Source organism: Sphingomonas sp. OTU376 (assembly GCF_038440415.1).
GTDB classification, from domain to species: Bacteria; Pseudomonadota; Alphaproteobacteria; order Sphingomonadales; family Sphingomonadaceae; genus Sphingomonas; species Sphingomonas kyeonggiensis_A.
Map to the genome: position 1 here is coordinate 1 of NZ_JASATQ010000003.1, position 113792 is coordinate 113792.

The 113792-nt window shown below is 67.4% G+C and carries 103 protein-coding genes and 2 riboswitches (1 of these 105 running past the window's edge); of the genes, 63 read left to right on the forward strand and 40 right to left on the reverse strand.

Annotation, left to right across the window (positions count from 1 at the left end):
• A riboswitch (cobalamin riboswitch) is annotated at nt 1-194 on the forward strand. This riboswitch is flagged as partial in the annotation.
• Between the two features lie 175 nt (nt 195-369).
• The 17 genes from AAHM44_RS02030 to AAHM44_RS02110 all read left to right on the forward strand — a co-directional run bounded on the left by AAHM44_RS02030 (nt 370) and on the right by AAHM44_RS02110 (nt 16654).
• Nucleotides 370-2310, forward strand: a complete 1941-nt coding sequence (locus AAHM44_RS02030) for a TonB-dependent receptor plug domain-containing protein (RefSeq protein ID WP_342248842.1) — start codon at nt 370-372, stop codon at nt 2308-2310.
• Nucleotides 2311-2330: 20 nt separating this feature from the next.
• Nucleotides 2331-2939 carry a cob(I)yrinic acid a,c-diamide adenosyltransferase gene (gene cobO, locus AAHM44_RS02035; protein ID WP_269573806.1) on the forward strand — a complete coding sequence of 203 codons (609 nt, stop codon included), beginning with the start codon at nt 2331-2333 and terminating at the stop codon, nt 2937-2939.
• Nucleotides 2939-3796, forward strand: coding sequence for an ABC transporter substrate-binding protein (locus AAHM44_RS02040; protein ID WP_269573805.1), 858 nt, complete (start codon nt 2939-2941; stop codon nt 3794-3796). The genes cobO and AAHM44_RS02040 overlap by 1 nt, the downstream gene beginning before the upstream one ends.
• Nucleotides 3793-4785, forward strand: coding sequence for a FecCD family ABC transporter permease (locus tag AAHM44_RS02045; RefSeq protein ID WP_269573804.1), 993 nt, complete (start codon nt 3793-3795; stop codon nt 4783-4785). Before AAHM44_RS02040 ends, AAHM44_RS02045 begins: the two co-directional genes overlap by 4 nt.
• Nucleotides 4779-5552, forward strand: coding sequence for an ABC transporter ATP-binding protein (locus AAHM44_RS02050; RefSeq protein ID WP_342248843.1), 774 nt, complete (start codon nt 4779-4781; stop codon nt 5550-5552). Before AAHM44_RS02045 ends, AAHM44_RS02050 begins: the two co-directional genes overlap by 7 nt.
• Nucleotides 5549-6241, forward strand: a complete 693-nt coding sequence (locus AAHM44_RS02055; RefSeq protein ID WP_342248844.1) for a phytanoyl-CoA dioxygenase family protein — start codon at nt 5549-5551, stop codon at nt 6239-6241. The genes AAHM44_RS02050 and AAHM44_RS02055 overlap by 4 nt, the downstream gene beginning before the upstream one ends.
• Nucleotides 6240-6423, forward strand: a riboswitch (cobalamin riboswitch). Its footprint overlaps the gene before it by 2 nt.
• A gap of 141 nt (nt 6424-6564) precedes the next feature.
• Nucleotides 6565-8526: a TonB-dependent receptor plug domain-containing protein gene (locus AAHM44_RS02060; protein WP_342248845.1), complete on the forward strand. Its 1962-nt coding sequence runs from the start codon at nt 6565-6567 to the stop codon at nt 8524-8526.
• Nucleotides 8527-8540: 14 nt separating this feature from the next.
• Nucleotides 8541-9077, forward strand: coding sequence for a hypothetical protein (locus AAHM44_RS02065; RefSeq protein WP_342248846.1), 537 nt, complete (start codon nt 8541-8543; stop codon nt 9075-9077).
• On the forward strand, nt 9077-9484 hold the full coding sequence (locus AAHM44_RS02070; RefSeq protein ID WP_342248847.1) for a DUF1636 domain-containing protein: 408 nt from the start codon (nt 9077-9079) through the stop codon (nt 9482-9484). Before AAHM44_RS02065 ends, AAHM44_RS02070 begins: the two co-directional genes overlap by 1 nt.
• The gene (gene cobT, locus AAHM44_RS02075) at nt 9481-10494 is read left to right on the forward strand and encodes a nicotinate-nucleotide--dimethylbenzimidazole phosphoribosyltransferase (protein WP_342248848.1); all 1014 of its coding nucleotides are present in this window, start codon (nt 9481-9483) and stop codon (nt 10492-10494) included. The genes AAHM44_RS02070 and cobT overlap by 4 nt, the downstream gene beginning before the upstream one ends.
• Nucleotides 10491-11060, forward strand: coding sequence for a histidine phosphatase family protein (locus AAHM44_RS02080; RefSeq protein ID WP_342248849.1), 570 nt, complete (start codon nt 10491-10493; stop codon nt 11058-11060). The genes cobT and AAHM44_RS02080 overlap by 4 nt, the downstream gene beginning before the upstream one ends.
• Entirely contained in the window at nt 11057-11776 is a 720-nt protein-coding gene (locus tag AAHM44_RS02085; protein ID WP_269573796.1) for an adenosylcobinamide-GDP ribazoletransferase, read from the forward strand. Before AAHM44_RS02080 ends, AAHM44_RS02085 begins: the two co-directional genes overlap by 4 nt.
• Nucleotides 11773-12738: an aminotransferase class I/II-fold pyridoxal phosphate-dependent enzyme gene (locus tag AAHM44_RS02090; protein ID WP_342248850.1), complete on the forward strand. Its 966-nt coding sequence runs from the start codon at nt 11773-11775 to the stop codon at nt 12736-12738. The genes AAHM44_RS02085 and AAHM44_RS02090 overlap by 4 nt, the downstream gene beginning before the upstream one ends.
• The gene (cbiB, locus tag AAHM44_RS02095) at nt 12731-13669 is read left to right on the forward strand and encodes an adenosylcobinamide-phosphate synthase CbiB (protein ID WP_342248851.1); all 939 of its coding nucleotides are present in this window, start codon (nt 12731-12733) and stop codon (nt 13667-13669) included. Before AAHM44_RS02090 ends, cbiB begins: the two co-directional genes overlap by 8 nt.
• Nucleotides 13657-15114, forward strand: coding sequence for a cobyric acid synthase (locus AAHM44_RS02100; RefSeq protein ID WP_342248852.1), 1458 nt, complete (start codon nt 13657-13659; stop codon nt 15112-15114). Before cbiB ends, AAHM44_RS02100 begins: the two co-directional genes overlap by 13 nt.
• A complete protein-coding gene (gene cobU / locus AAHM44_RS02105; protein WP_342248853.1) occupies nt 15111-15617 on the forward strand; it encodes a bifunctional adenosylcobinamide kinase/adenosylcobinamide-phosphate guanylyltransferase in 507 nt (168 codons plus the stop codon). Before AAHM44_RS02100 ends, cobU begins: the two co-directional genes overlap by 4 nt.
• A 68-nt stretch (nt 15618-15685) precedes the next feature.
• On the forward strand, nt 15686-16654 hold the full coding sequence (locus AAHM44_RS02110) for a hypothetical protein (RefSeq protein ID WP_342248854.1): 969 nt from the start codon (nt 15686-15688) through the stop codon (nt 16652-16654).
• Here AAHM44_RS02110 and AAHM44_RS02115 read toward each other — a convergent pair.
• The 7 genes from AAHM44_RS02115 to AAHM44_RS02145 form a co-directional block, all read right to left on the reverse strand.
• Nucleotides 16648-18198 (reverse strand): sodium:solute symporter, encoded by a 1551-nt coding sequence (locus AAHM44_RS02115; protein ID WP_269573790.1) that lies wholly within the window; start codon nt 18196-18198, stop codon nt 16648-16650. The two genes, AAHM44_RS02110 and AAHM44_RS02115, sit on opposite strands and share 7 nt — an antisense overlap.
• Before the next feature lie 8 nt (nt 18199-18206).
• Complete coding sequence (locus tag AAHM44_RS02120; RefSeq protein WP_342248855.1) at nt 18207-19445, reverse strand: exo-beta-N-acetylmuramidase NamZ family protein; 1239 nt, start codon at nt 19443-19445, stop codon at nt 18207-18209.
• On the reverse strand, nt 19442-20644 hold the full coding sequence (locus tag AAHM44_RS02125) for a serine hydrolase domain-containing protein (protein ID WP_342248856.1): 1203 nt from the start codon (nt 20642-20644) through the stop codon (nt 19442-19444). Before AAHM44_RS02125 ends, AAHM44_RS02120 begins: the two co-directional genes overlap by 4 nt.
• A gap of 86 nt (nt 20645-20730) precedes the next feature.
• Nucleotides 20731-21096 carry an EF-hand domain-containing protein gene (locus AAHM44_RS02130; RefSeq protein ID WP_269573787.1) on the reverse strand — a complete coding sequence of 122 codons (366 nt, stop codon included), beginning with the start codon at nt 21094-21096 and terminating at the stop codon, nt 20731-20733.
• 29 nt (nt 21097-21125) lie between these two features.
• Complete coding sequence (locus tag AAHM44_RS02135) at nt 21126-27143, reverse strand: autotransporter-associated beta strand repeat-containing protein (protein WP_342248857.1); 6018 nt, start codon at nt 27141-27143, stop codon at nt 21126-21128.
• Nucleotides 27144-27519: 376 nt separating this feature from the next.
• Nucleotides 27520-28266 (reverse strand): FadR/GntR family transcriptional regulator, encoded by a 747-nt coding sequence (locus AAHM44_RS02140; RefSeq protein WP_269573785.1) that lies wholly within the window; start codon nt 28264-28266, stop codon nt 27520-27522.
• 95 nt (nt 28267-28361) lie between these two features.
• Complete coding sequence (locus AAHM44_RS02145; protein WP_342248858.1) at nt 28362-31262, reverse strand: TonB-dependent receptor; 2901 nt, start codon at nt 31260-31262, stop codon at nt 28362-28364.
• 129 nt (nt 31263-31391) lie between these two features.
• On the opposite strand from AAHM44_RS02145, the gene AAHM44_RS02150 reads away from it, so the two are divergent.
• Complete coding sequence (locus AAHM44_RS02150; protein ID WP_342248859.1) at nt 31392-32426, forward strand: sugar kinase; 1035 nt, start codon at nt 31392-31394, stop codon at nt 32424-32426.
• Nucleotides 32427-32753: 327 nt separating this feature from the next.
• Here AAHM44_RS02150 and AAHM44_RS02155 read toward each other — a convergent pair whose 3' ends face one another.
• The 7 genes from AAHM44_RS02155 to AAHM44_RS02185 form a co-directional block, all read right to left on the reverse strand.
• Nucleotides 32754-33527, reverse strand: coding sequence for a TSUP family transporter (locus tag AAHM44_RS02155; RefSeq protein ID WP_269573782.1), 774 nt, complete (start codon nt 33525-33527; stop codon nt 32754-32756).
• An 83-nt stretch (nt 33528-33610) separates the two neighbouring features.
• Nucleotides 33611-34489 (reverse strand): rhamnogalacturonan acetylesterase, encoded by an 879-nt coding sequence (locus tag AAHM44_RS02160; RefSeq protein ID WP_342248860.1) that lies wholly within the window; start codon nt 34487-34489, stop codon nt 33611-33613.
• A 36-nt stretch (nt 34490-34525) separates the two neighbouring features.
• A complete protein-coding gene (locus AAHM44_RS02165) occupies nt 34526-35278 on the reverse strand; it encodes an SDR family NAD(P)-dependent oxidoreductase (protein ID WP_269573780.1) in 753 nt (250 codons plus the stop codon).
• Complete coding sequence (locus tag AAHM44_RS02170) at nt 35275-36567, reverse strand: MFS transporter (RefSeq protein ID WP_342248861.1); 1293 nt, start codon at nt 36565-36567, stop codon at nt 35275-35277. The genes AAHM44_RS02165 and AAHM44_RS02170 overlap by 4 nt, the downstream gene beginning before the upstream one ends.
• 4 nt (nt 36568-36571) lie before the next feature.
• Nucleotides 36572-38767, reverse strand: a complete 2196-nt coding sequence (locus AAHM44_RS02175; protein ID WP_342248862.1) for an alginate lyase family protein — start codon at nt 38765-38767, stop codon at nt 36572-36574.
• On the reverse strand, nt 38767-40146 hold the full coding sequence (locus AAHM44_RS02180) for a polysaccharide lyase 6 family protein (protein ID WP_342248863.1): 1380 nt from the start codon (nt 40144-40146) through the stop codon (nt 38767-38769). The genes AAHM44_RS02175 and AAHM44_RS02180 overlap by 1 nt, the downstream gene beginning before the upstream one ends.
• A gap of 121 nt (nt 40147-40267) precedes the next feature.
• Nucleotides 40268-40798 carry a hypothetical protein gene (locus tag AAHM44_RS02185; RefSeq protein ID WP_269573776.1) on the reverse strand — a complete coding sequence of 177 codons (531 nt, stop codon included), beginning with the start codon at nt 40796-40798 and terminating at the stop codon, nt 40268-40270.
• Between the two features lie 246 nt (nt 40799-41044).
• Here AAHM44_RS02185 and AAHM44_RS02190 point away from each other — a divergent pair, with 246 nt between their 5' ends.
• Nucleotides 41045-43168 (forward strand): TonB-dependent receptor, encoded by a 2124-nt coding sequence (locus AAHM44_RS02190; RefSeq protein WP_342248864.1) that lies wholly within the window; start codon nt 41045-41047, stop codon nt 43166-43168.
• 55 nt (nt 43169-43223) lie between these two features.
• Nucleotides 43224-43919 carry a phosphatase PAP2 family protein gene (locus AAHM44_RS02195; protein ID WP_342248865.1) on the forward strand — a complete coding sequence of 232 codons (696 nt, stop codon included), beginning with the start codon at nt 43224-43226 and terminating at the stop codon, nt 43917-43919.
• A 4-nt stretch (nt 43920-43923) separates the two neighbouring features.
• Here AAHM44_RS02195 and galE read toward each other — a convergent pair whose 3' ends face one another.
• Nucleotides 43924-44922, reverse strand: a complete 999-nt coding sequence (gene galE / locus AAHM44_RS02200; RefSeq protein ID WP_269573773.1) for a UDP-glucose 4-epimerase GalE — start codon at nt 44920-44922, stop codon at nt 43924-43926.
• 65 nt (nt 44923-44987) lie between these two features.
• Here galE and msrA point away from each other — a divergent pair, with 65 nt between their 5' ends.
• Nucleotides 44988-45536 carry a peptide-methionine (S)-S-oxide reductase MsrA gene (gene msrA / locus AAHM44_RS02205; protein WP_269573772.1) on the forward strand — a complete coding sequence of 183 codons (549 nt, stop codon included), beginning with the start codon at nt 44988-44990 and terminating at the stop codon, nt 45534-45536.
• Between the two features lie 44 nt (nt 45537-45580).
• Here the strand turns inward: msrA and aqpZ are convergent, their stop codons facing one another.
• Complete coding sequence (gene aqpZ / locus AAHM44_RS02210; protein WP_342248866.1) at nt 45581-46318, reverse strand: aquaporin Z; 738 nt, start codon at nt 46316-46318, stop codon at nt 45581-45583.
• Between the two features lie 133 nt (nt 46319-46451).
• On the opposite strand from aqpZ, the gene AAHM44_RS02215 reads away from it, so the two are divergent.
• Nucleotides 46452-47108 (forward strand): HAD-IA family hydrolase, encoded by a 657-nt coding sequence (locus tag AAHM44_RS02215; RefSeq protein ID WP_342248867.1) that lies wholly within the window; start codon nt 46452-46454, stop codon nt 47106-47108.
• Nucleotides 47109-47315: 207 nt separating this feature from the next.
• On the opposite strand, the gene AAHM44_RS02220 is transcribed toward AAHM44_RS02215, so the two are convergent.
• The gene (locus AAHM44_RS02220) at nt 47316-48287 is read right to left on the reverse strand and encodes an L-threonylcarbamoyladenylate synthase (RefSeq protein ID WP_342248868.1); all 972 of its coding nucleotides are present in this window, start codon (nt 48285-48287) and stop codon (nt 47316-47318) included.
• 46 nt (nt 48288-48333) lie between these two features.
• On the opposite strand from AAHM44_RS02220, the gene AAHM44_RS02225 reads away from it, so the two are divergent.
• A complete protein-coding gene (locus tag AAHM44_RS02225) occupies nt 48334-50025 on the forward strand; it encodes an acyl-CoA dehydrogenase (RefSeq protein WP_342248869.1) in 1692 nt (563 codons plus the stop codon).
• A gap of 87 nt (nt 50026-50112) precedes the next feature.
• On the opposite strand, the gene AAHM44_RS02230 is transcribed toward AAHM44_RS02225, so the two are convergent.
• Entirely contained in the window at nt 50113-50415 is a 303-nt protein-coding gene (locus AAHM44_RS02230; protein WP_342248870.1) for a hypothetical protein, read from the reverse strand.
• Nucleotides 50416-50424: 9 nt separating this feature from the next.
• Nucleotides 50425-51468 carry a glycerophosphodiester phosphodiesterase gene (locus tag AAHM44_RS02235; protein ID WP_446745942.1) on the reverse strand — a complete coding sequence of 348 codons (1044 nt, stop codon included), beginning with the start codon at nt 51466-51468 and terminating at the stop codon, nt 50425-50427.
• Between the two features lie 97 nt (nt 51469-51565).
• Between AAHM44_RS02235 and AAHM44_RS02240 the strand changes: the two genes are divergently transcribed.
• Both AAHM44_RS02240 and AAHM44_RS02245 read left to right on the forward strand, forming a co-directional pair.
• Nucleotides 51566-52477, forward strand: a complete 912-nt coding sequence (locus AAHM44_RS02240; RefSeq protein WP_342248871.1) for an XdhC family protein — start codon at nt 51566-51568, stop codon at nt 52475-52477.
• Nucleotides 52464-53111 (forward strand): nucleotidyltransferase family protein, encoded by a 648-nt coding sequence (locus AAHM44_RS02245; RefSeq protein WP_269573765.1) that lies wholly within the window; start codon nt 52464-52466, stop codon nt 53109-53111. The genes AAHM44_RS02240 and AAHM44_RS02245 overlap by 14 nt, the downstream gene beginning before the upstream one ends.
• Here AAHM44_RS02245 and AAHM44_RS02250 read toward each other — a convergent pair.
• The 4 genes from AAHM44_RS02250 to AAHM44_RS02265 are packed head-to-tail and all read right to left on the reverse strand — an operon-like array spanning nt 53080 to nt 57904.
• Complete coding sequence (locus AAHM44_RS02250; protein WP_269573764.1) at nt 53080-54288, reverse strand: ABC transporter permease; 1209 nt, start codon at nt 54286-54288, stop codon at nt 53080-53082. The two genes, AAHM44_RS02245 and AAHM44_RS02250, sit on opposite strands and share 32 nt — an antisense overlap.
• Nucleotides 54288-55094, reverse strand: a complete 807-nt coding sequence (locus AAHM44_RS02255; protein WP_446745939.1) for an ABC transporter ATP-binding protein — start codon at nt 55092-55094, stop codon at nt 54288-54290. Before AAHM44_RS02255 ends, AAHM44_RS02250 begins: the two co-directional genes overlap by 1 nt.
• On the reverse strand, nt 55000-56430 hold the full coding sequence (locus tag AAHM44_RS02260; RefSeq protein ID WP_342248873.1) for an efflux RND transporter periplasmic adaptor subunit: 1431 nt from the start codon (nt 56428-56430) through the stop codon (nt 55000-55002). Before AAHM44_RS02260 ends, AAHM44_RS02255 begins: the two co-directional genes overlap by 95 nt.
• Nucleotides 56420-57904: an efflux transporter outer membrane subunit gene (locus tag AAHM44_RS02265; protein ID WP_342248874.1), complete on the reverse strand. Its 1485-nt coding sequence runs from the start codon at nt 57902-57904 to the stop codon at nt 56420-56422. The genes AAHM44_RS02260 and AAHM44_RS02265 overlap by 11 nt, the downstream gene beginning before the upstream one ends.
• Before the next feature lie 159 nt (nt 57905-58063).
• Here AAHM44_RS02265 and acs point away from each other — a divergent pair, with 159 nt between their 5' ends.
• The 4 genes from acs to AAHM44_RS02285 all read left to right on the forward strand — a co-directional run bounded on the left by acs (nt 58064) and on the right by AAHM44_RS02285 (nt 63398).
• Nucleotides 58064-60007, forward strand: a complete 1944-nt coding sequence (gene acs / locus AAHM44_RS02270) for an acetate--CoA ligase (protein ID WP_342248875.1) — start codon at nt 58064-58066, stop codon at nt 60005-60007.
• A complete protein-coding gene (locus tag AAHM44_RS02275; RefSeq protein WP_342248876.1) occupies nt 60004-60516 on the forward strand; it encodes an O-acetyl-ADP-ribose deacetylase in 513 nt (170 codons plus the stop codon). Before acs ends, AAHM44_RS02275 begins: the two co-directional genes overlap by 4 nt.
• A gap of 73 nt (nt 60517-60589) precedes the next feature.
• Nucleotides 60590-62626 (forward strand): M13 family metallopeptidase, encoded by a 2037-nt coding sequence (locus AAHM44_RS02280; protein WP_342248877.1) that lies wholly within the window; start codon nt 60590-60592, stop codon nt 62624-62626.
• Nucleotides 62627-62726: 100 nt separating this feature from the next.
• On the forward strand, nt 62727-63398 hold the full coding sequence (locus tag AAHM44_RS02285; protein WP_269573757.1) for a spermidine synthase: 672 nt from the start codon (nt 62727-62729) through the stop codon (nt 63396-63398).
• 369 nt (nt 63399-63767) lie between these two features.
• On the opposite strand, the gene AAHM44_RS02290 is transcribed toward AAHM44_RS02285, so the two are convergent.
• Nucleotides 63768-65561, reverse strand: coding sequence for a peptide MFS transporter (locus tag AAHM44_RS02290; protein WP_342248878.1), 1794 nt, complete (start codon nt 65559-65561; stop codon nt 63768-63770).
• A gap of 201 nt (nt 65562-65762) precedes the next feature.
• Between AAHM44_RS02290 and AAHM44_RS02295 the strand changes: the two genes are divergently transcribed.
• From AAHM44_RS02295 to AAHM44_RS02315, 5 genes are read left to right on the forward strand one after another with little or no spacing between them, the layout of a single operon-like run.
• Nucleotides 65763-66362: a nitroreductase family protein gene (locus AAHM44_RS02295; protein WP_342248879.1), complete on the forward strand. Its 600-nt coding sequence runs from the start codon at nt 65763-65765 to the stop codon at nt 66360-66362.
• 18 nt (nt 66363-66380) lie between these two features.
• On the forward strand, nt 66381-66737 hold the full coding sequence (locus AAHM44_RS02300) for a GntR family transcriptional regulator (RefSeq protein WP_116840148.1): 357 nt from the start codon (nt 66381-66383) through the stop codon (nt 66735-66737).
• A gap of 8 nt (nt 66738-66745) precedes the next feature.
• Complete coding sequence (locus tag AAHM44_RS02305) at nt 66746-67375, forward strand: hypothetical protein (protein ID WP_342248880.1); 630 nt, start codon at nt 66746-66748, stop codon at nt 67373-67375.
• Between the two features lie 3 nt (nt 67376-67378).
• Complete coding sequence (locus AAHM44_RS02310) at nt 67379-67678, forward strand: putative quinol monooxygenase (RefSeq protein ID WP_269573753.1); 300 nt, start codon at nt 67379-67381, stop codon at nt 67676-67678.
• Nucleotides 67679-67689: 11 nt separating this feature from the next.
• Nucleotides 67690-68118, forward strand: a complete 429-nt coding sequence (locus AAHM44_RS02315) for a DUF5990 family protein (RefSeq protein WP_342248881.1) — start codon at nt 67690-67692, stop codon at nt 68116-68118.
• Here the strand turns inward: AAHM44_RS02315 and AAHM44_RS02320 are convergent.
• Nucleotides 68115-68825, reverse strand: coding sequence for an esterase/lipase family protein (locus tag AAHM44_RS02320; RefSeq protein WP_269576556.1), 711 nt, complete (start codon nt 68823-68825; stop codon nt 68115-68117). The two genes, AAHM44_RS02315 and AAHM44_RS02320, sit on opposite strands and share 4 nt — an antisense overlap.
• Nucleotides 68822-69451 (reverse strand): TIGR02117 family protein, encoded by a 630-nt coding sequence (locus AAHM44_RS02325; protein WP_269573751.1) that lies wholly within the window; start codon nt 69449-69451, stop codon nt 68822-68824. Before AAHM44_RS02325 ends, AAHM44_RS02320 begins: the two co-directional genes overlap by 4 nt.
• 50 nt (nt 69452-69501) lie before the next feature.
• Between AAHM44_RS02325 and phhA the strand changes: the two genes are divergently transcribed.
• Entirely contained in the window at nt 69502-70371 is an 870-nt protein-coding gene (gene phhA, locus AAHM44_RS02330) for a phenylalanine 4-monooxygenase (protein WP_342248882.1), read from the forward strand.
• Nucleotides 70371-70907, forward strand: a complete 537-nt coding sequence (locus AAHM44_RS02335; protein ID WP_269573749.1) for a DUF6882 domain-containing protein — start codon at nt 70371-70373, stop codon at nt 70905-70907. The genes phhA and AAHM44_RS02335 overlap by 1 nt, the downstream gene beginning before the upstream one ends.
• 53 nt (nt 70908-70960) lie before the next feature.
• Here AAHM44_RS02335 and AAHM44_RS02340 read toward each other — a convergent pair whose 3' ends face one another.
• From AAHM44_RS02340 to AAHM44_RS02360, 5 genes are all read right to left on the reverse strand, one after another.
• A complete protein-coding gene (locus AAHM44_RS02340) occupies nt 70961-71935 on the reverse strand; it encodes a 50S ribosomal protein L11 methyltransferase (protein ID WP_269573748.1) in 975 nt (324 codons plus the stop codon).
• Entirely contained in the window at nt 71935-72639 is a 705-nt protein-coding gene (locus AAHM44_RS02345) for a hypothetical protein (protein WP_269573747.1), read from the reverse strand. Before AAHM44_RS02345 ends, AAHM44_RS02340 begins: the two co-directional genes overlap by 1 nt.
• Nucleotides 72629-73330: an SDR family NAD(P)-dependent oxidoreductase gene (locus AAHM44_RS02350; RefSeq protein WP_342248883.1), complete on the reverse strand. Its 702-nt coding sequence runs from the start codon at nt 73328-73330 to the stop codon at nt 72629-72631. The genes AAHM44_RS02345 and AAHM44_RS02350 overlap by 11 nt, the downstream gene beginning before the upstream one ends.
• 115 nt (nt 73331-73445) lie before the next feature.
• A complete protein-coding gene (locus AAHM44_RS02355; RefSeq protein WP_269573745.1) occupies nt 73446-74816 on the reverse strand; it encodes a methyl-accepting chemotaxis protein in 1371 nt (456 codons plus the stop codon).
• A gap of 10 nt (nt 74817-74826) precedes the next feature.
• Nucleotides 74827-76170 carry a methyl-accepting chemotaxis protein gene (locus tag AAHM44_RS02360; RefSeq protein ID WP_260395968.1) on the reverse strand — a complete coding sequence of 448 codons (1344 nt, stop codon included), beginning with the start codon at nt 76168-76170 and terminating at the stop codon, nt 74827-74829.
• A 234-nt stretch (nt 76171-76404) separates the two neighbouring features.
• Here AAHM44_RS02360 and sdhC point away from each other — a divergent pair, with 234 nt between their 5' ends.
• From sdhC to AAHM44_RS02415, 11 genes are all read left to right on the forward strand, one after another.
• A complete protein-coding gene (sdhC, locus tag AAHM44_RS02365; RefSeq protein ID WP_446745940.1) occupies nt 76405-76788 on the forward strand; it encodes a succinate dehydrogenase, cytochrome b556 subunit in 384 nt (127 codons plus the stop codon).
• Nucleotides 76781-77170, forward strand: coding sequence for a succinate dehydrogenase, hydrophobic membrane anchor protein (sdhD, locus tag AAHM44_RS02370; protein WP_269573743.1), 390 nt, complete (start codon nt 76781-76783; stop codon nt 77168-77170). Before sdhC ends, sdhD begins: the two co-directional genes overlap by 8 nt.
• Nucleotides 77167-78969, forward strand: a complete 1803-nt coding sequence (gene sdhA / locus AAHM44_RS02375) for a succinate dehydrogenase flavoprotein subunit (RefSeq protein WP_342248929.1) — start codon at nt 77167-77169, stop codon at nt 78967-78969. The genes sdhD and sdhA overlap by 4 nt, the downstream gene beginning before the upstream one ends.
• A gap of 30 nt (nt 78970-78999) precedes the next feature.
• Nucleotides 79000-80175, forward strand: a complete 1176-nt coding sequence (locus AAHM44_RS02380) for a hypothetical protein (RefSeq protein ID WP_342248885.1) — start codon at nt 79000-79002, stop codon at nt 80173-80175.
• A 73-nt stretch (nt 80176-80248) separates the two neighbouring features.
• Entirely contained in the window at nt 80249-80800 is a 552-nt protein-coding gene (locus AAHM44_RS02385; RefSeq protein ID WP_269573742.1) for a hypothetical protein, read from the forward strand.
• Nucleotides 80801-80884: 84 nt separating this feature from the next.
• Nucleotides 80885-81859, forward strand: coding sequence for a C13 family peptidase (locus AAHM44_RS02390; protein WP_269573741.1), 975 nt, complete (start codon nt 80885-80887; stop codon nt 81857-81859).
• A gap of 277 nt (nt 81860-82136) precedes the next feature.
• Nucleotides 82137-82739 carry an ATP-dependent Clp protease proteolytic subunit gene (locus tag AAHM44_RS02395; RefSeq protein WP_269576554.1) on the forward strand — a complete coding sequence of 201 codons (603 nt, stop codon included), beginning with the start codon at nt 82137-82139 and terminating at the stop codon, nt 82737-82739.
• A 58-nt stretch (nt 82740-82797) separates the two neighbouring features.
• Entirely contained in the window at nt 82798-83583 is a 786-nt protein-coding gene (locus AAHM44_RS02400) for a succinate dehydrogenase iron-sulfur subunit (RefSeq protein ID WP_184161923.1), read from the forward strand.
• 4 nt (nt 83584-83587) lie between these two features.
• On the forward strand, nt 83588-84052 hold the full coding sequence (locus AAHM44_RS02405; protein WP_269573740.1) for a PaaI family thioesterase: 465 nt from the start codon (nt 83588-83590) through the stop codon (nt 84050-84052).
• Nucleotides 84049-85161, forward strand: a complete 1113-nt coding sequence (gene zapE / locus AAHM44_RS02410; protein ID WP_269573739.1) for a cell division protein ZapE — start codon at nt 84049-84051, stop codon at nt 85159-85161. The genes AAHM44_RS02405 and zapE overlap by 4 nt, the downstream gene beginning before the upstream one ends.
• Nucleotides 85162-85292: 131 nt before the next feature.
• Nucleotides 85293-87125, forward strand: a complete 1833-nt coding sequence (locus AAHM44_RS02415) for a glycoside hydrolase family 2 protein (RefSeq protein WP_342248886.1) — start codon at nt 85293-85295, stop codon at nt 87123-87125.
• On the opposite strand, the gene AAHM44_RS02420 is transcribed toward AAHM44_RS02415, so the two are convergent.
• Nucleotides 87122-87670, reverse strand: coding sequence for a winged helix-turn-helix transcriptional regulator (locus AAHM44_RS02420; protein ID WP_342248887.1), 549 nt, complete (start codon nt 87668-87670; stop codon nt 87122-87124). The genes AAHM44_RS02415 and AAHM44_RS02420 overlap by 4 nt on opposite strands.
• Before the next feature lie 52 nt (nt 87671-87722).
• Here AAHM44_RS02420 and AAHM44_RS02425 point away from each other — a divergent pair, with 52 nt between their 5' ends.
• From AAHM44_RS02425 to lpdA, 7 genes are all read left to right on the forward strand, one after another.
• Nucleotides 87723-88130, forward strand: a complete 408-nt coding sequence (locus AAHM44_RS02425; RefSeq protein ID WP_269573736.1) for a VOC family protein — start codon at nt 87723-87725, stop codon at nt 88128-88130.
• Between the two features lie 215 nt (nt 88131-88345).
• Entirely contained in the window at nt 88346-89308 is a 963-nt protein-coding gene (gene mdh / locus AAHM44_RS02430; protein ID WP_184161941.1) for a malate dehydrogenase, read from the forward strand.
• A gap of 2 nt (nt 89309-89310) precedes the next feature.
• A complete protein-coding gene (locus AAHM44_RS02435) occupies nt 89311-89925 on the forward strand; it encodes a hypothetical protein (RefSeq protein ID WP_342248888.1) in 615 nt (204 codons plus the stop codon).
• 4 nt (nt 89926-89929) lie between these two features.
• Nucleotides 89930-90814: a succinate--CoA ligase subunit alpha gene (gene sucD, locus AAHM44_RS02440; protein ID WP_269573734.1), complete on the forward strand. Its 885-nt coding sequence runs from the start codon at nt 89930-89932 to the stop codon at nt 90812-90814.
• A gap of 65 nt (nt 90815-90879) precedes the next feature.
• Complete coding sequence (locus tag AAHM44_RS02445) at nt 90880-93813, forward strand: 2-oxoglutarate dehydrogenase E1 component (RefSeq protein WP_269576553.1); 2934 nt, start codon at nt 90880-90882, stop codon at nt 93811-93813.
• 25 nt (nt 93814-93838) lie between these two features.
• Nucleotides 93839-95044, forward strand: a complete 1206-nt coding sequence (gene odhB / locus AAHM44_RS02450; RefSeq protein WP_269573733.1) for a 2-oxoglutarate dehydrogenase complex dihydrolipoyllysine-residue succinyltransferase — start codon at nt 93839-93841, stop codon at nt 95042-95044.
• A 111-nt stretch (nt 95045-95155) separates the two neighbouring features.
• Nucleotides 95156-96550, forward strand: a complete 1395-nt coding sequence (gene lpdA / locus AAHM44_RS02455; protein WP_269573732.1) for a dihydrolipoyl dehydrogenase — start codon at nt 95156-95158, stop codon at nt 96548-96550.
• Nucleotides 96551-96630: 80 nt separating this feature from the next.
• Here the strand turns inward: lpdA and AAHM44_RS02460 are convergent, their stop codons facing one another.
• Nucleotides 96631-97296, reverse strand: coding sequence for a YoaK family protein (locus AAHM44_RS02460; protein WP_269573731.1), 666 nt, complete (start codon nt 97294-97296; stop codon nt 96631-96633).
• Nucleotides 97297-97359: 63 nt separating this feature from the next.
• Between AAHM44_RS02460 and AAHM44_RS02465 the strand changes: the two genes are divergently transcribed.
• Nucleotides 97360-97995 carry a trimeric intracellular cation channel family protein gene (locus AAHM44_RS02465; protein WP_269573730.1) on the forward strand — a complete coding sequence of 212 codons (636 nt, stop codon included), beginning with the start codon at nt 97360-97362 and terminating at the stop codon, nt 97993-97995.
• Between the two features lie 117 nt (nt 97996-98112).
• Here the strand turns inward: AAHM44_RS02465 and AAHM44_RS02470 are convergent, their stop codons facing one another.
• On the reverse strand, nt 98113-98880 hold the full coding sequence (locus tag AAHM44_RS02470; RefSeq protein WP_342248889.1) for a hypothetical protein: 768 nt from the start codon (nt 98878-98880) through the stop codon (nt 98113-98115).
• 154 nt (nt 98881-99034) lie between these two features.
• Between AAHM44_RS02470 and AAHM44_RS02475 the strand changes: the two genes are divergently transcribed.
• Entirely contained in the window at nt 99035-99589 is a 555-nt protein-coding gene (locus AAHM44_RS02475; protein ID WP_342248890.1) for a hypothetical protein, read from the forward strand.
• Nucleotides 99590-99824: 235 nt separating this feature from the next.
• Here AAHM44_RS02475 and AAHM44_RS02480 read toward each other — a convergent pair whose 3' ends face one another.
• The 3 genes from AAHM44_RS02480 to sppA all read right to left on the reverse strand — a co-directional run bounded on the left by AAHM44_RS02480 (nt 99825) and on the right by sppA (nt 102725).
• Nucleotides 99825-100181: a hypothetical protein gene (locus AAHM44_RS02480; protein WP_184161975.1), complete on the reverse strand. Its 357-nt coding sequence runs from the start codon at nt 100179-100181 to the stop codon at nt 99825-99827.
• Nucleotides 100182-100272: 91 nt separating this feature from the next.
• The gene (locus AAHM44_RS02485) at nt 100273-100836 is read right to left on the reverse strand and encodes a GNAT family N-acetyltransferase (RefSeq protein ID WP_184161979.1); all 564 of its coding nucleotides are present in this window, start codon (nt 100834-100836) and stop codon (nt 100273-100275) included.
• The gene (sppA, locus tag AAHM44_RS02490) at nt 100833-102725 is read right to left on the reverse strand and encodes a signal peptide peptidase SppA (protein WP_269573727.1); all 1893 of its coding nucleotides are present in this window, start codon (nt 102723-102725) and stop codon (nt 100833-100835) included. Before sppA ends, AAHM44_RS02485 begins: the two co-directional genes overlap by 4 nt.
• Before the next feature lie 218 nt (nt 102726-102943).
• Here sppA and groES point away from each other — a divergent pair, with 218 nt between their 5' ends.
• The 4 genes from groES (at nt 102944) to pepF (ending at nt 107293) form a co-directional block, all read left to right on the forward strand.
• On the forward strand, nt 102944-103231 hold the full coding sequence (gene groES, locus AAHM44_RS02495; RefSeq protein WP_184161985.1) for a co-chaperone GroES: 288 nt from the start codon (nt 102944-102946) through the stop codon (nt 103229-103231).
• A 62-nt stretch (nt 103232-103293) separates the two neighbouring features.
• Nucleotides 103294-104937, forward strand: a complete 1644-nt coding sequence (groL, locus tag AAHM44_RS02500) for a chaperonin GroEL (protein ID WP_269573726.1) — start codon at nt 103294-103296, stop codon at nt 104935-104937.
• A gap of 197 nt (nt 104938-105134) precedes the next feature.
• Nucleotides 105135-105314: a hypothetical protein gene (locus tag AAHM44_RS02505; RefSeq protein WP_269573725.1), complete on the forward strand. Its 180-nt coding sequence runs from the start codon at nt 105135-105137 to the stop codon at nt 105312-105314.
• Nucleotides 105315-105430: 116 nt separating this feature from the next.
• A complete protein-coding gene (gene pepF / locus AAHM44_RS02510; RefSeq protein WP_342248891.1) occupies nt 105431-107293 on the forward strand; it encodes an oligoendopeptidase F in 1863 nt (620 codons plus the stop codon).
• Here the strand turns inward: pepF and AAHM44_RS02515 are convergent.
• Together AAHM44_RS02515 and AAHM44_RS02520 are read right to left on the reverse strand one after the other, a co-directional pair.
• A complete protein-coding gene (locus AAHM44_RS02515) occupies nt 107290-107625 on the reverse strand; it encodes an HNH endonuclease signature motif containing protein (protein WP_342248892.1) in 336 nt (111 codons plus the stop codon). The genes pepF and AAHM44_RS02515 overlap by 4 nt on opposite strands.
• Complete coding sequence (locus AAHM44_RS02520; RefSeq protein ID WP_342248893.1) at nt 107622-108170, reverse strand: aspartyl/asparaginyl beta-hydroxylase domain-containing protein; 549 nt, start codon at nt 108168-108170, stop codon at nt 107622-107624. The genes AAHM44_RS02515 and AAHM44_RS02520 overlap by 4 nt, the downstream gene beginning before the upstream one ends.
• Nucleotides 108171-108301: 131 nt before the next feature.
• Here AAHM44_RS02520 and AAHM44_RS02525 point away from each other — a divergent pair, with 131 nt between their 5' ends.
• Nucleotides 108302-109414, forward strand: a complete 1113-nt coding sequence (locus AAHM44_RS02525; RefSeq protein ID WP_342248894.1) for a sulfotransferase family protein — start codon at nt 108302-108304, stop codon at nt 109412-109414.
• Here AAHM44_RS02525 and AAHM44_RS02530 read toward each other — a convergent pair.
• Nucleotides 109411-110472, reverse strand: a complete 1062-nt coding sequence (locus AAHM44_RS02530; protein ID WP_342248895.1) for a mannose-1-phosphate guanylyltransferase/mannose-6-phosphate isomerase — start codon at nt 110470-110472, stop codon at nt 109411-109413. The genes AAHM44_RS02525 and AAHM44_RS02530 overlap by 4 nt on opposite strands.
• A 161-nt stretch (nt 110473-110633) precedes the next feature.
• On the opposite strand from AAHM44_RS02530, the gene AAHM44_RS02535 reads away from it, so the two are divergent.
• Both AAHM44_RS02535 and prsK read left to right on the forward strand, forming a co-directional pair.
• Nucleotides 110634-112022, forward strand: coding sequence for a TIGR03013 family XrtA/PEP-CTERM system glycosyltransferase (locus AAHM44_RS02535; RefSeq protein WP_269573720.1), 1389 nt, complete (start codon nt 110634-110636; stop codon nt 112020-112022).
• A protein-coding gene (prsK, locus tag AAHM44_RS02540) for an XrtA/PEP-CTERM system histidine kinase PrsK (RefSeq protein ID WP_342248896.1) crosses the window boundary here: on the forward strand, nt 112022-113792 show its 5' portion. 302 nt of this gene lie beyond the right edge of the window; 1771 of the gene's 2073 nt are visible here — the first part of the coding sequence; its start codon is at nt 112022-112024; its stop codon lies off the right edge, out of view. Before AAHM44_RS02535 ends, prsK begins: the two co-directional genes overlap by 1 nt.

Consider the following 113792-nt stretch of genomic DNA (forward strand, 5'->3'; position numbering starts at 1 on the left):
AAGGGGCTTAAACGGGAATGCGGTGCGGACGGGCCTTCCGTCCAATTCCGCGGCTGTCCCTGCAACTGTAAGCGGCGAGCGCGATGCACTGGCTCCCCAATCGAGGGAGCAGCCACTGGACCATCGGTCCGGGAAGGCCGTGCATCACGCCCTGACCCGCGAGCCAGGAGACCTGCCGGCGCAACGGTCGCTCTTGCTTTGGTCCAGGGGATGGCCAGGGCACGGTATCTCTCCGTCTGAGCGACGAACCAAGCGGCAGGGGCCGCTTCGGTACGTGCGCGACGGCGAACAAGCGCCCGCCTCGCGTCTCGCACCGGCCGTTCGCGGCAGGCCCCCGCCCTCGTTGCACGGGCGCCGGGGGGACTACCCATGTTGAAGACCAGTTTCGTCTCGCTGCTCGCGATCGCCGCCGCCACGCCGGCCTTCGCCCAAGACGCGGTCCCGGCCAGCGACCCGCAGGATACGATTGTCGTCACCGCCTCGCGCTCGGGCGAAGGCACCGAACTCAAGGACCTGCCCGCCTCCGCCACGGTGATCACCGCGCAGCAGCTCGACCAGCGCCAGACCCGCATCGTCTCCGACGTGCTGCGCGACGTGCCCGGCGTCTCGGTCAGCCGGATCGGCGCGATCGGCGGCCAGACCCAGATCCGCATCCGCGGCTCGGAGAGCAACCACGTCCTCGTCCTGATCGACGGGATCGAGGCGGCCGATCCCTATTATGGCGAATATGACCTGGGCACGCTGATCGCCGATCCGGCGGCGCGCGTCGAAGTGCTGCGCGGCCAGCAGAGCTCGCTCTACGGATCGGACGCGATCGGCGGCGTAATCAACTACATCACGCTCTCGGGTCGCGAGGCGCCGGGCTACAGCGCGCGCATCGAAGGCGGCTCGTTCGGCACGATCAGCAGCGCGGCCCGCGCCGCCGGCGCCTCGGGCAACTTCGACTATGCGGTGTCGGGCAGCTGGTACCATACCAGAGGCTATCCCACCGCGCGCGGCGGCAGCCGCGACATCGGCTCCGACAATGTCGGCGCGACCACCAAGCTGAACTGGACTCCAGCCGAGAACTTCAAGCTGAGCGGCGTGCTGCGCTACAGCTATACCGATGCCGAGACCAACGACGCCGATGCCAATCCGGCGAGCCCGAGCTTCGGCTACACGATCGACAGCCCCGGCACCTATTTCACCAACGAAGCGCTTTACGGCCTGCTCAGCGCCGAGCTGACCGCGCTCGACGGGCGCTGGACCAACACGCTCTCCGGTCAGTTCTCGGACACCACGCGCAAGGGCTACAACGCCTTCGGCTTCAACTATGGCGACAAGGGCCAGCGCTACAAGGGATCCTTCGTGTCGAGCTTCCGCTTCGGCACCGACGCGATCAGCCACCGGCTGACCGGTGCGGTCGATTGGGAGCGCGAGCAGTTCCAGAACATCGCGCCGTCCACCGGCTCGCCCTATGACGCGTTCCGCGGCCGCCGCGACACCGACAATCTGGGCCTGGTCGGCCAGTATGAGCTGACCGCGGGCGGCTTCACCGGCGGTGCCTCGATCCGCTACGACGACAATAACCGCTTCGCCGACACCACCACCTGGCGCGTTCAGGCCGGCTATCGCCTGCCGACCGACACGCGCGTCCACGCCGCTTACGGCACCGGCGTGAAGAACCCCGGCTATTACGAGCTCTACGGCTATTCGAGCGGCACCTATATCGGCAATCCGGACCTGAAGCCGGAGAAGTCCGAGGGCTGGGAAGTCGGCGTCGACCAGAGCTTCTGGGACGACAAGGCCGTGATCGGCGCGACCTGGTTCGATTCTAAGCTGACCGACGAGATCTACACCAGCTATCCGGCGCCCAACTACACCGCGACGCCGGCCAACCGCGCCACCGATTCCAAGCAGCACGGCGTGGAAGTCACCGCCAGCCTGCGCCCGATCCGGCAAGTGCAGATCGAGGCGGTCTATACGCATCTTGATGCTACCGAGGACGGTGTCACCGAAGTCCGCCGCCCCGGCGACATTGCCAGCTTCAACGCCACGCTCTTCAGCAAGGACGAGCGCTTCTCGACCACGCTGACCGTGCGCTACAATGGCCGGATCGACGACGTCGCCTATACCGACCCGAGCTATGTGCCGGTGCGCGTGTCGCTCAAGCCCTTCACGCTGGTCAATCTCAACGCGCAGTACAAGCTGACCGATCGCTTTTCGGTATTCGGCCGCGTCGAGAACCTGTTCGACGTGAACTATGAGGAAGTGTTCAGCTTCGCGACCCCGGGTGCTGCCGTCTATGGCGGCGTCCGCGTGGCGTTCTGAATCATCAGGGGGAAGCGGCCGTGAAGCAGCGCACCGACGAAGAGCATAATGCCAAGATGAAGAAGCTTCAGGTCGCCCAGGCCAAGAAGCTTGCCACCAAGACGGTCGAGAAGGGCCTGATCATCGTCCATACCGGGCCGGGCAAGGGCAAGACCTCCGCCGCGCTCGGCATGGCCGTGCGTGCGATCGGGCACGGCATGAAGGTTGGCATGGTGCAGTTCGTGAAGGGCGCGATGGCCACCGGCGAGAAGGCGGTGTTCGACCGCTTCCCCGACCTGATCGAATTCAAGCCGATGGGCGAGGGCTTCACCTGGGACACGCAGGACCGCAGCCGCGACATCGCGGTGGCGCGCGAGGCGTGGGAAGAAGTGAAGCGGATGATCGCCGATCCCGAATACGCGATGGTGATCGCCGACGAGCTCAACATCGTGCTGCGCTACGATTATCTGCCGACCGAGGAAGTGCTCGAGGCGCTCGCCGCGAAGCCTGCAATGAAGCATGTCATCATCACCGGTCGCAACGCCCCCCAGGCGCTGATCGACGCCGCCGATCTCGTCACCGAGATGGCGCAGGTGAAGCACCCCTTCCGTGAACAGAACGTCAAGGCACAGGCGGGGATCGAGTTCTGATGGCTCCGGCCAAGCTCCTGGCCCTGCCGCTGCTCGCCCTGGGCGGCGCGGCGCTCTGGGCGAGCGCCCCCGCATCCGCGCCGCCCTCGACCAAGCCCGAGCGGATCGTCTCGCTCAACCTGTGTGCCGATCAGCTCGTTCTCGCGCTCGCCGATCGCAACCAGATCGCCGGACTCACCCGCAACGCCACCGACACCGAGATGTCGGGCGAGGCCATGAAGGCGCGCGGTCTGCCGGTGCTCAAGAACTCGGCCGAGCAAATCCTTGCGATCGATCCCGACCTGGTCGTCGGCATGCCGGCGAAGCGCAGCGCGGCGATGCGCGCGCTCAAGGGCCACAAGTACAACATGCTCGATCTCGAGACCGCCAATACGGTCGATGAGATCTATGCCTCGATCCGCCAGACAGCAGTGGCGGTCGGCCATCCCGAGCGCGGTGAAGCACTGGTCGCGAGGATGCAGGCGGCGCTGGCCAGGATCGGCAAGCCCGGCGGCGGCAAGGTCGCGGCCTATTACCAGCGCCGCGGCTTCATGACCGGCACCGGCACGCTGATCGACGACCTGATGCAGCGCATGGGACTGGTGAACCTGGCAGCGAAGCTCGACAAGCCGCCGCTCTCGCAGCTCAGCCTCGAGGAGATGGTCGCGGCCGGCCCCGATTACCTCATCGTCGAGAGCGCCACCGACAAGATCGCCGACCAGGGCACCGAGATGCTCCACCATCCGGCGATCGCCAACATCCCCCGTATCTCCATCCCCCAGGCATGGACCGTGTGCGGCAGCCCCGCCTATGTCGAGGCGGCCCAGGGGATGGCGACCCAACTTATCCGCTATCAGGATCGGACCCACGCCCGATGACCCTATCCCGTCCCTTGTTGATCGGCGGCCTGCTCGCTCTCACGCTCGTCGCGGCGATCGGATCCTTGCTGTTCGGCCCGGTCCATCTGTCACTCGCCCGGATGTTCGCCGCCTTTACCGGGCATGGTGACCGCATCGCCTCCACCATCCTGCTCGAACTGCGCCTGCCGCGCATGCTGCTCGGCCTCGGCGTCGGCGCGATGCTCGGCCTGGCCGGCGCGGCGCTGCAAGGGTATCTGCGCAACCCGCTCGCCGAGCCTTCGGTGCTCGGCACGTCAAACGCCGCGTCGCTCGGCGCGGTGGCGGCGCTCTATTTCGGGCTGGCCGAGTTGCATCCGATCGTACTCCCCGTACTGGCGGTGCTTGGCGCGCTGCTGTCGCTGGTCGGCCTGTCCGCACTTGCCGGACGCTCGGAAAGCCCGCTCACCCTGATCCTCGCCGGCATCGCCATCGCCACCTTGGCCACGGCGGGCGTGAGCCTGGCGCTCAACCTTTCGCCCAATCCCTTCGCGGCGATGGAGATCATGACCTGGCTGCTCGGCAGCCTGGAGAACCGCTCGTTCGAACATGTCTGGATCGCCTATCCCTGCATCGCGATCGGTGCGCTGCTGCTTTTCTGGGACGGCCGCGCGCTCGATGCGCTGACGCTCGGCGAGGACGGCGCCCAGGCGCTCGGCGTCGATATCCAGCGCACCCGCATCCGCCTGTTGCTCGGCACCGCGATCGGCGTCGGCGGCGCGGTCGCGGTATCGGGCGCGATCGGATTTGTCGGCCTGATCGTCCCGCATCTCGTCCGCCCGCTCACCGACCGGAGCCCCTCGGCGATCCTGCTGCCCTCCGCGATCGGCGGCGCCGCCCTGCTCACCTTCGCCGATCTCGCGGTGCGGCTTATCGATACCAAGAACGAGCTCAAGCTCGGCGTCGTGACCGCGTTCCTCGGCGTACCGGTCTTCCTGATCCACCTGATGCGGGAGCGCCGCCTGTGGTGAACATTCGTCTCGAACAGGTCGGCGTGTCGCTCGGCAAGCGCCATGTCGTCCGAAACGCCAGCGCAGCCTTCGTGTCCGGCACGCTCACCGGCATCGTCGGCCCCAATGGTGCGGGCAAGTCCACCCTCGCCCGCGCGATGCTGGCGCTGGTGCCGCATAGCGGGCGCATCCTTGTCGATGACGCCGACGTCGCGAGCATGGCGCGCGCGGAACTGGCCAGGCGTGTCGCCTATCTCCCCCAGGGCCAGACGCTGCACTGGCCGCTCACCGTCGAGCGGCTGGTCGAGCTTGGCCGCCTGCCGCATCTCGCGCCGATGTCGCGGATCGGCGAGGCCGATACCGCAGCGATCGAGCGGGCGATGGCGCGCGCCGATGTCGTTGGCTTGCGCGACCGCCCCGCCACCGAGCTTTCGGGCGGCGAGCGCGCCCGCGTCCTCCTCGCCCGCGCGCTCGCGGTGGAAGCCCCCGCACTGATCGCCGACGAGCCGCTCGCCAGCCTCGATCCCGGTCACCAGATCGACGTGATGGAGCTGCTCCAGTCCGAGGCCCGCGCCGGCGGTCTGGTGATCGCGGTGCTCCACGACCTGACCATGGCGGCGCGCTATTGCGACCGGCTGGTGCTGATCGACGGCGGCACCGTCGTCGCCGACGGGACGCCCGCCGAAGTTCTCACGCCCGCCAATCTCAAGTCGGTCTACGGCATCGAGGCGAAGGTAGAGCTCAGCGGCGACTGGCCGACGATCACCACTTTGGGCCGCAGCCGATGACCGATCCCGCCTTCTACCGCGAACAGGGCTATGCCGCCCTGCCACTGTTCGATCGCGCGCTGGTCGAGGCCGCACAGGCCGATATCGCCGAGCATATCGACCGGCTGTCGCACGCCTTCTACCTGCCTTTCGACAAGAGCTGCCCCGACGTCCCGCTCGCCGAACGGCTCGACCGGATCTATGCGAGCGACCGCAGCCAGGCGAACCTGCTGCGCGTCGCGATCTGCACCGATGCGCATCGCGGCCCCAGGCTGCAGGAGATCGCCAACGATCCGCGCCTGCTCGCCGAGGCCCAGCGGCTCAGCGAGCGCGAACTGGCCGGCAAGGTCGTCCGTATCCGCGCCAGCATCGCCAGCTTCCCCGAGCACCGCCACGCCTGGCACTCGGACGTTGCCCGCGACGACGGCACCTCGTGCGGGCAGGTCTGGACCACCGCCTGGATCCCGCTCTGCGACGCCGGGCCCGGCAATGGTGGGCTGGAGATCATCCCCGGCCGCCAGCCCGCGCCGCTCGCCAGCGAGACCGACCAGGGCCTTCGGATCACCGACGAGGCGATCGCCGGCATGCCCCGGCTCCAGCCCGAATGTCCGGCGGGCACCGTCCTGTTCCTCGATCGCTTCACGCCGCACCGCACGCTGCCGGCCGACAAGGCACGCTTCGCGCTTGTCGTCTGGATGAAGGCCGCCTAAGGGCAGCGCCGCGACAGGTTCCCCGGAGACGGGGATGAAAAGGGAACGGGAAAACCCCGGCTGCCCCTGCAACTGTAAGCGGTGAGTCATCGGCCATTTGCCATTGGGTGTTGCAGCCCGAGAAGGCGGCCGACCGGCATCGACCCGCGAGCCAGGAGACCTGCCCGTCGTGGTCGTCTTTCGTGCGGACAGGGTGTGCCGGACGGACGGGGGTGAACCCGAGCGACGACAAGGTTGGCCGCGCGCATGCGCGGACGCTGTCGTGCGCGCCCAACGGCCCCGGCAGCGTCCGCGCGTACCCGGCATGTCGATTGGGTCGAATAATGCTGAAGTCCGTTTTCCGTCTCTCCGTTTCTGTTCTCGCCCTCGCCGCAGCTCCCGCCGCCTTCGCGCAGCAGGCCGCCGCACCCGATGCCGCCGCCACCGAGAGCAACGACGACATCGTCGTCACCGCCACCCGCGCGCCGGTGAACATCGACCAGGTTCCCGCCTCGATCACCGTGCTCGACAAGGCCGCGATCGATCGCAGCCAGGATGTCGGCGCGACCGAACTCCTGCTCCGCACGCCCGGCATCAGCATCTCGCGCAACGGCGGCTATGGCACTTCGACCTCGCTGCGCATCCGCGGCGCCGAATCCGACCAGACCGTGGTGGTGATCGATGGCGTGAAGCTCAACGATCCGGCGGCCACCGGCGGCGGCTACAACTTCGCCAACATGCTGATCGGTGACAGCGCGCGCATCGAAGTGCTGCGTGGGCCCCAGTCGATCCTCTGGGGCAGCCAGGCGATCGGCGGCGTGGTCAACATCGTCACCGCCACGCCCGAAAAGCCGCTCGAGGGCAGCTTCGACATCGAGGCCGGCTCGCGCGAGACGGTCAGCGCCCGCGCTGCGATCGGCGGCAAGACCGGCCCGCTCGCCTGGCGCATCGGCGGCCAGCGCTTCACCACCGCGGGCATCTCGGCGATCGCCCCTGAATTCGGCGGCAAGGAAGCCGATGGCTACACCAACAGCAGCGCCAGCGGCCGCGCCGAGCTGACGCTCACCAGCAACCTGAGCGTCGAGGTCCGCGGCTATTATTCGAACGGCCGTACCGAGATCGATTCGACCAGCGGCGACAATAGCGACTATTCGACCAACGAGGAGTTTGTCGGCTATGCGGGCATCAACCTGTCGCTGCTCGACGGGCGTTTCCGCAACCGCTTCGCCTATGCCTATACCGACACCGATCGCGACAGCTACGGCCCGACCCGCGCCCGCCCGCTCAGCTTCGAGTCCGACGGCAAGAACAAGCGCTTCGAGTACCAGGGCAGCTTCGCCTTCACGAAGCAGATCTCCGCGGTGTTCGGCGTCGAGAACGAGAATTCGGACTTCCGCAGCCGCTCGCCCGCCGCGTCGCTGGCAACGCCGCTGCCGGCCTTTGCGCGCGGCGAGGCCGAGCTGACCAGCGCCTATGCCCAGCTCAGCGTCGAGCCGATCACCGGCCTGACACTGAACGGCGGCATCCGCTATGACGATCACAGCCGCTTCGGCGGGCAGACCCTGTTCCAGGCCGGCGGCGTGTGGCGCCTGCCGACCGGTACAATCCTGCGGGCCAACTATGGTGAAGGCTTCAAGGCGCCCTCGCTGTACCAGCAGTTCAGCGAATACGGGAACACTGCGCTGGACCCGGAACAGGCCAAGGGCTGGGAAGCCGGCGTCGAGCAGCAGCTGTTCGGCCGCAAGCTGGTGTTCGGCGCCACCTGGTTCGAGCGCAAGACCACCAGCCAGATCATCTTCAACAGCTGCACCACGACCTCGACCGTGCCGCTCTGCTTCGTGCCGGGCAGCACCACCGTGCGCCGCTTCGGCTATTATTCGAACGTCTCGCGTGCCGAAGCACATGGCATCGAGGCTTCGGGCGCGCTCAACCTGGGCGGCTTCACCCTGGACGGCAACTACAGCTGGACCGTCGCCGAGGATCGCTCGGCCGGCACCGCGACCTTCGGCAAGTGGCTGCCGCGCCGCCCGCAGAATACCGCGAACGGCTCGATCAGCTACGCCTTCCCGTTCGGCCTGACCACCGGCGCGGCGGTGCGCTGGTCCGGCCACAGCTTCGACAATGCGGCGAACACCACCAGGCTCGACGACTATACGCTGGTCGACCTGCGCGCCGAGCTCAAGGCCGGTGACAATCTCAGCGTGTTCGCCCGCGCCGAGAACCTGTTCGACGAGAAGTACATGACCGCCTATCGCTACGGCACGCTGGGCCGCAGCATCTATGCCGGCATCCGCGGGCGCTTCTGATGGGAGAAGGCAATATGACGCAGGCACGCGCATCCACGCTGTGGATCATGCTGCTTACCCTGGCGAGCATGGCGACCAGCTTCGCTCTTGCCTGCACGGCTCCGGTTGCGGCGCTCGCCGCGCTGGCGGCAGTGCATATGCGCCGGCGCGACGGGATCGCGCTGGCGCTCGCCGCCTGGGGCGCCAACCAGGCGGTCGGCTTCCTGTTCCTCCACTATCCGCATGATCCCAAGACGCTCCTCTGGGGCGTCGGGCTCGGCACCGCGGCGGCCGGATCGGCGATCGGCGCCTATGCCGCGCTCGGCCGGCTCCGGATCCAATCGACCGTCGCGAAACTGGCCATCGCCTATGTCGCGGCGTTCGTTGCCGGCAAGCTGGTCACCCTGTGCTGGGCAGCGGTGCTGGGCGGCGTGGCGATCACGCTCCACCCCGGCTATTCGCTCGACCAGTTCCTGCGCAACGGCGCGATCCTGATCGGGCTCTATGCCTTTTACCGGCTGCTGGTCGCGCTCGGCTTGCCGGCACCGGGCGGCAAGCTGGCCACCGCCTGATGCTTACCCGCGTCGCGGACGGCCCGGCGGTCGTCGCCTGCAACACCTGTCGCCATTCCGCGGACTCCCGCGAGGATGGCGCAGGCGTGCGCGGCGGCGCCCGGCTGGTCGCGGCGCTCCGGGCCGTGCAGGCGAAGGATCCGCGCTATGCCGGTGTCGCGGTGCAGGAAATGCCGTGTCTGTTCGCCTGCACCGATCACTGCACCGTCCATCTGCGCGCGCCCGACAAGGTCGGCTATGTCCTGGGCCGGTTCACGCCCGACGAGGACAGCGCACGCGCCATTCTCGACTATGCCGTGCACTATGCAGCCAGCGAGCATGGCCGTGTCCCCTATTCCGCCTGGCCCGAGGGAATTAAGGGCCATTTCATCACGCGCACCCCGCCCCCAGGATTCGTCGCAGAATGATCTTCGCCTCGCCCGCCGATTTCCGTGTCGCGCTCGCCGATCTTTGTGTTCCGGACGAAGGCGCCATCGCTGCGGCGCGCGCCCGCCAGGCCGAGCTGACCAAGCCGGCAGGCTCGCTCGGCCGGCTCGAGGAGCTCGCGGTCTTTATCGCCGGCTGGCAGGGCAATCCGCGCCCCACTATCAAGCGCGCCCGTACCGCGATCTTCGCCGGCAACCACGGCGTGACCGTCCACGGCGTCAGTGCCTTCCCGGCCAGCGTGACCGTCCAGATGGTCGCCAATTTCGAGGCCGGCGGCGCGGCGATCAACGCCCTGTCCGGCGCGGCCGGCCTTGAGCTCGAAGTGACCGCGCTCGATCTCGACACCCCCACCGCCGATTTCACCATCGCCCCGGCAATGACCGAGGCCGAGTGCCTTGCCGCGCTCAACGCCGGTGCAGCCGTAGTGGGCAACGACCTTGACCTGCTCACCGTAGGCGAGATGGGCATCGGCAATTCCACCGCCGCCGCCGCGCTCTGCCTGCGCGCCTTTGGCGGCACCGCGGCAGAGTGGATCGGCCCGGGCACCGGCGTCGATGCCGAAGGTATCGCCCGCAAGACCGCGGTCGTGGAGCGTGCACGCGCCTTCCACGCCGATGGGCCGGCGGACGCCTTCGAGACGCTGCGCCGGGTCGGCGGGCGCGAGATCGCGGCGATCGCCGGTGCCGTGTTGCACGCCCGGCAGCTCGGCATCCCCGTGGTGCTCGACGGCTTCATCAGCAGCGCGGCCGTGGCCCCGCTCGCAGCAGACAATGTCGAGATCACCGATCATTGCATCGCCGGCCATGTCTCGGCGGAGCCCGGCCATGTCCGGCTGCTCGCCAGGCTCGGCCTGGATCCGCTGCTCGAACTCGGCATGCGGCTCGGCGAAGGCAGCGGCGGAGCGCTCGCGGTGAACCTGATCCGCTCGGCACTGGCCGCGCACAACCAGATGGCGACATTTGCCGAGGCACAGGTCGCCGCCAAGCTGTGACGCCCTGGACACTGCATCTGCTGCGCCACGGTGCACCGGCTTTGCCCGGACGGTTGATGGGGCGCACCGATTGCGGATCGACACCCGAAGGGATCGCCGCCTGCGTCGCGCGTGCTGCCGGTCTGGATATCGAGCGGATCGTCAGTTCCGATCTCCAGCGTGCGCGCCACGCCGCCGCCGCGATCGCCGACGCCGGCAGGATCTGGCCCGCTGTCGACCCGCGCTGGCGCGAACTCGATTTCGGGGCCTGGGACGGGTTGGCGCCGGACGAGGTCGAGTCCGGCGCGATGCTGCGCTTCTGGGAAGACCCCGACGCCAATCCGCCGCCCGGCGGCGAGCGCTGGTCGGAGCTGGTCGCGCGCGTCTCCGCCGCGATTGCCGAACTCGAACCCGCGCCCACGCTGGTCGTTACCCATGGCGGCGCGATCCGCGCGGCGCTGCATCTGCTGTGCGGCTTCGGCCAGCACAAGCTCTGGGCCTTCGACCTGCCCTATGCGGCTTTGGTCTCGCTGCGCGTATGGCCAGGCGAGAAGCCGAGCGCCCAGATTTCCGGGCTCGTCACATGAAGGGCCTGATCGTCGCGATCCAGTTCCTGACTCGACTCCCGACTCCACGCCTGCCGGTGAGCGGCGCCGAGTTCGCCGCGTCGATGCGCTGGTTCCCGGCGGTCGGCCTGATCATCGGTGCCCTCGTCGCGGGCGGATGCTGGCTCGGCGCCGCGATCGATCCCTGGAGCGGTGCGCTCGCCGGGCTGGTGCTGTGGGTAGCGGTCACCGGCGCGCTGCATCTCGACGGACTCGGCGACATCGCCGATGCGGCGGGCGCCGCGCACAAGGACCGAGACCGCGTCCTTGCGGTGCTCTCCGATCCGCATATCGGCAGCTTCGGCGCGGTGGCGATCGGCGTGCAGCTCATCGCCAAGCTGATACTGCTTCACGCCCTGGTCGCGACGAGTGCCTGGCTGGCCATCGTGCTGATCCCCTTTGCTGCGCGCATCGCCCCGCTGTTCTGGACGCGCTGGCTGCCCGACCTCCATGCCGGCCTCGCCTCGCGCTTCCGCGACGCGGTGCGCCCGCTCGACCTGGCGATCTGGAGCGTGGCGCTGCTTGCCGCCTGCTGGTTCTCGCCGAGCCTGATCGCCGCGCCCCTGCTGTGGTTCGGCTGGGCGGCCTGGCTGTGGCGCAAGCTTGGCGGCATATCGGGCGACGGCCACGGCGCCGGGATCGAGCTGACCGAGACCGGTCTGCTGCTCGCCGCGCTGCTGCTGGTCCGCTTCGCATGAGCGCCAGCTGGACCTGGCACGGCGGCGGCATGGAAGCCGCCCGCACGCATTTCGGCGGCGAGGACTGGATCGATCTTTCGACCGGCATCAACCCCCACCCCTGGCCCGGCACCAACGCCCTGGCCATCGACTGGCAGCGCCTGCCGGAGCGGCATGAACTGGCCGGACTCGAGGCCGCCGCCGCCGACTATTTCGAGGTCGACCCGCGCCATGTCTGCGCGGTGCCCGGCACCGAAATCGGGCTGCGGCTCGCGGGTGGCCTTGTCGGCGGCAGCGCGCACTATGTCGCGCCGACCTATCGCACCCATGGCGAGATGATCGCCGGCGCAATCCGGATGACACTCGACGCGGCCGGTGCCGGCACGGTGATCCTCGCCAACCCCAACAATCCCGACGGCCGCGCCCTTTCGTCCGCGCAGCTTCGCGGCCTGCTCGACCGTCGCGATCCCGGCGCCTGGCTGCTGCTCGACGAAGCCTTTGCCGATGTCGATCCCGCGCTGAGCCTGGCGGGTGCGATCGACGATGCCCGGCCGCTGATGATCTTCCGCTCCTTCGGCAAGTTCTTCGGGCTGGCCGGCGTACGGCTCGGCTTCGTCCTCGGCCCCAGCCCGATGCTCGACGCGATCCGCGCGGCTCTTGGCGCCTGGCCGGTCTCCGCTGCCGCGATCGCGATCGGCACCGCGGCCTATCGCGATCGCTCCTGGACCGAGGCCATGCGCGCTCGGCTTAGGAATGACGCCGCCGCGCTCGACGCCGTGCTTGCCGCTGCCGGACACGCCGCGATCGGCGCCTGCCCGCTCTTCCGCCTGATCGAAGTGCCGAGCGGCATTGCGCTGTTCGAGCAGCTCGCCCGCCACGCCATCCTGACCCGCCCCTTCGCCGAGCAGCCCCGCTGGCTGCGCATCGGCCTGCCCTCGACGGGCGAAGCACTCGCCCGGCTCGAAACGGCGCTTCGTGGCTGAGCCGGTCGCCCTCGCCGCGCTCGCGCTCGACGCCACGCTGGGCTGGCCCGGCAAGCTCTACCGCCGGATCGGCCATCCCGTCGGCCTGTTCGCGGCGATCATCGGCACCTGCGAGAAGCTCTGGAACCGCCGCGAGCGCGGCTTCGCAGCGCGGCGCACACTCGGTGTCCTGACGGTCCTGCTGCTCGTCATCCTGATCGGTGGCACCGCCTGGCTCATCCAGAGCCTGCTGCTGCACCATCTCGGCACCTGGGGCTGGCTCGCCGTCGCACTGCTCGCCTGGCCGGCCCTCGCCCAACGCAGCCTGTTCGACCATGTCCGCCCGGTCGCCCGGGCACTGGCCCCCGGCAACCTGCCCGAAGCCCGCCGCGAAGTCGGCAAGATCGTCGGCCGCGACACGGAACAGCTCGACGCGCCCGGCATCGCCCGTGCCGCGATCGAAAGCCTGGCCGAGAGTTTCTGCGACGGCGTGGTCGCTCCCGCCTTCTGGCTGCTACTGCTCGGCCTGCCCGGGGTGTGGACCTACAAGGCGATCAACACCGCGGACTCGATGATCGGCCACCGCGAGGAGCGCTGGCGCGCATTCGGCTGGGCGGCGGCGCGCAGCGACGACCTGCTCAACCTGATCCCCGCCCGCCTTTCCGGCCTGCTGCTCTGCCTCGCCGCGCCGGGGGGCTGGCGGACATTGCTACGCGACTCGCACAAACATGCCTCGCCCAATGCCGGCTGGCCCGAGGCGGCGATGGCGGGCGCCCTGGGGCTGCGCCTGGCCGGCCCGATCGCCTATGACGGCGCGGTGCAGAACAAACCCTGGATCGGCGACGGCCGCAGCGACGCGAACGCAGGCGACATCGCCCGCGCGCTGCACCTCTATGTCCGCGCCTGCCTGCTGCTCTGGATCATCGCGGGAGTTGTCGCATGGGCGCGCTGATGCTGCAGGGCACCGGCTCCGATGTCGGCAAGTCGGTGCTGGTCGCCGGGCTCTGCCGCGCCTTCGCCAATCGCGGGCTCACCGTACGCCCGTTCAAGCCGCAGAACATGTCGAACAACGCCGCGGTGACCAGCGATGGCGGCGAGATCGGCCGCGCCCAGGCGCTCCAGGCCATCGCCTGCCGAGTCCCGCCGCATACCGACATGAACCCGGTGCTGCTCAAGCCCCAGGCCGATCGCACCTCGCAGCTGATCGTGCACGGCAAGGTGCGCGGTACGCTCGGTTCGGGCAACTTCCGTCAGGCGCGCGGCAGCCTGATCGGCGAGGTGCTGGAGAGCTATCAGCGCCTGCGCGGGCAATGCGACCTGGTCGTGGTCGAAGGCGCCGGCTCCCCGGCGGAGATCAACCTGCGCGCCGGCGACATTGCGAATATGGGCTTTGCCCGCGCCGCCAATGTGCCGGTGGTGCTGGTGGGTGACATCGATCGCGGCGGCGTGATCGCGGCGATCGTCGGCACCCGCGCGGTGATCGAGCCCGAGGATGCGGAGATGATCCGCGGCTTCCTGATCAACAAGTTCCGCGGCGACCCCGCGCTGTTCGAGGATGGCTATCGCGCGATCGAGCAGCGCGCCGGCTGGCGCGGCTTCGGGGTGATCCCCTGGCTGCCCGCCACCGTCCGCCTGCCGAGCGAGGACGCCGTCATTCTCGATCGCACCGCCTCGCGCGGGGAAGGGCGCAAGCTGGTCGCGTGCCCGATCCTGCCGCGCATCGCCAATTTCGACGACCTCGATCCGTTGCAGCTCGAGCCCGGCGTCGAACTGGTCATGATCCCGCCCGGCACGCCGATCCCGGGAGACGCCGCGCTGGTCGTGCTGCCCGGCTCCAAGGCGACGGTCGCCGACCTCGCCTTCCTGCGCTCCCAAGGCTGGGACGTCGACATCCTGGCGCATCATCGCCGCGGCGGCGCGGTGCTCGGCCTGTGCGGCGGCTACCAGATGCTCGGCCGCACGGTTGCCGATCCGCTGGGAATCGAGGGGCCGTCGGGCGAAGTCGCCGGTCTCGGCCTGCTCGATGTCGAGACCAGCCTCGCCCCCGCCAAGATACTGCGCCATGCCAGCGGCACCGCGCTCGGCGCGCCGGTGACCGGCTACGAGATGCATATGGGCGAAACGACCGGCCCGGACACTGCCCGTCCCTTCGCCGATCTCGACGGGCTCGGCCCCGAAGGCGCGGTCAGCCGCGACGCTTCGGTGATGGGCAGCTATCTCCATGGCCTGCTCGCCACGCCCGAGATGCGCACCGCCCTGCTCGCCCGGATCGGCGTGGCCGGCGCGGGGCGCGACTATCACGCCGATGTCGATGCCGCGCTCGACGAGATCGCCGGCGAACTCGAGCGCCACGCCGATGTCGACGCGCTGCTCCAGCTTGCCCGGGAGGCCCGATGACAAAGCTGTTCGTTCTCGGCGGCGCCCGCTCGGGCAAGAGCCGCTACGCCCAGCAGCGCGCCGAGGCGCTCGCCGGCCGCCATGTCTTCATTGCCACCGCCGAGGCATGGGATGAGGAAATGGCCGATCGCATCGCCCGCCACCGCGCGGACCGTGACGCCCGCTGGCAGACGGTGGATGCTCCGCGCGACCTCGTCGCCGCGCTTGATGCGGCGAGCGGCACCAGCGCGGTGGTGCTGGTCGATTGCCTGACGCTCTGGGCCAGCAACCTGCTGCTCTCCGATGCCGATATGGATGCCGCCACCGTAGCGCTGGCCGAAGCCATCGCCCGATTCGACGGAGCGCTGATCCTCGTCGCCAACGAAGTCGGCCTCGGCATCGTCCCCGACAATGCACTGGCCCGCCGTTTCCGCGACGCCGCCGGGCGGATCAACCAGGCCGTGGCGGCGATCGCCGGCGAAGTGATGCTGGTGGTCGCCGGCCTGCCGATGCGCGTCAAGTAACTCTTTCGGAGTGCTGGAGCGCTCCGGGGCGGCGTGATATTCCAGAGATGCTGCTTGGGGAGTTCAACATGGCGTCGCCGATCAAGATCCTGCTCCAGACCACGATCCCGCCGGTCGAGGATGACTGGAACATCCGCCGCTTCTCGATGCTCCACGCGCATCTTGCCGGCCTGACCGGCGAGGACGGCGCGCCGCTGTTCGAGGTGACCGCGCGCGATCGCACGCCCCCCGGCACGCCCGACCCGGTGCTCTCGACGCTCGACGATTCCGATTTCGACCAGCTCTGGCTGTTCGCGGTCGATACCGGTGACGGGCTGGCCGAGGAGGATTGCGCCGCGATCAGCCGCTTCCGCGAAAAGGGTCGCGGCCTGATGGTGACGCGTGACCATATGGACCTGGGCTGCTCGGTCTGCTCGCTCGGCGGCGTCGGCGCCGCGCACTACTTCCATTCGCACCATCTCGACCCCGACGAAGCCCGCCGGGTGATCGATGATCGCGAGACCAGCTACATCCTGTGGCCCAACTATCATTCGGGCGCGAACGGCGATTTCCAGGAGATCGCGATCCTCGGCGATGCCCATCCGGTGCTGCGCGACGATGACGCCCCCGGCGGCCTGATCCGCTACCTGCCCTCGCACCCGCATGAAGGCGCCGTCGGCGCGCCCGCGGACGATCCTTCGGCCCGCGTCGTCGCGATCAGCACCAGCAAGGTCAGCGGCAACGCATTCAACATCGCCGTCGCCTTCGAGCCTTCGGATCAGGGCGGCCCCGCCTGGGCGGAATCGACCTTCCATCATTTCGCCGATTACAATTGGGATCCCGCCAAGGGCTGCCCGACCTTCGTCAGCGAGGCGCCCGGCAATGCGCTGGCCGCATCGCAGGAAGCCCAGGCGTCGGTCCGCAACTATGTGCGCAACCTGGCGCTCTGGTTGGCGGGCCAGCTGCCGATCGACGAGCGCGCCCAGCAGCTCGACCGTGAGCTCGACGAAGCACTCGAGGAAAGCTTCCCCGCAAGCGACTCCCCCGCGATCTACTGATCCGCGGTTCTGCCCGGCGGCGCGACCGCGACCAGGAACGCAACCGCGCTGCCGATGCAGAGCTGGAACGGGAAGGCAAGATGCGCCAGCGCCCCGGGCAGGCCGATCGTGCCCGCGATCTTTGGCTGGAGCAGCAGCACCACGAAGAAGCCGGCGATCAGCGCGGCGATCACCGATTCGGTAGTCCCACGCGGCGTGAAGATCGCGGTCATGTAGACGCCGATCAGCCCGGCATAGGCGAACACCATCACCGACAGCGCGAATTCGAGCAGCCCGAGCTGGGCATAATGCTGCCAGTAGAAGGACAGCACCGCGACGATCAGCATCGCCACGCCGATCACGCCCATGCCGGCGCGCCCGGCCTGGACATAATGATGCTCGGACACTTCGCTCCGCCCCGCGCGCCACGGCCGGTAGAAGTCCTCGATCAGCACCGACGACATCGCGTTGAGCGCCGAGTTGGTCGTCGCCACCGCCGCGGCGATGATCCCGGCGGTCACCAGCCCCCGCAGGCCGGGCGGCAGCTGGGTGAGGATGTAGTGCATGAAGATGCTGATCTTCTCGCCGCCAAAGGCAAGGCTCGCGCCCGCCGTCGCACCGCCCATCAGCTCGGGCCGGTCGTAGAAGACATGGAGCAGCAGCCCGATCGTGATGAACAGCGCCACCACCGGCACCGTCGCGATCACCGACCAGTACAGGCTGCGCGCACCGGTCTTCGCGTCCTTGCAGGCGAGCAGGCGCTGGGTGGTGTCCTGGTCGAGCCCAGAGGACGCGATGTAGAGCAGCGCGATGCCGGTCACGATCGCGAGCAGCGAGAAGGGCTTGGACAAGTCGGTGGTCAGGTCGAACAGCCGCAGCTTGTTGGCGCCGTCGGGCGCATGGGCGAGGCCCTGGAGGATCTCGGCATTGGTCGCCGGGATGCCCGAACGCAGATAGACCAGCACCGCGATCGCGGATCCGACGAAGATCACGAACTGGATCAGGTCGATCCACAGCACCGACTTGAGCCCGCCGACAAAGGTCGAGAGGAAGGCTGCGGCGACAAGCAGGGTGGCGGCGATGAAGATGCCCTGCGCGCTCACCGTGCCGGTCATCACCATCGCGATGGCAATGGCGGCAAGGTAGATGCGCGCGCCGCCCGCCAGCACCCGGCCGAACAGGAACATGCCCCCCGCCCAGCGCGTCGCCAGCGGCCCGAAGCGCTGGCCGAGCAGCTCGTACACCGTCGTCACCCGCGCCGCGTAGAAGCGCGGGATCAGCACATGGGCGACGAAGATCGCGCCGATCAGCCCGCCCAGATTGGTGCCGAGATAGGTGAAGTCGCCATGGTAGCCGAAATCCGGCGCGCCGAGGAATGTCGCGGCGGATTGCGTGGCGGAAAGCACCGAGATCGCAGCCAGCCAGGCGGGGACGTTGCCGCCGGCGAGGAAATACTCCTTCGCCGTGCCGGTATGGCGCGGCGTGAACAGCCAGCCCCCCGCGATCAGCACCGTCAGGTAAAGGAGGATGACGACCCAGTCGGTCAGGCTGAAAGGCAGGTGCATCGCGGTCCTCAGTACAGCAGGTAGCGCGCGCGCCGCGCCTTGAAGCGGTTCAGCTCGGCTTGCCAGCCGGCGGCGATCTTCCTCGGGTCCATGCCCGCCTTGATCTGGTCGAGCACCGCGCGGTTGCGCAGCAGCCGGTCGACCTTCTCGATCTGGAAGGTAGCGCCATAGAGCTTCCACAAGGCCGCAACCGCCTCGACGCCCAGCGCCGGCGCATCGACCCTATCGCGGTCAAGCAGCAATACCTCGACGCCCTGCACGCGCTGGCCGGCAAAGGGATAGAGCTTGTCGTTCGCCGGCACATAGGTGACCGGCAGGAACCGCACGCCGGCAATCGCCCGCGCATTCAGATAGGCTGCCAGCTCGGCCCCCTTGATCCAGGGGGCACCGAAGCGGAGGAACGGCGCCTCGCCCGGCCCCTTGATGTTGACGTTGGTGCCTTCGAGCAGCGCCGTGCCGGCATAGGCCGTGGCTTGCGTTATGCTGCGCAGGTTAGGCGAGGGGTTGATCCACAGCAGCCCGGTCTGGTCGTACCAGTCGGCGCGCTTCCAGCCGGTCATCCGAACCACGGTCAGCCTGGCGCCGATCCTGTCCTCCGCGTTGAACAGGGTCGCCAGCTCGCCCATCGTCATACCCGGCCGCATCGGCTCGCTATGCGCATTGGTGTAGTCCTCGCGCCCCGGTGTCGAGACCGGCCCCTGCACCGCCAGCCCGCCCAGCGGGTTCGGCCGGTCGAGTATGATCACTTCCACGCCGTTCGCCGCACAGGCCTGGAGGAAATATTTGGTGAGCGTCTGGAAGGTCCAGTAGCGCACGCCTGCATCCTGCAGGTCGATCACAACAGCGTCGAGCCCGGCAAGCTGCGCCGCGCTTGGCCGCTTCTCGGCATCGGTGCGGCCATAGAGGCTGACGATCTCCAGCCCGCTTGCCGCATCGCGCTTGTCGTCGATGTCCATGTCGTCGGTCAGCGCATTGATGCCGTGCTCGCCGCTGAACAGCTTGGCGACCACCATGCCCGGCACCGCCGCCTGCCCCTCGCTGCGCAGCACGTCGATCGTCCGCCGTCCCTCACGGTTGACGCTGATCGGATTGGCGAGGATCGCCACCCGCAGCTTGCCGCCATGCCGCGCGGCCGCTTCCCGCAGCTGCGCGAAGCCGGTCTGCTGCAACACATCGATCCCGGTACGCACCTGTGCCGCTGCCGGCATCGCCATCAGCAACGCCAGCAGGACTAGCAGCCGCCTCACTTCGCCGCATCCAGCGCCGTCAGCACGGCGGTGTGGATCGCCGGCCGCGCCTTGAAGATCTCGGCATTGTTGCGCGTCGGGTTCACCCGGTTGGTGAGCAGGATGATGAACGCATCGCGGTCCGGATCGATATAGATCGACGTGCCGGTAAAGCCGGTATGGATGATCGCGCGAGGCGAGCCCAGCGGCCCCGTGAATCCCTTCTCCGAAGGCATGTCCCAGCCCAGCGCGCGGCTGCTCCCGGCGGGCAGGCCCTGGGGCTGCATGAACAGCTTCACCGTCTCGGGCTTGAGCAATTGCCGCCCATGCCAGCGGCCGTAATTGAGATAGAGCTGCCCGATCCTGGCCAGGTCCACCGCGGTCGAGAACAGCCCGGCATGGCCCGCAACGCCGCCCATCACATAGGCATTCTCATCATGCACCTGCCCGCGCATCAGCCGGTGACGGAACTTGTCGTCCTGCTCGGTCGGCACGATCCGGGACATAAGCTTCGGCGACGGGTTGAACCCCGTGTCCTTCATGCCGAGCGGCCCGAACAGCTCCTGCTTCAGGAACCTGTCCAGCGGCTGCCCGGCGATACGCTCGACGATCTCGCCGACCAGGATCAGGTTGAAGTCCTGATAGACATAGACCGTCCCCGGCGGGCTGCCGACCGGCATGGTATGGATCTGGCGCAGGATGCCGGCGCGGTCGCTGGCATTGCCCCACAGCACCCGAGCGGGTGCCTTGAACCCCGAGCTGTGGCTGAGCAGATGCCGCACGGTGATCGCCTCGTGCCCCGGCGTGCCGGCGAATTCGGGGAGGTAGCGCTGCACCGGCGCATCGAGATCGAGCCGCCCGCGATCGTAGAGCAGCGCCGCCGCGCTGGTCGTCGCCACCACCTTGGTGAGCGACGCCAGGTCGAAGATCGCATTGCGGGGCATCGCCGGCGCACCCGCTTCGCTGTCGATATGGCCGAACGCCTTCACGGCCAGCAGCTTGCCATGCTGACCGACCGCGAGGACCGCACCGGGAAACGCCTTGCCGACCCAGGCATCGACTTCGGCAAAGGCAGGGGCCAGCTGCACATGGCGCGCGGCGGCATGGGAAGCGGGGGACGGCGCGGGATTGGCCGCACCGGGCAGGAGCAGCGCGCCGGCGGCCAGCAGCGGCCAGTATCGTCCCGTCGCGGCCATCTTCTTCTCCCCAGCGTCCCGCATTTCGCGGCAGCATGGGGTGGGTGCGGGCACGGGGTCAAGGAACCGCGCCTTGCCCGCCTATAACCAGCGGGCAAGGCGCCAGTGCATCACTGCGCGGCTTCGTCCGCGTCGATCACGCCATTCTTGTTGGCATCGGCCCGGTCGAACTTGGCGAGGTCCTCGGCCGCCAGCTCGTCGGCGCTGACACTGCCGTCGCCATTGGTGTCGAGCCGCTTGAAGCGACGATCGACCTTGGCCTGGTCCATCGTCTCGCCGCGCTTCTCGGCTGCCTTGGTCATGAACGCCAGCAGCTCCGCCGGGCTCGCCTTGCCGTCGCCATTGGTGTCGAGGTTCTTGAACTTCTTGGCCGATGCCGCCTGCGCCTCGGCGCGGGTCTGGCCGGCCTTCTGCGCCAGCGCCTGGCCCGAGATCAGCAGCGCACCCATGGTAATCGCGATCTTCAACGTCTTCATGTCCAACTCTCCTTGGTTTTTCTTCTCGATCAGAACCGGAACCCGGCGCTCGCGCGTGCGGTCACGCCCGATCCGCCGCTACCCGTCTCCCCGCGCACGCCCATGCCCAGGACGAAGCGGCCGACATTGGTGGAAGCATCGATCCGCCCGGTCACCACCGTGCGGCCGAACTGCGTCCCGCTCGCCTCGAAACCATTGCCGGTATCGACGAACTTGAACAGCCGCCGCGCTTCCGGATCGCCCAGATAGGAGCGCCCGCCCAGGTCGCCGCTCAGCGTCACGCCGTTGATCGTCGCGGTGCCGCGCACGCCGTAATTGGCCAGCGTCGTGGTGCTGCGCGCCTTGCCGGCGACCAGCGCCGCGGCGCCGCCCCATTCCTGTACCCGGTCGAAGCTCGCCGAGCTCACGCTGGCGCCGACATAGGGGCCGACGCGCGCGCCCTTGCCCATCGGCGCCATCCAGGCGAGCTCGCCGAAGCTGGTATAGCTATGGCCATCGCCGTCCGAGGTGAGGTGATTGGCAAGCCCGCCGAACGCGATCCGGCGATCGGTCGAGAAGGTATGCGCCGAATAGCCCGCGCCGCCCGCGATGCGCAGCCCACCCCAGCTATAGCCGAAATAGGCAAAGGCCGAATTGCTCACCAGCTGGCCGTCGCTCGCCCGCGCATCGAGGCTGATGTCGTTCTTCGCATAGCGATAGGAGAAGCCGTAGCGCAGCGTAGCGCCGGTCACTTCGATGCCACCCGAGATCACCTGGCGATCCGACTCGATGCCCGCCAGGCCATCGCGTGCACGCGCCTTGAGCTGGCCGAGGTCGCCCGCGATCCAGGCGGTCTTCTTCTGCCCGCGCGGCCCGTCGATCCGCCCGATCAGCTCGCGCGCGGTGTCATGCCCGTCGCGCCCGGCGACCGTCATGCCGGCCGCGAACACTTCGCCCGAAAGCTGGTCGAACGCATTCCGCGCATCACCGGCGTTGAGCCCGATCACCGCGTCGAACACCTCGCCCGAGCTCCGCGCGCCGACCGCGGCGGCAACCGCGACCTGGTTCGGCGTCTGCGCCACCGCGCCCAGGCTCACATCGTTGCGCAGCAGCCGCAGCTGCACGCTCGCCGCGCTGTAGACCAGCGACGGCGTCAGGAAGGCGAGATCGGTGATGACGCTGCCGAACGTACCGGTCACGCTCGATCCGGACAGGATAGTGTAGGTGGTGAGCGGCAGGAAGTTGGTCGCCCCGCCGGTCAGCACCGAGACCGAGCCGCCATTGATCGTCACCGCGCCCGTCGCGATGATCTGGTCCGAGATGCCGGTCGGCGACACTTCGACCTGATAGGTCGATCCCGCCGCGAAGGTCAGGCTGCCCGCCACGTTGAGCGTGCCGATCGAATTGCCCGGCGCCACCGTGCCGGTGACGCTCAGCGATCCGGTCCTGCCCGATCCGCCCAGCCGCCCGTTCGCACCGATCGTCAGCGTGCCCGCCAGCGAGCCGTTCACCACCAGCAGGCCCTCGTTGATCGTAGTCGAGCCGGTGTAGGTGCTGGCGCCGTTCAGCGTCAGCGTGCCGGCACCCGACTTGACCAGCCGGCCGGTTCCCGAGAGCACGCCCGAATAGCTCGAGCTGTTCACGCTGTTCACGGTCAGCACCGCGCTGCCGAGCGCGATGTTGCCGTCACCGGCCAGCCCGCCCACGGTCGTCGCGAAGTTGGCCAGGTTGACCGCGCCCGGCGCCGTCACGGTCAGCACGCCGCTGCCGAATGGGTTGGCGATGCCGGCGGCCAGCGTGCCGCCGGTCACGGTCGTGCCGCCGGAGTAAGTGTTGGCGGCGCCAAGCGTCAGCGTGCCGGTCCCTGTCTTCACCAGGCTGCCGGTGCCGCTGATCACGCCGGTGAAGCTGCTGTTCGTGGTGCCGCCGGCGCTCAGCGATCCGCTGCCGAGCAGCACGCGTCCCGCGCCGCTCAGCGTCCCCGCAGCTACAGTACCGCCATTGACGTCGAGCGTCGCGCCGCTCGCCACGCTCAACGCACCGCCGCCGGCGATCGAGCCGCCATCCAGCCGCAGCGTGCCCGCCGAGACATTGGTGGCGCCGGTATAGCTGTTCGCTCCCGCCAGCGTGAACACGCCGCTGCCCGCCTTGGTCAGCCCGCCGCTGCCGCTGATCGTCCCGGCATAGCGCGTGTCGGTGTTGCCGCCGCCGGTGGTCAGGCTCCCGCCCGAAAGCGTCACGCTGCCTGTACCCGCAAGGCCGGCAATGGTCTGCGAGGCAGCAAGGTCGAGCGTTGCGCCTGTCGCAATGGTCACGCTGGTGCCCGTCGGCAACGCCCCGCCCACCCCGGCACGAAGGATACCGCCCGCAACAATCGTCGCGCCGGCATAGCTGTTGACGCCGGACAGGATCAGCGTGCCCGTATCGAGCTTGTTGATCCCGCCATTGCCGCCGATCCCGGCGCTGATCGTCGCGGCCACGCCCGGATCGACACGGATATTGGTCTGGGCATCAGCCAGGCTCAGCGTCCCGGTGCCCGCCGCGATCACATAGCCGCCGGTCATGAACTGCATGCCGGTGACGCTGATCGCGCCGTCGACCGTGACGGTACCCGCCGGCCCCTGGAACACGGCGAAGCGCCCGCCCCAGCTGTCGTTCACCGCGCCATTGGCATCGGTCCAGTTGGTTCGGGCACTGGTCCAGCTTCCTGAGCCACCGCCGACCGCGCCATTCGCGCTGGTGCCGGCACCGTCCCAGAACTGAATCTCGGGGACGATATTGTCATAGACCAGGTTGATCTGGTTCCCGACCGAGGTCTGCAGGTTGATGTGCGGGACATTGGAACCCGCCGGCAGCGCGCCGATAGCCAGGCCATTGTCGGTGAGCGCGCCCGTATAGTCGATCAGGCGATAGACGCCGACGCCGAAGCCGCCGAGATCGGTAACGTTGAGCGTGCCGTCCAGGGTCAGGTCACCATTGACCTGGATCCGGTCGCTCACGCCCGCCACGTTCGGCGCACCCAGGCCCATGTCGAGCACGGAGCCGGCGGAAAGCACCAATCCACCGGTGGTCAGCGTCCCCGCCCCGGCGCCACCTGCCGCGAGATGCGCGCCGTCGGCGATCGTGACCACGCCGCCCGCGCTGCCCGATCCGCTCAGCGTCGCGCCGCTCGCGACATTCACCGCGCCCGCGACGCTGCCATCGAGCTGCAGCGTGCCCGCATTCACCTCGGTCGCGCCGAGATAGGCATTGGCGCCGCCCAGAGTCAGCGTGCCGGTACCCGTCTTGGTCAGCCCGCCGGAACCGCTCGCCACACCGCCGAAGCTGTCATTGGCGTTGAGCCCGCCGGTGGTGAGGTTCGCGCCGAGCAGCACGCCGCCGGCGCCGTTGAGCCCGCCGATGCTCTGGTCCGCACGGATATCCAGCGTCGCGCCTGCGGCGACATTGACGTTGCTGGTCATCGGCAAGGCCCCGCCGTTCAGCGCGACCAGTGTGCCACCCAGCACATTGGTCGCGCCGGCATAGCCGTTGGTCCCGGACAGGATCAGCGTGCCGGCATCATTCTTCACCAGCCCGCCGCTGCCGCCGATGCCGGCGCTGATCGTCGCGGTCACGCCCGGATCGACGCGGATATTGGTCAACGGGCTGTCGGCGCTCAGCGTGCCCGTGCCGGCGGCGATCTCATAGCCATCGGTCATGAACTGCGCGCCGGTGAACAGGATTGCGTCGTCCACCGTCACCGTGCCGGCGGTGCCGCCGAACACGCCGAATGCACCGGACCAGGCGCTGTTGTTGGTCGCCGCCGCGTCGGTCCAGTTGGGGAAGCTGTTGGTCCAGCTGCCGCTGCCGCCCTGTGCGATGCCGTCGCCCGAATTGTCGGTGCCATCCCAGAACTGGATCGTGGTCGCCGCCGGCGTGCCGTAGATCAGGTTCACCTGGGTCGCGACCGATGTCTGGACGGTCATCAGGCTGCCATTGGCGCCGGCCGGCACCCCGCCGATCACCAGGCCGTTGTCGGTCAACGCGCCGGTATAGTTGATCAGCCGATAGACCCCCTCGCCGAACCCGCCGACATCGGCCACGTTGAGCGTGCCGTCGAGGATCAGGTCGCCATTCACCTGGATACGGTCGCCGGTGCCGGGCGCGGCGAGATCATAGTTGAGCACCGAGCCTGCCGAAAGGACCAGCCCGCCGCTGGTCAGCGTCCCAACCCCGCCGCTGCCGGGCGCCAGGATCGCACCGGATGCGTCAAGCACCCCGTTGATCCGGCCTGCCCCGGAAAGGCTGGTGCCCGCCGCCATCGTCACATTGCCCGACCAGCGGCCGGATAGCGCCACGCCGCCGCCGTTGATCGCCAGCACGCCGCTCGCCGTATTCTGGCCCGACAGCGTCAGCGTGCCACCGCCGACCTTGGTCAGCCCACCAAGCTGGCTGACCACGCCGGAGAAGCTGGTGTCGCCGCCGAGCCCGCCGGTGATGAGCGTAGCGCCGCTGGCGCTGCCAGTGTTGACGAAGCCGTCCCCCGAAAGGTTGCCGATCGTCTGGTTGTACCCGATCTGGGTGTTGCTTCCCGAGCTGTTCACGCCATTCAGGTCGAGCGTGCTGGTGCCGGTGACGATCACCGCCGAATTCGCCGAGAAGGCGTTGTCGAGCAGGCCGCTGCGCAACATGCCGCCACCGCTGATGATGGTGTCGCCGGAATAGTTGTTGGCAGTGGTCAGCGTCAGGTTGCCGGTGTTGACGAGCTGGAGCCCGCCGGTGCCGCTGATCGCGCCGAAGCTCTGCAGGTTGCGGGTGCGGTTCAGGATCAGCGTGCCGTTGTTGACGATCGCGCTGCGGACCTCGCCGCCGGTCGTGGCGTCGAAATCGTCGAGCCGCAGGGTCGCGCCCGCTGCGATCGTCGTGCCGAAGCGCGGCGTCTGGGTGTTGATGATGCCCCAGGTGCCGCCCTGCACATTGAGCGTGTCGAAGCCGGTGGTGGAAACCAGCGTCTGCGATCCCGTGCCGGTCAGGTTCAGTATGTCGTTGGAATTGGTGTTGGTGGTCGCCGCGATGGTGCCGTTGATCGTCGCGCCGGTCTCGATCGTCAGCGTGTTGACCGTGCCCGCGATCGGCGAACCGCCGAAATTCACCGCATAGCCATTCGCGTTGGTGCCGGTGCCGGCACTGGTGGTGCTACCCGCAGCCAGCGTCACGCTGTTCAGATAGCTGTTGTTGACGACCAGGCCGGTGGTCGAGCTGACCGAATAGCCCAGGTTGATCCGGATCGCCTCGTTGGTCCCGCTGCCACCGCCGGAGCTGGCGATCGTCCCGCGGTTGACGATCGCGGTATTGCCCGTGCCGATGATCCCGTACAGGCCGGTGATCACGCCGCCGGCCTGGTTGGTAACGTCCAGCGTGCCGGCATTGTGACCGCGTACCGCTTCTCCCTGGGTCGCCGCGGCACCGTTTCCGGTGATCGTCCCCGAATTGGTCAGGATCAGCGCACCGGTGCTGACGATGCCCTGCGATCCGGTGATCGAGCCCCCGGCGCGGTTGACGACGTTGAGCGTGACGCGCGTGGCGGCAAGATCGATGCCCCGCCCCTGCACAGTCACCGCGCCATTATAGTCGATCCCGGTGCTCAGGATCGTGCCGCTGTTGTCGATGGTGACGGTGCCGGCGCTGTACCCGGCCGTGGTCTCGGAAAAGCGGATCGCGCTGTTGCCCGATCGGATCGTGCCGCGGTTGGTGATCAGGGTGGTGCGATCGGCAAAATCGCCGCTGCTGCTGATCCCGCGGCCGTTGCTGTTGGTCGAGGTCGCACCGGTTTCGAGCGTGCCGTCATTGGTGATCACCACGCCGGTGCCGGTGCTGGTGCCGTTGACGCTGATCGCCTGGTTGCCGGTAGGCGTCGCGATCGAGCCGGTGGATGTCACCGTCACCGTGCCGGCACCGCTCACATTCACGCCGGTGGTGCGCACCGTCGAGACCGTGGTCTGGGCATAGGCCGTGCCGGGCAGCGCCACGAAGCAGGCGGAAAGCAGCAGGCGGGTGCGCAGGCTGCGCGCGCGGATCGTTCTAGTCATGAGTCATCCCCCCATCGCGGCGCGTGCCGCATGGCCAAGTCCGGCGCGGAGCCGGGTTTCGCGATTTCTGGTGGGGCATGCGCGCGGCAGCGGCCGCGTCCCTACGGCCCCTCGTTGCGTGCGCTTATCTTCGCATCCGCATCCGGCATCTCTCCCTGGCAGCGTCCGGCTTGCCCGTGCATGCGGGTGCCGCTTTTGTCCTCAGGGATAAGGCCAGACCTTCAATCCGGAGTCAATAGAATGGTTAGTCCAGATTTGGCATATTGGTTCGTATACCAGTAAACAGACCAGTACGGCCGACTTGCATGCGAAAACGCGCGCCGCGGCTGGTGCCGGGCGCGCGCTGGAGTAGCGGTATCGAAAGGAGTCCGGTCGTTCAGCTCAGCTGGGCGCTGATCAGGAAGCGGTTGCGGCTTGCCTCGGCCTTGCGGCGCAGCTCCATGATCTCGCGTTCTTCCGATGCCTTGAGCATCGCCTCGAGCAGCCGGCTGAAATGCTTGCGCATCGCCGTGCGCGCCGCAACCGAGTCGCGGTTCTTCAGCGCTTCGAGCACTGCGGCATGCTCGTCATGCCGGCTGTCCTCGTCCTTGCTGCACACCGAGGCGTGGAGCGCGCAAATCTCCGGGATCTCGGTGCGCATCCGCCACAGGGTGGTGATCACGAACATGATCGCCTGGTTGCCCGATGCCCCGGCAATGGCGAGGTGGAAGGCGCGGTCCGCTTCGGTGGCGGCGGCGCTGCCCTCCTCGGCCTCGTCCATGGCGGCCACCAGCGATTCGAGCACCTGGAGCTGCTCGTCGCTGATCGTCGGCGCGGCGAGCGCGGCCGCCTCGGACTCGAACAGCGAACGCGCCTCGGTGAGCTCGAACGCGCTCACCACCGGCAGCTGGCCGACGCTCGGCTCGTTGCGATCGCAGACATAAACGCCCGAGCCGGTCTTGATCCGCACCAGCCCCTGGGCCTGGAGCGCGATCTCCGCCTCGCGGATCGTCACCCGGCTCACCCCCAGTCGCTCCGCCATCTCGCGCTCGCCGGGCAGCCGCGAGCCGGGAGGGAAAGTGCCCTCCGCGATCATCGCCGCGATGCGTTCGGCGATATCCTGGAAGAGACGGCGTTCGGCCATTGGGTCCTCGGGTAGCTTGGTCTGACGATCAGCAATGCCCCAGGCTGCGGGATTTTGGAATAGGCAATTGGTCCGCAGCCTGCTTCCGGTCCGCCTTAACGGAGACGAACGCGGAAGCTCAGGAAATATTGGGGGCCGTAATATTCCACGTTCCGGGTGCTGCCGACGACCGGCATATACTCGACGCGCGGCTCGTTGAAGATGTTCAGCGCCTGGAAGCGGATGTCCGCCTGCTTGTTGATCTTGTAGCTCATGTTCACGTCGAAGGTGTTGTTGCCCTCGACATAGCGCAGCTGGGTGTTGTCGCTGGTGAACGACTGATAATAGCGCGAGCGATAGCGATAGATGCCCTGCAGCGAGATCGGCCCGATCTCGTAGAATGCCTGGGCCGAGAAGACGTGCTTCGAATAGCCGCTCAGCCCCGCCGCCGAGATCAGCCCGGGGATCACGTCGCCGGTCGCGCTGTCGATGATATCCCCATAACGAATGTCCTGCGTCTTGTAGTTCGACCAGGCGTAATTGTAGCTCAGCTTAACGCCCAGCCCGTCGAGCGGATGCGGCAGCCAGCTGAACCGGTTCGACGCGGTGAACTCGACGCCGTACAGGTCGGACTTGTCCTTGCTGTTGGTCGTCTGGGTGACCGGCACCGCATAATCCTGGCCGCCGATCGTGAAATTCTCGTCGGTCGTGATCGGGATCTTCCCGCCGGTGAAGCGCTTGTAATAGGCGGTCGCGGCGAACAGCGTGTCCTTGTTGGCGTAGTATTCGTACGCGAGGTCGGCGTTCCACGACATCACCGGCTTCAGCCGCGGGCTGCCGGTGGCGATGATCGAGTTGATCGCATCGGTGACCGAGGTGAAGCCGTTGCCCACTTCCAGCGTGATGTTGCGGCCGGCACCCAGCGCGCTCGGCGCGGGGCGCGACATTGCCCGGTAGATGCCGGTGCGGATGCGCGACTTGGGGCTCAGGTCGAAGATCGCGTTGACGCTCGGCAGCCAGCGCATCGAGCCCGAGGTGATCCGGGTCGGGGTGAAGCTGCCATTGGCGCGCAGCGAGATGCTGCCGTCGCTGTTGTTGATCACGTCGAGGCCCGAGCGCAGGCCCTCCGCCGTCACCTGGGTATGCACCCCGCGCACGCCGAAATTGCCGCGCACCGCCAGGCCGCCGATATGGCCCGAATAGGTCGCCATCGCATAGCCGGCCCAGGTCTCCTCGGTGACGTCCGAATTGTCGACCGAGCGCAGGTCGCCGGTATTGCCGGGATCCTCGGTGCCCAGATAGTTGCGGAACTGGCAGAGCACGTCGAAGGTCGCATAGCTGCCGACGCTGGGGCTCGGCGCGTCGCCCAGGAAGCTGCGCTCCGGGAAGGGGGTGCGGCAGGCCAGGTTGACCGCGCGGTCCACCGCGAGGTCGTTCTGCTGGATGATCAGGTCGTTGCCATAGCCGAAGAAGCTCCGCTTGGCCCAGCGCCCGCCGATGTCGATCCGCTCGATGAAGCCGTCGAGCTTGTAGCTCGCGTCCAGCCGCGCCGAATGAATCTCGTCGTCGCGCCCGTCCTGTGATCGGGTCAGCTGCGCATCGTCGCTGAACGCCGTGTAGTCCGCCGGGTTGAAGCGCGAATCATAGGTGAAGACCGGCAGGAAGCTCTGCGTGAAGTCGACATGATAGGGGATGCGCTGGTTGTTGATCGCCGTGCGCACGCCGTAGATGTCGAGCGGATCGGTGCGCAGCCGCACGGTGCGCGTGATGTCGAGCCGCTTGGTGTGCGAATAGCCGTAATCGGCGCTCACCGTCAGCCGGTCGGTCGGCTTCCATTCGACATTGCCGCCAAAGCCCAGATACTTCTCGTCGCGCAGGAACAGGCCCGACAGCGTCTGCAGCGTCGCCGATCCGTCGGCCGAGAGCATCTGGTGGTTGTCGCCGATCACGACGTTGCGCAGATTGTAGCGCCCTTCCGCCGTGCCGAAGTCGTTGCGTGCCTCGCTATACTGGCGCCGCGAATATTGCAGGTCGAGATTGACGTCGATCGTCGGGCTCGGCTGCCACTGGACCGCGCCGAACACCGCGTTGCGCAGGTCCGAGGTGGTCATCTGGCGATAGAGGTACGAGTTGGACGCGTGGTAATAGGGCGTGCCCGAATTGCCCTGCTGGCGGGTCACTTCGGTGCAGTTGGTGGTCGAGACCACCGCCGCGTTGCAGGTGAACCAGGTCGAGCTGGTATAGAAGCGCTCGACCGGATCGTTCACGTCGTTGCGCTGATAGCCGATCGAGATGCCGATCTTGCCCAGGTCGCCCGCGTTGAACTGGTCGATATAGCTGATCGTCGCGCGGTAGCCGTAGGGGCTCTTGCCGCTGATCCGGTCCTGATAGGGATTGTAGTTGCCCTTGATCTCCGCCTGGATGTTGCGGCGCTTGTAGTCGAGCGGCTTGCGCGTCTCGAGCTCGATCAGACCGGCCACGCCGCCTTCGATCAGGTCGGCCTGCTGCGTCTTGTAGATCTTGATCGCGTTGAACAGCTCGGAGGGGAACTGGCCGAAATTCACCGCGCGGTCGCCCGAGCCGTTGGTCGCCTCGCGCTTGTTGAGCGTCGTCATGCTCAGGCCCGAGCCGAGACCGCGGATCGAGACTTCGGTGGGGCCGTAATTGGCGCGGTCGATCGAGGCACCGGTGATCGTCGCGATCACTTCGCCGACCGACTGGCCCGGCAGCTCGCCGATTTCCTTGGAGGAAACCGAATCCACGATCGCATCGGAATCGCGCTTGGACTGGATCGAGCTCTGGATCGTCTCGCGGATCGCGGTGACGATGATCTGGTCTTCCTGCTGCGTTTCCTGCGCCACTTCCGGCGCGGTCGCTTCGGCAGGAGCCCTGCCGGCGGGCGCCGGCTGCGTGTCCTGCGCCCAGGCAGGCGCCGCCGTCAGCGCCGCGGCGATCGACACGCCGGTCAGCAGGGCCGAGCGAGCGCGCATGCGCGCACGGATGGTGCCCAAAGCCATTCGAATCCTCCCCAATCTTCTTTTTATACCAATTCTAGGTACCACAGGTCCGAAGACTGTCAATGATATCTTGATACCAATTATCCAATCCGCTTAGTGCAATGCAGCAAAGCCACAGGGGAGGATTGGATGGCAACCGGACTAACCAGCAGCGGACCAGTACGGCTGATCGGCTTTGGCGAAGTGTTGACGCGGCTCGCGACCCAGGGTCGGGTACAGCTGCCCCAGGCGCAGAGCCTCGACGTGCATATCGGCGGGGCGGAGGCCAATGTCGCCGCCGCGCTCGCGGCGCTCGGCCACCGCACCGCGATGGTCTCGGCGCTCCCCCGGGGCGGCCTGGGCGACGGCGCCTGGCGCGCGCTCGCCGCCGCCGGCGTGGACCTGACCCGGAGCTTCCGCGCGCCGGGCCGCCAGGGCCTGTATTTCCTCAGCCCGGGCGGATCGTTGCGCGCCTCGGAGATCCTCTACGACCGCGCCGGCAGCGCCTTCGCGTCGCAGGACTGGTCCGCATTCGACTGGTCCGCGGCGTTCGAAGGCGCTGAATGGCTCCATGTCTCGGGCATCACCCCGGCGCTGGGTCCCGATCTCGCAGCCGCCACCGGCGCCGCGATGACGGCTGCCCGAGCCGCCGGCCTGCGCGTGTCGTTCGACGGCAACTACCGTGCGAACCTGTGGGCGAGCTGGGACAGCGATCCGCGCACGATCCTCACCGGGCTGGTCCGCCAGGCCGACCTGTTCTTCGCCAATCACCGCGACATGGCGCTGCTGCTCGACCATCCCTTCTCCGGCGATGGCGAAGCGCGACGGCGAGAGGCTGCACTGGCCGGGTTCACCGCTTTCCCCAACCTGAAGTGGATCGCCTCGACGGCTCGCCATGTCGAGACCAGCGACTGCCATCGCCTGGCCGCGCGCATCGACACGCCCGAGGCCGGCTTCCAGACCGCCGAAGTCGCGATGCCCGGCATCATCGACCGGATCGGCGGCGGCGACGCCTTTGCCGCCGGCGTGCTGCACGGCCTGGTCGAAGGTGCCTCGATCCCGCGCGCCGCCGAACTCGGCCTGGCCCTGGCCTGCCTCAAGCACAGCGTGCCGGGCGACATGGCGCTGTTCTCCCGCGCCGATGTGGAGGGCTTCTCCGGCGAAGGCGCCGACGTGAAGCGCTGAGGGCCGGCCCAAGCCATATCGTCATGCTGAACTTGTTCGACTCCCAAGGCTCCCCGGGCGATATTGCTGGTGGAGAATTGGACCCTGAAACAAGTTCAGGGTGACGATAGCTTGCAATGTAGGATTCCGCCTGCTTGGCTCACGCGGCCGGGCCACCACCCGGCCGCTCTTTCAATCTGCAGGAAAAATAGGATCGCGCGCCCGCAACAATGTTGCGAGATGCAACGCGTTACCGAGAAAACAGGGAAAATAGCGGCGGCAGAAACCCGCTCTTGGACTGTACTTCGTGTACTTTGCCGAGTGACGGCCGCGGCCAATGTTGGAACGCTAGAACCAGCCCCAGATCGGGTTCGCCGGATCGGCCAGCAGCTTCACCGTCAGCGCCGCCGAGAGCAGCACCAGCAGCGGCCGAACGCCGCGCCCGCCGAAGCGGATCGCCAGCCGCGCGCCGATCTGGTTGCCCGCCATGTTCGCCAGCGCCATCGCGATGCCCAGTCCCCAGAGCAGCTTGCCGCCGGCGATCATCGCCAGCAGCCCGGCCAGATTGGTCGACAGGTTGAGGAACTTGGTGTTGCCGATCGCCCGCACCAGCCCGAGCCCGGCCAATGCGACCAGCGCCGTGGTAAGGAACGATCCGGTGCCCGGCCCGAAGAACCCGTCGTAGAAGCCGATGCCGGTCACGATCAGCGTCAGCCCCTTCGGTCCCACCCGGGCATGCCGGTCCGCTTCGCTCATCTTCGGCGCGAGCAGGAAATAGAGCCCCATCAGGATCAGCAGCACGGGCACGAAGGCGGCAAGGAAGTGCGAGTCGATCAGCTGCAGCGTCACGGCCCCCGCCGCCGCGCCGACAAAGGCCCCCGCCGCGGGCAGCGCGAAGCGCCGGAAGTCGACATGGCCGGCCCGGGCATAGGTGAACAGCGCGGAGCCGGTGCCGCAGGCACTCGCCAGCTTGTTGGTCGCAATCGCCGAGACCGGCGGCACGCCCATGGCCATCAGCGCGGGCAAGGTGATCAGCCCGCCGCCGCCCGCCATCGCATCGACGGTGCCGGCAAGCAGCGCCATGGTGACGAGGAAAGCGAGGATGTCGGGGGTAAGGTGCATGCGGTCCCGTTAAGGCGATGCCGCAAAATAAAAAAGAAGGCGCGGCCGAGGGAGTCGGACCGCGCCTCCAGGGACGGAGTGGGTCAGGGCAGCAGCTGGCTGCTCAATTCGGGAACCGCGATCGCCAGGTCGTAGGCGACGATCTTGGCGAAGGCCTTGGCGCCGGCTTCGCCGACATGGGTATAGTCGAACTTCTCGACGATCCGGCCGCGCGGGCCGGTCTTCGGAAGCGTCGACGCGGGCGGCGATTCCGGCGCGGGGCGCGGGCGCAGCGTGGTGCCGGCCTTGCCTGCCGCCACTTCCTCGGGAAGCGGCTCGGCCATCGCCAGCTTCATCGATTCGACTGCGCCGAGCTGCTCGACCGCCTTCGCACTGTCGCGGTTCAGCTCGATCACCGGCGCCTTCATCTCGACGCCGATCTTGCGCACCGCATCGGCCCAGGCGGAAAGCGTGTTGTTGAGCTTGCCGCCCCGGAATTCGCGGCGCGACAGCGGGGTTACCAGCACCGGCACCGCGCCGGCGGCGCGGACGTCGAGCACCATCTGCCTGAGGTTCGACTGGAAGTCGGTGTTGAGGTCGGTCCAGCGCTCGGCCTTGGTCGACTGGTCGTTATGACCGAACTGGATCAGGACGTACTTCTTGGCATAGCCCGGAGCCGCAGCCTCGCCGAGCGCGATCTTCCACGAACCCTCGGCCTGGTAGCTGCGGGTCGAGCGCCCGCCCCGGCCCATGTTGAGGCAGGCGATGTTCGACTTCACATGATAGGCGCAGAAGGCAGATGCCCAGCCGCTGCCCGGCGCCATGGTGGAGTCGCCGACCAGGATGATCTTGTAGGCGGAGATCGGCGGCGCATCGGTCCGCTTCTCGCGCTTCTCGAGCGGAGGCTGGGCCTCCGAAGTCTGGGCGAAGGCCGCCCCCGGAACCGCCAGCAACGCTGCCAGCGTGATCGCCATTTTCAGCATGTGTAACCCTCCCAGTTGCGGCCTTCTGTCCCTCGATCAGGAGAAGGCGAGGCCGCCGTTGATGTCCATGTTGACGCCCGTCAGGAACGACGAGTCGTTCGAGGCGAGGAAGACAACCGCCGACGCCACTTCGTCCGGATGGCCCTCGCGGCGCAGCGGCGTGTTGCCGGCCACCGCCTTGCGGCCCTCGGGCTTGGAGAAGGTGTCGTGGAAGCTGGTGCCGATCAGGCCCGGGCACAGCGCGTTGACGCGGATGCCCTGCGGACCCAGTTCCTTGGCGAGGCCGCGGGTGAAGGTCATCAGCGCGCCCTTGGCAGTCGCGTAGATCGACGCGCCCGGCCCGCCGCCGTCCCGCCCGGCGAGCGACGACAGGTTCACGATCGCGCTGCCCTCGCCCAGGTGCGGCAGCACCGCCTTGGTGACGAGGAAGGCGGACTTGAGGTTGAGCTCCATGACATGGTCGAAGAACGCCTCGTCCATGTCGGCCAGCGTCTTGCGGGCGACCATGCCGCCGGCCACGTTGACCAGCACGTCGACGCGCTCGCCGAACGCCGCGGTGGTCTCCTCGACCAGCTTCGCCACTTCGGCCGGCTTGGTCACATCGGCCTGGATCAGGATCGCGGTGCCCCCCGCGGCCTCGATCTCGGCGACGGTCGCCTTGGCGGCGGCTTCGTCGCTGCGATAGTTGACCGCGACCTTGGCGCCCTGCGCCGCGAGCTGCAGCGAGACCGACTTGCCGATGTCACGCCCGCCGCCGGTTACGATGGCGACCTTGTCCTTCAATTTCATGCTGGATTCCGTTCTGGGGAGGTAGTGCCCTCGGCGCGCGGAAGCCCGCGACCGAGGAGCAGGATGGAGAGGAGCGCGAGCGGGACGATCGCCGCGGCCAGCGCGAAGATCGGCGCATAGCCCTGGGTGGTCATCACCGGCACGAGCCAGGTGGTGATGAGCGTGCCGGCCACGGCGGCGGTGCCGCTGATCCCGGCGAGCGAGCCCACCGCGCCGCCGGCGAAATAGTCGCCCGGCATGGTCTGGATGTTGTTGATCGCCACCTGGAAGCCGAACAGGATCACCGCGATCAGCAGCACCGCGCTGAGCGGCGTCGAGGCCTGGGCGGTAAGCAGCAGCGCCGGCAGCATGATGACGCAGCCGATGGCGATGGCGAGCTTGCGCGCCGACAGCGCGCTCCAGCCCCGCGCGATCAGCACGCCGGAGAACCAGCCGCCGCCCAGGCTGCCGAGCATCGCGCCGACAAACGGCACCCAGCCGAACATGCCGATCTGCTTCACATCGAAGCCGAAGGTCTCGGCCAGGTAGATCGGCAGCCAGGAGACGAACAGCCACCAGACAGGATCGAGGAAGAAGCGGCTGAGCAGGATCGCCCAGCTCTGGCGGTAGCGCAGCAGCTCGAGCATGCCCGGTGCGGGTGCCTCGGCTTCGGGCGCGTCGTTGGCGGCGGGGCGCGCGTTGATATGGGCGCGCTCCTCGTCGCTCAGCCAGGGATGGCGATCGGGATCGGCGCGGTAGACGAACAGCCAGGGGATCAGCCAGACAAAGCCGAGCACGCCGACCAGCACGAAGGTCGCCCGCCACCCGAACGCCCCGTAGAGCGCGGCAACAGCAGGCGCGGCGATGATCGCGCCGATCGCGGCACCGGCATTGAAGATGCCCTGCGCGAAGGCGCGCTCCTGCGGCGGGAACCACAGTGCATTGGCCTTGACCGCGCCCGGCCAGTTGCCCGCCTCGGCCACACCCAAAGTGACGCGCAGGCCGATCAGCATGCCCAGCGAGCGGACGAGTGCGTGTGCGCCGATCGACAGCGACCAGACCGCGATCGCGATGACGAAGCCGATGCGCGTGCCGATCCGGTCGAGCAGCTTGCCGAACAGCGACTGGCCGAACGCATAGGCGACCATGAACATGGTCACGAGCAGTGCATAATCCGCCTTGTCCGCGCCAATGTCCTTAGACACCGCCGGCCACATCACGGCGAGCGCGTTGCGATCGATATAGTTGATGACGGTGACCAGCCCGATCAGGCCGATCACGAGCCAGCGAAGCCCTTTGACCCTGGTCATCGGCTCAGTTTCCCTTGCCCGCATCGAAGCGCGCAAAATGGCCCTTCCAGTCGAGCTTCCTGCCATCGACCGTCGCCGAGTGCGCCGCATTGGCATCGGCCGAGAAGGCGATGGCGAGCGTGATTGCGCGGCCATCGGCGAGCTTGATCGTCACCACATCGGCATCACCGGTGCGGACATGGGTAAAGCCCTTCACCCGGCTGTTGCTCGCGGTCGTCTTCTCCTCGCCGGCGTCGTAATTGCCGTGCGGCTCGAGCAGGTTGACGAACTGGGCGTTGGTCGCCCCGGTCACGCGCTCGATCAGCAGCGGCTCGCGGTGCAGGTTGAAGCGCGGATCGTTGGCGCCGCTCTCGCCCAGGATCACGCTGGTGCCCGCCGGCGCGAGCATCCGGTAGGTGTAGAAACGGTTGTCGTTGATCCAGGTGACCGCGCCATTCTCGGCAGTCGGCGTACCCGTCGCATCGACCCAGATGTGCTGGTAACCCGCCGCCTTGCCGAGCACCGGCCGCTCGGCGGTGTTCGACTGGAGCGGGAAACCGATCGCGGTGATCTGCCCGGCATAGTGCAGCGGCAAGTCATAGGTGGCGGGCTTGTCGCCGGTCACGTCGAGCAGGTCGACGATCATCGGGCTCTCGACGCCGTCCACCGGCAGCTGGATCAGCGTGCGGCGATAGCGGACGCCGGGATAGGCGCCGACCATCTCGGCGGTGCTGACCGTCGCCTGCGGGGTACTCGCCCAGAAGAGCTGCTTGGGCGCGAGCTTGTCGCCCACCTTCCACTTGCCGCCGAAATTGCTGGTCTCGTTCACGACCAGCGTGTTGTGGGCGACGGTCTGCTTCGCCCAGCTCTCATTTTCCTTGAGGTAGCGCCCGCCGTCCTTGCTCTCGACATTGAGGAAGCGCGCCGCGCCGTAATCGGTCACGATGGCGTGGCCGTTGTCGTAGAGAATCCAGTTCAGCTTGTCGAAATGGCCATGGCCCATGCCCATCGCGGCATTCTTGGCGACCAGTACCTGGTCCTTGTCGCTCGGCCCCGAGCGCATGATCGCCAGGCCGCCCATATCGCCCTTGGGTCCGTCGCTCAGGAACTGCGAGGCGAAGGGGAAAGGCCTGGCCTTGCCGGCCGCGAGATCGCGCGCGACCATCAGCCCGTCGGGCGTCAGCACAGTGCGGCCCTGCCACTGCGCGATCGACAGCAGCGCCGGATCCTTGGTCACTTCATAGCCGATCGCCACCGACTGATAGAGCTCGTCGGTCTTCAGGCTCTTGTCGGGCATCGCATCGTTGAACGGGAAGAAGAAGCCGTCATAGGTCGTCTGGATCGAGGTCCGGATCGCCTTCAGGAGCACGCCGCCGCGATGCTCGAAGATCTTCTGCTCGGGCTGGTTCGCCTGAATGAAGCGGGCGAACAGCACGAAGGGCAGCATCGCATAGCGCTGATAATAGGGCCCTTCGACATAATAGCCGTCGGGCGAGAACAGTTGGTCGATCTGCGCCAGGAAGCCGAACTTGCCGTCACGGTGCAGGCCCTTCAGCGCCACTTCGACAAAGTCCTTGTCGCGCAACGTATAGCCGATCATCCCGACCGCAGCGCAGGCCCAGGTCGCATGGTTGTGGATCTGGTCGAACTCCTCGGCCTGGCCGGCCGACAGGAAGGTCGCCATCGGGCGGAAGACCTTGTCGTCGATCGTCGCGCGATCGGCGGCGCTCAGGCTGTCGCGGATCGCGTCATAGCCCTGCACCGCATAGACCGCCCAGACGGCGTCGTTGAGGCTCTGCCAGAAGAGCCGGCCCGGCCGCTGGTCGCTCGCCGCGGGATGGTTGCCGAGCGTCGGATAGAGCCTGGCATATTCGAGCAGCTCGGCCTTGGCGAAATCGGCATAGCGCTGGTCGCCGGTGATGCGGAACAACAGCCCGGCGCCATAGATCGCCGTGTAGTTCCGCTTGTGCTGCTCATGCGTGTAGCCGCCACCCGGATCCTTGGGCTGGGGCACGATCACGCCGGCCTTGATCGCCTTGTCGACTTCGCGGCGGACGCGCTTCAGTTCGGCGTTGAACAGAGGATAGGCCGTGGCTTCCTTGGCCGTGGCCGCCATCTCCGATGCGCGGAACAGCGTGGGCTGGGTGCCGGGCGCGGTCTGCGCCAGAGCGGGCGTGGCGAGCAGGGCGGAACCGGCTAGGAGAAAAGCGAAACGAGTCATCAATTGCTTCCCGGAAGCGGCGAGGCCGCAGGCTTGACGTACCAGGAGACACCCGTCTCCTCGCGCGTGATGGGCTTGAGCGTGCGATCGGCACCGAGCTTGGCCAGCGCCGGATCGCTCGGATAGAGCAGGCCGTTGGCGGCGCGCTTGAGCGTCACCTGGCGGCGGTCGATCTGGATCGGCAAGGCAGCGGGTCCCGGCACGGACAGGACATTGCCGGTGAATGTGATCCCGGCGATGTCCGCCTTGGCGACAAAGGGATCGCCGCGCTTCGCGTTGACGAAGAGGTTGGCCACGAAGCGCGTCGAGACCGGCGGCAGCGACAGTTCGGCGTCCGCGCCATTGCCCAAAGTCACCGTCGCCGCTTCGATCAGGCTGTTCCGCTCGATCAATGCATCCTGCACCTGCTCGTAGCGGTTGATCGGCGAGTTTGGCACGCCGTTCATCAGCGAGAGCGCGCTGTACGACCCGTCGCCGGCCAGACCCTCGAGATAGTTGTTCCGCACCACCTGGCGCCGGTTGATCACGCGGATACCGCCGGTGCGCTTCACGCCATTGCCGAAGAAGACATTGTCCTCGATCCGGTTGCCATGGCCGTGGCGCATCACAAAGGCGCCCTGGCTCTCGACCACGACATTGCGGCGCAGGATGTTCGCGCCCGACTTGATCGAGACGATCTCGACCTCGCCGTTGCAGCGCTCGAAGAAATTGTCCTCGACGATCGTGAAGGAATCGCTCTGCGATTGCTGGCTGGTGCCAATGCGAATCGTCTCGCCGCCATTTTCCCCCAGGGGAGGCCGCGGGCCGAAGTAATTATGGTCGATCCGGTGGTGGTTTTCGCTTGGGCCATAGGCGGCGCGGACCACCACGAGCATCGCCCCGCCATGGACCTTGCCGGCGAAGTGCGAGTGATCGACGCGGTTGTTGCTGCCGTAGAGCGAGACCCAGTGATCGGTCTTGGCCTGTGTCGGCGCGCCATAGCCGTCGACGACGATCCCAGTCAGGCGCGAATTCTCGGCCCAGCGTTTGGTATCGAAGCGAAAGGCGATCAGATCCTCATCGGTGCCGCGCCCGTCCCTGAACACCAGGTTGGAGACGACCAGCCAGTTGCCCGCCATGCGCAGGCTCGAGGCACCGGTCAGGACAACCTTGCCCGGCGTCTCAGCGGTAAGCGTGATCGGCCTGGCCTCGCTGCCCTGGCCCGAGAAGCGCACCGCAAAGTCGCGCCACTCGCCATTGGCGAGGATGATCCGATCGCCCGGCGACAGCGCCTTCGCGGCCGCTCCATATTCCTGCTGATTATGGACAAGGGTGTCGCGCGCCGCCGCCGGACCGGCAGCCACCGCAAGCATCCCCATCGACAGCGCCCAGAGTCGCAACGAGTCCTCCCCACCGGCTCTTTTGGCCGATGTGGATGCCTACCAGTCGCATGAATTACGTGCAAGCCAATTTGAATACCAATTCACTGGACCAGAATTGGTAGAGTGGTTCTATACCAGATCAGCCTCGCGCGCTGCCTCCGAACAGCGGTGCCAGCGTCACCGCCACCGCGCCGACCAGGATCGCCGACACCATCGGATCGAGTTCGTCGGCCAGCCAGAAATAGCCGGCAACGCCCGCCACGCCGGCCAGTCCAACCGCCGCCAGCAGCGAAGCGGCGCGCACCAATGCGCCGGCGCGGCGCGGCCAGCCGTCGATGACGTGCCGTACGCGATCGAGCATCACGGCGCTGAGCCCCGCGGCTTCCGCCCGTGCGATCTCACCCGAATCGAGCGCCGCGCCGTCGAGACGATAGAGAATGGCGAAGCGCCGCAGCGCCTCCAGCCGGGCATTGGCGAGGCCGGATACCCGGCGCGAACCGAACAGCATGGCAGCGATCCGCTCGATCCGACTCGGCCCACGCAGCGAGGCGCGACCATCGGCCTGAGAAAGCTGGAGCGTGCGTAGCTCGAGCGAGGTAAGCGCGGCTTCGGCCGAGACGGTGCCGGCGAGCCCTTCGAGCAGCCCCGCCCTGGTATCGAGATACGCCATGATGTCCTCCTTTTTGCAGCCGGGCATCTAGGCGCGTCGAACGCCGTTGATTAGCCGTGCGCGTGGCATCGCAAGGTTTCCGCAACTGCACCGATCCGCAGCGATGACGTTGCGGTTGTCCCGCTTCCGCATCTCGCCCGGCCGAAACAACCGGATATCCGAAAGTATGACGAAACAGGGCTTGATACCTTATATCATCACGGCTACCGCAGCGCAGCAAGTTCCATGGTTCGGGAAGATTCGTTGATGTTGTTGCGTCCGCTGTTGCTCGCCTCCGCCGCCCTGCTCGCGCTTCCCGCGCACGCCGAAGAGACTCCGGCCAACGGCAACACCGCCCCGGCAACCAGCAGCACCGAATCCAAGGCGCCGGCCACCAGCGACCAGGATCATGACCAGCCCGGCGCGCAGATCGTCGTCACCGGCACCCGCGCCCGCAACACCGCGGACGTACTCGGCGGCACCGCAGTGCTCGCCAAGGAAGAGCTGACCCGCGACCTGCGCCCGACGATCGGCGACACGCTGGCCAACCAGCCCGGCGTCTCGGCTACGTCCTTCGGTCCCAATGCCTCGCGCCCGGTGCTGCGCGGCTTCATCGGTGCCCGCGCCCCGCTGCTCACCGACGGCATCGGCAGCATCGACGTGTCCAACACCTCGGCCGATCATGCGCCGATCATCAACCCGCTCACCGCCGACCGCATCGAAGTGCTGCGCGGCCCGACCGCGCTGATCTTCGGCCCCTCGGCGATCGGCGGCGTGGTCAACGTCATCGACAGCCGCATCCCGCGCCACATGCCCGAGGAAGTGGTCCATTTCGACGGCATCGCCAGCTATGGCAGCGCCGCCGATGAGCGCTCGGTCTCGGGCACGGCGGATGTGCCGGTGACGAGCAAGATCGTCCTCCACGCCGATGGCAGCTTCTCGCAGACCGGCGACCAGCGCACCGGCGGCTATGTCCTCAGCCGCGAGCTGCGTGCCCAGGCGGCCGCGAGCGCCGATCCCGAAATCCAGGAACTGGCCGACCTCAAGGGCAAGGTACCCAACACCGCCGGCAAGACTTGGGACGTCGCCGGCGGCGCCGCGATCATCGACGGCAACAACAATCTCGGCTTCTCGGTCAGCCATTTCGACACGCTCTACGGCGTGCCCGTCCGCTATTCGCTCGATCCATCGGTCGAGGCCGAGCAGGTGCGCCTCCACGCCCAGCAGACCCGCGTCGACGTGCGCGGCGAGGTCAATATCGGCGACGGCTTCTTCAAGCAGCTCCGCACCCGCTGGGCCGCGGCCGACTACAAGCATAGCGAGATCGCGGAAGACGGCGCCGTCGGCACCACCTTCTACAACCAGGGCTATGAGGGCCGGCTCGAGATGGTCCAGTCGGGCCGCGGCGGCTGGGACGGCCTGATCGGCGGCCAGTTCTCGCTGCGCGACATGCACGTCGTCGGCGACGAGAAGTTCCTGCCCAAGAACTCGGCGCAGCAGTTCGGCCTGTTCACGCTCCAGTCGCTCGATCTCGGCGCGTTCAAGGCTGAGGCGGCGGCGCGCTTCGAGCACAACAATGTCAGCGCCCAGGCCGATGCCGACATCGGCAACCCGGCGTATAACCGCAACTTCAACAGCTTCTCCGCCTCGCTCGGCGCCAGCTATGCGGTGGCCGACGGCATGCGCTTCGGCGTCAACGTCTCACGCGCCGAGCGTGCGCCGACCCCGGAAGAGCTGTTCGCCAACGGCCCGCACGCCGGCACCCAGGCGTTCGAGATCGGCAACCCGAATTTCGGCACCGAGAAGAGCTGGGGCGTGGAAGCCACGTTCAAGGGCTCGGGCGACGGCTTCGCCTTCTCGACCGCAGCCTATTACAACTGGTTCAAGGGCTATATCTACGACTCGCCGACGGGCGCGACCCAGGATGACCTGCCCGTCTTCCAGTACAACCAGGCCGATGCCCGCTATTACGGCTTCGAGGCCGAGGGCTCGCTCCGCCTGGCGACGGTGAAAGGATTCACGATCAACGCCACCGCGCTGGCCGATTACGTCCATGCCGAGATCGTCGGCACCGGCCCCGCCCCGCGCATCCCGCCGCTGCGCATCAATGGCGGGCTGGAAGCGACCTCGGACGCCTTCACCCTCCGCGGCGAAGTCGAGCATGTCTTCGACCAGACCCGTATCTCGGCCTTCGAGACGCCGACGAACGGCTTCACCTTCGTCAACGCCTCGGTCTCGTGGAAGCCTTGGGGCGCCGGCTCGAACACCAGCCTGCAGCTCTCGGCGAACAACATCTTCGACGTCGAGGCCCGACGCGCCGCCAGCGTGCTCAAGGACTATGCCCCGCTTCCTGGCCGCGACATCCGCGTGACCGCGCGCATCCAGATCTGACCTTGCACCAATCCTCCCCCTCCCTTTGCGGGGGAGGATTGGATAGGGTCGACCGATGCACGCCGCTCCCGAAGCCCCGCCAGTCTCCCGCCGCCTGCCCTGGCCGATCCTCGCCGGCGCCGGGCTCGCGCTTTTCCTCCTCGCCCTGCTATGGTTCGGCCACGAACTTGCCGAGGGCGACGGCGCGACCATCGACCGTGCGGTCATGCTGGCGATGCGCGTCCCCGGCCATCCGCTCCAGCCGATCGGCCCCGCCTGGCTCCCCTCCGCGGTGCGCGACGTGACGGCGCTCGGCAGCACCACCGTGCTGAGCTTCATCGTGCTGGTCGCTGCGATCTTCCTCGGGCTCGCCGGGCGCCTGCGCACCGCCCTGCTCGTGGTCGGCGCTTCGCTGCTCGGCTCGATCGCAGTCGAGACGATCCGCGGCTTCGTCGCCCGCCCCCGGCCGCAGCTGACCGGCCAGCTGATGGAAGTGAACTCGGCCAGCTTCCCCAGCGGCCATGCCGCGATCAGCGCGATCGTCTATCTGACGCTCGCCACCCTGCTCTTCCCGGTGCTGCCCGACCGCCACATCCGCGCCTTCGTGCTGATCGTCGCGCTGGCGCTTACCACCTCGGTCGGCCTCAGCCGCCTCTATCTCGGCGTTCACTGGCCGAGCGACGTCCTCGCCGGCTGGGCGTTCGGCGGGGTCTGGGCAATGCTCTGGTGGCGGATCGAGCTGGAACTGCTCGGCCGCGCGCAGCGGCGCTGAACCGTCAGCCCTGGCGCTCGGCGAGCTTGCGTTCCCAGGCAAGCGCGTCCTTGACGATCCCTTCCAGGTCATCGTGCTTCGGCCGCCACGGCAGCGCCGCCAGGATCGCGCTGTTGTCGGCAACCAGCGCATCGGGATCGCCCGCACGCCGCCCCTCGAGCTTGCGCTCGATCGTCAGGTTGGTCACCCGATCCACCGCGTCGAGCACCTGCAGCACCGAGAAGCCGCGGCCATAGCCGGCGTTCATGGTGTGGTTCTCGGTCGGCTTCGCGATCAGCAGATCGAGCGCATCGACATGCGCGGCGGCGAGGTCGCTGACATGGATATAGTCACGCACGCCGGTGCCGTCGGGCGTGTCGAAATCAGTGCCGAACACCGAGACATGGCTGCGCTTGCCGGTCGCCGCCTCGGCCGCGATCTTGATCAGGTGGGTCGCACCCGCGGTCGACTGGCCGGAGCGACCCTGCGGATCGGCGCCGGCGACGTTGAAGTAGCGCAGCGCCGCATAGTTGATCGGATGGGCGGCGGCGACGTCCTTGAGCATGATCTCGGTCATCAGCTTGGACATGCCGTACGGGTTGATCGGCTGCTTCGGGCTGTCCTCGCGCACCGGCACGACTTCGGGGATGCCATAGGTCGCCGCGGTCGAGGAGAAGATGAAGTGCTTCACGCCCTCTGCCACCGCGCTCTCGATCAGCGAGCGGCTGGCGGCGGTGTTGTTGCGGTAATATTTGAGCGGGTCGGTCACGCTCTCCGGCACCACCACCGAGCCCGCGAAGTGCATGATCGCGATCACGCCGTGCTCCCGGATCGCGGCGCGGACCTTGTCGTCATCGGCGATGTTGGCGACCACCAGCTTGGCGCGCGGATCGACGGCCCAGTCGAACCCGGTGACCAGGTTGTCGACCACCACGACCTTCCAGCCCGCATCGAGCAGCGCCAGCACCGCATGGCTGCCGATATAGCCCGCCCCGCCCGTAACCAGCACCGTGCCTTCGCGCATACCAAACTCCGCATTGTTCTTCGCGCGTCCAATCCTATCTTTGCGCCGATAGCAAGGAGTTCGCGATGAGCATTGAAACCGCTACGCTGGCCGGAGGGTGCTTCTGGTGCACCGAGGCCGTGTTCAACGATGTGATCGGCGTCCAGTCGGTCGAAAGCGGCTATATCGGGGGCACCAAGGAAAACCCGACCTACAAGGAAGTCTGCTCGGGCACGACCGGCCATGCCGAGGCGATCCGGGTGAGCTTCGATACCGACCAGATCTCGTATGGCGAGATCCTCGACATCTTCCTGGCCACCCACGATCCCACCCAGCTCAACCGCCAGGGCAACGATATCGGCACCCAGTATCGCTCGGCGATCTTCCCGCATTCGGCGGAGCAGGAGCGCGAGGCGCTGGATGCGATCGACCGCGCCCGGCCGGACTGGCCCGCGCCGATCGTCACGGCGATCGAGCCGCTGGGCGAATGGTGGTCGGCCGAGGATTACCACCAGGAATATTGGCAGGGCGAAGGCCAGCGTAACCCATACTGCCTGGCGGTGATCCCGCCCAAGCTGCGCAAGCTCCGCAAGAGCTTCGCGGCGCGCAGCAAGGAAGGCGCGACGGCAGCCTGACCCGGACAATCCTCCCCCGGGCATCGCCGGGGGAGGATCCTGGCCTATTCCGCGCCTCCCGGCAGCGCCGCGCCCTCGATCGGCGGACGCTTGCCCGCTTCGGCGCCGAGCGCCTTGTAGACGAACCCGCCGAGCAGTCCGCCGACGATCGGCGCAATCCAGAACCAGAGCAGTTGCTGGAGCGCGATGCCGCCCTCGAGCAGCGCTGGTCCCGTCGAGCGCGCCGGGTTGACCGAGGTGTTGGTCACGGGGATCGAGATCAGGTGGATGAGCGTCAGCGCCAGGCCGATCGCGATCGGCGCGAACCCGGCCGGCGCGCGGCTGTCGGTCGAGCCCATGATCACCATCAGGAACATGAAGGTCAGCACGACCTCGAGGACCATACCCGCCTGGAACGAGAAATGGCCGGGCGAATGTTCGCCGAAGCCATTGGAGGCAAGGCCGCTCGCATAGCCCGGCGCGCCGCTGGCGACGTACCAGAGCAGCCCCGCGCCGATCACCGCGCCGATCACCTGCGCGATCACATAGAGGGGGATGTCCCTGGCCGGAAAGCGTCCGCCGGCCCACAGGCCGAAGGTCACTGCCGGGTTGAGATGGCAGCCCGAGATATGGCCGATCGAATAGGCCATGGTGAGCACGGTCAGGCCGAAGGCGAGGCTGACGCCTGCCAGCCCGATGCCGACCTCGGGAAATGCCGCGGCCAGCACCGCGCTGCCGCATCCACCGAAGACGAGCCAGAAAGTGCCGATGAGTTCGGCGAGACCACGTTGCACATTGCTCATGCTGTTGCCCTCCTGCTGTGTACGGTCTCCCCAGCCCCCAGACCTGCACGGATTTGTAGGTCTGTGCGACGGAAAAGCAAAGCCGGGCGGATGGCGGTTGCGGCGCGGCGGCGGCTGTGGTGAGGGGAAGGCGATGAGTCTCCCCAGTCGCAGCTTCGCCGCCTTCCTGTTCGACATGGACGGGACGCTCGTGAACTCCATGGCGGTGGTCGATCGCGTCTGGCGCGCCTGGGCGGCCCGCCACGGCGTCGAGACCGATCCGTTGATGGCAGCACTCCACGGTGTCCGCGCGATCGAGACGATCCGCCGCTTCGCGCCCGCCGGCGTGGATGCCGAGGCCGAGACCGAAGCGCTGACCCAGGCCGAGATCGACGATATCGAGGGGCTGGCCGAAGTGGGCGGCGCCGCGGCCTTCCTGGCGCGGATCCCCGCCGGGCGCTGGGCACTGGTCACCTCGGCCCCGCGCGCGCTCGCGCTGCGCCGGCTGGAAGCCGCCGGCATTCCCCGGCCCGAGGTCGTCATCACCGCCGAGGATGTCGCGCACGGCAAGCCGGCGCCCGATTGCTTCCTGCTCGGGGCCGAGCGGCTTGGTGTCGAAATCGCCGATTGCCTGGTCTGGGAAGACAGCCTGGCCGGTCTGGCCGCCGCCGATGCCGCGGGGGCTGCCGCGGTGGTGGTCACCGAGACGCATCACGAGGTGATGGACACGCCGCACCCGCCACGAGTCGATTATCGCGGCCTCGACGTCGAGATCGATATGCATGGCTGGCTGAAGCTGGTCACACGCTAGTCCGCGGCGGGCGCCATGCTTGCAATGTAGGATTTCGCCCGCTCCATACTAGAGGATGCAAGCCGGCGCCTTTTCCCCTCTGGCACACCCTCGCCGCACGCCGCCGCACGGGGCCCGAAAACCACCCCCCGTACCATATGCTTCGTAAACTTCCGTGCGCTGCAGGGGGCCGGTATCGGCCTGGACCTGGTGCTGGCAAAGCCTCGCCTAGAAGGCGGCGCGGCGCAGGCGGTCGTTGATCGCCAGGCCGATGCCGCTGGCGGGGATCGGCGCCACGGCGATGGCGGGTGCGTCGCTCGCATCGGCGCGGTGGAGCGTGTCGAACAGGTTCGCGGCGGCTTCGGTGAGGTCACCGGTGGCGGAGAGAGTCTCGGTGCCGTGGATCGGGCCGAAGCCGATGAGGTACTCGCCGTTCTTCGCCTCGGTCGCGTTCAGCCGTACCGGCTTGGAGGGGGCGTAATGGCTGTCGAGCTGCCCCGGTGCGATGACGCCTTCACCGTTCCCCAGCGAAAGCCGAGGCCCAGGGTCTCCAGGCGAATCGCTCTCCAATCCGGGGCCCCGGCTTTCGCCGGGGAACAACTCCGCCTGGGTCAGGGGCCCGGGCCGCAGGATCTGATTGCCCATCACGATCGTCGATTCCACCCCCGCCGGGGTCGCACCGTCGTCGATCACCAACGGAATGCGCCCGGCCAGGCTCTTCGCGACGTGCTCGGCGCGGGTGGGGCTGATCGAGCCGCTGGCATTGGCCGAGGGCGCTGCGAGCGGCTTGCCCGACGCTTCGAGCAGCGCCTGCATCGCGCGATGGCGCGGCACCCGGATCGCGATCGTGTCGAGCCCGGCCGTGACCAGCGATGCGATCCCGGCGTCGGGGCGTACCGGCAACACCAGGGTCAGCGGCCCCGGCCAGAAGCGCGTCGCCAGGTCTCGCGCCTGCGGATCGAACACCGCGATACGCTCCGCGGCGGCGAGGTCCGGCACATGGACGATCAGCGGGTTGAAGCTCGGCCGACCCTTGGCCGCATAGATGCCCGCGACCGCGCGCGACTCGGTGGCGTCAGCGGCCAGGCCATAGACCGTCTCGGTCGGCACCGCGACGCATTCGCCGGCGCGAATCAGCGCCGCCGCCTCGGCGATCGCGGCCGTGCCGTAGGGTAAGATTCGCGGATTTGTCGGGCTCACTTTCGGCGAGCTATACGGCGCGAAACCAGACCACAAGAGAGGCTCTATGTTCACCCCCGCCACCGCCGATCAGCGCTTCGTGCTCGAGACCATCGTCCGACTGGGCGAGATCAGCGAGGAAGCCGCCGAAATGACCGATGCGGTGCTGGAGGGCGCGGGCCAGTTCGCCGCCGGCGAATGGGCGCCGCTCGAGCGGCTCGGCGACACCGACGGGCCGAAATGGACGCCCGAGGGCGTGAAGATGCCGGCCGGCTTCGCGGCGGCCTACCAGGCCTATGTCGAGGGCGGCTGGGGCACGATCGGTTCGCCGGCCGAGCATGGCGGCCAGGGGCTGCCGGTCAGCCTGTCGATCGCGGTTCTGGAGACGTTGGGCACCGCGAACATGGGCTTCGCGCTCGCCCCGATCCTGACGGTCGGCGCGGTCGAGGCGCTGATGCATCACGGCACGCCCGAGCAGCAGGCGCTCTACCTGCCGCATCTGTCGACCGGCACCTGGACGGGCACGATGAACCTGACCGAGCCGCAAGCGGGCAGCGATGTCGGCGCACTCAAGACCCGCGCCGAGCCGGTCGGCGACGGGACCTTCCGGATCAAGGGCACCAAGATCTTCATCAGCTTCGGCGACCACGACATGGCGGAGAACATCATCCATCTCGTGCTGGCCCGCACGCCGGGCGCCCCGGCCGGGACCAAGGGCATCTCGCTGTTCCTGGTGCCCAAATACCGCCTCAACGCGGACGGCACCCCGGGCGACTTCAACGACGTCCGCACTGTCTCGATCGAGCATAAGATGGGGCTGCATGCCTCGCCGACCTGCGTGCTCTCGTTCGGCGACAATGACGATTGCATCGGCGAGCTGGTCGGCCCCGAGCTGGGCGGCATCCGCGCGATGTTCACGATGATGAACAATGCGCGCCTCAATGTCGGCCTGCAGGGCGTGCAGGTCGCCGAGCGCGCCACCCAGCGCGCGGTCGCCTATGCCCGCGAGCGCGTGCAGGGCTATCGCGGCGGCGAACAGGTCGCGATCGTCGAGCATCCCGATGTCCGCCGCATGCTGTTGCGCATGAAGGCGCAGACCCAGGCGGCACGGGCTTTGGTCTACTATGCCTTCGGCCAGCTCGATCGCGCCCGTGCCGGCGATGCCGAGGCGGAGAAGCGTGTCGAGCTGCTCACCCCGCTCGCCAAGGCGCACGGCACCGATCTCGGCAACGAAGTCGCCAGCCTGGGCGTCCAGGTCCACGGCGGCATGGGCTATATCGAGGAGACCGGCGCGGCCCAGCATTTCCGCGACGCCCGGATCACACCGATCTACGAAGGCACCAACGGCATCCAGGCCGCCGATCTGGTCGGCCGCAAGCTGAGCATGGACAATGGCGGCACGCTGCTCGGCCTGATCGGGCAGATGCGCGGAGACGCCGAGGATACCGGCCTCGTCAACCTGATCGACGCCTGCGAGCAGGTCGCGCGCAACCTGCTGTCAAGCGAGGCGGATGACCGGCTGGCGGCGAGCTATCCGTTCCTGACGATGCTCTCAACCGCCGTGTGCGGCTGGCTGATGGAAGCGAGCGGGCGCGCGGCGGCGCGCAGCGAGGGCGATCCGGCGTTCCTCAAGATGAAGCAGGCGGCTTCGCGCTTCTATGTCGCGCAGATCGTGCCCGAGGCGCTGGGCCTGATGCCGGCGGCGATGGCCAAGGCGGAAATGCTCTACGCGATCGATGCCGAGGGCTTCGCCGCGTAGAGCTTCCCCCTTTTGAAGGGGCCAGCATAACAAAAGCCGGCGGGATGCCCGCCGGCTTTTACCGCCGAAACGGCTGGAATTACGCGGTTAGTTGTAGCGGTTGCCGCCCGGATCGGCGCGGAAGCCATTGTCGGCGCCGCCGCCCTGGCAGCGCTGGTCCTCGGGGTGCTTCTTGCAGAGCTTGCGCAGCTCCTTGCCTTCTCGCGCTTCCTTCTCGCGCATCTTGCGGCCGTAGTTGCGGTCGGCCTCGTCCTGGCTGGTCGTCGCCCAGTCGGCCGCCTGCGCACCGGCGCGGACCGGCATGGTGGCGACATCGACCACGGTCTTGGCGATGCAGCCGCCGCTCAGCAGCGGCAAGGCAATGATGATCGGCAGCAGAAACTTGCGCATAGAAAACCCTTATCCCCCCTTGTGCGCCCCCGCCGCAGCGTCGCGCGCCTCAACCCCAATATAGGGGAAATCGGTGAAGAAACCGTCCACGCCAAGCCCGATGAAATACAGGATCTCTTCTTTCAGGCGACCATGATCGGCCGGATTTGCGCCGGAACGGTAGCTGGGCAGGAGGAAGAAGTTCTCCGCCCGGAACGTCCAGGGATGGAGCTTGAGCCCCGCGGCATGCGCGTCGGCGATCAGCGTGGTCGCCGGGCCCGTGGCCGGCTGGATCATCGTAAGCTCCGGTCCGATGCCATAGGCATAAGCGGCAACTGCCTTGAGCCCCTCGGGCGTGATCATGGCCTTGTAGCTCGGCTGCGCGCCGTCCGCCGGCGCGCCCGCACCCGCCATCAGCTGGATCAGGCGGACCCTGGTCATCGCCTTGAGCTTCTTGAGGTTGTTCACCTCGAACGACTGGATGAACACCGGCGCATCGGCGCGGTCCCAGCCCGCCGCCTTGAGCTTCTCGACCAGCCGCTGCTCGAGCGGCAGCCCGATCGAAGCGAAATAGCTGGGGTGCTTGGTCTCGGGGTAGATGCCGATCGTCCGGCCGGTCTCCTTCGACGCCTTCTTGGCCAGCGCGATGACCTCGTCGAGCGTGGGCACTTCGGCCTGGCCATCGAACTTCGTGTTGTCCGGACGCAGCTTGGGCAGGCGCTCCTTGGCGCGCAGCGTCTTCAGCTCGGCGAGGGTGAAGTCCTCGGTGAACCAGCCGGTCATCGTCTCGCCGTCGATCGTCTTGGTCGCCTTGCGATCCGCGAACTCGGGATGGCTGGCGACGTCGGTGGTCTCGGTGATGTTGTTCTCGTGCCGGGCGACGAGCACGCCGTCCTTGGTCGGCACCAGGTCCGGCTCGATGAAATCCGCGCCCTGCTCGATCGCGCGCTGGTAAGAAAGCAGAGTGTGCTCGGGGCGCTCGCCCGAGGCGCCGCGATGCGCGATGACGATAGGCTTGTCGGTCTTCCCGTGCATGGCGTGATCCTGCCCCAGCGCGGCGCCCGGCACCACCATCATCAGCGACAAAGCGGCAATCAGCGATCTCGTCACGAAACTCTCCACTCGTTACGGGGTTGGGCCTAGGCTGCGGATGTGACGGTTACGAGGCGATATGGCGGATAATGACAGCGTGCTCGCGGCGGCACGCGCCTGGAGGGGCGAAAGGCTGGCGCTGGCCACCGTCGTATCGACCTGGGGGTCGGCACCGCGCCCGCGCGGCAGCCATATGCTCGTCCATGCGGACGGGCGGTTCGAGGGCTCCGTCTCTGGCGGCTGTGTCGAGACCGATATCCTGCAGGCCGCCGCCGAGGTGATCGCGGGGTCGCCCCCGGTGGTGAAGACCTATGGCGTCGCCGATCCTGCCGCCTGGGAAGTCGGGCTACCCTGTGGTGGCCAGATCTCGGTGCTGGTGCAGGCGGTCTCCGAGGCCGGCTTTCCCCCTGCCCTGTTCGACGCGATCGATGCGGCGCGGAGCCGGGGCGAGACGCTGGACGTCGGCACGGACCTGGCCAGCGGACTTTCGGCCGAGGGGCCGGGGGCGTTCGTCAACCGCTATGATCCGCCGCGCCGGCTGCTGATCGTCGGGGCGGTGCAGATCGCCCAGACGCTTGCCGGCCTTGCCCGCGAACTGGGCATCTCGACGACGGTCATCGATCCGCGCGGGAGATTTTTGACCGCTGAACGGTTTCCCGGGGTGATGCTCGACGACCGCTGGCCAGACGAAGCCGTGACCGCGCTGCAGCCGGATCCCGCCACCGCGGTGGTGACGCTCAGCCATGATCCCAAGATCGACGATGCCGCGCTCATCGCGGCCCTCCGTGCACCTACCGGCTACGTCGCCGCGCTCGGCTCGCGCCGCAGTCAGGCCGCGCGGCTGGAACGGCTTGCCGCGGCAGGAATTGCCCCCACCGATCTCGACCGTATCGAGGGGCCCGCCGGCCTCGACATCGGCGCGATCGGCCCGGCCGAGATCGCCCTTTCGATTGCCGCCGCCATGGTGAGGAGATTCCATGCTCAAGCCTGACCAGGTCGCCCTTATCCTGCTCGCCGCCGGCCGTTCGCGTCGCTTCAACGATGGCGACAAGCTCGCCGAGCCGTTCCTCGACAAGCCGCTGGCCTATCATGTCGTCACCGCGCTGGAGCGGGTGAACTTCTGCGCGCGGATCGCGGTGGTTTCGGACACCGAGCTCGACTTCGCCGCACTTGGCTATGACGTGGTCGAGAATCCCGATCCCTCGCTCGGCCAGGCGCGCTCGCTTTGCCTGGGGGTAGCGCGGGCGAAGGCGCTGGGCGCCGAGGCGGTGCTGGTGGCGCTTGCCGACATGCCGCGCGTCACCGCCGCGCATATCCGCCGGATGATGGACGCCGCCGACGGGCCCGCGACGATCGTCGCCTCGTCCGACGGTACCCAGCCAATGCCCCCCGCGCTGTTCGGCAAGGACATGTTCGATACGCTGCTCAAGCTCGAAGGCGACCAGGGCGCCCGCGACCTGATCCGGCGCGGCCGCCACGTGATCGCGCCGCCGGCCGAACTGGTCGACATCGACACGCAGGAAGACTTGCGCGAGCTGCGCGAACTCTACGGGCTGCGCACCGATGGGCTGCCCGAGCTCCCGCCCGCGCTCGTCATTCGTGACGAAGCGCGTCGATCGGATTGAGGCTCGCCGCGCGCCGCGCCGGGAAATAGCCGAACACCACGCCGATGATCGCCGAGATCGCGAAGGCGATCACGTTGATCTGCACGTCAAACAGGAAGGGCAGCGAGCCCAGCCACGACATCAGTGCGACGGCAAATTGCGCGATCAGCAGGCCGATCACGCCGCCCAGCATCGACAGCACCACCGCCTCGACCAGGAACTGCATCAGCACCTCGCTCGCCACCGCGCCGATGGCCAGGCGGATGCCGATCTCGCGCGTACGCTCGGTGACCGACACCAGCATGATGTTCATGATGCCGATGCCGCCGACGATCAGGCTGATCATCGCCACGGCGGCGACGATCTGGGTGAGCAGCGTGGTTGTGCCGGTCAGCGTCTGGCTGATCTGGGCGGTATCGAAAATGTTGAAATCGTCCTGCTTGCCGCCGGTGATGTTGCGCCGTTCACGCAGCAGATCGGTGATCGAGGACTGGATCTGCGCGCTGTCATAGGCCGGATCGGTGCCGACCAGCATGAGCCGGATATCGGTGCTGCCGGTGAAGCGGCGCTGGACCTGCTTGATCGGCATGATCACGACATCGTCCTGATCGCCGCCGAACCCGGCCTGTCCCTTGGTTTTGAGCACGCCGATCACGTCGCAGGAGATACCGTTTACGCGGATGCGCGAGCCGGTTGCCGCGCCACCGCGGAAGAGGTTGGTCTGGATCGTGGTGCCGATGATGCACACGGCCTTTCCGGCCTGCTCCTCCGCCCGGGTCCAGGTCCGCCCTTCGATCAGTGGCCAGGGCGATACTTCGAAATAGCCATTGGTGGTGCCGTTGACCGTCGTCGACCAGTTGGCACCGTTGTAGATCACCGTCGCGGTGGTCTGCGCTTGGGGCGCGACCGCAGTGACGCCGGCGACCTGGTCGCGTATCGCCGTGACGTCGGCCGGCTTGAAATCAGGTGGGCGCGGGCCGCCGCCGCCGCGGCCGAAACCCTGGCCGGGACGGATCTGAAGGATGTTGGTGCCGAGCGCAGAGATCTGCTGCTGCACCGCCGCCGTCGTCGCCTTGCCCAGCGTCACCATGGTGACCACCGCGGCGACGCCGATGATGATGCCGAGCGCCGTCAGGATCGAGCGCAGCTTGTGGCGCAGGATCGAGCGGATCGCGAGGACGAAGGTCGTGCCGAACATTATTCCGCCACCGCCTGACCTGCATGGTGATTGCTGTCGATCCGCTCGACCAGCCCGTCCTTGAAATGGACGATCGTGTGCGCGAACGCCGCCATGTCCGGCTCGTGCGTGACCATCAGCACGGTGATGCCGCTGGTCTTGTTGAGGTCGGTGAGCAGTTGCATGATCTCCACCGAACGCTCGGAATCGAGGTTGCCGGTCGGCTCGTCGGCGAGCAGCACGTCCGGGTTGGTGACGATCGCGCGGGCGATCGCGACGCGCTGCTGCTGGCCGCCGGAGAGCTCGGCGGGGGTATGGTCCCACCAGTCCTTCAGCCCGACCTTGTCCAGCGCCGCCATCGCCATCTCGCGGCGCTGCGCCTTGGGATCACCGCGATAGAGCAACGGCAGCTCGACATTCTCGAGCGCCGAAGTGCGCGCAAGCAGGTTGAAGCCCTGGAACACGAAGCCGAGATATTTCCGCCGCAACAGCGCGCGCTGGTCACGCTCCAGCTTCTCGACATGCACGCCCTTGAACAGGAACTCGCCCGCGGTCGGCACGTCGAGGCATCCCAGGATGTTCATCGTGGTCGACTTGCCGGAGCCCGAAGGCCCCATCACCGCGATGAAGTCTCCGGCGTTGATGTCGAGATCCACGCCCTTCAGCGCCTGGAATGCCGTCGGCCCCTCGCCAAAGGTCTTCACGATCCCGCGCAGCCGGATCAGCGGCGCATCACTGTCCGCCACGCTGGCCTCCGGCGCCCGAACCGCCCTGGCCGCCGCCCTGACGACGCTGCCCGCCCGAGCGGCGCGTGGCCGAGGCGCCATTGGCGAGCTGGCCGGTGATCACCTTGTCGCCGGGCTTGAGATTGCCGCCGGCGACCTCGGTGACGGTCCCGTCGGTGCTCCCCGTGGTCACGTCCACCGCCTGCGGCTTGCCGTCGGCGCCGAGGATGTAGACGGTCTTCTGGCCGCCACGATCGCTGCCCGTCGCGGTCTTCTGCTGGCCGCTATTGCCGCGTCGCGGACGGCTGGGAACCAGCGCGCCGGCAATGCCGCTGTTGGAACCGCCACTGCCCGCGCCCTGCCCTGCCGCGGTGGGCGTGAAGCGCAGCGCCGCATTGGGGACCAGCAGGACATTCTGGCGCGCCATGGTCACGATATCCGCCGTCGCCGTCATGCCTGGGCGGAGCTGCTCATCCGCATTGGAGACCGAAAGATCGGCGGCATAGGACACGACCTGGTTCGCGGTCGTGCTGGTGCTGGTCGAAGACGAGGAGCTGGCGTCCTGGACCGACAGGTTGGAGCCGACCTCCACCCGCGTGATCTTCGCCGGGAAGGTCTTGCCCGGGAAGGCATCGACCGTGAAGCTGGCGAGCTGCCCCTCGCGAACCTGGCCGACATCGGCCTCGTCGATCGCGACTTCCAGCTTCATCTGCGACAGGTCCTGCGCGATCACGAACAGGGTCGGCGTGTTGAACGAGGCGGCGACGGTCTGGCCCGGATCGACCTGGCGCGCGAGGATCACGCCGGTGACGGGGGAGCGGATGATCGCCCGGGTTCGCTGGGTCTGCGCCGAGGAAAGCTGCGCGCGTGCCGAGGTGACGTTGGCATTGGCGGCGTTGAGGTTGGCAAGTGCGCGATTGCGGTCGCCGATCGCGCTGTCCATTTCGGTCTTGGCCGGCACCTTGCCGCCCGAGAGCCGGCTGACTTCCTGATAGCGCGCCAGGGTGGCGTTGCTCTGCTGCAGCGTCGCCTTGGCCTGGCCGACCGCGGCGATGTTCGCCGCCAGCGTCGCCTCGGCCTGCTTGACCTGGTCGTCGAACTGCGAGGGGTCGATCAGCGCCAGCGGCTGGCCGGCGGTTACGCGGTCGTTCACGTCCGCCAGCACCTTGATGACCTGGCCCGAAAGCTGCGAGCCGACGGTCACCTGGTTGGTCGGCGCCAGCTTGCCGGTGGCCGAGACCGTGACGGTCAGGTTGCCGCGCGCGACATCGTCGGTCGCGTATTTCACTTCTTCCTTGCCGCCGAGGAAATGCCAGAGCAGCAGCACAACGAGCAGCGCGCCAAGGCCGATCAGCCCCCATTTGAGCCAGCGCCGCCACCACGGGCGCGGGGGCGTGCCGAGAAAGGCGTCGAGATTCTGGTGGGGATCAGTTGCCATTCGTCGTGCCGCCTGTCGTGGAAGTCGTGGAGACGCTGGGGGTGGTGCTGGCATCCCAGCCTCCACCCAGCGCCTGATAGAGCTGGATCAGCGCAGTCGATTCATCCGACCGGGCCGAGACCAGGCCGTTCTTCGCCGAGATCAGCGAGGACTCGGCCTGGTTTAGCGTGGTGAAATCGGTGAGGCCCGAGCGATACTGCATGCGGGCAAGCAGCGCCTGGTTGTTCGCCGCATCGAGCGCGACGGCGAATTCCTGCTCGCGGCGCTGCGCCGTCTGCATCGCGACAATCGCGTTCTCGATATCCTCGAGGCTGGTCAGCACGGTCGACTTGTAGGCGAGGAAGGCGCCGTCCGCCGCCGCCTCTGCCGAACGTACCTGGCTGCGCCGCGTGCCGCCGTCGAAGATGGTCTGGGCGATATTGCCGAACAACCGCCCGGTGATCACATCGAACAGCGAGGACAGCGCGCTGCTGCCCGAATCGATGCTGCCGCCGATCGACAGCGAAGGATAGAGCTGGGCGGTGGCGACGCCGATATTGGCGCTGGCCGCGGCGAGGTTGCGCTCGGCCGCGCGGACATCGGGACGCTGGCGCAGCGTGTCCGCGGGAATGCCGGCCGCGACTTCCGCCGGCCCCTTGGGGATCGGCTTCACCGCTTCCATCTCGGCCTTGAGCGCGCCGGGTGCCTGGCCGGTGAGCACGCCGAGCCGCGATACCGCGCTGTTGTAGCTTGCCTCCAGCGTCGGGATCGTCGCGGCGAGCTGCGCGCGGCTGGCGCGCGCCTGTTCCTGGTCGACCGAGGAGACGAGACCGGCCTGGACGCGCCAGCCGGCGATCTCGAGATTGTCGTCCGCGATGCCCAGGCTATCGCGGGCATTGGCGATCTGCGCCTGCGCCACCCGGGCGAGCACATAGTTGCGCGCCGTCTCGGCCTCGACCGAGATCAGCACCGTCGCATAGTCGAACCCGCTCGCTTCATAGGCGGCCCGCGCATTCTCGACGCCGCGCCGTACCCCGCCGAACAGGTCGACCTGATAATTGGCATCGCCGCCGATCGTGTAGCTGGTGCTGCCGCCCTGCGAGATGCTGGTGACGGTACCATCCGGCAGGGTGGTCGTCCGCGTGCCGCCGCGCAGCGACTCGCTGTGCGAGACCCCGCCAGAGGCGCTGAGACTGGGCAAGAGGTTCGCGCGCTGCTGAACGAGCCCTTCGCGAGCCTGGCGCAGCCGGACGACCGCTTGCGCTACATCCAGGTTGGCGGCCTGGGCGCGCTGGACGAGGCTGCCGAGCATCGGATCGTCGAAGCGCGTCCACCACTGGCTGAGGTCTTCCCGCGCCTTTTGCTCGGCGGAGACCGACCAGGCATCGGGAACGCCAAGCTCGGACGCCGCGCGCGGATGATAGTCCGGGCCCACCGCACAGGCGGCAAGCGGCAGGGCGAGCAACAGGCTCAGGGTCAGCGGACGGTTTGCCATGGCACTCTAGATGTTTCCGAAGCCGTTTCGGTTCCAGAAGAATATTGTCGCAATATGTCGCGGGTCATGCCGGATCATGCGCGGAATGGAGATTCTGCGCTTGGCGTGGCGCCTTCGCTTCGGCAGAGAGGCGCCAAATCAAAACGAGGAGCCGCAGCGATGAGCGATACCGTCAGCGTACACCCCGTGCCCGAGAGCTGGGCGCGCACCGCTCGGGTGGATGCTGCGGGCTATGAGAAGCTCTACGGCATGAGCCTGGCCGATCCCGGCAGCTTCTGGCTGGAGCAGGCGCGCCGGCTCGACTGGATCAAGCGCCCCGAGATCGCCGGCGACTGGTCATTCGACGAGGCCGATTTCCGGATCAACTGGTTCGCCGACGGCAAGCTCAACGTCGCCGCCAACTGCGTCGACCGCCACCTCGCCAAGCGCGGCGACACGATCGCGATCATCTGGGAACCGGACGCGCCGGACGAGGAGCCCAGGCGCTTCACCTATCGCCAGCTCCATGCCGAAGTCTGCCGCTTCGCCAATGTGCTCAAGGCGCAGGGCGTCAGGAAGGGCGACCGCGTCACCATCTACATGCCGATGATCCCCGAGGCGGCGTTCGCGCTACTCGCCTGCGCGCGGATCGGCGCGATCCATTCGGTGGTGTTCGGCGGCTTCTCGCCGGAGGCACTGGCGGGCCGGATCACCGATTGCGATTCCAGCGTGGTGATCACCGCCGACGAAGGCCGGCGCGGCGGCAAGAAGGTACCGCTCAAGACCAATGTCGATGCGGCCGCGGCGCATGTCAGCTGCCTCGAAAAGGTCATCGTGGTGAAGGCCACCGGCGGCGACATCCCGATGCAGGAAGGCCGCGACCTCTGGTATCACGAGGCCGCCGCCGAAGTTCCCGCCGACTGCCCGGCCGAGCCGATGGGCGCCGAGGACCCGCTGTTCATCCTCTACACCTCGGGATCGACCGGCAAGCCCAAGGGCGTGCTGCACTCTTCGGGCGGCTATCTGCTCTGGGCGAGCCTGACGCACGAACTGGTGTTCGATTACCGGCCCGGCCAGATCTATTGGTGCGCGGCGGACATCGGCTGGGTCACGGGCCATAGCTATATCGTCTACGGCCCGCTGGCGAACGGCGGCACCACGCTGATGTATGAGGGCGTGCCCAACTGGCCCGATGCCAGCCGCATCTGGCAGGTGGTCGACCGCCACAAGGTCGAGATCCTCTACACCGCGCCCACGGCGCTGCGTGCGCTGATGAAGGAGGGTGACAGCTACGTCACCAGCACCTCGCGCAAGTCGCTGCGGCTGCTCGGCTCGGTCGGCGAGCCGATCAACCCCGAGGCCTGGCGCTGGTACTATGATGTCGTCGGCGAGGGGCGCTGCCCGATCGTCGATACCTGGTGGCAGACCGAGACCGGCGGCCAGATGATCACCCCGCTGCCCGGCGCCACCCCGCTCAAGCCGGGCTCGGCGACCAAGCCCTTCCCCGGTGTCGATCCCCAGGTGGTCGATGCCGACGGCAATGTCCTGCATGGCGCGACCGAGGGCAATCTGGTCATCGCGCGCAGCTGGCCGGGCCAGATGCGCACCGTCTGGGGCGATCACGAGCGTTTCTTCCAGACCTATTTCAGCACCTATCGCGGCAAGTATTTCACCGGCGACGGCTGCCGCCGCGACGAGGATGGCTATTACTGGATCACTGGCCGGGTCGACGACGTCATCAACGTCTCGGGTCACCGCATGGGCACCGCCGAGGTGGAGAGTGCGCTGGTGCTCCACCCCAAGGTGGCCGAGGCCGCGGTGGTCGGCATGCCGCACGACATCAAGGGCCAGGGCATCTATGCCTATGTCACCCTCAATGCGAACTGCCAGGCCGACGACGCGCTGCGCGCCGAGCTGATCAAATGGGTCCGCGCCGAGATCGGCCCGATCGCGACCCCCGATGCGCTCCAGTTCGCGCCGGGCCTGCCCAAGACCCGCTCGGGCAAGATCATGCGCCGCATCCTGCGCAAGATCGCCGAGGGCGACGTCTCGTCGCTGGGCGATACCTCGACGCTCGCCGATCCGAGCGTTGTTGACGACCTGGTGAAGAACCGGGTGGGATGAGCGCGGATCGCATCCAGATCATCGAGGGGGACATTACCCGGCTCGAGGTGGATGCGATCGTCAACGCTGCCAATTCGTCGCTGCTCGGCGGCGGCGGAGTGGACGGCGCGATCCACCGCGCCGCCGGGCCGGAACTGCTCGACGAATGCCGCAAGCTCCGCTCGCTCGGCGGGTGCAAGACCGGCGATGCCAAACTGACCAAAGGCTATCGCCTGCCGGCCGGGCACATCATCCATACCGTCGGGCCGGTCTGGCAGGGCGGCGGCAAGGGCGAGCCCGAGCTGCTCGCCAGCTGCTATCGCCGCTGCTTCGAGATCGCCCGCGCCGAGAGCTTCCGCACCCTCGCCTTCCCGGCGATCAGCTGCGGCGTCTATGGCTATCCGGTCGAGGCCGCGACCGGGATCGCGGTGGCCGAGACCCGCAGGGCGCTGGCCGAGAACCCCGATCTCCGGTTGATCTTCGCGACCTTCGGCGCCGAAATCACCGCCGCCTACAGACAAGAATTGTAACCCGAATCCCGTTGCGAGCGTTACTACCCGGCGTTACACTCGCCTAATACAGTCTTACGGGGGAATCCGCATAATGAAGATGAGCAACTGGGTGCGTCTGGCCGCCGGCGTGGCGCTGGTCGCCGTTTCGCCGGCGATCGCGCAGACCGCCAAGCCGGCGCCGCGCTATGGCAGCTTCGGCGTCGACCTGTCCGCGCAGAAGCCGAGCGTGAAGCCGGGCGACGATTTCTGGAGCTTCGCGAACGGGGGCTGGAACGACCGCACCGAGATCGCCGCCGACCGCGCCTCGGCCGGCTTCGGCACCCAGCTCTCGATCGAGGCGGAAGCGAATGTCCGCGCGATTCTCGACGACATGGCGAAGAACCCGTCGGCCTATGGCGCCAGCGGCAAGCAGGTCGGCGACTTCTACGCCAGCTGGATGGACGAGGCCGCGATCGAGAAGGCCGGCACCGCGCCGCTCAAGCCCTATCTCGCCACGATCGCCGGGGTGAAGGACCTCGACGCGCTGCAGGTGCTGTTCGCCACCACCGGCTATGCCTCGCCCGTCGAGCTCGGCATCATCCCCGACCTCGCCGACCCGACCCATTACACCGCGGTCACCGGCCAGGGCGGCCTGGGCATGCCGCGCGACTATTACCTGCTGGAAGGCGCCAAGTATGACGCGTTCCGCACCGCCTATCGCGCCTATGTCCAGAAGATCCAGGAGCTGGCCGGCATCCCGGATGCCGCCGCCAAGGCCGATGCGATCATCGCGCTCGAGACCGCGATGGCCAAGGTCCAGTGGTCGCCGGCCGAGAGCCGCGACATCGCCAAGCTCAACGATCCGCAGACGCTGGCCGGGCTCAAGGCCAAGGCGCCGGACTTCAACTGGGCGCTGATGCTCAAGACCGCCGGGCTCGAGAGCTCGCCTTCGGTGCTGATGACGCAGAACACCGCCGTCACCGCGCTCGGCAAGCTGATGACCGCGACGCCGCTCGCCACCTGGAAGGACTATGTCGCCTATCGCTTCGTCAGCGATCATGCGCAGTTCCTGCCCAAGGTCTTCGACGACACCCGCTTCGGCTTCTATTCGCAGACCCTGTCGGGCGTGAAGGTGCAGCGCGAGCGCTGGAAGCGCGGCATCCAGCTGGTCAATGGCGCGCTCGGCGAAGCGGTCGGCGCAATCTATGTCGCCAAGTATTTCCCGCCGGCGGCCGAGAAGCAGATGGCCGAGCTGATCGAGAACCTGCGCGGCGCATACAAGGACCGCATCACCGCCTCGACCTGGATGGACGACGCGACCAAGCAGAAGGCACTGGCCAAGCTCGCCGCCTTCGAGCCGCGCATCGGCCACCCGGACAAGTATATCGACTATTCGTCGTTCAAGGTCGTCCGCGGCGACCTGCTCGGCAATGCGATGCGCTCGGGCGAGTTCCAGCACCAGCTCGAACTGTCGCGCTTCGGCAAGCCGGTCGATCGCACGCTGTGGGACATGACCCCGCAGACGGTGAACGCCTATTACAACCCGCTGTCGAACCAGATCACCTTCCCGGCCGCGATCCTGCAGCCGCCCTTCTTCGATCCCAATGCCGATCCGGCGGTGAACTATGGCGCGATCGGCGCGATCATCGGCCATGAGATGGGCCATGGGTTCGACGACCAGGGCAGCCAGTTCGGCCCGACCGGCAAGTTCGAGAACTGGTGGACCGACAGCGCCAAGAAGGCGTTCGGCGAGCGCACCGCCGCGCTGGTCGCCCAGTATGACGGCTATGAGGCTGTTCCCGGCACCAAGATCCAGGGCAAGCTGACGCTCGGTGAGAATATCGGCGACCTTGGCGGCGTCGAGGCAGCCTATGGCGCGTTCCAGAAGTACCAGGCCGAGCATGGCAAGGCCCCGGTGATCGGCGGGCTGACCGGCGACCAGCGCTTCTTCCTGTCCTATGCCCAGGCCTGGCAGACCAAGCTGCGCGAGGACACCGCCCGCCAGTACGCGCTGATCGATCCGCACTCGCCGGCCAAGTTCCGCGTCAACGGCATCGTCCGCAATGTCGACGCCTGGTACAAGGCGTTCAACATCCAGCCGGGCGACGCGCTCTATCTCGCGCCCGAGCAGCGCGTGCATATCTGGTAAGCCTTTCCGGTCTTACCGACACGAAGCGGCCCGGCAGCGATGCCGGGCCGTTTTCGTTTCCGGCATTGCCAGCCGGGCCCGGCAAGCGCCAAAGGGGCACATGACTCCACGCGAACTCATCGATACCGCGATCGTCCCCGGCGGGGGCGAGGCGCTGCGCCTGTTCCGGCGCGGCGGCGACTTCATGATCGTGCTCGATCGCAACGAGCTGATGTCGAGCCGGATGAGCGGTTCGGAGGAAGCGCTGGCAACGATGACCTGCGAGCGGCTGAAGACGAAGGCGCCGCATCTGCTGATCGGCGGATATGGCATGGGCTTCACCCTGCGCGCGGCCCAGCAGGTGCTGGGGCCGGACGCGAAACTGACCATCGCCGAGCTGGTGCCAGAGATCATCGAATGGGCGAAGGGCCCGATGGCCGAGCTGGCCGCGGGCTGCCTCGACGATCCCCGCGTCGAAGTGGTGCTCGACGATGTCGCCGCGGTGATCGGCCGGGCGCGCGCGACCTATGACGCGATCCTGCTCGACGTCGACAACGGCCCGGACGGACTGACCCGCGATGCCAATGACCGGCTCTATTCGCCGCGCGGGCTGCAGAAGCAATGGGAAGCGCTAAAGCCCGGCGGCGTGCTGGCGGTGTGGTCGGCCGCGCCCGACAATGCCTTTGCCCGGCGAATGAAGGAAACCGGCTTCCAGGTGGAGGAAGTCGGCGTGCGGGCGCGCAGCAACGGCAAGGGTCCGCGGCACGTGATCTGGTTCGGGCGGAAGAGCTGATTGCACAAATTGCAATCCACACCCTGATTCATTGCAGTTGCAGAAAGCGCATGTCCCAACCATTTCCGTCTATGTTGCATTGCAGCAAGCAGTTGCACGTAGAAGGGTTTTCCGATGTTCTCGCTTATCTCGCTCTTCCTCGCCGCACGTCGCCCGGTGATGTTTGCGGTGCCGGCACCGGTTGCCGCCGCCCCGGTTGAGGAAACGGTCGAGCTGCGCCTCGCCGCCTGATCCGGCGCCGCGCACGACCGAAAGAGGGGGAGCCGCCGCGCTCCCCTTTTTTATGCCTGTCGTTGGCGGGGTAGCCGCCCAACAAAAAGGCCGGCGCTTTCGCGGCCGGCCTTTCCGTCATCTGCAACGCGGCATCGCTTACTTCACGCCGTGCATCCAGTATTTCAGCGGCCAGCTCAGCAGCAGGAGCAGCACGCCGAGGATGATCGCGGCGATCGAGATCGTCGTGAACACCTTTACATAGACATCGAGGCTGACCTTGAGATTGGTCACCTGACCACCGACCGTGTCGACGCTGGCGAACTGCGCGATCACGCCGGCGACGTACTGCGCCACCGAGATCGACAGGAACCACACGCCCATCATCAGGCCGACGATGCGCGCGATCGAGAGCTTGGTGATCATCGACAGGCCCACCGGCGAGATGCACAGCTCGGCCGCCGAGTGGATGAAGTAGAGGCCGGCCAGCCACCAGATGCTCACCTTGAAGCCGGCATCGGCATAGGCCGCGCCCCAGACCAGCAGCAGGAAGCCCGCCGCAACGCCGATCAGCGCGATGCCGAACTTGACCGGGATCGACGGCTCGAGCCCGCGCTTGGCCAGCGCGCCCCACATAATCGACATGAACGGTGCGAGCAGCACGATGAAGGCGGCGTTGAAGAACTGGGTCTGGCCGGCGGTGATCGTGAACAGGCCGAAGACCGAGAGGTCGGTGTTGCGGTCGGCGAACAGGGTGAGCGACGAGCCCGCCTGCTCGAACAGCGTCCAGAACACGACGTTGAAGACGATCAGCACCATCGCGGCGAGCATCATCTGGAACTCGGTCCTGCTGCCGGCGACGAACGACCAGATCAGGATCGCCGGCACGCCGAGCAGGAACGAGCCGAACAGCAGCTTGCCCATCAACGGCAGCGAGGCGACATAGCCGAGGAAGCCCGAGCCCTCGGCCGGCGCGGCCGAATGCATCAGGTTGACGTAGAGCAGGTAGAAGAGCGGCACGACGCACAGCGCCGCCGCATAGATGATCCACTGCTGCGAATTGACCTTGGGCCTGGCCGGGGGCTCGCCATAGCCGTTGAGCTTGCCGCCGTTGAACTGGATCAGCGCCCAGGAGATCATCATGCCGATCGCGGCGAGGCCGAAGCCCCAGCTCCAGCCATAGGCCACGGCCAGCCAGGGGCAGAGGATCTGCGAGAAGAGCGAGCCGGTGTTGATGCCCATGTAGAAGATGGTGAAGCCGCTGTCGCGGCGCCGGTCGCCCTGCTCGTAGAGCTCGCCGACCATGGTGGAGATGTTGGGCTTGAAGAAGCCGTTGCCCACCGAGACCATCGACAGCGCGATGAGCAGCACCATCACATAGAGCGGGCTGCGGTCCGCGTTCGACTCGAACTTGCCCTTCTCGACCTTGCGCTCGACGGCGCCGGCATTGAGCAGGTCGACGCTGCCGTCGTCATTGCCCTTGATCTCGAGCTTCTTGCCGCCATCGACGACATAGCGGACTTCCTTGTCCGCCTGCTTCTCGATCGACACTTCGTAGCGCTGGCCGTCGATCGTCGCATAGGGCGTCGCCGTCGGGCCGCCGAAGCAGAGGATGGCATAGCCGAGTGACATGATGATCGCGCCGAACTTCACGGCGCGCTTCGAGCCGAGATACTGGTCCGCCAGATAGCCGCCGACCAGCGGAGTGAGGTAGACCAGCGCGGTGAACCCGCCATAGATGCCCGTCGCCTCGCGGTCGCCGAACATGAAATGCTGCGTCAGGTAGAGCGTGAGCAGCGCGCGCATGCCGTAATAGCCGAAGCGTTCCCACATCTCGGTGGTGAACAGGCGCGCCAGCTGGCGGGGATGCCCGAACCACGTCGCTTCCTTCGCAGGATTGACGTGGGTGATGTCCGGCTCTGCCGGACTATCGGCGGTTGGAGTGTCTACCATGCGGTGTAATGCCCTTTGAAATCGGTTCCGGGCTCATGGGCCCGGCGCATGGGCGGCCAAACTAGACGGAATGAAGCCGCTGTAAAGCATGCGCGATTCTGCGCAGCATGGCGCCCCGACCCGCCATCCGGCGAAAGCCGGGGATCGCTTCCGATCGGTCGCCAGCTTGGCGACGCGGCCCTCGCACCCTAGATGCCCGGCATGACCTTCAACGACACCACTTCCCCGCTCGCACTGCTCCGCACCCGCCGCTCCGGCAAGCCGCGTGACCTGGGCGCACCCGGCCCCAGCCCCGAGCAGCTCGACGAAATGATCGCGATCGCCGCGCGCACCCCCGACCATGGCAAGCTCTTCCCCTGGCGTTTCGTCGTGGTGCCGGACGAGGCCCGCGCCGCGCTCGGCGAGAAGCTTGCGGCGATACTGCGCAGCGAGAAGGAGGGCTGCACCGAGCGTGACGAGGAAGCGGCGATCCAGTTCGCCACCCAGGCGCCGGCGCTGGTGGTGGTGCTTTCCGCGCCGGTGCTGCCGCACAAGATCCCCGTGTGGGAGCAGGAGCTCTCTGCCGGCGCCGCCTGCATGAACCTGCTCCATGCCGCGCACGCCATGGGATTTGCCGGCGGCTGGCTTACCGGTTGGGCCGCCTATTCGGACGCTGTGCGCGATCTGTTCGGCGGCGAAGGCCAGAAGATCGCCGGATTCGTCTTCATCGGAACCCCGGAGCGGCCGCTGGAGGAGCGCCCCCGCCCCGAATTGTCCAAAATCGCACATAGGTGGAATCCCGGGTATGGACCTGCCGCCTAATTGGTGTATTATAGCACCATGACAGCGCTAGAGCACGAGGACAGCCCGGTCTACCTCAAGCTGCGCGCCAGCATCGCCGCGGCGATCCTGCGTGGGCAATACCGGGCAGGGGATCAGCTTCCGTCGGTGCGCGCGCTTGCCGCCGAACATGGCGCCAATCCGCTGACGGTGGCCAAGGCCTATCAGAGCTTCCAGGACGATGGTTATGTCGAGGTCCGTCGCGGCGTCGGCATGTTCGTGCTGCCGGGCGCGGTGGAGAAGCTGCGTATCGCCGAGCGCGAGCGCTTCCTTACCGGCTACTGGCCGCGCGTGAAGGAGCATATCGCCCTGCTCGGCCTCGACGTGCACGAACTGCTCGACCGCGAAACCGCCTGAACCCGGCAATGACGCGCTGGCCCGGCGCGGCGGCGCTGCTGTTTCTCGCCGCGCTTTCCTGGCTGTGCCTCGGCGCGCATGAGCTGATGCACCATGCGACCGGCCGCATCATCTGCGGCGCCTGGGGCGGCATGACGCTTTCAACCTTCGTCCTGCCCGACAACTGCCCGGCCTCAGCCGCATGGATCGCCGCGCTGGCCGGTCCGGCGCTGAGCTGGGCGCTGATCTATGCCGGCGTCGCGCTGCGTGGGCCGATCGGCCTGCTCCTGATCTTCGCCAATCTGCCGCTTGCGCGGGTCGTCACCGTGGCGACCGGCGGCGGCGACGAGCGGATCATCGGCCGGGCGCTGTTCGGCGAGATGCTGGGCTATCCGGCGATGCTGGCGTTCACGCTCGTGCTGGCCGCGCCTCCGCTGATCCATGCCTGGCGCCATCTGCCACAGCGCCACCGCATCCTGGGCTTCGTCGCCCTGCTGGTACTGCCGTTGCTGTGGGACCTTTTCTTCAAGCGCATGCTGATCGGCGCAATGCTGCCCGCCGAACCGGCATGGAGCGGCGTGCCGGTGGCGATCTTCGCCAGCCACGCGATCGCGCTCCTGCTGCTTGCGCTGAGCTGGCACAGCACCCGAGTGGAGTAACCCATGCTGATCATCACCGGCACCTTCCGCCTGCCCCCGGCCAATCTCGATGCCGCCCGCCCGGTGATGGCGGCGATGGTGGAGGGCAGCCGCGCCGAAGCGGGGTGCATCCATTACAGCTATGGCGAGGATGTGCTCGATCCCGGGCTGATCCATGTGACCGAGCAATGGGCGGACCGCACCACGCTGGAGGCGCATTGGGCGAGCCCGCATATCCAGGCCTGGCGCGCCGCCTGGCCGGAACTCGGCATCGGCGAACGCGACCTGACTTTGTTCGAGACGGACGCCGGCGCGCCCTGCTAGGCTCCGCTTCCATGGCGAAGGCCGACCAGATTCCTATCCGCTTCCGGATCGTCATCGAGCAGCCGGTCGCCGGCGTGCGGCACAGCCTGCAGGCGAAGGACGACATGCCGCTCGATCCGAAGACGTCGCTGGCGGGCGAAGCGCTGCATTTCGACTTCCCCGTGCGCTTCGAGCCCGGGCCCAAATTCTTCGGCGACCAGGTGCGTCGTGAAGGACCGGAACGGCGCTTCGTCTATATCCGCATCGGCCAGGCGGCTGGCGACCATGGCTCGCCCTGGTCGCGCCGGATGAAGATCGACATCCATGATATCGAACGGGCGCTGCTGGAGCAGGCGGCGCGCGGCGGCGTCCTCGAGATCACCGTCAACGGCACCGGCAAGGACGGCACCCCGGCCTGCGCCACCGTGCGCGCGAGCGGGCGGCGCGTCGTTCCGGCCTAGGCCCAGCTTCCCAGCATCTCCGCCACGGCGCGCAACACCTTCGGCTTCATCTGGACGAAGAGATGGCTGCTGCGCACTTCGATCGCGCGGCAGGCAGCACCCTCGCCTTCGCGGCAGATCAGCCCGTTCACGAACCCGTCGCTGCGGCTCCAGATCGCGGCGGAGGGCATGGGCAGCGGCCGCGCAGCTTCCCTGAGCCGGCCGACGACGACGGGATCGGTGATCTTCTCGCCGGTGAACAGCTGGAAGGGGCGCCAGACATTGGTGGCGCTGGGCAGGCCGGCAAAAGGCGAACTGATCGTCAGCACCGCGCGCACCAGCTCGGGATGCCGATGCGCGACGATGCGGCTCATCACCCCGCCCAGCGACACGCCGACCAAGGTGACCTTCTCGCCGGTCTCGCGCTGGATCTCCTCGACCCGCGCGATCAGCCGCTCGCATTCGGGGCCGACGGTGCGCACGCCGAAATTGCGGCCGAGCTTCCAGGGATAGGGGCGGTAGCCGAGCCGGCGCAGCATGGCGCGCAGCACGAAGTTCGAGCGATCGGTGTTGCACAGACCGGGCGAGACCAGCACCGGGCGGCCATCGCCCCGAGGAAGTCCGGCGAGGCGGAAACCCACGAGCTCGGCGATGTTGAGCGCGGCGCGCGCCGGCTCGATCGCAAGCGTGAGCCTGGGCGGCGGATCGGCGGCGGTCCTCGGTATCATAGCCACAGCATCACCCCCCAGGGCAGCGGCGTCCAGACCCCCATGCGCACTCCTGCCTTGCGCAGGCCCCGCCCGGTCCACTCGTTGCAGGTGTTGATAGCGCTATAGCCGCCCTTTGCGCTGTAGAAGGCGTCGCGCCCGCCATAACCGCGCACCACCGGCCCGGCCGCGAAGGTGCCGCGGACATATTCCACCAGCCGGCGATATTCCTCCTTGCTCAGCACCAGCGCGCGGACCGGCCCGCCGACGCGCGGCTCGGGGATATGCGCGACATGGAGCACGGTCGATCCGACCCCAGCCAGCGCCTTGGCGGTGCGCCACAGGTTGAGGTCGCTCCACCGGGCGGTGTGCAGATAGAAATCGCGATTGCCCCAGCCGAACGCCATGTACGGCTCGGCGCCGTAGCGCGGATCGGCGAGATGCTCGGGCCTGGCGACATCGCGGAAGGCGGCGGCGGGCAGGATCAGATCGGTATGCGCGCCATTGTCGGCGACATAGATTCGCACGCCCGCGGCCACCGGCTCGCGCCCGCCATTCACTGCCAGTCCGGCACCAAGTCCGGCGGCCGAGAGATAGAGCACGACCACCAGCACCAGCGCTCCCGCCAGCCGCAGCAATATCCGCAACACCGCCCTCCCCATTTCACGTCCGCCCCGCACCATGCTATGTCAGATCCATGGCGCAAGACACGCATGTACTCGACCGTCCGCCCGAAGGCGCGTCGGCAGACTGGACGATCCCGCAGAACTGGCAGGCCTATACGGCCGAGGAACACGCTACCTGGGACAAGCTCTATGAGCGCCAGGCGAAGCTGCTGCCCGGCCGCGCGAGCCAGGCCTATCTCAACGGCCTGGACGCGCTGCGCCTGTCCGAATCGGGCATCCCGAATTTCGAAGAGCTGTCCGAGCGGCTGATGAAGCTGACCGGCTGGCAGGTGGTGGCGGTGCCGGGCCTGGTACCCGACAATGTGTTTTTCGATCATATGGCCAATCGCCGCTTCGTCGCCGGCAACTTCATCCGCCGGCCCGACCAGCTCGACTATATCCAGGAGCCGGACGTCTTCCACGACGTGTTCGGCCATGTGCCGATGCTCGCCGATCCGGTGTTCGCCGATTATCTCGAAGCCTATGGCCGCGGCGGCAACCGCGCGCTCGAGCTGGGCGCGTTGAAGCAGCTCGGCCGGCTCTACTGGTACACGGTGGAGTTCGGGCTGATCCGCGAGGATGACGATCTGCGCATCTACGGCGCCGGCATCGTCTCATCCTCGGCCGAAAGCGTCTTCTCGCTGGAGAGCGCCAGCCCCAACCGCATCGGCTTCGACATGAAGCGGGTGATGCAGACCGACTATCGGATCGACGACTTCCAGCAGAATTATTTCGTTATCCCCAGCTTCGGCGAGCTGTTGCGCCAGACGGTCGAGACCGATTTCGCGCCGCTCTATGACGAGATCATCGGCAAGCCGGACATTCCGATCGCGGAGATCCTGCCGGGGGACGATGTCATCAACCGCGGCACGCAGGAATATGCGAAGGGCAAGGCTGCCTGATGGTCGGTTTCCTCAGGAAGCTGTTCGGCGGCGGCAAGCCGGCGCCGGAAGCGGAGGCGCTGCCCGAGCCGGACCTGACCCTTGCCCGGGCCGAGGAGGAGCTGAAGCTCAAGACCGAGTTCGCGATGGCGACTTGGGGCCTGGGCGAGGGCGGCACCTGGGAAGCCGATCTCGATGCCGGCACGATCAGCTTCACCAACGACAAGGGCTGGGAGATCACCGCGCCGGTGCAGGTGATCGGCACGTTCAACACGCTCGACGGCAGCTGGCTATGGGGCTGGGATCACCCGTCGGTACCCGAGTCGGCCTCGCATGACGCGCGGCGCGTGCTGGAATTCGGCGAGCAATATGGGCTGGCGGCGCTGACCACGCGCAAGATTCAGACCGACGAGACCGATGCCTGGACCTTCACCGCGCTGGCCTGCCACCTGGCCGGCGCGCAGGGCGGCTATCGCGGGCCGGCGGGCAGCACGCACGTGTTCATGACCTATGGCACCGTCTCGATCCGCAAGCCGGACGGGACAGACTCCAACTAACTGCTCCCCGGCGAACGCCGGGGAACCAGAAGGAATGCAGGTAGGCTAGCGTACTACCAGCTGCCGAAGCCCGGCGCCTCGCCCTTGCCGCGGCTGAGGCGGGTCACGCGCTCGGTGCCGTAGCGCACACGCTTGGTGAGCGTCAGCGTCGGCCAGTCGCCGCGATCGGTGCGGTTGACCAAGCGAAGCCCCTGGCGGCGATAGGCCTGGGCCACGGTCTCGGCCTGGGTCCCCAGCAGCCCCGCCAGGATCAGCGTGCCGCCCTCGGCCAGCACCGCACCCAGGCTCGGCGCCAGCTCGACCAGCGGGCCAGCGAGGATATTGGCGATGACGAGATCATAGGGTGCCCGGCCGAGCAGCAGCGGATGCTCGACGCCGGCGGCGGCTGCGAGCGCCAGTGCGCCCTGCCCGCCGCCGAGCGGCACGCGGTTGATATCGGCGTTCTCGGCCGTGACCTCGACTGCGCGCGGATCGATGTCCGAGGCGGTGGCATAGGCGCGCGGCCAGAGATGCAATGCGGCGAAGGCGAGCAGCCCGGTGCCGGTGCCGACGTCGAGGATGTTCTCGAAGCGCTTGCCCTCGGCCTTGAGCCGGTCGAGCGCGATCAGGCAGCCCGAGGTGGTCTCGTGGGTACCCGTGCCGAAGGCGAGGCCGGCATCGATGCGAAACGCCTTGGCCCCGGCCGGCACCTTGCCCTTGTTGGTGGCGGTGTGGACATAGAAGCGGCCGGCCTGGACCGGCTCGATCCCTGCCTGGCTGAGCGTTACCCAATCGGCGTCACGGATCTTCTCGGCGACAGCCTTCACGCCTCTGGAGCTGGGCGCCAGCGACTGCACCGCGGCAAGCGCGGCGCTGTTCGGCTTGGAGTCGAAATAAGCCTCGAGCTGCCACGCAAGCGGATCGTCCGCGATCACTTCGCTGGTGAGCAGCACCGGCGACGGCTCGATCTGGAACACCGCCTCGTCATCGGCGTCGATCGCCTCGGCCTCGGCGCGGGTGCAGGGCAGGATGAGCTTCCAGCTCGACATCAATCAATCTCCACAGGGCGCGCGACGACCACCTTGAGGGCGGGAATCTCGATCGCGCGATATTGCAACTTGCGGCCCTGGCGCATCAGCAATGCGACGCGCGTCGGGCTCTGCATCCAGATCTTGTCCACCCCATCCAGGCCGGTGAGCAGGAAGGCCTGGCGCCCGGTGGCGAGATCGCCGACCAGCACATCCTCCTTGCCGGCCTGCGCGCGGACGCGGAACAGATAGTAAGCGAAGGGCGGCTCGGGCTTCTTCTGCGCCGCGTCGCCGCCGGAGGCCCCGGCAAGATATTGGCGCTCGAGGATCCGCCGGCTGTTGTCGGGCAGAATCTTCCGGCTCGCGCCGCTGGCCTTGTCGAGCAGGATAACGTTGCGATCGTCCGCGGGTTCGCCAGCCGAATAGCTCCCGCCACCCCGTCCGATCGAACGCTCGGTCGCGATCACGATCTCGGTGAGATTGATGCCGCGCAGCGGCGTGACTTCCGAGACCGCGAACACTTCGTTGGCGGCCTTGGCCTCCACCTGCGCCGGCGCTTCCCGGTGGCGGGGGCCATCGTAGAACATCGCCACGGCCATCACGATCGCCAGCAACCCGACGATCGCACCGATCATCGCCAGCGCACCGATCACCAGCGCCCCCATCTGGCCGCCGAACGACGGACGCCACGGCTTGGGGGCTTCGACCGGCGGGCTATCGGACATAGCTGGCTCCGTTGATGTCGAGCACCGCCCCGGTCATCGAAGGCGGCGCGGAAAGCGCGCAGAAGCGGGCGAGCACCGCCACTTCATCGGTATCCGCGACCCGGCCGAGCGGGATGTCGGCGAGCAGCTTCTCGCCGCCGCGGCTGGCGAGATACTCGTCGGCCATGCCGGTCATCGTGAAGCCCGGGCAGATCGCGAAGGCGAGGATGCCCTGGCGCGCATAGCCGCGCGCGATGCTCTTGGTCATGCCGACCATGCCCGCCTTGGAGGCGGCATAGTGCCAGTGCGCCGGGCTGTCGCCGCGATAGGCCGCCCGGCTCGCCATGTTGACGATGCGGCCGGGGCGTCCTCCCGCCTGCCAGTGGCAGATGGCGAGACGGCAAAGCTCGGCGGAGGCGGTGAGGTTCACCCGCATCGTCCGCTCCCAGTTCGCCACCCAGTCGTCGTGATCGATGTCGAGCGGGTTGCTCTCGAACACGCCGGCATTGTTGATGACCACGTCGATCCGGCCGTCCAGCGCATCAAGCGCCTTCGCCCAAAGTGCCTGGGGTGCGGCGGGATCGGCGAAGTCGGCGGGCATGCCGCTTCGCGTGCCCTGGCCGATCAGGCGGACATTATCGTTCTTGAAGCTCTCGGCGATCGCGGCACCGATGCCGCGGCTCGCGCCGGTGAGGAGGATATGGCTGGCCATGCACCTGCGTAGCGCTTCGCCCGGTCCCCGTCATCCCCGCGGAGGCGGAGGTCCAGAGTAGCAAGTGCTGTCCTGCTTGCCCCTGGATCCCTGCCTTCACGGGAATGACGAAGTTCTAGGCCGCTACGCTGCTGGAGAAGCTCTCCGCGGCGGTGCGCAGCTTGTGGAGGCGGTCGTCGACTTCGGCCACGTCCTTCTGGAGCGTATCGATCTCGTGCGTCACCGACTTGGTGTCCTCGCGGATCGCGCCGATCGTGGCGGACATCGAGTCGGCGGCAAGCGCTGTCTCGTCCACTGCCGCGGTGATCGCAGTAACGGTCTGCGCCTGGATTTCCATCGCGCCGCGGATGCGGTTGGCACTTGCCTGGACTTCGCTGACCGTCGAGCGGATCGAGGCATTGGTCTCCACCGTGCTCTTCGTCGCCGACTGGATCGCGGCGATCTTGGCGGCGATGTCGTCGGTGGCGCGGGCGGTCTGGTTGGCCAGGCTCTTCACTTCCTGCGCGACCACCGCGAAGCCGCGGCCGGCATCACCGGCACGAGCCGCCTCGATCGTCGCGTTGAGCGCGAGCAGGTTGGTCTGGCCGGCAATGTCGCGGATCAGGCCGAGGATCGATTCAATCGACTTGGCGTGGTCGCTGAGCGCTTCGCTCATGCCCACCGCATCGGTCGCCTGGCTCGAAGCCCGCGTGGCGATACCCGCTGCTGCTTCCACTTCCATGCGTGCGTCCTCGATCGCGCGGATCAGGCCCGCGGCGGTCTGTGCCGCCTCGCGCATCGCCACCGCCGACTGCTCGGCCGCAGCGGCGACTTCCGACGCCTTGCCCAGCATCCCGCGCGCCGAGCCCGAGGCGCCCTGCGCCTGCACCCGGATGCGATTGGCGAGGCCGGTGGCCCCTTCGATCGACTCGGCGATGCTCGCCTTGAACTTCTGCGAACGGTCGCGGCGCGCCTGATCGGCATAGGCCGCGTCGCGCGCACCGAGATGGCCGGCCATCAGGTCGGCCTCGGCCATCGCCATGCGCTGGACGACGTCGCAGAGACGCCCCAGCTTCTCGGCATCGCCGGGCAGCGCCTCGCGCAGCGCGCGCATCGTGGCGCTATGGGCATAGGAGAAGGCAGCGACCACCGCCGGCAGCGGAATGCCCGCGGCATAGGTCTGGGTGGCATAGGCGCACACCATCTCGACCCATTCCTCGCTGAACGGCTTCTCGAACTTCACCGTGCCGTAGCGCGTGCCGTTGGCGACCTGCGCTTCGTAGAGCGCGGGATCGTCGAACACGTCGCGCATTGCCTGGCTCGCCGGCATCGCCTTGAAATGGACCCAGAAGCCCTCGGCGATCTCGCGCTGGCGATGGCCGATCAGCGTGACGATCTCGCGGCAGCCCGCTTCGATCGCACCATCCCAGTCATATTCGCGGCGATGATCCTCCACCGTCCGCATGCCGCCGCTCCAGCGGCCGGGTTCGCGTGCAACTACCATCATGTCCTCCCCCTCAGGCCGCGACCTTGGCGATGAAATCGCTGGCGCTGCCCTTCAGGCTGCCGAGTTGCCCCTCGAGCGCGGCAAAGCCCTGGCCGACCCGGTCGATCTCGCTCGCCACGGCTTCGGTATCCTCGCGGATCGCGCCGATCGTGGCGGACATCGAGTCGGCGGCTAGCGCCGTCTCGTCGACCGCCGCGGTGATCGCGGTCACGGTCTGCGCCTGGACTTCCATCGCGACACGGATGCGGTTGGCGCTTTCCTGCACCTCGGTCACCGTCGAGCGGATCGAGGCATTGGTCTCGACCGTGCTCTTCGTCGCCGACTGGATCGCGGCGATCTTGGCGGCGATGTCGTCGGTGGCGCGGGCGGTCTGGTTGGCCAGGCTCTTCACTTCCTGCGCGACCACCGCGAAGCCGCGGCCGGCGTCGCCGGCACGAGCCGCCTCGATCGTCGCGTTGAGCGCGAGCAGGTTGGTCTGGCCGGCAATGTCGCGGATCAGGCCGAGGATCGATTCAATCGACTTGGCGTGGTCGCTGAGCGCTTCGCTCATGCCCACCGCATCGGTCGCCTGGCTCGAAGCGCGCGTGGCGATACCCGCTGCTGCTTCCACTTCCATGCGTGCGTCCTCGATCGCACGGATCAGGCCCGCGGCGGTCTGCGCCGCCTCGCGCATCGCCACCGCCGACTGCTCGGCCGCAGCGGCGACTTCCGACGCCTTGCCCAGCATCCCGCGCGCCGAAGCGGAGGTGTGGCTGGCCTGGACGCGGAGCTGCTCGCCTTCGCGCGAGGCGCGCTGGACGGTGCCGCCGATCGAATCGCGGAAATCCTCGGCGAGCCGGTCGCGCGCCGCCTGGGCGCTGTGTTCGCGGTACATGTTGTAGATCTCGACCGTGATGTCGCCTTCCAGCGCCGACAGCCGCATCAGCGTGTCGATCAGCCCGGCGAGTCGCGCATTCTCGGCGCCGACACGGCGGATCAGGATCTCGAGCGCCGCCCGGTCGCTCGCGCTGATCATCGAAAGCAGCGCCATCGGCGGCACATTGGCGGCATAGGCAGCGGCAACCGAGCGCTCGATCGACTCGATCCAGGCACGGCCTTCGGGATCGAGGAAACGGTTCTTGAGGAAGACCACGCCGACATCGATCATCTTCTGCGTGTCGTCGGGCGCCCAGTTGCGCTCATCGGCGAAGCAGCGCAGCCACTGATGCCAATAGGCTTCGGAAACCGCGCGGATCTCGGGCTCCAGCGCTTCCCAGGCGGCGCGGCCGGAAGCGGCGAGCGATCCTTCGATATCGAAGATGCGCAGGCGCGCGCGCACATCGATGCGGGCGGCTACGGTGCCCGGCATGGGCAGGTCTTCGGACGAAACGGCGTTGGTCACGGAACAGTCCCCTGTGCGGCCGCGGGACGATCGGCCACTTGCTCCGCGATATGCGGGCGAACTGGTTAAGACCGGGTTAGTCAAGGCCCGATGTTGCGCATGCCAGCTTGCATCCGGCGACATGCGGACTAAGGAGACGGGCACCGACCGAGGAGGACTTCAATCTTGGCCAATGTGCGCAACACCGCGCGACCCCTGTCGCCGCATATGTCGATCTGGAAATGGGGCCCATCGATGGCGGCCTCGATCACGCACCGCGTCACCGGCAGCGGGCTGGCGACCGTGGGGACGATCCTGTTCGTCTGGTGGCTTGTCGCGCTGGCTTCCGGCCCGGCGGCCTATGCCTGCTTCCTCGACGTGTTCACGGTGAAGTCCGGCGCGCTCAACATCGTCGGCTATGTCTTCGGAATCGGCCTTACCTACTCCTTCTTCCAGCACCTGAGCACCGGCGTGCGCCACTTCTTCCTGGACCAGGGCGCCAATTTCGAGCTCAAGGCCAACAAGACGACCGCGCTGCTGACCTATGTCGCCGCGATCCTCCTTACCATCGCCTTCTGGGGCTTCATCATCTGGGGTAAGACCAATGGGTAACGGCACCAGCATCGGCAAGGTCCGCGGCCTCGGCTCCGCCAAGGAAGGCGCGCATCACTGGTGGCACCAGCGACTGACCGGCGGCGCCAACCTGATCCTCACTTTGTGGTTCGTGCTCAGCGTCGCGCTGCTGCCGGCTTATGATTTCGAGACGGTCCGCCACTGGCTGGCCCAGACCCAGGTCGCGGTGCCGCTGATCCTGCTCGTCATCGCCACCTTCTATCACTTCCGCCTCGGCCTGCAGGTGGTGATCGAAGACTATATCCATGACGAAGTGCACATCGTGCTGATGGTGCTGCTGAACTTCTTCACGCTGACGACCGGCACGCTCGCCATCTTCTCGATTCTCAAGATCGCCTTCACGGCAGGAGCTGCGCTCTGATGTCCGCCTACAAGATCATCGACCACACCTATGATGCCGTCGTCGTCGGCGCCGGCGGTTCGGGCCTGCGCGCCACCATGGGCTGCGCCGAGGCCGGGTTGAAGACCGCCTGCATCACCAAGGTGTTCCCCACCCGCTCGCACACCGTCGCCGCCCAGGGCGGCATCGCGGCGAGCCTCGGCAACAACACGCCCGATCACTGGTCGTGGCACATGTTCGACACCGTCAAGGGCTCCGACTGGCTCGGCGACCAGGACGCGATCGAGTACATGGTCCGCGAGGCTCCGGCCGCGGTCTATGAGCTCGAGCATGCCGGCGTGCCGTTCAGCCGCAACGACAATGGCACGATCTACCAGCGCCCGTTCGGCGGCCACATGCAGAACATGGGCGAAGGCCCGCCCGTGCAGCGCACCTGCGCCGCGGCGGACCGTACCGGCCACGCCATGCTCCACGCGCTCTACCAGCAGAGCCTGAAGTATGACGCCGACTTCTACGTCGAATATTTCGCGCTCGACCTGATCATGGAAGATGGCGCCTGCCGCGGCGTGATCGCCTTGTGCATGGAAGACGGCTCGATCCACCGCTTCCGTTCGCATGCCGTGGTGCTCGCCACCGGCGGCGGCGGCCGCGTCTACCAGTCGGCGACCTCGGCGCACACCTGCACCGGCGACGGCAACGGCATGGCGCTGCGCGCGGGCATCGCGCTGCAGGACATGGAGTTCGTCCAGTTCCACCCGACCGGCATCTACGGCGCCGGCGTCCTCATCACCGAGGGCGCGCGCGGTGAAGGCGGCTACCTGACCAACTCCGAGGGCGAGCGCTTCATGGAGCGCTATGCCCCGTCGGCCAAGGACCTTGCCAGCCGCGACGTCGTCGCGCGCTCGATGGCGATGGAAATCCGCGAGGGCCGCGGCGTCGGCAAGGAGAAGGATCACATCTTCCTTCACCTCAACCATATCGATCCGAAGATCCTGCACGAGCGCCTGCCGGGCATCACCGAGACCGGCAAGATCTTCGCCGGCGTCGACCTGACCCGCCAGCCGCTGCCGGTGGTGCCGACCGTCCACTATAATATGGGCGGCATCCCCACGAACTATCACGGCGAAGTCGTCCGCAATAAGGACGGCGATCCGGACTCGGTCGTCCCCGGCCTGTTCGCGGTCGGCGAAGCGGCCTGCGTGTCGGTCCACGGCGCCAACCGCCTCGGCTCCAACTCGCTGATCGACCTCGTCGTGTTCGGTCGCGCCACCGGTCTCCGCCTCAAGGAGCTGCTCAAGCCCGGCATGAAGCACAACGAGCTTCCCAAGGGTTCGGAGGAGTTCGCGCTCGGCCGCCTCGATCACTTCCGCAACGCCAAGGGCGAAAAGCCCACCGCGCAGATCCGCGCCGACATGCAGAAGACGATGCAGCGCCACTGCGCCGTGTTCCGCGACAGCGAGCTGCTCGCCGAGGGCGTGAAGCACATGGGCGAAGTCTATCAGGGCTTCCAGGATGTCGGCATCCAGGACCGCTCGCTGATCTGGAACACCGATCTGGTCGAGACGCTCGAGCTCGACAACCTGATCGGCCAGGCCGTCGTCACCATCGAGTGCGCCGCCAACCGCAAGGAAAGCCGCGGCGCGCACATGCACGAGGATTTCCCCGAGCGCGACGACAAGAACTGGATGAAGCACACCGTCGCCACCTTCGACGGCTGGGGCGGCAAGGGCGGCGCGACGAACATCGATTACCGCCCGGTCCACGACTACACGCTCACCGACGAGATCGAGTACATCAAGCCGAAGAAGCGGGTGTACTGATTTGAACGCGCACCAGGTGGTTCGTCGGGCGTGAAGCGCCTGCTCACCGCCTGGTGCATCGGCATCGCCGCCGTCGGCATCACGGTGCCGGCGGCGCTGATCCTGCCCCAGCCGGCCTGCGCCGACAGCTGGATGCCGCCCGAGACGGAAACCATCCTCACGCCTGGCGGCAAATGCCGGCTCACCGTCTTTCCACGCGACCTGTCGAGCCAGCTCGATTATTTTTCCGACAAGGTCGACGGCAAGGAGCCCGCGGGGCAGCAGCCCGGCGGCTCCGACGCGGCACACGCGCTGCTTGAGCGGCGTGGCCCGGATGGCCGCTGGCACCCGATCTGGCGCCGCGAGCTGATCAACGATGTGGCGCCGGTATATTCCTATGTCTCGGCTTCAGGCCGCTACGTCGTCACGCTCGACAATTGGCATAGCACTGGGTTGGGCGACCGCACCATCGTGATCTACGACACGCACGGCGGTACCCCGCGCCGTTTCGAGCTGCGCACGCTAATGGGCGATGACTATGTCGCCACGCTCCCCCGTTCGGTGAGTTCGATGCAATGGCATGGCGATGCCCGGATCTGTCGAGAAGCGCTCATCATTCCCGTCACGACACCGGACGGGGAGCATGAGGTCGAGATCGCACTCGACCTTTCCACGGGCAGCATCACACCGGTCGACGACTTCGAATGGCGAAAGGCACGGGCAGCGGCAGGGCCGGCACTGGCGGTGCTCAGGGCCAGCCTGCGGGCGCGATATGAAGCCCAGCGGTCGCCAATCCACGCCCCGCGCAATGCGGACGAGTTCGGATGGCATCACTATCTGGAAGAGGTGTGGTTCCGGACCGCACCCGACTGGCGGGAATATTATCCGACGATCACCGTGCTTCGCCTTCCCACTGCAGCCGACTACGCTCCCTCGCTCGGCTGGATGCACGAGGCATTTGCCGACCGCTTCGACAACTGGCCGCTGATGTTCGGCTCTGCAGACCAGGCCAATCTTGCGAACGTGCTGGTTGTGGAAGCTAGGCAGCTTCGCCCCGGCGCCTTGCGCGGTAACCGCGTCTATGTTGCGATCGACGAGGCCCTGTGGCCACGCATCCATGCCGCCCTCGCGCCGAGTGGTGCAACATTGATCCGCCTCGATCCGGCGACGCCAATTCCGCAACGTCAGGAACGCATGCCCGATCCTGCCATGCTTCTGGTGCAATAGTTCGCCAGCTGCGAACGGACCCTTTTCTTCGCACCGCCTCCCCGCCTAGATGCGAGCGACAGGGGGGCATCAAATGAGCGCATTCGAATTCATCTTCTCGTTCTTCGGGCTGCTGCTCGGCCTCGCGCTGGCCGAGGGACTGGGCGGCCTCTCGCGCGCGCTCAAGGCCAGTCACAAGGTGCGGATCGGCTGGGCGACCATCCTGCTCGGCGTCTTCGTCTCGTGCGATGTCGTGTCGTTCTGGATGTATGGCTGGGCGTTGCGCGATCTGCTGCCGCTCAACTGGCCGGTGCTGTTCTGCGGTTTCCTGGTGACCGCGGTCTATTATGTCGCCGCCTCGCTGATCTTCCCCGACGATCCCGAGGAATGGGGCGATCTCGACCTTTATTTCGACCGGCACCGCGGCAAGGTGCTGTCCGCCGTGCTGCTCTGCAATATCGCGCTGATTGCGACGACGATCGGTTTGGCCGGCACCAAGGGCATGTTCACCTTCCGGCTCTTCGTCCTCACCTGGTCCTTCTTCCCGGTGATCCTGCTCGCGATCGCGGCGCGGGACCGGCGGATCGTCATCGCCTGCCTGGCCTGGCTGATCGCGGTCTATCCGCTCACCGCCATCTGGCATTGAGGCACGGCGCTCCCCAGATGGCTTGACACCGCTCTCGCACCCGCGAGAGTGGTCGTTAACTAAATCGGGGGTTCTCGCCTGCCCATGCGTATCGCGTTCGCCATGCTTGCGGCGGTTGCCGCGCTCGCCGTCACGCCCGCCGCCGCCCAGTACAAGGCGCCCGAGCACAAGGCGGACTGGCCGGGGATGGTCTCCGGGCCCGACGGCATCGAAGGGCTCGATCCCGGCCCCGAGCTCCAGCGCGGGCGCTCGGCCAGGGCGATGCTCGCCGATACCCGCAAGCTCAACGTCGCGCTCAACGCGCTCCAGCCGCAGCGCAAGACGCTGGTCGACGCCTATGTCGTCTCGGTCGCGCTCGACAGCGATCCGGTGTTCGGGCGCGAGGCGCGCGAGGCCGGCAAGGTGCTTTCGCGCCGCTTCGATGCCGCCGGCCGGACGATCGTGCTGGGCGGCACCGCCGGCGCCATGCCGAGCGAGCTGCCGAACGGGTCGCTGACCAGCCTGACCCTCGCCCTCGCCCGCATCGCCGAGGTGATGGACAAGGAGCAGGACGTCCTCGTCCTCTACACCACGAGCCACGGCGCCAAGGTTGGCATCGCTTATCATGACGGCGACGAGGGCTATGGCATCCTCAGCCCCCGGCGGCTCGAATCCCTCCTCGACGAACTCGGCATCAAGAACCGGCTGCTGATCCTCTCGGCCTGCTATTCGGGCATCTTCGTCAGCCCGCTCTCCAGCCCCACCACCGCGCTGTTCACCGCTGCGTCGTCCGACCGGACCTCGTTCGGCTGCCAGGCGGACAATGACTGGACCTTCTTCGGCGATGCGATGATCAACCATGCGCTGCGCAAGGGCCAGCCGCTCGAAAAGGCATCGGACGAGGCGCGCATGCTGATCAACGACTGGGAAAGCATGGCGCGCGTCATGCCGTCCAACCCGCAAGTGACGATCGGCGCGGACGTCGCGACCTGGCTCGCCCCGCTCGAGGCGCGCATGCCGCAAACGGATACCCCACCCGTCGGCCGCCCGGCGACCGACATGCTCAAACGCGGCGGATAGCATGGCAGCCGAGGAAACCCTTCTGGAGCGGTTGATCCCGGGCGATCTGGAACACCAGATCCCCGCGGCGATCCAGAAGGCGCTTCCCGGCGGCTTCCGCAATCGCGTGCTCCAGGTCGGGCTCGGCCTGCTGATCACCTTCGGCTTCGCGTTCCTGGTCCGTCGCTGGGTCGAGCGGCGCGAAGCCCGGCGCCGGGTAATCGCACCCCGGCCCGCGGCCCCCACGCTTCCGCCCGCGCCACTGGAACCCGATCCGATCGCGGAAGTTACTGCGGCGATGACCGACGCGATCGACTCCCCCGCCACCCCGCAGGACGACGGCCAGGCCGCGCGCTACCCGCTGCTCGCCCGTCCGCACGTCGCCCTGTCCGGCCCGGTCGACCAGGCGATGTATGCCAGCTTCCGCGAACAGCTCGCCGCCGCCCCGCGCGAAGGCAGCCTCGTCGTCTCGCTTTCCACGCTCGGCGGCGATCCCGAAGTCGCCCGGCTGATGGGCGACGAGATCCGCCTGCTGCGCGACTATTCTGGCCGCGAGACGCTCTTCCTCGGCAAGGTCGCCGTCTACTCCGCCGGCGCGACCTTCATGGCCGCCTTCCCCGCCGACAAGCGCTTCCTCACCCGCGGCACCCGGTTGATGATCCATGAGCGCCAGATCCAGTCGACGCTCGATCTGTCCGGACCGCTGCGCATGCAGGTCGCCAGCCTCAAGGCCAAGCTGCACGAGATCGAGGAATCGGTGCGGATCGAGGAAGAGGGTTTCCGCGCCATCATTGCCGGCTCAAGCGTGCGTTTCGAATCCCTCGCCGAGCGCGCGCCGGCCAACTGGTATATCGAGGCGGAAGAGGCCCGTTCGCTCGGTCTGGTGCTTGATATCATCTGAGAGGTTGAGCCCGGCGGTTCGATTGGCTATCGCGCGGCCAAGCATAAGGAACCCCTCGATGGCCGAATTCCGCCTTCCCAAGAACAGCCGCATCTCCACCAAGGGCAAGGAGCACAAGGCGGACCCGGGCGCGAAGAACGTCAAGAAGTTCAAGATCTACCGCTACGATCCGGATTCGGGCGAGAATCCGCGCTACGACACGTTCGAAATCGACCTCGACGAATGCGGCCCGATGGTCCTCGACGCGCTCATCAAGATCAAGTCGGAGCAGGACAGCTCGCTGACCTTCCGCCGCTCGTGCCGCGAAGGCATTTGCGGCTCGTGCTCGATGAACATGGACGGGCGCAACGGCCTCGCCTGCACCACCGCGATCGAGGACATCAAGGGCGACATCCGCATCACCCCGCTGCCGCACATGGACGTGATCAAGGACCTCGTCCCTGACTTCACCCACTTCTATGCGCAGTACGCCTCGATCAAGCCGTGGCTGCAGACCGTGTCGACCACGCCCTCGGGCAAGGAGCGCCTCCAGTCGCCGGCCGACCGCGAGAAGCTCGACGGCCTGTACGAGTGCATCCTGTGCGCCTGCTGCTCGACCTCGTGCCCAAGCTACTGGTGGAACAGCGACAAGTTCCTTGGCCCGGCGATCCTGCTCCAGGCCTATCGCTGGCTGGCCGACTCGCGCGACGAGATGACCGGCGAACGCCTCGACAATCTCGAGGATCCGTTCCGCCTCTATCGCTGCCACACGATCATGAACTGCTCGAACGTCTGCCCGAAGGGCCTGAGCCCGGGCAAGGCGATCGCCGAGATCAAGAAGATGGAAGCCGAGCGCACGCTCTGATCCTGTGAACCAGCCCGGCCCCGAGCATTTCTTCTACGAAGATGATCCGGACCTGCCGGGCTGGAAGCGCTGGCAGATTCTGGACCAGGGCCGGTTCAACAGCTTCATCGGCTCGCTTTCGGTGAAGGCGAGCGGTGAGCGCACTGCGCTGGTCCGCCACCGCTTCGAGCGCCAGCACTCCAATTTGCGCGACCATATCCATGGCGGCGCGCTGGCCGGCTTCATCGACATGGCATTGTTCGCCGCCGCGCGCGGGCTGGGCGTACTTGCCGGCCCCGCCTCCACTGTCGACATGTCGATCCAGTTCATCGCCGGTGGTGCGATCGGCACCGATACCGAAGCCGAGATCGACCTGCTGCGCGAGACCGGCCGGATGCTGTTCCTGCGTGGCGTGGTCCGCCAGGGCGACGTGACCGTCGCCAGCTTCCTCGGCACCATCCGCAAGAGTTCGCCCCCGCCCAGATCATGACCAGCGTAATCGAGAAATACCGTGCCCTCGTTGCCGCGGGCGAGCTTCGCCCCGACCCCGAACAGGCCGCCGCCGCCGAACGGCTGAACAGCCTCGCCGGCGAACTGGAAGCGGTGCCGAAAAAGGGCAGCATCCTGTGGCGCGCACTCGGCCGCCTGCCCGAGCCGCCGCGCGGGCTCTACATCTGGGGCAGCGTCGGCCGCGGCAAGTCGATGCTGATGGACCTGTTCTACGAGACGGTGAACATCCGCCGGAAGCGCCGCGTCCATTTCCACGAATTCATGCTCGAAGTGCATGAGCGGCTCAACGAGGAGCGCAAGAAGGACACGCGCGATCCCGTCGTCGCGGTCGCCGATGCGATGGTCGAGGACACCCGCCTGCTCGCCTTCGACGAGATGGTGGTCAACAACCCCGCCGACGCGATGATCCTCTCGCGCCTGTTCACCGAGATGATGGGCCACGGCCTCACCATGGTCGCCACCTCAAACCGGGCGCCGCGCGATCTCTACAAGGATGGGCTCAACCGCCAGCTGTTCATCCCCTTCATCGAGCTGATCGAGGCGAAGATGGACGTGCTGACGCTGAACGGCCCGACCGACTATCGGCTCGATCGCCTGGGGCGGATGGATACCTGGCTGGTGCCGAACGGACCAGAAGCGACCAGGCAGCTCTCCGAAGCGTTCTTCCGCCTCACCGATTATCCGGTCGAGGACCGCGCCCATGTCCCGACCTGCGAGCTGCCGGTGCAGGGCGGGCGCGAGCTGCACGTGCCGAAATGCCTGAAGGGCGTCGCCGTCTTCTCGTTCAAGCGGCTGTGCGGCGAGGCGCGCGGCGCCGCCGACTATCTCGCCATCGCCCGGCGCTTCCACACGGTGATCTTGGTCGGCATCCCCAAGCTGGGGCCGGAGAACCGCAACGAGGCGGCGCGCTTCGTTACGCTGATCGACGCGCTCTACGAGCACAAGGTCAAGCTGCTCGCCGCCGCCGATGCCGAGCCGCAGGACCTGTACGAGACGGGCGACGGCCGCTTCGAGTTCGACCGCACCGTCAGCCGCCTGATGGAAATGCGCTCGGATACCTACCTGGCCGAGGGCCACGGCGAGCAATAGGGCGAGCATCCGTATGCAAGTCCCCCTCCCTTCCAGGGAGGGGCGCAGAAGCAACCAATCCCGATATATTGGTCTGGCCGAATGGCCTGACCCGCGATAGGCTCCCCGCAAAAGCAAAATAGGGAGAGACTATGCGCCTGATCGGGTTCGCGCTTGCGGCGTTACTGGCACCCATGAGCGCTTCGGCGCAGACCCTGGTCGCGGCCGACCTTCGCCCGGGCCAGAGCCTGGACGGCGCCTGGCACTGGTCGGTCGATCCCTATCGCGATGGCGTCGCCGGCTTCCATGGCGGTCCGCCTTCGGAAAGCACCGCGCGCTACCAGGACAAGATCCAGGCCGAGGAAGCCGAGAAGCGCCCGACCGCGCTGTTCGAGTTCGACATGCAGCGCTCGGCGATCACGCACCTGCCCGGCAGCTGGATCGGTCATGCCCCGGAGATGCGCTATTATCAGGGCCTGGTCTGGTACCAGCGGACTTTCGACTACACGCCGGTCACCCCGGGCAAGCGCGTCTATCTGCGCTTCGGCAGCGCTGATTACGCCGCCAGCGTGTTCCTCAACGGCAAGCCGGTCGGCAAGCATGTCGGCGCCTTCACCCCCTTCGCCTTCGACGTGACCGACAGGCTGCGCCCGGGCAGCAACCAGATCACCGTGGGCGTCGATTCCGCCCGCACCGACAGCGACGTGCCGCCGCCGGTCACCGACTGGGAGACCTATGGCGGCATCACCCGCTCGGTGCGCCTGGTCACCGTGCCCGAGACGTTCGTGGACGATGCGTTCGTACGGCTCGGCAAGGACGGCCGCATCGCAGTCTCGGCGCAACTGCTCGGGTCGCAGGCCGCGAACGCACCGATCCGCCTCGCCATCCCCGCGCTCGGCGCCACGCTCGAAGGGCGTACCGATGGCGAAGGCAGATGGAGCGCCAGCCTGCCGACGCCGCGCGGGCTGCAGCGCTGGTCTCCGGAGAATCCGAAGCTCTACGACGTCGAGATCGCCTCTGGCGCGGACCGCTTCGCCGATCGCGTCGGCTTCCGTACGATCGAAGTGCAGGGCGACCGGATCCTGCTCAACGGCAAGTCGATCTTCCTGCGCGGCATCTCGATGCACGAGGAGGAGCTCGGCAAGGATCCCGTCCGTGCGATGAGCCCCGCCGCCGCGCGGGCGCTGTTCTCCGAGATCAAGCAGGGTCTGCACGGCAATTTCGTGCGCCTGGCGCATTATCCGCATGACGAGGGCACCACCCGCCTCGCCGACGAGATGGGCCTGCTCGTATGGAGCGAAGTGCCGGTCTATTGGCGCGTCGCCTGGGGCAATGCCGATACGCTCGCGACCGCGCGCCGGATGATCGCCGAGAATATCCGCCGCGACCGCAACCGCGCTGCGATCGTGCTGTGGAGCGTCGCCAATGAAACGCCGGTATCGGACGCCCGCAACGCCTTCCTCCGCACGCTGATCGGGGATGTCCGCGCGCTCGACAACAGCCGGCTCGTCACCGCCGCGCTGCTCAGCGATCGCAAGGGCAAGGAGATGCGGATCAACGATCCGCTGGTCGGCGATCTCGATGTGATGGCGATCAACACCTACAATGGCTGGTATTCGGATGACCCGCTCGCCGCGATCCCGAGCTTCACCTGGGCCAGCCCGGTGACCAAGCCGCTGATCTTCTCCGAGTTTGGTGCCGATGCGCTCTATGGCTATCACGACGGCGCCGCGGCCCCGCACAAGTTCAGCGAGGAATATCAGGCCGAATATTATCGCCGCACCCTGGAGATGGCGGCCAAGGTGCCGTTCCTGCGCGGCCTCAGCCCCTGGATCCTCAAGGACTTCCGCTCCCCGCGCCGCCAGCACCCGGTCTATCAGCAGGGCTGGAACCGCAAGGGGCTGATCTCGGAGACCGGCCAGCGCAAGCAGGCGTTCGGCGTGCTCGCCGATGACTATGCCGCGCGAGAGAAGGCGGAGCGTTAGGCCGCCAGCGCCGCCGCCAGCTCCTGCCCCTTCCTCGTCAGCGCATAGAGCGGCAGCGGCGGGTAGCGGTCCTCGAGCCGGCGGCGGACCAGTTCCTCGTCGATCACTGCCTTGAGCGTCGTCGAGAGGGCGCGCGGGGTGACCGGGGCCAGCCGCGCCTGGAGTGCGCCGAAGCGGGTCCAGTCCGGCCCCAACCCGGCAACCAGCGGCAGCGACCAGCGCGGCAGGTCGCCCGCCCCCAGCCGCAGCCGCGCCCGCGCTTCCTCGATCCGCCCGCACAATGCCGCGACCGGGCGGCCGGCATCGCTCAGCACATATTCGGGGCGCAGCGGATGGCCATGGCCGGGGTTGGGCAGCACCCAGCCGCATTCCCTGAGATACGCCAGACAGCGCGACAGGCTGTTGTGCGGCAGGTCGAACGCGCGTGCCATCACCGCGAAGCGCGCGCCGTGCTCGCGGTGGAGCAGGGCCAGCACCGGGATCGCCCAGCGATTGGACTCCAGGGTGCGCAGCAGCTGCGCGGGATCAGGGGGAATTGACTCCATCACCAAATTCATATCGACTATATAAATGTAACCATAGAGTCGGAGAATCCAGATGGCAACCACGCTTGAAGCCCCTGCCCGCGCCGCGCTCGGCTATGATGGCGGCCTGACCTGCGCAATCAACGTCACCGATCTCGACGCCGGCATCGCCTGGTATCGCGACGTTCTGGGGATGAACCTGCTCTACCGCGTCGATGAGATCGCCTGGTGCGAGTTCGAAAGCCCGGTGGCGCGCGTCAATGTCGGCCTTGCCCAGCGCGAGAGCGTGATCCAGGGCGGCGGCGCGACGCTCACTTTCGGGGTTGTCGACATCGAAGCGGCACAGAAGGTGCTCGACTCCGCGGGCGTGCGGCAGGATGGACCGATCCAGGATATCCCGGGCATGGTCCGGCTGCTCACCTTCTACGATCCCGACGGCAATGCGCTGATGCTCTACCAGGATCTGATGCAGGGCGGCTGAGCCCGATCCGCGGGGCCGGGGAAGCGCCGCGCGCCCGCGAGCAAGGCGGCGCAACCCCTTATTGCAGTTGCGAATTAGTTGCAAAGATAATCGCGGCCCATCCTTTTTCATGGGTTGCGACTCTCCTATTATGGGCCTAAGCCGCCACCGCTTTCACCGGCACGCCGGTACGTGCGTGCTGGTGTCCGGTTGAACCAGACCCATAGGGAGTATCCATGGCCCGCAAGAAGATCGCGCTGATTGGCGCCGGCAACATCGGCGGTACGCTCGCGCACCTCGCAGCACTCAAGGGCCTGGGCGACATCGTCCTGTTCGACGTCGTCGAAGGCGTGCCCCAGGGCAAGGCGCTCGACCTGTCGCAGTGCGGCCCCGTCGAGGGCTTCGACGCCAAGATCATCGGCTCGAACGACTATGCCGACATCGCGGGCGCCGACGTGATCATCGTCACCGCCGGCGTCGCCCGCAAGCCGGGGATGAGCCGCGACGACCTGCTCGGCATCAACCTCAAGGTCATGAAGGCCGTCGGCGAGGGCATCGCCGCCCATGCGCCCGACGCGTTCGTGATCTGCATCACCAACCCGCTCGACGCGATGGTCTGGGCGCTGCGCGAATTCTCGGGCCTGCCGCACACCAAGGTGGTGGGCATGGCCGGCGTGCTCGACTCGGCGCGCTTCAGCCACTTCCTCGCCGAGGAATTCGGCGTGTCGGTCAAGGACGTGAACACCTTCGTGCTCGGCGGCCATGGCGACACCATGGTCCCGGTCCTCGAATATTCGACCGTGTCGGGCATCCCCGTCGCCGACCTGATCGAGATGGGCTTCTCGACCAAGGAAAAGATCGACGAGATCGTCAAGCGCACCCGTGGTGGCGGCGGCGAGATCGTCGCGCTGCTCAAGACCGGCTCGGCCTTCTACGCCCCGGCGACCAGCGCGATCGCGATGGCCGAGGCCTATCTCTACGACCAGAAGCGCATCCTGCCGGCTGCCGCGCACCTGACCGGCCAGTACGGCGTCGACAATCTCTACGTCGGCGTGCCGGTGCTGTTCGGCAAGGACGGCGTCGAGAAGATCGTCGAGGTCAAGCTGTCGGACGAGGCCAAGGCCAATCTGACGGTCTCGGTCGACGCGGTGAAGGAACTGCTGGTCGCCTGCAAGGCGATCGACGGCTCGCTCGCCTGATCATGACTGCGCAGCGCTCCGGCCTGCTCGCGATCGCCGCGCTTGCCTGTGCAAGCGTGGCTTCGCTGTTGCCGGCGCCCGCAATGGCCCAGGAGGCCACGCCCACGGCGCCCGCCGAGCCGGTGCCGCTGTTCCAGGCCGCCTGCATCAGCGGCGCGGTGCGGCTGAGCAAGAGCGTCGCCGAGCCGATGACCTTCGCCTCGCTGCCCGCCGCCGCGCAGCGCGCGCTCGGCGCCGGCACCGTCGCGACGCGCGCCGAGGCCGAGAAGCTGCCCGCGCCCACCGCGGCGCAGGTGCCCAACACCATCTACCGGATCTCCGGTGGCCAGCTCTATCTGCTGCCGCCCACCGCCCAGCCCAGCCACACTCCGATCGGCGATAGCTGCATCGTGCTGTGGTACGCGCTGTCCGACGAGGATTATCCCGCCGCACGCAAGCTCGTCCTGCCGAACGAGGACGCCGTGCCGCTCTCCGCACGCCCCACCGCCAGCGCGGTCGGTGCGTCGGTTGCCACTTCCGCTCGCGAGGACGTTCGCGTGACCGCCGCCGCCTATGGCGGCTGGGTCGTGCTGCGCTCCTCCTCCCTAACCGAATCCAAAGCGCCTGGAGCCCAGTGAACGCATGAGCATCCTGATCAACAAGAACACCAAGGTCATCACCCAGGGGATGACCGGTGAGACCGGCACCTTCCACACCCAGCAGGCGCTCGCCTATGGGACGCAGATGGTCGGCGGTGTGACCCCCGGCAAGGGCGGCACCGAGCATATCGGCCTGCCCGTGTTCGACACCGTCACCGAAGCCGTCACCAAGACCGGCGCCGACGCCTCGGTCATCTACGTGCCGCCGCCCTTCGCCGCCGACTCGATCCTCGAGGCGATCGACGCCGAAGTGCCGCTGATCGTCTGCATCACCGAGGGCATTCCGGTGCTCGACATGGTCAAGGTGAAGCGCGCCCTTTCGGGTTCGAAGTCGCGCCTGATCGGCCCGAACTGCCCCGGCCTGCTGACCCCGGGCGAGTGCAAGATCGGCATCATGCCGGGCTCGATCTTCTCGAAGGGCTCGGTGGGCGTCGTCTCGCGCTCGGGCACCCTCACCTATGAGGCGGTGTTCCAGACCACCAATGCCGGCCTCGGCCAGACCACCGCGGTGGGCATCGGCGGCGACCCCGTCAACGGCACCAACTTCATCGACGTGCTCGAGCTGTTCCTCGCGGACGACGAGACCAAGTCGATGATCATGATCGGCGAAATCGGCGGCTCGGCCGAAGAGGAAGCCGCGCAGTTCCTGATCGACGAGGCCAAGCGTGGCCGCAAGAAGCCGATGGCCGGCTTCATCGCGGGCCGCACGGCGCCTCCGGGCCGCCGCATGGGCCATGCCGGTGCGATCGTCTCGGGCGGCCAGGGCGGCGCCGAGGAAAAGATCGCGAAGATGGAAGAGGCGGGCATCCGCGTCGCGGCCAGCCCGTCGGAGCTCGGCTCCACGCTGGTCGAAGTGCTCAAGGGCTGAATTGTAACGTGCGCGCTCCTATCTCCTTCACGGAATGGGAGCGCTAACACAGACTGGAATTGACTATGGGCTATGAGGGCCTGGACTTCGACGAGATCGCCGGCGGTGTGAGCCCCGCCTTCGTCGAGACGATGTACCGCCGCTACAAGGCGGATCCGACCGGCGTCGAGCCGCAGTGGCAGCAGTTCTTCGATGGCCTCGAGGATGCGGCCTCGGGCCCCAGCTGGGCGAACCCGCGCTGGCCGCTCGCCGAGACGGATGCCCTCACCGCCGGGCTCGATCCCACCCAGATGGAGCCCGCGCCCAAGCCCGCCAAGGGCGGCGCTGCCCCTGCCAAGCCGGCCGGCCCGGCCGCGTCGGAAGCAGACATCGCCCGCGCTGCCGGCGATTCGATCCGCGCGATGCTGCTGATCCGCACCTACCGGGTGCGTGGCCACCTCGCCGCTTCGCTCGATCCGCTCGGCCTGGCCCGCCAGGACCTGCCTGCCGACCTGACGCCGGAATATCATGGCTTCACCGGCGCCGATCTCGATCGCCCGATCTATCTCGGCGGCACGCTCGGCCTGGAAAAGGCGACCGTGCGCGAGATCGTCGCGATCCTGCAGGCCAATTACTGCGGCAATGTCGGCCTTGAGTACATGCACATCGCCGATGTCGAGGAGCGCCGCTTCCTCCAGGATCGGATGGAGGGCAAGGACAAGGCCATCCAGTTCACCGCCGACGGCAAGAAGGCGATCCTCTCCAAGGTCATCGAGGCCGAGGAGTGGGAGAAGTTCTGCGGCAAGAAATATGTCGGCACCAAGCGCTTCGGCCTCGACGGCGGCGAAGCGATGATCCCGGCGATGGAAGCCATCATCAAGTATGGCGGCCAGCTCGGCGTGCGCGAGATCGTGTACGGCATGGCGCATCGCGGCCGGCTGAACATGCTCACCAACGTGATGTCGAAGCCGTATCGCGCGATCTTCCACGAATTCTCGGGCGGCTCGTCCAATCCGGACGACGTCGGCGGCTCGGGCGACGTGAAGTATCACCTCGGCACCAGCACCGACCGCGAGTTCGACGGCATCAGCGTCCATATGTCGCTGGTCGCCAACCCGTCGCACCTTGAAGCGGCCGATCCGGTCGTGCTCGGCAAGACCCGCGCGATCCAGACGATCGCCAACGACCTGGAAGCGCATACCGGTTCGCTGCCCGTGCTGCTGCACGGCGACGCCGCGTTCGCCGGCCAGGGCATCGTCTGGGAGTGCCTCGGCTTCTCGGGCATCCGCGGCTACAACACCGGCGGCTGCCTCCACTTCATCATCAACAACCAGATCGGCTTCACGACGAGCCCGCAGTTCGCGCGCTCCTCGCCCTATCCGTCGGACGTCGCAAAGGGCGTCCAGGCGCCGATCTTCCACGTCAATGGCGACGATCCCGAAGCGGTCACCTTCGCCTGCAAGATGGCGATCGAGTTCCGCCAGACCTTCAAGCGCGATGTCGTGATCGACATGTGGTGCTATCGCCGCTTCGGCCATAACGAAGGCGACGAGCCCTCGTTCACCCAGCCGCTGATGTACAAGGCGATCCGCCAGCATCCGTCGGTCAGCGTCGTCTATTCGAAGAAGCTGATCGCCGAAGGCACGATCGACCAAGGCTTCGTCGACGAGAAGGTGAAGCAGTTCAACCTGCTGCTCGAAGGCGAGTTCGAAGCGGGCAAGTCGTACCTCCCCAACAAGGCGGACTGGTTCGGCGGCCGCTGGTCGGGCCTGTCGGTTCCGGGCGATGCCGAGACGGCACGCCGCTCGGTCGAGACCGGCATCGAGAAGAAACTGTTCGACAGCCTCGGCCGCACGCTGACCGAAGTCCCCTCGGACCTCGAGATCCACAAGACGCTGGGCCGCGTGCTCGATGCGAAGCGTGCGATGTTCTCGTCGGGCGAGAATTTCGACTGGGCGACCGGCGAAGCGCTGGCCTTCGGCTCGCTGCTCTCGGAAGGCTATGGCGTCCGTCTCTCGGGCCAGGACGTCGGCCGCGGCACCTTCTCGCAGCGCCACGCGGTTTGGGTCGATCAGAAGGATGAGCATCGCTACATCCCGCTCTCGACCATCCCGCACGGCACCTTCGAAGTGCTCGATTCGCCGCTCTCGGAATATGGCGTGCTCGGCTTCGAATACGGCTATGCGCTTGCCGATCCGAAGACGCTGGTACTGTGGGAAGCGCAGTTCGGCGACTTCGCCAATGGCGCGCAGATCATGATCGACCAGTTCATCGCCGCGGGCGAGGCCAAGTGGCTCCGCGCCAACGGCCTGGTGATGCTGCTGCCGCACGGCTATGAAGGCCAGGGCCCCGAGCACAGCTCGGCGCGTCCGGAGCGCTATCTGCAGCTCTGCGCGGAAGACAATATGCAGGTCGTCAACATCACGACGCCGGCAAACTACTTCCACCTGCTGCGCCGCCAGATGCACCGCACCTTCCGCAAGCCGCTGGTGCAGATGACCCCGAAGTCGCTGCTCCGCCACAAGCTGGCGGTGTCGAAGGCCGAGGACTTCCTGGGCGACAGCCACTTCATGCGCATCCTCAGCGATCCGTCGGCGCCGGCGGATACCGAGGTGAAGCGCCTGGTGCTGTGCACCGGCAAGGTCGCCTATGACCTGATCGAGGCACGTGACGCCGCCGGTGACAAGAACACCGCGATCGTCCGCATCGAGCAGCTCTATCCCTTCCCGGGCGAGGCCCTGGCCAAGCGCATCGCGCGCATGACCAACCTCGAGGAAGTGATCTGGGCGCAGGAAGAGCCGAAGAACAACGGCTACTGGTTCTTCGTCGAGCCCTTCATCGAGGCCAGCCTGGCCGAGGCGAAGTGCAAGGTGCAGCGTCCGCGCTATGCCGGCCGCGCGCCGGCCGCTGCGGTCGCCACCGGCCTGATGAAGCGCCACCAGGCCGAACAGGGCGCGCTGATCGCAGACGCGCTTGGTCACAATGTCCGCGAAGAAATTCGCCGGACCCGCAACAACTGAGATCCCCAGGGAACGAGGAAAGACAATGGCAGACGTTAAAGTCCCGGTGCTGGGTGAATCGATCACCGAAGCCACGCTTGGTGAATGGCTGAAGAACCCGGGTGACCCCGTCGCGCTCGACGAGCCGATCGCGAGCCTCGAGACCGACAAGGTCTCGGTCGAAGTCGGCAGCCCGGTTGCCGGCGTGATGGGCGATCAGCTCGTCAAGATCGGCGACACGGTCGAGGTCGGCGCGGTGATCGCCGTGGTGACCGAGGGCGGCGCCGCCGCCGCTGCTCCGGCGCCCGCCGCGGCCCCGGCTGCCGCGCCGGCTCCGGCCGCCGCGCCTGCTCCGGCAAGCTCGGAAGCCGCTGCGCTGTCGCCGTCGGTGCGCCGCGCGGTGCTCGAGACCGGCGTCGATCCGTCGACCGTGCAGGGCACCGGCAAGGACGGCCGCCTGACCAAGGACGACGTGCTGACCGCGGCGAGCAACAAGCCCGCCCCGGCCGCCGCGCCGGCACCCGCCGCTGCTCCGGCAGCCTCGGCGAGCGGCCGCAAGGAAGAGCGCGTCAAGATGACGCGTCTCCGCCAGACCGTCGCCAAGCGCCTCAAGGAAGCGCAGAACACCGCCGCGATGCTCACCACGTTCAACGACGTGGACATGACCGCGGTGATCGAGGCGCGCGCCAAGTACAAGGATTTGTTCGAGAAGAAGCACGGCGTTCGCCTCGGCTTCATGGGCTTCTTCGTGAAGGCCGCCTGCATGGCGCTCAAGGACATCCCGGGCGTCAACGGCTCGATCGAGGGCGATGAGATCGTCTATCACGACTATTGCGACATCTCGGTCGCCGTATCGGCCCCGCAGGGCCTGGTCGTCCCCGTGATCCGCGATGCCGAGACCCTGTCGGTCGCCGGCATCGAGAAGACGATCGGCGACTTCGGCAAGCGCGCCAAGGACGGTACGCTCAAGATGGAAGAGATGAAGGGCGGCACCTTCACCATCTCGAACGGCGGCGTGTTCGGCTCGCTGATGTCGACCCCGATCATCAACCCGCCGCAGTCGGCCGTGCTCGGCCTGCACCGCATCGAGGACCGCCCGGTGGTCCGCGACGGCCAGGTCGTCGTCCGCCCGATGATGTACCTCGCGCTCAGCTACGACCACCGCCTGGTCGACGGCCGCGAGGCGGTGACCTTCCTCGTCGCGCTCAAGAACGCGATCGAGGATCCGACCCGTCTGCTGATCGACCTGTAAGAACTGAAACGCATCCCTATCTTCCGTTCGTGCTGAGCTTGTCGAAGCACCGCTCTTCTCGAACGGAAGACAGGCAGCCCTTCGACAAGCTCAGGGCGAACGGAGTGAAAAATGGCTGAGTACGATTTCGACGTCCTGGTGATCGGTTCGGGCCCCGGCGGCTATGTCGCGGCGATCCGCGCGGCGCAGCTGGGCCTGCGCACCGGTTGTGTCGAGGGTCGCGAGACGCTGGGCGGCACCTGCCTCAACGTCGGCTGCATCCCGTCCAAGGCGCTGCTCAACGCGTCGGAGAAGTTCGACGAGGCCGTCAACGGCACCCTCGCCAAGCATGGCATCAAGCTGACCGGCGTCGAGCTCGACCTGGTCGGCATGATGGCCGACAAGGACAAGGCCGTGAAGGGCCTGACCGGCGGCGTCGAGTTCCTGTTCAAGAAGAACAAGGTCGAGTGGGTGAAGGGCTATGGCACCTTCGTCGACGCACACACCGTCCAGGTCGGTGACCGCACCGTCACCGCCAAGAACATCGTCATCGCCACCGGCTCCTCGGTCACCCCGCTGCCCGGCGTCGAGATCGACCAGAAGGTCGTCGTCGATTCGACCGGCGCGATCGCGCTCGACAAGGTCCCCGGCCACATGGTCGTCATCGGCGGCGGCGTGATCGGCCTCGAGCTCGGCTCGGTCTGGCAGCGCCTCGGCGCCAAGGTCACCGTGGTCGAGTTCCTCGACCAGCTGCTCCCGGGCATGGACGGCGACGTCCGCAAGGAAGCCGCCAAGATCTTCAAGAAGCAGGGCATGGAGATCAAGCTCTCCACCAAGGTGACCGGCGTCACCGTCAACGGCGGCAAGGCCACCGTGACGGTCGAGCCCGCCGCCGGCGGCGCCGCCGAGACGCTGGAAGCCGATGCCGTGCTGGTGTCGATCGGCCGCCGTCCGAACACCGAGGGCCTTGGCCTCGACAAGATCGGCCTCGAAGTGAACAAGCGCGGCCAGGTCGAGACCGACCACAGCTTCCGCACCAAGGTCGACGGCGTCTGGGCGATCGGTGACGTGATCCCGGGCCCGATGCTCGCGCACAAGGCCGAGGACGAAGGCATCGCGGTCGCCGAGAACATCGCCGGCCTCACCGGCATCGTGAACCACGACGTGATCCCCTCGGTGGTCTATACCCACCCCGAGATCGCCGGCGTCGGCCTGACCGAGGAGCAGGCCAAGGAGCGCGGCGAGGTCAAGGTCGGCAAGTTCCCGATGGCCGGCAACAGCCGCGCCAAGGCGATCGACGACACGGTCGGCTGGGTGAAGGTGATCGCCGACGCCAAGACCGATCGCGTGCTCGGCACCTGGATCATCACCTCGGTCGCCGGCACGATGATCGCGCAGGTCGCCCAGGCGATGGAGTTCGGCGCGACGTCGGAAGACATCGCCTATACCTGCCATGCGCACCCGACGCACAGCGAGGCGATCAAGGAAGCCGCCATGGCCGTGCTGGGCAAGCCGATCCACGTCTGACGGGAAGCGTCATCCCGGTGCAAGCAGGGATGATGGACAGAAAAAGCCCCTCCCCACCCGGGAGGGGCTTTTTTCTTGTCTCAGTGCACCGCCCAGGGCCCGCTCAGCTTCGGCCGCACGCGCAGCAGCGCAAAGGCGAGCACCGCGCTGGCGATCGGCGCCAGCCACAATGCCGTCCAGCCCCAGCGGCCATGGCTCGCCGCGCCCATCACCGCGCCGGCGACGAAGCCGAGCCACAGGAACAGATAGCGCGTCCACGCCCAGCGATCGGGATCGCCCATCAGCGCGCCCGCGAGCCCCTGCCCCAGCTTGACCAGCGATCCGGTCATATAGGTCACGCCCACCGTCACTTCGCCCTCGCGGTGGAGGATGCCGTTCTCGCAGCCCATAGCCATCGCCAGGAAGATCAGCACGAGCGGCCCCGGCATCAGGCTGGCGAGCGTCGCGGCGATCACCAGCAGCAGCGTCACCAGCGCCATGATGCTCTCGCGGAAGCGCGCCTGGCGCCAGCGCGTCACCACCGCGGCGAGGATCACGCCGCTGATGAAGCTCATCACCAATGCCCCCGCCACCGCCGCGACGCCGGGCATGTCATTGCCCAGGCCCACCGCCATGCGGGTGGTGTTCCCGCTCATGAACGAGGCGAAGAAACCGCCCAGGCTGGTAAAGGCCAGCGCATCGACGAAGCCGGCAAGCGCGGCGAGGCAGATGGCGATGACGACGAGCGGGGACTCTGTACGCTGCATGGCAGCCCTCATGCCCCAGCCGCGCATTTGACAGCAAGCCGTTCCCAGCATGAAACATTGGTCATGGAAGCCGTAGACGCCGCCGCCCGGATCGGGCCAATCCTCCCCTGGCTCGATATGCTCGGCATCGCCGTGTTCGCCGCCACCGGCGCGCTGGCCGCCGCGCACCGCGCCCAGACCTTCGTCACCGCAGCCTTCTTCGCGCTGGTCACCGGCGTCGGCGGCGGCACGATCCGCGACCTCCTGATCGGCGCCCCCGTCTTCTGGGTGCATGACGCCACCGTCGCCTCGCTGATCCTCGCGGTCGCGGTGCTGATCTGGATCACCCCGCAGCGCTGGTGGAACGATACCACCTTCGCCTGGCTCGATGCCTTCGGCCTGGCCGCCTATGCCGCGTTCGGCGCCGCCAAGGCGCTGGGCTATGGCATCCCGCCGGTGCCCGCCGCGGTGATGGGCGTGGTCACCGCCTGCGTCGGCGGCATCATCCGCGACGTGCTCGCCGGCGAGCCCTCGATCCTGATGCGCCCCGAGCTCTATGTCACCGCCGCCGCGCTCACCGGCGTGCTCCAGGTGGTGCTGACCCTGGCCGGCCTGCCGGTCTTCGTCGCCGGGCTGCTCGCGGCGAGTGCCGGCTTCGGGCTGCGGGCGGCGGCGATCATCTGGAAGCTCGGCCTGCCGGCCTATCGGGGAAGGCGCTGATGCTGCTTTCCCTGCTCCTCCTCGCCCAGGACCCGCTCGTCCCGCTCGATTACTGGCTGGGCAAATGCTGGCGCACGACCGAGCGCGGCCGCCGCGAGTTCACCCGCGCGGAATGAGCTAGATCGTCGCTTCCGGACTCTCGTGCGCGACACAGCCGGTCATGCCCCGCTTCCTTTCCTGGAAATCGGTGCGGAACTCCTGCTCCAGCGCTTCGATCTCCGCGCGCACCCGCCGATATTCCTCGACCGCGCGCGCCAGGTCCGGCGGGTGGAAAGCGCCTGCGGCCAGCTCCTTGCCGGTCGCGTCGGTCACGCTGAACGCCCAGTTCTGGGTCCGGTAGAGCGCCTGCAGGATCGGCCCCTTCGACAGGCCACCGCTCAAGCCGAACATCTTGCCATCCTTCCCGGTCGAGCGCCGCACCTCGCGCGCGCTGAACAGGCGCTGGCTCCCGACCGGGACGCCGTCACCCCGGAAACTGACCTGCACCGGCCCGACGACCCGGGTGTGCCAGGCATAGTTGATATGCACGTAATCGGGGCCGTCGCGCAGCACTTCCGCTTCGCTGCGCCCCTTGCGCCCGTTGTCGGGCTCGTCGGCGGGAGGGCCCTCCGGACGCGGATCGATCATCCAATAGGTGCCATGCGGTTCGTGATCATAGGATTGGATGAGATAGGGGTTGATCGTCCCGGACCCCTCGAAATCGCGCAGTATGGTGACGGTTTCCCCCTCGACTTCGAACCGGCTCCAGCAACGCCAGCCCCATTCGGGCGCCCATAACCCCGAAGATGCGAGCTCGGACTGGCGCAGGCGCTGCGCGTCGGAAGAACAGCCGCCAAGGGCAAAGACGGCGGCCACCAGCGCCAAATCGCGGATCGGATTCGCCACCCTGCATCTCCCCCATGCCAGCATCCCCAGCCAGGCTAGTTCGCCGCAACCATCCTGTCTATTTTGGCGTCTCGCGCCCCGCAGCGGGAGTTCGTGCGGGTCCCGTAAGATCCGTGCAATTGCCTGCCCCCTCCACACCCCGCATACTCCGCGCATGGAAGAGTCGAGTCGCGGCCAGCAATTGCTGTCCACGGGCGAGGCCGCCCGGCGAGACGGAGACACCGAAGCGGCACGCGCCGCCTTTTCGGAAGCGCTGCTCCTGTTCCGCCGGGAAGGCGACTTGTCGGGCGAGGCGCTGGCGCTCACCCGCCAGTCGCAGATCGCCCGCGACAACGGCGACCTCGACTGGGCGCTGCACGACCAGGCCGAAGCCATCGCGCTCTATCGCCGCGCGGGAGACGGGCTGGGCCTGGCCAGGGCGCTGCGCCATGCCGGCGACATGTTCCTCGAGCAACAGGCGCTGCCCCGGGCCACCGCCTATCTGCACGAGGCGCTGGACATCTACCGCGCCGATATCGACACGCCGCCGCTCGCCATGGCCAACATGATCCGCAGCGTCGCGCTGCTGGCCACCGCGCTCGGCGAGACCGAGGCGGCACGGGACTATTGGACGGACGCCCGCGAGCGCTATGCCGCGCTCGGCCCGCTCTTCCCGGACGGCAATGCCGGCGTGCGCGAAGCGGAGCAGAGGCTGGCGGCTTTGGGGTAGGCTGGGGCAACCCTCGGTTGAGAGCCCAAGCAAGCCCTTTTGCCAGTACCCGTCATCCCCGCGAAGGCGGGGATTCATTCTGGCTGGCTGCTGTAAGTCTCATCAGCTTCAGCGCCAATGGATCCCCGCCTTCGCGGGGATGACGATGAAGAATGTTCGTCCTCAGGACTTGCGGCGCCCGCACTTGCGATCTCCCCACGGAGACAGGATTGCAGCACCGCCAAACGCCCTTCCCCTAAACCTCCATCAGCCACGCGATCGCGCTCTCGCGATCGTCGAATATGCCCAGGTCCGGCCGCACCTCGCGCAGCCGCTGCGCCTGCAGCCGGGCGAGCGCGGTGCTCACCACGAACGCGATCTTGCGCGCCCACAGCTTGCGCACCTCGGGATTGTCGAGCGTGTGCTTGATCAGCTCCACCGTCTCCTGCGGCACGACATGCACGCCGCTGCCGTCATAGAGCGTCACATGCTGCCCGACATGGGGGCCGAGCGTGCGGATCGCCGCGCGCAGCTCCTCGCCGATCCAGGCGGCATCCTCGGGGCTGATCAGCCCGCCGATGCGCAGGTCGATCAGCTTGCGGTCAACATCCACATGGATGCTGTGGGAAACGGAGTGGGGCATCTGGGACCGGACCACGCGTTTACTGGGAGACCGCGCCGATAGCGGTCAGCCCCCCGCATGCTCAATCCCGGACAATCCCCATATCGGCGAATTTGCGTGGTTCCACAGGGGGTACGCGCGGTTCGTTCAGTTCGCACTGCCAGAAACCGATATCGATCCACTGGCCATGCTTGAAGCCGACTTCGCGATAGACGCCCTGGCGACGGAAGCCCACCGCCTCGTGCAGCCGGATCGAGCGGTCATTGGGCAACGCGATCGTGCCGATGGCATGGACGAAGCCCTGCGCGCGCAGCGTGTCGACCAGCGCCTCGTAGAGCAGCCGCCCCACCCCCGATCCGCTCGACGCGTCGGTCAGGTAGATCGAAGTCTCGCAGACATAGCGATAGGCCGGCCGGTCGCGGAACTTGCTGGCATAGGCATAGCCGATCACCCCGGCATCCTCGCCGTCGCCGGTGGTGGCGACAAGCCACGGATAGAGTCCGTCGCTCGATGCCATGCGCTTGCGGATCTCCGCCTTTTCGGGCGGCTCGATCTCGAAGCTGGCGGTGCCGGTGAGCACGTGCGGCGCATAGATCGCCGCGATGGCGCCGGCATCCTCCGGCGTGGCTGCGCGGATGCCGATCACAGCGCGAGCCGCGCGGCGATGGCGTCGAACAGCCGGGCATCGTCCAGGCTGCCGGTGGCGGGGCCGAAGCCGCCGCACTCCAGGCAGCGTGCCTGCACCGATCCGCCGCGGGCGAGCCGGCGCGCATCGCCGATCGCCTGGATCAGCAACCCGCGCTGGGCGATCGCGGTGCGGGCGAACATGTCCGCCCCCGCCGGCTGGTCGGCCCAGTCGCCTTCCTGGTCATTGTCGCCCAGGAAGCCCTCGATCATCTTCGCCCAGCCCGACGGCTCCTTCTCGAGATAGACCGCATGGACCTTGGCCGGATCGAGCTTGGCGAGGCGCGCCGCCTCGGCGATCGCGTCGTTGATCCCGCCGAACCGGTCGACCAGCCCGAGCTGGTGCGCGGTGCCGCCGATCCAGACGCGGCCCTGCGCGATCTCGTTGACCCGCTCGGGGCTCAGCTTGCGGGCACCGGCCACCAGCCCGATGAAGCGCGCATAGCCCGCCTCGATCGCCGACTGGAGCAGCTTGTCGGTCTCTTCGTTGGTGCCGCCATACAGGTCGGGCTGGCCGCTGAGCGGGGTGGTCCGCACCCCGTCCACGCCGACGCCGATCTTGGCGAGCGTCTTCTCGAAGGTCGGGATCACGCCGAAGATGCCGATCGATCCGGTGATCGTGTTCGGCTCGGCGAAGATCGTCTTGCCCGCGGTCGATACCCAATAGCCGCCGCTGGCGGCCAGGCTGCCCATCGAGACGACAACCGGCAGGCCCTGCCCCTTGGCCTGCTCGATGGCCTGGCGGATCTGCTCGGAAGCGAGCGCCGAGCCGCCGGGCGAATCGACGCGGACCACCAGCGCCTTGAGCTTCTTGCTCGCAAGGCCCTTGAGCAGCGCCGCGCTGATCGTGTCGCCCGCCGCCTTGCCGGGGCCGGCCTTGCCGTCGACGATCTCGCCGGCGACGGTCAGCACGCCGATCGCGTCGCCGCCGGTCGGCAGCGGATGCGCGGCGACGAAGTCGGCCAGCTTGATCCGGTTGAAATTGCCCGCCGGCTTGCCGCTGGCGACGCCGGCGATCTCGGCGACGCGCTTGCCGAAGGCCAGCCGGTCGCCCAGCTTGTCGACGATGCCGAGCGCGAGGTTCGACTTGGCGATGTCGCCCTTGGCACCCGCCACCACTTCGGCCGGCTTGGCGATATAGTCGGCCAGCTTGGCCTTGGGCCGCGCCTTGGCGACTTCCGCCTGCCACTGCGCCCAGATCGGCTGGTAGATCGCGAGCTCGGCTTCCTTGGCCTCGGGCGACATGTCGTCGCGCATGTACGGCTCGACCGCCGACTTGAACTTGCCGACGCGGTAGATGTGCGCGTTGACCCCCAGCTTGTCGAGCAGGCTCTTGTAGAACAGGCGGGTGCCGCCCGGGCCGGTGAACATCGCGCCGCCCAGCGGGTTGACCCAGATCTCGCTGGCATTGGCGGCCAGCGCATAGCTGTCGTCGGTATAGGCGGTCGCATAGGCGAGCACCGGCTTGCCGCTCTTGCGGACTTCGCCCACCGCGGCGGCGACTTCGCTGATCGCGGCGGGGTAGCCGCCCATGAAGCGGTCGAGGTCGAGCACCACCGCCTTCACATGATCGTCGGTCTTCGCCGCGTCGAGCGCGCGGACCACGTCGCGCAGCCGCTGCTGCTTGGCGACATCGCCGCCGCCGAGCTTGGCGAAGGGATCGGCTTCCTCGGGCTGCTCGACCAGCGCGCCGTCGAGCGAGACGAGCAGCGCGCCGTCGCGGATCGCCGCGGCGTTGGGCTTGGCGGAGAGCGCCGCGAACAGCACCGTGAAGAACAGGAGCATGAAGACCAGGACCAGAAAGTCCTTGATCCCCACCAGGATCTTCCAGGCGCCTTTGACAAGCTTCACTTCGCCGCTCTCCCATGGAAATGCCGGTTCGGGCTACTAGATATGCGCTGTGGAGTAAACGCCCGTATTAGCGGACCAACACGCCCGTTCGGGGACTCCGAAAAAACGCACTTAACGCCCGTTGACGCCGGGCAGGGGCGCACTCATATGCCGCTCCGTTGGCAGTCGGCGAGTCCGAGTGCCAGAACCATAAACCATTGCATAGAGGATCACTCGCAATGAACTTCCGTCCGTTGCACGACCGCGTGCTCGTCCGCCGCGTCGAAGCCGAGGCGAAGACCGCCGGCGGCATCATCATTCCGGACACCGCTCAGGAGAAGCCGCAGGAAGGCGAAGTCGTCGCCGTCGGTTCGGGCACCAAGAACGACAAGGGCGAGGTCACCCCGCTCGACGTCAAGGCCGGCGACCGCATCCTGTTCGGCAAGTGGTCGGGCACCGAGGTGAAGGTCAACGGTGAAGACCTCCTCATCATGAAGGAAAGCGACATCCTCGGGATCGTCGGCTGAGACTTCGAATCCCTCGCCCTAGGCGGCGAGTTCCCATTTTTCGAAAGTGAAAGGGCAGTCAAATGGCAGCCAAGGACGTAAAGTTTTCGCGCGACGCACGTGAGCGCATCCTGCGCGGCGTGGACATCCTCGCCGATGCGGTGAAGGTGACCCTGGGCCCGAAGGGCCGCAACGTCGTGATCGAGAAGAGCTTCGGCGCACCGCGCATCACCAAGGACGGCGTCAGCGTCGCCAAGGAAATCGAGCTCAAGGACAAGTTCGAGAACATGGGCGCCCAGATGGTGCGCGAAGTGGCGTCGAAGACCAACGACATCGCCGGTGACGGCACCACCACCGCGACCGTTCTCGCCCAGGCGATCGTGCGCGAGGGCATGAAGTCGGTTGCGGCCGGCATGAACCCGATGGACCTGAAGCGCGGCATCGATCTCGCCGTCACCAAGGTCGTCGAGGACATCAAGTCGCGCTCGAAGCCGGTTGCCGGCACCAATGAAGTCGCCCAGGTCGGCATCATCTCGGCGAACGGCGACACCGAAGTCGGCCAGAAGATCGCGGAAGCGATGGAGAAGGTCGGCAAGGAAGGCGTGATCACCGTCGAAGAGGCGAAGGGTCTCGAGTTCGAGCTCGACGTCGTCGAGGGCATGCAGTTCGACCGCGGCTACCTGTCGCCCTACTTCATCACCAACCCCGAGAAGATGGCCGTCGAGCTCGCCGATCCGTACATCCTGATCCACGAGAAGAAGCTGTCGAACCTCCAGTCGATGCTGCCGATCCTCGAGGCGGTGGTGCAGACCGGCCGTCCGCTGCTTATCATCGCAGAGGACATCGAGGGTGAGGCCCTGGCCACGCTCGTCGTCAACAAGCTGCGCGGCGGCCTGAAGGTCGCAGCGGTCAAGGCGCCGGGCTTCGGCGATCGCCGCAAGGCGATGCTCGAGGACATCGCCGTCCTCACCAAGGGCGAAGTCGTCTCGGAAGACCTCGGCATCAAGCTCGAGAGCGTCACCCTGGGCATGCTCGGCACCGCCAAGCGCGTCACGATCGACAAGGACAACACCACCATCGTCGATGGCGCCGGTGAAGCCGATGCGATCAAGGGCCGCACCGAGGCGATCCGCCAGCAGATCGAAGTCACCACCAGCGATTACGACCGTGAGAAGCTCCAGGAGCGTCTCGCCAAGCTCGCCGGCGGCGTGGCCGTGATCAAGGTCGGCGGTGCGACCGAGGTCGAGGTGAAGGAGCGCAAGGACCGCGTCGACGACGCGCTGCACGCGACCCGCGCAGCCGTTGAAGAAGGCATCGTCCCCGGCGGCGGCACGGCGCTGCTCTATGCCACCAAGGCGCTCGACGGCGTCACCGGTGCCAATGAGGACCAGACCCGCGGCGTCGACATCGTGCGTCGTTCGCTCTCGGCCCTGGTGCGCCAGATCGCGCAGAATGCCGGCCATGACGGCGCGGTCGTCTCGGGCAAGCTGCTCGACCAGACCGACACCTCGTTCGGCTTCAACGCGTCGACCGACACCTATGAGAACCTGGTTGCGGCCGGCGTGATCGACCCGACCAAGGTCGTCCGCACCGCGCTCCAGAACGCGGCTTCGGTCGCCGGCCTGCTCATCACCACCGAAGCGGCGGTGAGCGAGCTGCCGGAAGACAAGCCCGCCATGCCCGCCATGGGCGGCGGCATGGGTGGCATGGGCGGCATGGACTTCTAAGTCCTTCGCTCTGCGCACAAAAATGGAAGGGCCGGGGAGCGATCCCCGGCCCTTTTCATGCCCGCCGACCCGGTGCGGGCGACGTTTCGATACTTTGCCGTAACATTTCTGATTTGCGGCAAACTGAACCGATACCTGCTTGACCCTCTTCCGAGGATCAGGGAGGTAGGCGGCCATAGACCATTGGGGGTGGTTACGTGATTAATTGGATTGCCGGGCGTGCGCGTTGCATCGGAGGCCGGCACGAACGTTCCGAGAAGCATGCACAACGCATCGGCGGGGACGACAAATATGTCAGCAAGTGCCGCTATTGCGGGGTCCACATGACCCGCCGCGCCAAGCGCGACTGGATCGTCACACCCAAGGCCGCGCGCTGATCGCCGTCATCGCGGCGTTTTAGGTCCACAAAACACTTTCCCGCGTTCCGAAACCGCGACAGACTGGCGCCTCTTGCAACGGCGCCGGCCTACAGGCGCGATTTCAGGGACTGGAAATGACCGACCTTACCCGCCGCGAAGCGCTGGCTGCCGCCGCCTTTGCCAGCGCCACCGCCGCCCTGCCCGCCTGGGCCCGCCAGGCCGCCGCGCCCGCCGGCGCCGAATGGGACCTGACCGAGCTCTATCCGAACGAAGCCGCCTGGGAAGCCGCCCGCAAGCAGGCGCTCGCCGCCGTGCCGGGGATCACCAGGTACAAGGGCCGCCTTGGCGAGAGCGCCGATGTGCTGGCCGAGGCGCTGAGCCTCCAGTCCGATCTCGGCCGGACGATCGCTCGCATCTACACCTATGCCAGCCTGAAAGGCGACGAGGATGTCCGCATCTCCGCCAACCAGGAAAAGCTCGCCCAGGCCCGCGATCTTTATACCGCGTTCGGCGAGGCCAGTTCCTGGGTCGCACCCGAGCTGCTGACGCTGGGCAAGCCGAAGATCGACAGCTTCCTTGCCGCCAGCCAGGTGCTGCGCACCCGCTTCGACTTCGCGCTCGCCGATGCGCTGCGCCAGGCCGCGCACACGCTTTCGGCCGAGAGCGAGGCGATCCTCGCCAGCGCAGGCTCGCCGCTCGACGCTGTCAGCGACATCGCCGGCCAGCTGCGCTCCTCTGACATTCCCTGGCCAACCATCACCCTGTCGACCGGCAAGCAGGTCCGCCTCGATTCTCAGGGCTATTCGCTCAACCGCGACGCCCCCAACCGCGAGGACCGCAAGGCGGTGTTCAAGGCATTCTGGACCGAGCACGGCAAGTTCCAGAACTCGTTCGGCGCCACCTATGGCGGCCAGGTCCGCTCGGACATCTTCTACGCCAAGGCGCGGAAATACCCGACTTCGCTCGCCCATGCGCTGGCGGGCAATAATGTCCCCGAGGCGGTGTACCGCACGCTGGTGGCTGAGGCGAACAAGGGGCTGCCCCAGCTCCACCGCTATTTCGAGCTGCGCCGCAAGATGCTCAAGCTGCCGGATATCGGCTATTACGACATCTATCCGCCGCTCGTCTCGATGGACCGCAGCTACACGCTCGACCAGATGCGGACGACGACGCTGGAAGCGGTGAAGCCGCTCGGCGCCGACTATCAGGCGCGCATCGCCAAGGCGACAGCCGCCAAGTGGATGGATCCCTGGCCGCGCCCCGGCAAGCGCCCGGGCGCATACATGAATCCCGGCGCGTTCGACGTGCACCCCTATCTGCTGCTCAATCTGAGCGACAAATATGACGGGATGAGCACCTATGCCCATGAATGGGGCCATGCACTGCACTCGCTGCTCGCCAACTCCACCCAGGTCTATGACAAGGCGGACTATCCGATCTTCCTCGCCGAGATCGCCTCGACATTGAACGAGCAGTTGCTCGTCGCCCACCTGCTCAAGGGCGCGAAGACCAAGGAGGAGAAGCTCTTCTACCTCGGCCAGCAGATGGAGAATTATCGCGGCACCTTCTTCCGCCAGACCATGTTCGCCGAGTTCGAGCTCAAGGCGCACGACATGGCGGAAGCGGGCGAGGGCCTGTCAGGCGAGAAGTTCACCAAGGTCTATGGCGAGCTGCTGCGCACCTATCACGGCCCGAAGATGATCCTCGAGCCCGAATATGCGAACGAGTGGGCCTATATCCCGCACTTCTACAACAGCTTCTATGTCTACCAATATGCCACCTGCATCTCGGCGGCGACGTTCTTCGCCCAGTCGATCCTGAAGGGCGGCACCAAGGAGCGCGACAATTATCTTTCGGTGCTCAAGGCAGGCGGATCGGACTATCCGACCGAAATCCTGAAGCGCGCCGGCCTGGATATGGCGAGCCCGGCCCCGTACCAGGCGCTCGTCGCCGACTTCAAGAATGTACTCGACCAGGCGGAAGCGCTGATCGGCTAAGCCTGTTTCCGCCGCGTCGGCGCATGGAAATCGGGCGGCTTGTCCGCGATCCATGCGACGAAGCGGCGGATATCCTCGCGCTCAAGCAGCGCGTCGAGCGTAGGATAGATACGCGCCAGCTCGGCATTGCTCGCGCTGGCGTGGATTGTCCGGTGGCAGATGGGATGGAGCGGCACCGTCTCGCGACCGCCTTCGCTTTTCGGCAGCACATGATGCCATTCGATCCGCCGGCCAAACGGGCGGGCACAAAGCGCGCAGGCTTCGGGCGGCGCAGCACGCGTGGCGGTTTCCAGCGCCGCCGCGACCTGCTTGCGCCGGACCCGCCCGCTCATCCCGCCAGCTGGCGCAGCAGCCAGGCATTGACCACGAGGTCGATCACCAGGTGCACGCGGGCCGTGTCGCCCGCATTCGTGACGCTGTGCGGATCGGCGAGGCGGAGATACCAAGCCTCTCCCGGAGCCATCGCCACACGCTCGCCATTCAGGCGGAAGTCTACATCCGCATTGGTCACGATCGGCACATGGATCCGCGCGAAGCCGTCGGCGACGTCGAGGTCGAGATCCTCATGCTCCTTGATCACCGATCCCGCCGCCAACCGCATCAGCCGCGCGGAACGGATCGGGCAGGCAAAGGCGTCGATCACCGCCGACACCCCCGGCATGCGCGCGCGCCACACCGTATCGACGAATTCGGTGACGCCCGGCGCGGCATAGATCAGCTGGATCGGATGGGAGACACCCGCCTGCGCGCGCAACGGCAGCGCACTCCATTCCCCATCATAATTCTGCTTCACGAAATGCTCGGTCCAGTCGCCCCGCTCGAGAGCCTCCACATCGGCGACGAGCGGCGCGGGATCGAAGGCAAGCGGCAAGCGCACCCGATCGGGCCAAGCGGATTGTGTGGGTGCCGTTGCCATATTAGCCTGACTGCTCCTTTCCAGAGACCCTATCCCAGCGCCCGATGATTGCAACGCCACCAACTCCGATCGAGGCGTTCCGCGCCGCAGTCATGGCCGACCCCGCTGCGCAGGCCCAGCTGGCGGAACCCTTTGACCCGGCCGTGTTCGAGGCACGGGCGATCGCCTGGGCCGCGGCACGGGGCATCCCCCTCACCGCGCAGGATCTGGCCGGATGCGGCCGCCCCGATCCGATCGGCATGTTCCGTTTCAGCGCGGCCCCGGTCATGCAAGCCGAATGGCCGCCCCAAAGCTGGCTCCCGGTCGGCTTCGTGCGCGGACCACAGCCCGCGATCCAGTGGTTCCACTTCGCCGGCATCTCGCCCAGCACGCCCTTCTACGAGGATGCGGTGCTCGAGGCGGGCGGGCGGCCGTTCAACCGCCTGTTCCGCACCGCCACGCCGCTTGAAGGCTTTGTCGGCCGGGCGGACTTGCGCGCGCCTTCGGGCCTGATCTTCCATATGTCGCGCTGCGGCTCGACGCTGGTCTCGCAGATGCTCGGGGCCGCGCCCGGCCATGTCTCGATCTCCGAGACTTCGGTGCTGGACGCGATGATCCAGCACCCGTTCGAGGATCCCGACACGCACGCCGACGCCCTGCGCGCGCTGGTCCACGCCTATGCCCGCGCCGCCGAGCATTTGTTCCTCAAGCTCGACAGCTGGCATACGCGCGCGCTGCCGCTGCTTCGCCGCGCCTTCCCCGACACGCCCTGGATCTTCCTCTACCGCGATCCGGTGGAGGTGCTGGTATCGCAGCTGCGCCAGCGCGGCGCCCAGACGGTGCCCGGCATCGTGCCGCTGGAATGGTTCGGCCTGGCGCCCGAGGACGCCTGGCTGCCCGAGCGCAGCTTCATCGCGCGCGTGCTCGAGCGGACCTGCCAGGCCGTGATCGAGCACGGCCAGGGCCAGGGATTGCTCGTGAACTATGCCGAGTTGCCCGGTGCCTTTTTCGATCGGATCCTGCCGCATTTCGGCGTGGCGCCGGAAGGACCGGCGCGGAAAGCGATGGAAGCAGCCGCTACACGCTATTCCAAGGCGCCGGGAACCCGTTTCACCGCCGACGGAGAAGCCAAGCAACGCGAAGCCGACCCCGAACTCCGCGCTGCCGTGGATCACCATGTCGCACCGGTCTTCGCCGAGCTGGAGGCCGTCCGCGCGGCAGGCTAGCCGCTCTTCTGCATCGCCTCGATGATCTTCTTCACTTCCTGGCTGCGCCCGCGCGGCAGCACCAGCACGTCATCGCCCGAGACGACCACGATCAGGTCCTCCACGCCGACCAGGGCGACGCGCTTGCCGCCCTCGGCACGCACCAGGCAATTGCTCGATTCGATCACCACGGCATCGCCGCGCACCACATTGCCGCCGGCATCGGCATGGCTGATCGCGTGGAGCGCGTCCCAGCTGCCGACATCGCTCCAGCCCATCGTGACCGGCACCACCGCCACGCGCGGCGCCTTTTCCATCACCGCATAATCGATCGAGTCCGAAGGGCTGGCGGCGAAACTGTCCGCATCGGGCCAGATCCGTGCGCCGTCGCGCCGGCCCTTTTCCATCGCCTGCTGCGCGGCCGCGAGCATTTCCGGCGCGTAGCTCGCCAGCGCTCCCAGATAGATGTCGGCGCGGAACAGGAAGATGCCCCCGTTCCAGGTATGCCCGCCATGGGCGAGCATCTCCTCCGCCTTCTCGCGCGGCGGCTTCTCGACGAAGCGCTCGACCCGGTGGACGCCGTCGCCGATCGCTTCGCCCACCTTGATCCAGCCATAGCCGGTCTCGGGCGCATCGGGCGTGATCCCGAAGGTGACCAGCCAGCCGTCGCGGACCAGCGGCAACGCCGCCTGGATCGCGGCATGAAAGGCATCGACATCGGCGATGACGTGATCGGACGGCATCACCAGCAGCGGCTCGGCCCCGCCCCCGGCGGCAATCGCGGCGAGCGCGATCGCGGGCGCGGTGTTGCGGCCGATCGGCTCGAGCACGAGCGCACGCGCCGTGCTGTCGGCGGCCGCGAGCTGCTCCTCGACCATGTCGGCATGATGCGCATTGGCGACGACGATCGGCGGACCGAACTGCTCCCCGGCGGCGCGGCGCGCGGTGAGCTGCAGCATCGTTTCCTCGGCGGTGAGCGAAAGCAGCTGCTTCGGCTTCTCCGCCCTGGACATCGGCCACAGGCGCGTGCCCGATCCTCCCGACAGGATGACAGGGACGATCGGTTGCGAATCCGACATGAGTTACGGACCTCCTGAGAAAATCTGATGTGGTGCTTTGCCCGCACAATCAAACACATGGCTTTGACCACAGTTTCGTGACGGCCTCCAGATTTTTCATCCCGCCGGCGTAACGTCCGCCATGTCGGATTTGTTTACACTTCGCCCGTACAAAAGGCGGCATGATCCGGCTGTTCAAGCATTACGTGCCCAATGCCGTGCTGCTGCTCGGCTTTCTCGACATCGTCCTGCTGGCGATATCGGGCGAGCTTGGCTGGATGCTGCGCGCGCATCAGCTGGGCATCGGCCTGCCTCCCGTCCAGGAGCGCTGGCCCCAGCTCGTCAGCTACGCGCTGTTCCTCGAAGTCGCGATGGTCGCGGTCGGCGTCTATGGCTCGGATGCGCTCCAGTCGCTGCGCTATGCGATGGCGCGCCTGATCGTCGCCATCTCGCTCGGCGTCATCGGCCTCAGCGTCCTCTACTTCCTGATCCCCGAAATCGGCTTCTGGCGCTCCAACCTGCTCTACGCGATGGGCTGCTCGATCGGCCTGCTGATCGCGCTCCGCATCCTGCTCGGCAAGGCACTGGGCAGCCAGGCGTTCAAGCGACGCATCGTCGTACTCGGCGCAGGCGCGCGGGCGCAGCGGCTCAAGGACCTGTCCAAGGCGCCCGGCGCCGGCTTCGTCGTGGTCGGCTATGTCGCGATGAGCGAAGCCAATCGCGTGATCCCCGAGGCGATCGCGCGCGATGCGATCTACAACCTCGCCGATCACGTCGTCGTCCTCAACGCCAGCGAAGTGGTGCTGGCACTCGAGGAACGCCGCAACGCGCTGCCGCTCAAGGACCTGCTGCGCATCAAGACCACCGGCGTCCACGTCAACGAGATCTCGACCTTCCTCGAGCGCGAGACCGGCCGCGTCGACCTCGACAGCGTCAATCCGAGCTGGCTGATCTTCTCCGACGGTTTCTCGTCGGGCCGCATGTTCTCGAGCATGTTCAAGCGGCTGTTCGACATCGGCGCGAGCGCGCTGCTGCTCACGCTGATGCTGCCGATCATCCTGCTCACCGCGATCCTAGTGAAGCTGGAGAGCAAGGGCCCGGCCTTTTACCGCCAGCGCCGCGTCGGCCTCTACGGCATGGGCTTCGACGTCATCAAGCTGCGCTCGATGCGTCAGGACGCCGAAGTGAATGGCCAGGCGGTTTGGGCCGAGAAGGACGACCCGCGCATCACCCGCATCGGCCGGATCATCCGCAAGACGCGGATCGACGAGCTGCCGCAATGCTGGAGCGTGCTCAAGGGCGAGATGAGCTTTGTCGGCCCACGGCCCGAGCGCCCGCAGTTCGTCGAGGACCTCGAGACCAAGCTGCCCTATTATGCCGAGCGCCACATGGTGAAGCCGGGCATCACCGGCTGGGCGCAGATCAACTATCCCTATGGCGCCTCGATCGAGGATTCGCGCCAGAAGCTCGAGTTCGACCTCTATTACGCGAAGAACTATTCGCCGTTCCTCGACGTGCTGATCCTGCTCCAGACCATCCGCGTCGTATTGTTCCCTGAAGGCGCGCGCTGATGGCCGCCCTGCTGCTCTGGCTGCACGCCCTGGCGGCGCTGCTGTTCGGGGCGCTCGCGCTCTGGGCATGGCGCGCCGACCTGGCGGGGCTCCCGCGCCGTCCGCTTGCCATTGCGCTCGCCGCCACCGCGCTCTGGGCGCTCGCAGTCGCCGGCATCGGCACCGCCGATGTCGCCAGCTGGTTCGCCGAGACGCTGCGCAACCTTGCCTGGCTCGGCTTCATGCTGGTGCTCCATCGCCGCGACGCGCAGTCGCGCCCGCCGATCGCACTCGGCACCGTCTATGGCGTGGTCGCGCTCGTCCAGGTCGCCGCGCTGATCCTGACGCTCATCGTCTATACCAATCCCGAGCCGGAACTGGCCGTCCCGGTCGCAAACGCCGCGCTGCTGATGCGGATGCTGGTCGCGGTCGCCGCGCTGGTGCTCGTCCAGGCGCTATGGTCCGCGCTCAGCCCCGGCGCGGGTGGGGCGCTGCGCACGCTGGTGGTCGCGCTCGCGGCGATCTGGTGCACCGAATTCGCGCTGTACACCGTCGCCTATGTCGCCGCGGAGTGGCGGATCGAGCCGCTGGTCCTGCGCGGCCTTGCCTACCTCGCCGTCGCGCTCGCCATCGGCACCGCGCTCCAGCGCAAGGGCGAATGGAAGATCGAGGTGTCGCGCGCCGTCACCTACCAGTCTCTCTCGCTGGTCGCGATCGGCGCCTATTTCGCCCTGCTGGCGCTCGCCACTTCGGCCATCGCCACGATCGGCGGCGCCAATGCCCGCGTGCTACAGACCGCCTTCGTCCTGGGCTCCACGGCGGCGATCCTCACGCTGGTCGCCAATAGCTGGCTGCGTGCCTGGCTGAAGGTGAAGCTCGCCAAGCATCTCTTCCGTCACCGCTATGACTATCGCACCGAATGGATGCGCTTCACCGAGACGCTCGGCAATCCGCAGGGCGGCGCCGCGCTCGACGAACGCATCGTCAAGGCGATCGCCGACCTGACCGAAAGCCCCGCCGGCGTGCTGCTCGTTCCCGACGCGGGCGGGCTGGGCGTCGGCGCGAGCTGGAACTGGGACCGGGCGACCCTGCCGATCGCCGGCGACACGGCGCTTGCCGAACATCTCCGGCTGACCGGCCGTATCGTCGAGCTCGATGCGATCCGCCGCAACGAGGATCATCTCGACGCCGCCGCCGTCCCGCAATGGATGCTCGACGTGCCCGAGGCCTGGGCGATCGTGCCATTGCCGCACCTCACTGAGCTCGCCGGCGCGATCCTGCTCGCCCGCCCGACGCTGGACCGCGCGCTCGACTGGGAGGATTTCGACCTCCTCAAGGTCGCCGGCCGCCAGGTCGCCTCCTATCTCGCCGAAGCCCGCGCGCAGGACGCGCTCGCCGAGGCGCAACGCTTCGACGAGTTCAACCGCCGCTTCGCCTTCATCCTCCACGACATCAAGAACCTTGTGAGCCAGCTGACACTGACCGCCCGCAATGCCGAGCGCCATGCCGACAACCCTGAATTCCGCGCCGACATGATCGCGACGCTGCAAAGTTCGGCCGAGCGGATGAACGGGTTGCTCGCGCGCCTTTCCCAGCATCATCGCAGCCGCCCCGAGGCGCCGCACGCGATCGAAGTGGTCACGCTGGTCGAGCGCGTCGCGGCACACCGCAAGGGCCAGCACCCGGTGGTGACCGCCGGAGTGCACAACGCCATCGCCCATGCCGATCCCGCCAGCCTCGAGCAGCTGCTCGCCCATCTGCTCCAGAACGCCATCGACGCCAGCCCGGCAA

Excerpts from the sequence above, each read along its gene's own strand:
- AAHM44_RS02515 (WP_342248892.1), bottom strand. The coding sequence starts at position 107,625 with ATGAGCGGGCGGGTCCGGCGCAAGCAGGTCGCGGCGGCGCTGGAAACC.
- phhA (WP_342248882.1), top strand. The coding sequence starts at position 69,502 with ATGGCGCAAGACACGCATGTACTCGACCGTCCGCCCGAAGGCGCGTCG.
- AAHM44_RS02280 (WP_342248877.1), top strand. The coding sequence starts at position 60,590 with ATGAAGATGAGCAACTGGGTGCGTCTGGCCGCCGGCGTGGCGCTGGTC.
- cobT (WP_342248848.1), top strand. The coding sequence starts at position 9,481 with ATGATCTTCGCCTCGCCCGCCGATTTCCGTGTCGCGCTCGCCGATCTT.
- AAHM44_RS02175 (WP_342248862.1), bottom strand. The coding sequence starts at position 38,767 with ATGACTCGTTTCGCTTTTCTCCTAGCCGGTTCCGCCCTGCTCGCCACG.
- AAHM44_RS02460 (WP_269573731.1), bottom strand. The coding sequence starts at position 97,296 with ATGCAGCGTACAGAGTCCCCGCTCGTCGTCATCGCCATCTGCCTCGCC.
- AAHM44_RS02160 (WP_342248860.1), bottom strand. The coding sequence starts at position 34,489 with ATGCTGAAAATGGCGATCACGCTGGCAGCGTTGCTGGCGGTTCCGGGG.
- mdh (WP_184161941.1), top strand. The coding sequence starts at position 88,346 with ATGGCCCGCAAGAAGATCGCGCTGATTGGCGCCGGCAACATCGGCGGT.
- AAHM44_RS02090 (WP_342248850.1), top strand. The coding sequence starts at position 11,773 with ATGAGCGCCAGCTGGACCTGGCACGGCGGCGGCATGGAAGCCGCCCGC.
- AAHM44_RS02295 (WP_342248879.1), top strand. The coding sequence starts at position 65,763 with ATGACCTTCAACGACACCACTTCCCCGCTCGCACTGCTCCGCACCCGC.
- AAHM44_RS02275 (WP_342248876.1), top strand. The coding sequence starts at position 60,004 with ATGAGCGCGGATCGCATCCAGATCATCGAGGGGGACATTACCCGGCTC.
- AAHM44_RS02250 (WP_269573764.1), bottom strand. The coding sequence starts at position 54,288 with ATGTTCGGCACGACCTTCGTCCTCGCGATCCGCTCGATCCTGCGCCAC.
- AAHM44_RS02100 (WP_342248852.1), top strand. The coding sequence starts at position 13,657 with ATGGGCGCGCTGATGCTGCAGGGCACCGGCTCCGATGTCGGCAAGTCG.
- AAHM44_RS02185 (WP_269573776.1), bottom strand. The coding sequence starts at position 40,798 with ATGGCGTATCTCGATACCAGGGCGGGGCTGCTCGAAGGGCTCGCCGGC.
- AAHM44_RS02230 (WP_342248870.1), bottom strand. The coding sequence starts at position 50,415 with ATGCGCAAGTTTCTGCTGCCGATCATCATTGCCTTGCCGCTGCTGAGC.
- groL (WP_269573726.1), top strand. The coding sequence starts at position 103,294 with ATGGCAGCCAAGGACGTAAAGTTTTCGCGCGACGCACGTGAGCGCATC.
- AAHM44_RS02115 (WP_269573790.1), bottom strand. The coding sequence starts at position 18,198 with ATGCACCTGCCTTTCAGCCTGACCGACTGGGTCGTCATCCTCCTTTAC.
- AAHM44_RS02535 (WP_269573720.1), top strand. The coding sequence starts at position 110,634 with ATGATCCGGCTGTTCAAGCATTACGTGCCCAATGCCGTGCTGCTGCTC.
- acs (WP_342248875.1), top strand. The coding sequence starts at position 58,064 with ATGAGCGATACCGTCAGCGTACACCCCGTGCCCGAGAGCTGGGCGCGC.
- AAHM44_RS02225 (WP_342248869.1), top strand. The coding sequence starts at position 48,334 with ATGTTCACCCCCGCCACCGCCGATCAGCGCTTCGTGCTCGAGACCATC.
- AAHM44_RS02165 (WP_269573780.1), bottom strand. The coding sequence starts at position 35,278 with ATGAAATTGAAGGACAAGGTCGCCATCGTAACCGGCGGCGGGCGTGAC.
- AAHM44_RS02030 (WP_342248842.1), top strand. The coding sequence starts at position 370 with ATGTTGAAGACCAGTTTCGTCTCGCTGCTCGCGATCGCCGCCGCCACG.
- AAHM44_RS02315 (WP_342248881.1), top strand. The coding sequence starts at position 67,690 with ATGGCGAAGGCCGACCAGATTCCTATCCGCTTCCGGATCGTCATCGAG.
- AAHM44_RS02070 (WP_342248847.1), top strand. The coding sequence starts at position 9,077 with ATGCTTACCCGCGTCGCGGACGGCCCGGCGGTCGTCGCCTGCAACACC.
- AAHM44_RS02190 (WP_342248864.1), top strand. The coding sequence starts at position 41,045 with ATGTTGTTGCGTCCGCTGTTGCTCGCCTCCGCCGCCCTGCTCGCGCTT.
- AAHM44_RS02425 (WP_269573736.1), top strand. The coding sequence starts at position 87,723 with ATGGCAACCACGCTTGAAGCCCCTGCCCGCGCCGCGCTCGGCTATGAT.
- AAHM44_RS02340 (WP_269573748.1), bottom strand. The coding sequence starts at position 71,935 with ATGTCGAGCTGGAAGCTCATCCTGCCCTGCACCCGCGCCGAGGCCGAG.
- AAHM44_RS02135 (WP_342248857.1), bottom strand. The coding sequence starts at position 27,143 with ATGACTAGAACGATCCGCGCGCGCAGCCTGCGCACCCGCCTGCTGCTT.
- AAHM44_RS02265 (WP_342248874.1), bottom strand. The coding sequence starts at position 57,904 with ATGGCAAACCGTCCGCTGACCCTGAGCCTGTTGCTCGCCCTGCCGCTT.
- AAHM44_RS02285 (WP_269573757.1), top strand. The coding sequence starts at position 62,727 with ATGACTCCACGCGAACTCATCGATACCGCGATCGTCCCCGGCGGGGGC.
- AAHM44_RS02170 (WP_342248861.1), bottom strand. The coding sequence starts at position 36,567 with ATGACCAGGGTCAAAGGGCTTCGCTGGCTCGTGATCGGCCTGATCGGG.
- AAHM44_RS02065 (WP_342248846.1), top strand. The coding sequence starts at position 8,541 with ATGACGCAGGCACGCGCATCCACGCTGTGGATCATGCTGCTTACCCTG.
- msrA (WP_269573772.1), top strand. The coding sequence starts at position 44,988 with ATGAGCATTGAAACCGCTACGCTGGCCGGAGGGTGCTTCTGGTGCACC.
- AAHM44_RS02445 (WP_269576553.1), top strand. The coding sequence starts at position 90,880 with ATGGGCTATGAGGGCCTGGACTTCGACGAGATCGCCGGCGGTGTGAGC.
- AAHM44_RS02155 (WP_269573782.1), bottom strand. The coding sequence starts at position 33,527 with ATGCACCTTACCCCCGACATCCTCGCTTTCCTCGTCACCATGGCGCTG.
- AAHM44_RS02110 (WP_342248854.1), top strand. The coding sequence starts at position 15,686 with ATGGCGTCGCCGATCAAGATCCTGCTCCAGACCACGATCCCGCCGGTC.
- AAHM44_RS02195 (WP_342248865.1), top strand. The coding sequence starts at position 43,224 with ATGCACGCCGCTCCCGAAGCCCCGCCAGTCTCCCGCCGCCTGCCCTGG.
- AAHM44_RS02150 (WP_342248859.1), top strand. The coding sequence starts at position 31,392 with ATGGCAACCGGACTAACCAGCAGCGGACCAGTACGGCTGATCGGCTTT.
- AAHM44_RS02335 (WP_269573749.1), top strand. The coding sequence starts at position 70,371 with ATGGTCGGTTTCCTCAGGAAGCTGTTCGGCGGCGGCAAGCCGGCGCCG.
- AAHM44_RS02345 (WP_269573747.1), bottom strand. The coding sequence starts at position 72,639 with ATGTCCGATAGCCCGCCGGTCGAAGCCCCCAAGCCGTGGCGTCCGTCG.
- AAHM44_RS02085 (WP_269573796.1), top strand. The coding sequence starts at position 11,057 with ATGAAGGGCCTGATCGTCGCGATCCAGTTCCTGACTCGACTCCCGACT.
- AAHM44_RS02260 (WP_342248873.1), bottom strand. The coding sequence starts at position 56,430 with ATGGCAACTGATCCCCACCAGAATCTCGACGCCTTTCTCGGCACGCCC.
- AAHM44_RS02305 (WP_342248880.1), top strand. The coding sequence starts at position 66,746 with ATGACGCGCTGGCCCGGCGCGGCGGCGCTGCTGTTTCTCGCCGCGCTT.
- sdhC (WP_446745940.1), top strand. The coding sequence starts at position 76,405 with ATGTCGATCTGGAAATGGGGCCCATCGATGGCGGCCTCGATCACGCAC.
- galE (WP_269573773.1), bottom strand. The coding sequence starts at position 44,922 with ATGCGCGAAGGCACGGTGCTGGTTACGGGCGGGGCGGGCTATATCGGC.
- AAHM44_RS02320 (WP_269576556.1), bottom strand. The coding sequence starts at position 68,825 with ATGATACCGAGGACCGCCGCCGATCCGCCGCCCAGGCTCACGCTTGCG.
- AAHM44_RS02435 (WP_342248888.1), top strand. The coding sequence starts at position 89,311 with ATGACTGCGCAGCGCTCCGGCCTGCTCGCGATCGCCGCGCTTGCCTGT.
- AAHM44_RS02465 (WP_269573730.1), top strand. The coding sequence starts at position 97,360 with ATGGAAGCCGTAGACGCCGCCGCCCGGATCGGGCCAATCCTCCCCTGG.
- lpdA (WP_269573732.1), top strand. The coding sequence starts at position 95,156 with ATGGCTGAGTACGATTTCGACGTCCTGGTGATCGGTTCGGGCCCCGGC.
- AAHM44_RS02245 (WP_269573765.1), top strand. The coding sequence starts at position 52,464 with ATGCTCAAGCCTGACCAGGTCGCCCTTATCCTGCTCGCCGCCGGCCGT.
- zapE (WP_269573739.1), top strand. The coding sequence starts at position 84,049 with ATGACCAGCGTAATCGAGAAATACCGTGCCCTCGTTGCCGCGGGCGAG.
- AAHM44_RS02145 (WP_342248858.1), bottom strand. The coding sequence starts at position 31,262 with ATGGCTTTGGGCACCATCCGTGCGCGCATGCGCGCTCGCTCGGCCCTG.
- aqpZ (WP_342248866.1), bottom strand. The coding sequence starts at position 46,318 with ATGAGCAATGTGCAACGTGGTCTCGCCGAACTCATCGGCACTTTCTGG.
- AAHM44_RS02355 (WP_269573745.1), bottom strand. The coding sequence starts at position 74,816 with ATGATGGTAGTTGCACGCGAACCCGGCCGCTGGAGCGGCGGCATGCGG.
- AAHM44_RS02040 (WP_269573805.1), top strand. The coding sequence starts at position 2,939 with ATGGCTCCGGCCAAGCTCCTGGCCCTGCCGCTGCTCGCCCTGGGCGGC.
- AAHM44_RS02300 (WP_116840148.1), top strand. The coding sequence starts at position 66,381 with ATGACAGCGCTAGAGCACGAGGACAGCCCGGTCTACCTCAAGCTGCGC.
- AAHM44_RS02215 (WP_342248867.1), top strand. The coding sequence starts at position 46,452 with ATGAGTCTCCCCAGTCGCAGCTTCGCCGCCTTCCTGTTCGACATGGAC.
- AAHM44_RS02235 (WP_446745942.1), bottom strand. The coding sequence starts at position 51,468 with ATGGTGGTGCCGGGCGCCGCGCTGGGGCAGGATCACGCCATGCACGGG.
- cobU (WP_342248853.1), top strand. The coding sequence starts at position 15,111 with ATGACAAAGCTGTTCGTTCTCGGCGGCGCCCGCTCGGGCAAGAGCCGC.
- AAHM44_RS02385 (WP_269573742.1), top strand. The coding sequence starts at position 80,249 with ATGAGCGCATTCGAATTCATCTTCTCGTTCTTCGGGCTGCTGCTCGGC.
- AAHM44_RS02255 (WP_446745939.1), bottom strand. The coding sequence starts at position 55,094 with ATGGCGCCTCGGCCACGCGCCGCTCGGGCGGGCAGCGTCGTCAGGGCG.
- groES (WP_184161985.1), top strand. The coding sequence starts at position 102,944 with ATGAACTTCCGTCCGTTGCACGACCGCGTGCTCGTCCGCCGCGTCGAA.
- AAHM44_RS02055 (WP_342248844.1), top strand. The coding sequence starts at position 5,549 with ATGACCGATCCCGCCTTCTACCGCGAACAGGGCTATGCCGCCCTGCCA.
- AAHM44_RS02125 (WP_342248856.1), bottom strand. The coding sequence starts at position 20,644 with ATGCGGGACGCTGGGGAGAAGAAGATGGCCGCGACGGGACGATACTGG.
- AAHM44_RS02400 (WP_184161923.1), top strand. The coding sequence starts at position 82,798 with ATGGCCGAATTCCGCCTTCCCAAGAACAGCCGCATCTCCACCAAGGGC.
- AAHM44_RS02140 (WP_269573785.1), bottom strand. The coding sequence starts at position 28,266 with ATGGCCGAACGCCGTCTCTTCCAGGATATCGCCGAACGCATCGCGGCG.
- AAHM44_RS02130 (WP_269573787.1), bottom strand. The coding sequence starts at position 21,096 with ATGAAGACGTTGAAGATCGCGATTACCATGGGTGCGCTGCTGATCTCG.
- AAHM44_RS02290 (WP_342248878.1), bottom strand. The coding sequence starts at position 65,561 with ATGGTAGACACTCCAACCGCCGATAGTCCGGCAGAGCCGGACATCACC.
- AAHM44_RS02415 (WP_342248886.1), top strand. The coding sequence starts at position 85,293 with ATGCGCCTGATCGGGTTCGCGCTTGCGGCGTTACTGGCACCCATGAGC.
- sucD (WP_269573734.1), top strand. The coding sequence starts at position 89,930 with ATGAGCATCCTGATCAACAAGAACACCAAGGTCATCACCCAGGGGATG.
- AAHM44_RS02395 (WP_269576554.1), top strand. The coding sequence starts at position 82,137 with ATGACCGACGCGATCGACTCCCCCGCCACCCCGCAGGACGACGGCCAG.
- pepF (WP_342248891.1), top strand. The coding sequence starts at position 105,431 with ATGACCGACCTTACCCGCCGCGAAGCGCTGGCTGCCGCCGCCTTTGCC.
- AAHM44_RS02475 (WP_342248890.1), top strand. The coding sequence starts at position 99,035 with ATGGAAGAGTCGAGTCGCGGCCAGCAATTGCTGTCCACGGGCGAGGCC.
- AAHM44_RS02045 (WP_269573804.1), top strand. The coding sequence starts at position 3,793 with ATGACCCTATCCCGTCCCTTGTTGATCGGCGGCCTGCTCGCTCTCACG.
- sdhD (WP_269573743.1), top strand. The coding sequence starts at position 76,781 with ATGGGTAACGGCACCAGCATCGGCAAGGTCCGCGGCCTCGGCTCCGCC.
- AAHM44_RS02525 (WP_342248894.1), top strand. The coding sequence starts at position 108,302 with ATGGCCGACCCCGCTGCGCAGGCCCAGCTGGCGGAACCCTTTGACCCG.
- AAHM44_RS02390 (WP_269573741.1), top strand. The coding sequence starts at position 80,885 with ATGCGTATCGCGTTCGCCATGCTTGCGGCGGTTGCCGCGCTCGCCGTC.
- AAHM44_RS02310 (WP_269573753.1), top strand. The coding sequence starts at position 67,379 with ATGCTGATCATCACCGGCACCTTCCGCCTGCCCCCGGCCAATCTCGAT.
- AAHM44_RS02350 (WP_342248883.1), bottom strand. The coding sequence starts at position 73,330 with ATGGCCAGCCATATCCTCCTCACCGGCGCGAGCCGCGGCATCGGTGCC.
- AAHM44_RS02240 (WP_342248871.1), top strand. The coding sequence starts at position 51,566 with ATGGCGGATAATGACAGCGTGCTCGCGGCGGCACGCGCCTGGAGGGGC.
- AAHM44_RS02420 (WP_342248887.1), bottom strand. The coding sequence starts at position 87,670 with ATGGAGTCAATTCCCCCTGATCCCGCGCAGCTGCTGCGCACCCTGGAG.
- AAHM44_RS02530 (WP_342248895.1), bottom strand. The coding sequence starts at position 110,472 with ATGTCGGATTCGCAACCGATCGTCCCTGTCATCCTGTCGGGAGGATCG.
- odhB (WP_269573733.1), top strand. The coding sequence starts at position 93,839 with ATGGCAGACGTTAAAGTCCCGGTGCTGGGTGAATCGATCACCGAAGCC.
- AAHM44_RS02060 (WP_342248845.1), top strand. The coding sequence starts at position 6,565 with ATGCTGAAGTCCGTTTTCCGTCTCTCCGTTTCTGTTCTCGCCCTCGCC.